This is a genomic window from Galbibacter sp. L-19, from assembly GCF_056857615.1.
The window spans coordinates 1-99557 of sequence record NZ_JBSXNL010000049.1 but is presented as its reverse complement, the minus strand read 5'-3'; the positions used below and the strand labels follow the sequence as shown (position 1 = coordinate 99557).

At 31.2% G+C, this 99557-nt stretch carries 95 protein-coding genes and 1 rRNA gene; 47 read left to right on the top strand and 49 right to left on the bottom strand.

The window, feature by feature from the left end:
* Positions 1–91: ribosomal RNA gene (gene rrf, locus AC13CQ_RS08260) — 5S ribosomal RNA — on the top strand; the annotation flags it as partial.
* Positions 92–961: 870 nt separating this feature from the next.
* The gene (gene trhA, locus AC13CQ_RS08255; protein ID WP_337900132.1) at positions 962–1591 is read left to right on the top strand and encodes a PAQR family membrane homeostasis protein TrhA; all 630 of its coding nucleotides are present in this window, start codon (positions 962–964) and stop codon (positions 1589–1591) included.
* Positions 1592–1606: 15 nt separating this feature from the next.
* On the opposite strand, the gene AC13CQ_RS08250 is transcribed toward trhA, so the two are convergent.
* Positions 1607–2035 carry a DUF4268 domain-containing protein gene (locus AC13CQ_RS08250; protein ID WP_482882823.1) on the bottom strand — a complete coding sequence of 143 codons (429 nt, stop codon included), beginning with the start codon at positions 2033–2035 and terminating at the stop codon, positions 1607–1609.
* A gap of 197 nt (positions 2036–2232) precedes the next feature.
* Here AC13CQ_RS08250 and AC13CQ_RS08245 point away from each other — a divergent pair, with 197 nt between their 5' ends.
* Positions 2233–3429, top strand: a complete 1197-nt coding sequence (locus AC13CQ_RS08245; protein ID WP_474507227.1) for a Gfo/Idh/MocA family protein — start codon at positions 2233–2235, stop codon at positions 3427–3429.
* A gap of 431 nt (positions 3430–3860) precedes the next feature.
* On the opposite strand, the gene AC13CQ_RS08240 is transcribed toward AC13CQ_RS08245, so the two are convergent.
* A complete protein-coding gene (locus AC13CQ_RS08240; RefSeq protein ID WP_008613011.1) occupies positions 3861–4562 on the bottom strand; it encodes a ZIP family metal transporter in 702 nt (233 codons plus the stop codon).
* A 64-nt stretch (positions 4563–4626) separates the two neighbouring features.
* On the opposite strand from AC13CQ_RS08240, the gene AC13CQ_RS08235 reads away from it, so the two are divergent.
* Entirely contained in the window at positions 4627–5787 is a 1161-nt protein-coding gene (locus AC13CQ_RS08235) for a THUMP domain-containing class I SAM-dependent RNA methyltransferase (RefSeq protein ID WP_337900130.1), read from the top strand.
* 134 nt (positions 5788–5921) lie between these two features.
* Positions 5922–6158 (top strand): hypothetical protein, encoded by a 237-nt coding sequence (locus AC13CQ_RS08230; protein WP_008613006.1) that lies wholly within the window; start codon positions 5922–5924, stop codon positions 6156–6158.
* Here the strand turns inward: AC13CQ_RS08230 and AC13CQ_RS08225 are convergent.
* The 4 genes from AC13CQ_RS08225 to AC13CQ_RS08210 all read right to left on the bottom strand — a co-directional run bounded on the left by AC13CQ_RS08225 (position 6155) and on the right by AC13CQ_RS08210 (position 10427).
* On the bottom strand, positions 6155–6955 hold the full coding sequence (locus AC13CQ_RS08225) for a DUF6048 family protein (protein ID WP_008613004.1): 801 nt from the start codon (positions 6953–6955) through the stop codon (positions 6155–6157). The two genes, AC13CQ_RS08230 and AC13CQ_RS08225, sit on opposite strands and share 4 nt — an antisense overlap.
* On the bottom strand, positions 6936–7487 hold the full coding sequence (locus AC13CQ_RS08220; protein WP_337900129.1) for a DUF6452 family protein: 552 nt from the start codon (positions 7485–7487) through the stop codon (positions 6936–6938). The genes AC13CQ_RS08225 and AC13CQ_RS08220 overlap by 20 nt, the downstream gene beginning before the upstream one ends.
* 41 nt (positions 7488–7528) lie before the next feature.
* Positions 7529–8938 carry a 23S rRNA (uracil(1939)-C(5))-methyltransferase RlmD gene (gene rlmD / locus AC13CQ_RS08215; RefSeq protein ID WP_335588016.1) on the bottom strand — a complete coding sequence of 470 codons (1410 nt, stop codon included), beginning with the start codon at positions 8936–8938 and terminating at the stop codon, positions 7529–7531.
* A 226-nt stretch (positions 8939–9164) separates the two neighbouring features.
* Entirely contained in the window at positions 9165–10427 is a 1263-nt protein-coding gene (locus AC13CQ_RS08210) for a D-alanyl-D-alanine carboxypeptidase/D-alanyl-D-alanine-endopeptidase (protein ID WP_482882822.1), read from the bottom strand.
* A 376-nt stretch (positions 10428–10803) separates the two neighbouring features.
* Between AC13CQ_RS08210 and AC13CQ_RS08205 the strand changes: the two genes are divergently transcribed.
* On the top strand, positions 10804–11175 hold the full coding sequence (locus tag AC13CQ_RS08205) for a DUF805 domain-containing protein (RefSeq protein WP_335588017.1): 372 nt from the start codon (positions 10804–10806) through the stop codon (positions 11173–11175).
* A 96-nt stretch (positions 11176–11271) separates the two neighbouring features.
* Complete coding sequence (locus AC13CQ_RS08200; RefSeq protein ID WP_008612991.1) at positions 11272–11469, top strand: hypothetical protein; 198 nt, start codon at positions 11272–11274, stop codon at positions 11467–11469.
* A gap of 46 nt (positions 11470–11515) precedes the next feature.
* Here AC13CQ_RS08200 and AC13CQ_RS08195 read toward each other — a convergent pair whose 3' ends face one another.
* The 8 genes from AC13CQ_RS08195 to AC13CQ_RS08160 all read right to left on the bottom strand — a co-directional run bounded on the left by AC13CQ_RS08195 (position 11516) and on the right by AC13CQ_RS08160 (position 19368).
* On the bottom strand, positions 11516–12457 hold the full coding sequence (locus tag AC13CQ_RS08195; protein ID WP_482882821.1) for a LysR substrate-binding domain-containing protein: 942 nt from the start codon (positions 12455–12457) through the stop codon (positions 11516–11518).
* A gap of 121 nt (positions 12458–12578) precedes the next feature.
* On the bottom strand, positions 12579–13007 hold the full coding sequence (locus AC13CQ_RS08190; RefSeq protein ID WP_008612989.1) for a DUF2141 domain-containing protein: 429 nt from the start codon (positions 13005–13007) through the stop codon (positions 12579–12581).
* A 103-nt stretch (positions 13008–13110) separates the two neighbouring features.
* A complete protein-coding gene (locus AC13CQ_RS08185; protein ID WP_456867495.1) occupies positions 13111–14442 on the bottom strand; it encodes a DUF58 domain-containing protein in 1332 nt (443 codons plus the stop codon).
* A gap of 24 nt (positions 14443–14466) precedes the next feature.
* Positions 14467–15525: an AAA family ATPase gene (locus AC13CQ_RS08180; protein WP_482882820.1), complete on the bottom strand. Its 1059-nt coding sequence runs from the start codon at positions 15523–15525 to the stop codon at positions 14467–14469.
* Positions 15526–15527: 2 nt separating this feature from the next.
* A complete protein-coding gene (locus AC13CQ_RS08175; RefSeq protein WP_482882819.1) occupies positions 15528–16724 on the bottom strand; it encodes a DUF4350 domain-containing protein in 1197 nt (398 codons plus the stop codon).
* Entirely contained in the window at positions 16721–17470 is a 750-nt protein-coding gene (locus AC13CQ_RS08170) for a DUF4129 domain-containing protein (protein WP_482882818.1), read from the bottom strand. The genes AC13CQ_RS08175 and AC13CQ_RS08170 overlap by 4 nt, the downstream gene beginning before the upstream one ends.
* A gap of 1 nt (position 17471) precedes the next feature.
* Entirely contained in the window at positions 17472–18404 is a 933-nt protein-coding gene (locus tag AC13CQ_RS08165) for a hypothetical protein (RefSeq protein WP_482882817.1), read from the bottom strand.
* A complete protein-coding gene (locus AC13CQ_RS08160) occupies positions 18391–19368 on the bottom strand; it encodes a stage II sporulation protein M (RefSeq protein ID WP_482882816.1) in 978 nt (325 codons plus the stop codon). Before AC13CQ_RS08160 ends, AC13CQ_RS08165 begins: the two co-directional genes overlap by 14 nt.
* A gap of 31 nt (positions 19369–19399) precedes the next feature.
* Here AC13CQ_RS08160 and AC13CQ_RS08155 point away from each other — a divergent pair, with 31 nt between their 5' ends.
* Together AC13CQ_RS08155 and AC13CQ_RS08150 are read left to right on the top strand one after the other, a co-directional pair.
* Positions 19400–20143, top strand: coding sequence for an RDD family protein (locus AC13CQ_RS08155; protein WP_482882815.1), 744 nt, complete (start codon positions 19400–19402; stop codon positions 20141–20143).
* Positions 20143–20748, top strand: a complete 606-nt coding sequence (locus AC13CQ_RS08150; RefSeq protein WP_482882814.1) for a trimeric intracellular cation channel family protein — start codon at positions 20143–20145, stop codon at positions 20746–20748. Before AC13CQ_RS08155 ends, AC13CQ_RS08150 begins: the two co-directional genes overlap by 1 nt.
* 137 nt (positions 20749–20885) lie before the next feature.
* On the opposite strand, the gene AC13CQ_RS08145 is transcribed toward AC13CQ_RS08150, so the two are convergent.
* Positions 20886–21614, bottom strand: coding sequence for a peptidylprolyl isomerase (locus AC13CQ_RS08145; protein ID WP_337900125.1), 729 nt, complete (start codon positions 21612–21614; stop codon positions 20886–20888).
* Here AC13CQ_RS08145 and AC13CQ_RS08140 point away from each other — a divergent pair, their 5' ends adjacent.
* The 18 genes from AC13CQ_RS08140 to AC13CQ_RS08055 all read left to right on the top strand — a co-directional run bounded on the left by AC13CQ_RS08140 (position 21615) and on the right by AC13CQ_RS08055 (position 43640).
* A complete protein-coding gene (locus AC13CQ_RS08140; RefSeq protein WP_482882813.1) occupies positions 21615–22256 on the top strand; it encodes an NUDIX hydrolase in 642 nt (213 codons plus the stop codon).
* Positions 22257–22311: 55 nt separating this feature from the next.
* Positions 22312–23115, top strand: coding sequence for a lysophospholipid acyltransferase family protein (locus AC13CQ_RS08135; RefSeq protein ID WP_008612947.1), 804 nt, complete (start codon positions 22312–22314; stop codon positions 23113–23115).
* Positions 23116–23263: 148 nt separating this feature from the next.
* Positions 23264–26053 carry an alpha/beta hydrolase family protein gene (locus AC13CQ_RS08130; protein ID WP_482882812.1) on the top strand — a complete coding sequence of 930 codons (2790 nt, stop codon included), beginning with the start codon at positions 23264–23266 and terminating at the stop codon, positions 26051–26053.
* Positions 26054–26357: 304 nt separating this feature from the next.
* Positions 26358–26912, top strand: coding sequence for a dTDP-4-dehydrorhamnose 3,5-epimerase (rfbC, locus tag AC13CQ_RS08125; protein WP_482882811.1), 555 nt, complete (start codon positions 26358–26360; stop codon positions 26910–26912).
* A gap of 2 nt (positions 26913–26914) precedes the next feature.
* Positions 26915–27766, top strand: a complete 852-nt coding sequence (rfbD, locus tag AC13CQ_RS08120) for a dTDP-4-dehydrorhamnose reductase (RefSeq protein WP_482882810.1) — start codon at positions 26915–26917, stop codon at positions 27764–27766.
* A 124-nt stretch (positions 27767–27890) separates the two neighbouring features.
* On the top strand, positions 27891–28652 hold the full coding sequence (locus AC13CQ_RS08115) for a cytidylyltransferase domain-containing protein (protein WP_482882808.1): 762 nt from the start codon (positions 27891–27893) through the stop codon (positions 28650–28652).
* The gene (locus AC13CQ_RS08110) at positions 28649–29686 is read left to right on the top strand and encodes an N-acetylneuraminate synthase family protein (RefSeq protein WP_482882807.1); all 1038 of its coding nucleotides are present in this window, start codon (positions 28649–28651) and stop codon (positions 29684–29686) included. The genes AC13CQ_RS08115 and AC13CQ_RS08110 overlap by 4 nt, the downstream gene beginning before the upstream one ends.
* Before the next feature lie 8 nt (positions 29687–29694).
* A complete protein-coding gene (locus tag AC13CQ_RS08105) occupies positions 29695–30219 on the top strand; it encodes a KdsC family phosphatase (protein WP_482882806.1) in 525 nt (174 codons plus the stop codon).
* Positions 30220–31790: 1571 nt separating this feature from the next.
* Complete coding sequence (locus tag AC13CQ_RS08100) at positions 31791–32867, top strand: hypothetical protein (protein WP_482882805.1); 1077 nt, start codon at positions 31791–31793, stop codon at positions 32865–32867.
* Positions 32868–32871: 4 nt separating this feature from the next.
* A complete protein-coding gene (locus AC13CQ_RS08095; RefSeq protein WP_482882804.1) occupies positions 32872–34104 on the top strand; it encodes an O-antigen ligase family protein in 1233 nt (410 codons plus the stop codon).
* A gap of 4 nt (positions 34105–34108) precedes the next feature.
* Positions 34109–35440 (top strand): lipopolysaccharide biosynthesis protein, encoded by a 1332-nt coding sequence (locus AC13CQ_RS08090; RefSeq protein WP_482882803.1) that lies wholly within the window; start codon positions 34109–34111, stop codon positions 35438–35440.
* Positions 35441–35559: 119 nt separating this feature from the next.
* Positions 35560–36588, top strand: a complete 1029-nt coding sequence (locus AC13CQ_RS08085) for a polysaccharide biosynthesis protein (RefSeq protein ID WP_482882802.1) — start codon at positions 35560–35562, stop codon at positions 36586–36588.
* Entirely contained in the window at positions 36589–37704 is a 1116-nt protein-coding gene (locus tag AC13CQ_RS08080) for a polysaccharide biosynthesis C-terminal domain-containing protein (protein WP_482882801.1), read from the top strand.
* A gap of 9 nt (positions 37705–37713) precedes the next feature.
* The gene (gene wecB / locus AC13CQ_RS08075; protein WP_482882799.1) at positions 37714–38853 is read left to right on the top strand and encodes a non-hydrolyzing UDP-N-acetylglucosamine 2-epimerase; all 1140 of its coding nucleotides are present in this window, start codon (positions 37714–37716) and stop codon (positions 38851–38853) included.
* Positions 38840–40069, top strand: a complete 1230-nt coding sequence (locus tag AC13CQ_RS08070; protein ID WP_482882798.1) for a glycosyltransferase family 4 protein — start codon at positions 38840–38842, stop codon at positions 40067–40069. The genes wecB and AC13CQ_RS08070 overlap by 14 nt, the downstream gene beginning before the upstream one ends.
* A gap of 22 nt (positions 40070–40091) precedes the next feature.
* Positions 40092–41003, top strand: a complete 912-nt coding sequence (locus AC13CQ_RS08065; protein ID WP_482882796.1) for an NAD-dependent epimerase/dehydratase family protein — start codon at positions 40092–40094, stop codon at positions 41001–41003.
* A 32-nt stretch (positions 41004–41035) separates the two neighbouring features.
* Complete coding sequence (locus tag AC13CQ_RS08060) at positions 41036–41590, top strand: sugar transferase (RefSeq protein ID WP_482882795.1); 555 nt, start codon at positions 41036–41038, stop codon at positions 41588–41590.
* 94 nt (positions 41591–41684) lie between these two features.
* Positions 41685–43640 (top strand): polysaccharide biosynthesis protein, encoded by a 1956-nt coding sequence (locus tag AC13CQ_RS08055; protein ID WP_482882793.1) that lies wholly within the window; start codon positions 41685–41687, stop codon positions 43638–43640.
* Positions 43641–44128: 488 nt separating this feature from the next.
* On the opposite strand, the gene AC13CQ_RS08050 is transcribed toward AC13CQ_RS08055, so the two are convergent.
* The 3 genes from AC13CQ_RS08050 to AC13CQ_RS08040 all read right to left on the bottom strand — a co-directional run bounded on the left by AC13CQ_RS08050 (position 44129) and on the right by AC13CQ_RS08040 (position 47850).
* Positions 44129–46174, bottom strand: coding sequence for a tetratricopeptide repeat-containing sensor histidine kinase (locus tag AC13CQ_RS08050; RefSeq protein ID WP_482882791.1), 2046 nt, complete (start codon positions 46172–46174; stop codon positions 44129–44131).
* 564 nt (positions 46175–46738) lie between these two features.
* Positions 46739–47356: a hypothetical protein gene (locus AC13CQ_RS08045; protein ID WP_482882789.1), complete on the bottom strand. Its 618-nt coding sequence runs from the start codon at positions 47354–47356 to the stop codon at positions 46739–46741.
* On the bottom strand, positions 47356–47850 hold the full coding sequence (locus tag AC13CQ_RS08040; protein ID WP_008612918.1) for an RNA polymerase sigma factor: 495 nt from the start codon (positions 47848–47850) through the stop codon (positions 47356–47358). The genes AC13CQ_RS08045 and AC13CQ_RS08040 overlap by 1 nt, the downstream gene beginning before the upstream one ends.
* Before the next feature lie 240 nt (positions 47851–48090).
* Between AC13CQ_RS08040 and AC13CQ_RS08035 the strand changes: the two genes are divergently transcribed.
* A complete protein-coding gene (locus tag AC13CQ_RS08035; protein WP_482882787.1) occupies positions 48091–49422 on the top strand; it encodes an NAD(P)/FAD-dependent oxidoreductase in 1332 nt (443 codons plus the stop codon).
* A 246-nt stretch (positions 49423–49668) separates the two neighbouring features.
* Here the strand turns inward: AC13CQ_RS08035 and AC13CQ_RS08030 are convergent, their stop codons facing one another.
* Both AC13CQ_RS08030 and xerD read right to left on the bottom strand, forming a co-directional pair.
* Positions 49669–50616: an aldo/keto reductase gene (locus tag AC13CQ_RS08030; RefSeq protein WP_337900099.1), complete on the bottom strand. Its 948-nt coding sequence runs from the start codon at positions 50614–50616 to the stop codon at positions 49669–49671.
* Positions 50617–50787: 171 nt separating this feature from the next.
* Entirely contained in the window at positions 50788–51690 is a 903-nt protein-coding gene (xerD, locus tag AC13CQ_RS08025; protein WP_474506835.1) for a site-specific tyrosine recombinase XerD, read from the bottom strand.
* 417 nt (positions 51691–52107) lie between these two features.
* Between xerD and aroQ the strand changes: the two genes are divergently transcribed.
* The gene (gene aroQ, locus AC13CQ_RS08020; RefSeq protein WP_008612913.1) at positions 52108–52530 is read left to right on the top strand and encodes a type II 3-dehydroquinate dehydratase; all 423 of its coding nucleotides are present in this window, start codon (positions 52108–52110) and stop codon (positions 52528–52530) included.
* Between the two features lie 62 nt (positions 52531–52592).
* Positions 52593–53321, top strand: a complete 729-nt coding sequence (locus AC13CQ_RS08015; protein ID WP_456867470.1) for a Dph6-related ATP pyrophosphatase — start codon at positions 52593–52595, stop codon at positions 53319–53321.
* Between the two features lie 104 nt (positions 53322–53425).
* Here AC13CQ_RS08015 and AC13CQ_RS08010 read toward each other — a convergent pair whose 3' ends face one another.
* Positions 53426–54055: a porin family protein gene (locus AC13CQ_RS08010; protein WP_008612909.1), complete on the bottom strand. Its 630-nt coding sequence runs from the start codon at positions 54053–54055 to the stop codon at positions 53426–53428.
* 354 nt (positions 54056–54409) lie between these two features.
* Positions 54410–55801 (bottom strand): dihydrolipoyl dehydrogenase, encoded by a 1392-nt coding sequence (gene lpdA, locus AC13CQ_RS08005; RefSeq protein ID WP_008612908.1) that lies wholly within the window; start codon positions 55799–55801, stop codon positions 54410–54412.
* A gap of 244 nt (positions 55802–56045) precedes the next feature.
* On the opposite strand from lpdA, the gene AC13CQ_RS08000 reads away from it, so the two are divergent.
* Entirely contained in the window at positions 56046–57557 is a 1512-nt protein-coding gene (locus AC13CQ_RS08000) for a carboxypeptidase-like regulatory domain-containing protein (RefSeq protein ID WP_482882786.1), read from the top strand.
* Positions 57558–57619: 62 nt separating this feature from the next.
* On the opposite strand, the gene AC13CQ_RS07995 is transcribed toward AC13CQ_RS08000, so the two are convergent.
* The 5 genes from AC13CQ_RS07995 to meaB form a co-directional block, all read right to left on the bottom strand.
* On the bottom strand, positions 57620–58285 hold the full coding sequence (locus tag AC13CQ_RS07995; protein ID WP_008612905.1) for a hypothetical protein: 666 nt from the start codon (positions 58283–58285) through the stop codon (positions 57620–57622).
* A 2-nt stretch (positions 58286–58287) separates the two neighbouring features.
* Complete coding sequence (locus AC13CQ_RS07990) at positions 58288–59910, bottom strand: ArnT family glycosyltransferase (RefSeq protein ID WP_482882784.1); 1623 nt, start codon at positions 59908–59910, stop codon at positions 58288–58290.
* Entirely contained in the window at positions 59903–60526 is a 624-nt protein-coding gene (locus AC13CQ_RS07985; RefSeq protein WP_008612903.1) for a lipid-A-disaccharide synthase N-terminal domain-containing protein, read from the bottom strand. Before AC13CQ_RS07985 ends, AC13CQ_RS07990 begins: the two co-directional genes overlap by 8 nt.
* Positions 60527–61240, bottom strand: coding sequence for a glycosyltransferase family 2 protein (locus tag AC13CQ_RS07980; RefSeq protein ID WP_008612902.1), 714 nt, complete (start codon positions 61238–61240; stop codon positions 60527–60529). It abuts the gene before it with no gap.
* 70 nt (positions 61241–61310) lie between these two features.
* Positions 61311–62390 carry a methylmalonyl Co-A mutase-associated GTPase MeaB gene (gene meaB, locus AC13CQ_RS07975; RefSeq protein ID WP_335588112.1) on the bottom strand — a complete coding sequence of 360 codons (1080 nt, stop codon included), beginning with the start codon at positions 62388–62390 and terminating at the stop codon, positions 61311–61313.
* A 93-nt stretch (positions 62391–62483) separates the two neighbouring features.
* Here meaB and AC13CQ_RS07970 point away from each other — a divergent pair, with 93 nt between their 5' ends.
* The gene (locus AC13CQ_RS07970) at positions 62484–62909 is read left to right on the top strand and encodes an organic hydroperoxide resistance protein (protein WP_337900091.1); all 426 of its coding nucleotides are present in this window, start codon (positions 62484–62486) and stop codon (positions 62907–62909) included.
* A 79-nt stretch (positions 62910–62988) separates the two neighbouring features.
* Here AC13CQ_RS07970 and AC13CQ_RS07965 read toward each other — a convergent pair whose 3' ends face one another.
* Entirely contained in the window at positions 62989–63942 is a 954-nt protein-coding gene (locus AC13CQ_RS07965) for an aldose epimerase family protein (RefSeq protein ID WP_335588110.1), read from the bottom strand.
* Positions 63943–64210: 268 nt separating this feature from the next.
* Between AC13CQ_RS07965 and AC13CQ_RS07960 the strand changes: the two genes are divergently transcribed.
* From AC13CQ_RS07960 to AC13CQ_RS07950, 3 genes are read left to right on the top strand one after another with little or no spacing between them, the layout of a single operon-like run.
* On the top strand, positions 64211–64753 hold the full coding sequence (locus tag AC13CQ_RS07960) for an RNA polymerase sigma factor (RefSeq protein ID WP_008612894.1): 543 nt from the start codon (positions 64211–64213) through the stop codon (positions 64751–64753).
* Positions 64737–65327 carry a hypothetical protein gene (locus AC13CQ_RS07955; RefSeq protein ID WP_008612893.1) on the top strand — a complete coding sequence of 197 codons (591 nt, stop codon included), beginning with the start codon at positions 64737–64739 and terminating at the stop codon, positions 65325–65327. The genes AC13CQ_RS07960 and AC13CQ_RS07955 overlap by 17 nt, the downstream gene beginning before the upstream one ends.
* Complete coding sequence (locus AC13CQ_RS07950; protein WP_482882781.1) at positions 65299–66708, top strand: hypothetical protein; 1410 nt, start codon at positions 65299–65301, stop codon at positions 66706–66708. Before AC13CQ_RS07955 ends, AC13CQ_RS07950 begins: the two co-directional genes overlap by 29 nt.
* A gap of 233 nt (positions 66709–66941) precedes the next feature.
* Here the strand turns inward: AC13CQ_RS07950 and msrA are convergent, their stop codons facing one another.
* Positions 66942–67631 carry a peptide-methionine (S)-S-oxide reductase MsrA gene (gene msrA, locus AC13CQ_RS07945; RefSeq protein ID WP_482882780.1) on the bottom strand — a complete coding sequence of 230 codons (690 nt, stop codon included), beginning with the start codon at positions 67629–67631 and terminating at the stop codon, positions 66942–66944.
* A 184-nt stretch (positions 67632–67815) separates the two neighbouring features.
* Positions 67816–68157: a DUF6249 domain-containing protein gene (locus tag AC13CQ_RS07940; protein WP_008612890.1), complete on the bottom strand. Its 342-nt coding sequence runs from the start codon at positions 68155–68157 to the stop codon at positions 67816–67818.
* 124 nt (positions 68158–68281) lie between these two features.
* Here AC13CQ_RS07940 and AC13CQ_RS07935 point away from each other — a divergent pair, with 124 nt between their 5' ends.
* Together AC13CQ_RS07935 and AC13CQ_RS07930 are read left to right on the top strand one after the other, a co-directional pair.
* On the top strand, positions 68282–68851 hold the full coding sequence (locus tag AC13CQ_RS07935; protein ID WP_008612889.1) for an RNA polymerase sigma factor: 570 nt from the start codon (positions 68282–68284) through the stop codon (positions 68849–68851).
* Positions 68852–68853: 2 nt separating this feature from the next.
* Positions 68854–69225, top strand: a complete 372-nt coding sequence (locus AC13CQ_RS07930; RefSeq protein ID WP_482882777.1) for a hypothetical protein — start codon at positions 68854–68856, stop codon at positions 69223–69225.
* A 5-nt stretch (positions 69226–69230) separates the two neighbouring features.
* Here the strand turns inward: AC13CQ_RS07930 and AC13CQ_RS07925 are convergent, their stop codons facing one another.
* The 7 genes from AC13CQ_RS07925 to AC13CQ_RS07895 form a co-directional block, all read right to left on the bottom strand.
* Positions 69231–70391, bottom strand: coding sequence for a sensor histidine kinase (locus tag AC13CQ_RS07925; protein ID WP_482882775.1), 1161 nt, complete (start codon positions 70389–70391; stop codon positions 69231–69233).
* 186 nt (positions 70392–70577) lie between these two features.
* The gene (secA, locus tag AC13CQ_RS07920; protein WP_337900086.1) at positions 70578–73934 is read right to left on the bottom strand and encodes a preprotein translocase subunit SecA; all 3357 of its coding nucleotides are present in this window, start codon (positions 73932–73934) and stop codon (positions 70578–70580) included.
* Between the two features lie 85 nt (positions 73935–74019).
* On the bottom strand, positions 74020–74241 hold the full coding sequence (locus AC13CQ_RS07915) for a DUF2795 domain-containing protein (protein WP_008612884.1): 222 nt from the start codon (positions 74239–74241) through the stop codon (positions 74020–74022).
* 133 nt (positions 74242–74374) lie between these two features.
* Positions 74375–74962: a cob(I)yrinic acid a,c-diamide adenosyltransferase gene (locus AC13CQ_RS07910; protein WP_008612883.1), complete on the bottom strand. Its 588-nt coding sequence runs from the start codon at positions 74960–74962 to the stop codon at positions 74375–74377.
* Between the two features lie 181 nt (positions 74963–75143).
* The gene (locus tag AC13CQ_RS07905) at positions 75144–75620 is read right to left on the bottom strand and encodes a hypothetical protein (protein ID WP_008612881.1); all 477 of its coding nucleotides are present in this window, start codon (positions 75618–75620) and stop codon (positions 75144–75146) included.
* 296 nt (positions 75621–75916) lie between these two features.
* Positions 75917–77779: an ABC-F family ATP-binding cassette domain-containing protein gene (locus AC13CQ_RS07900; protein WP_008612880.1), complete on the bottom strand. Its 1863-nt coding sequence runs from the start codon at positions 77777–77779 to the stop codon at positions 75917–75919.
* Between the two features lie 144 nt (positions 77780–77923).
* Positions 77924–78349, bottom strand: a complete 426-nt coding sequence (locus AC13CQ_RS07895) for a hypothetical protein (RefSeq protein ID WP_335588255.1) — start codon at positions 78347–78349, stop codon at positions 77924–77926.
* 324 nt (positions 78350–78673) lie between these two features.
* Between AC13CQ_RS07895 and AC13CQ_RS07890 the strand changes: the two genes are divergently transcribed.
* Entirely contained in the window at positions 78674–79117 is a 444-nt protein-coding gene (locus tag AC13CQ_RS07890) for an Lrp/AsnC family transcriptional regulator (protein ID WP_335588254.1), read from the top strand.
* Between the two features lie 225 nt (positions 79118–79342).
* Here AC13CQ_RS07890 and AC13CQ_RS07885 read toward each other — a convergent pair whose 3' ends face one another.
* Positions 79343–79912: a DUF1543 domain-containing protein gene (locus AC13CQ_RS07885; RefSeq protein ID WP_008612875.1), complete on the bottom strand. Its 570-nt coding sequence runs from the start codon at positions 79910–79912 to the stop codon at positions 79343–79345.
* A gap of 129 nt (positions 79913–80041) precedes the next feature.
* Between AC13CQ_RS07885 and AC13CQ_RS07880 the strand changes: the two genes are divergently transcribed.
* Together AC13CQ_RS07880 and AC13CQ_RS07875 are read left to right on the top strand one after the other, a co-directional pair.
* The gene (locus tag AC13CQ_RS07880; RefSeq protein ID WP_008612873.1) at positions 80042–81427 is read left to right on the top strand and encodes an alpha/beta hydrolase; all 1386 of its coding nucleotides are present in this window, start codon (positions 80042–80044) and stop codon (positions 81425–81427) included.
* A 51-nt stretch (positions 81428–81478) separates the two neighbouring features.
* Positions 81479–82216 (top strand): class I SAM-dependent methyltransferase, encoded by a 738-nt coding sequence (locus AC13CQ_RS07875; protein ID WP_335588251.1) that lies wholly within the window; start codon positions 81479–81481, stop codon positions 82214–82216.
* A gap of 133 nt (positions 82217–82349) precedes the next feature.
* On the opposite strand, the gene AC13CQ_RS07870 is transcribed toward AC13CQ_RS07875, so the two are convergent.
* Positions 82350–83558, bottom strand: coding sequence for an MDR family MFS transporter (locus AC13CQ_RS07870; protein WP_482882774.1), 1209 nt, complete (start codon positions 83556–83558; stop codon positions 82350–82352).
* Between the two features lie 679 nt (positions 83559–84237).
* On the opposite strand from AC13CQ_RS07870, the gene AC13CQ_RS07865 reads away from it, so the two are divergent.
* Positions 84238–84906 carry a DUF1684 domain-containing protein gene (locus AC13CQ_RS07865; RefSeq protein ID WP_482882771.1) on the top strand — a complete coding sequence of 223 codons (669 nt, stop codon included), beginning with the start codon at positions 84238–84240 and terminating at the stop codon, positions 84904–84906.
* Between the two features lie 61 nt (positions 84907–84967).
* On the opposite strand, the gene lnt is transcribed toward AC13CQ_RS07865, so the two are convergent.
* On the bottom strand, positions 84968–86554 hold the full coding sequence (lnt, locus tag AC13CQ_RS07860) for an apolipoprotein N-acyltransferase (protein WP_008612868.1): 1587 nt from the start codon (positions 86552–86554) through the stop codon (positions 84968–84970).
* Positions 86555–86821: 267 nt separating this feature from the next.
* Here lnt and AC13CQ_RS07855 point away from each other — a divergent pair, with 267 nt between their 5' ends.
* The gene (locus tag AC13CQ_RS07855; RefSeq protein ID WP_337900083.1) at positions 86822–87580 is read left to right on the top strand and encodes a CDP-alcohol phosphatidyltransferase family protein; all 759 of its coding nucleotides are present in this window, start codon (positions 86822–86824) and stop codon (positions 87578–87580) included.
* A gap of 79 nt (positions 87581–87659) precedes the next feature.
* On the opposite strand, the gene AC13CQ_RS07850 is transcribed toward AC13CQ_RS07855, so the two are convergent.
* The 5 genes from AC13CQ_RS07850 to AC13CQ_RS07830 form a co-directional block, all read right to left on the bottom strand.
* Positions 87660–88463 (bottom strand): copper resistance protein NlpE N-terminal domain-containing protein, encoded by an 804-nt coding sequence (locus AC13CQ_RS07850; RefSeq protein ID WP_456867452.1) that lies wholly within the window; start codon positions 88461–88463, stop codon positions 87660–87662.
* A gap of 68 nt (positions 88464–88531) precedes the next feature.
* On the bottom strand, positions 88532–89272 hold the full coding sequence (lptB, locus tag AC13CQ_RS07845; protein ID WP_008612865.1) for an LPS export ABC transporter ATP-binding protein: 741 nt from the start codon (positions 89270–89272) through the stop codon (positions 88532–88534).
* A 100-nt stretch (positions 89273–89372) separates the two neighbouring features.
* A complete protein-coding gene (locus AC13CQ_RS07840) occupies positions 89373–89723 on the bottom strand; it encodes a carboxymuconolactone decarboxylase family protein (protein ID WP_008612864.1) in 351 nt (116 codons plus the stop codon).
* Positions 89716–90561, bottom strand: coding sequence for a twin-arginine translocase subunit TatC (tatC, locus tag AC13CQ_RS07835; protein ID WP_482882770.1), 846 nt, complete (start codon positions 90559–90561; stop codon positions 89716–89718). Before tatC ends, AC13CQ_RS07840 begins: the two co-directional genes overlap by 8 nt.
* Positions 90561–91526 carry a KpsF/GutQ family sugar-phosphate isomerase gene (locus AC13CQ_RS07830; RefSeq protein WP_008612862.1) on the bottom strand — a complete coding sequence of 322 codons (966 nt, stop codon included), beginning with the start codon at positions 91524–91526 and terminating at the stop codon, positions 90561–90563. Before AC13CQ_RS07830 ends, tatC begins: the two co-directional genes overlap by 1 nt.
* An 86-nt stretch (positions 91527–91612) precedes the next feature.
* On the opposite strand from AC13CQ_RS07830, the gene recQ reads away from it, so the two are divergent.
* A complete protein-coding gene (recQ, locus tag AC13CQ_RS07825) occupies positions 91613–93814 on the top strand; it encodes a DNA helicase RecQ (RefSeq protein WP_337900081.1) in 2202 nt (733 codons plus the stop codon).
* A 4-nt stretch (positions 93815–93818) separates the two neighbouring features.
* On the opposite strand, the gene AC13CQ_RS07820 is transcribed toward recQ, so the two are convergent.
* From AC13CQ_RS07820 to AC13CQ_RS07810, 3 genes are read right to left on the bottom strand one after another with little or no spacing between them, the layout of a single operon-like run.
* Entirely contained in the window at positions 93819–94214 is a 396-nt protein-coding gene (locus tag AC13CQ_RS07820; protein ID WP_335588244.1) for a gamma-glutamylcyclotransferase family protein, read from the bottom strand.
* A gap of 3 nt (positions 94215–94217) precedes the next feature.
* On the bottom strand, positions 94218–94718 hold the full coding sequence (locus tag AC13CQ_RS07815) for a GNAT family N-acetyltransferase (RefSeq protein ID WP_335588243.1): 501 nt from the start codon (positions 94716–94718) through the stop codon (positions 94218–94220).
* Positions 94719–94756: 38 nt separating this feature from the next.
* The gene (locus AC13CQ_RS07810) at positions 94757–95815 is read right to left on the bottom strand and encodes a S66 peptidase family protein (protein ID WP_482882769.1); all 1059 of its coding nucleotides are present in this window, start codon (positions 95813–95815) and stop codon (positions 94757–94759) included.
* 473 nt (positions 95816–96288) lie between these two features.
* On the opposite strand from AC13CQ_RS07810, the gene AC13CQ_RS07805 reads away from it, so the two are divergent.
* Genes AC13CQ_RS07805 through AC13CQ_RS07790 form a run of 4 tightly spaced genes read left to right on the top strand, consistent with a single transcriptional unit; the run spans position 96289 to position 99051 of the window.
* Complete coding sequence (locus AC13CQ_RS07805) at positions 96289–97620, top strand: 2TM domain-containing protein (RefSeq protein WP_335588241.1); 1332 nt, start codon at positions 96289–96291, stop codon at positions 97618–97620.
* A gap of 10 nt (positions 97621–97630) precedes the next feature.
* On the top strand, positions 97631–97942 hold the full coding sequence (locus AC13CQ_RS07800; protein WP_008612849.1) for a 2TM domain-containing protein: 312 nt from the start codon (positions 97631–97633) through the stop codon (positions 97940–97942).
* Positions 97943–97953: 11 nt separating this feature from the next.
* Complete coding sequence (locus AC13CQ_RS07795; protein ID WP_008612848.1) at positions 97954–98274, top strand: 2TM domain-containing protein; 321 nt, start codon at positions 97954–97956, stop codon at positions 98272–98274.
* 21 nt (positions 98275–98295) lie between these two features.
* On the top strand, positions 98296–99051 hold the full coding sequence (locus tag AC13CQ_RS07790; RefSeq protein ID WP_008612847.1) for a LytR/AlgR family response regulator transcription factor: 756 nt from the start codon (positions 98296–98298) through the stop codon (positions 99049–99051).
* 335 nt (positions 99052–99386) lie between these two features.
* Here AC13CQ_RS07790 and AC13CQ_RS07785 read toward each other — a convergent pair.
* On the bottom strand, positions 99387–99557 hold a 171-nt coding region (locus AC13CQ_RS07785; RefSeq protein WP_482882825.1), incomplete at its 5' end, for a transposase.

Genomic DNA, 99557 nt, shown 5'->3' with positions numbered 1-99557 from the left:
GGGCTCACCTCTTCCCATTCCGAACAGAGCAGTTAAGCCCGCCAGCGCCGATGGTACTACGTTTTCGTGGGAGAGTAGGTCGCCGCCTTCTTTAGAATCCTCATCATTTATTTGATGGGGATTTTTTTTTTGCCTTTTTTTTAAGGAAATACATTGGAAATTGAAAGATTGAAGGATTGAAAGATTGAAGGATTGAAAGATTGAAGGATTTTATCACTTTGCCACTTTGAAAAAAACCGTCTACCGTCTACCGCCTAATGCTTACTGCATATAGCTTCTTTGAACCTTTGAGCCTTAGCTTCTTTGAGTTAAAAAGTTATGGTGTTATGGAGTTACGATGTTACAAAGAAAAAACTGCCTACCGCCTATCGCCTACCGCATAATGCTTACTGCCCTTTGCTTCTTTGATGGATTGAAGAAGTCGGAAATTGGAAGACAGAATGCAGTGTTCAGTAAGCGTACATTTTCAATCAAGAGTCAGGAATCAAGAGTCAGGAATGCAAAAAAAATGTATTCTTATTCTTTTGAAAATCTTGTAAACTACAAACCATAAACAATAAACCAAAAACCTACTGCTTATTTAAAGATTGAAGAAAAAAACTGCCTACCGCCTATAGCCTAATGCTTACTGCTCTTTGCATCTTTGAACCTTTGCCACTTTGAGTTAAAAAGTTATGGTGTTATGGAGTTATGATGTTACAAAGAAAAACTGCCTAAATCCTACATCCTACTGAATACATCAACTCCCGACTTCAGACTTCGGTTTTCTTTTTTCATTTCCACTTTACAAATTTATAACTTTGTCCCTCTGCATCTTTGAACCTTTGCCTCTTTGATCCAAGAAACTGCTTACTGCATATAGCTTAAAGCATAAAGCCGTTCTGCTCCCCACTAACCCTAAAACATCAGACAATCTATCAAGCTTTTATCAAATCTGAGGATATTATCCTACTTTTGAACTATGAAACAGTCTGCTAAAGAAGAATATTGGAATGTGCTTACGCATGGGGTAGGAGCTTTATTAAGTGTTGTCGGGTTGATGCTATTAATTTTTTATAATAGTAATAAAACAAGCTATGCTACTTTAAGTATTTGGATATATGGACTTTCTGCATTTTTATTGTTTTCAATTTCCACGATATATCATTATGTAAAGTCTGTTGAAACTAAAAATTTACTTCGCAAATTTGACCATATAAGTATTTACTTTTTAATAGCAGGTACTTATACTCCCATCTGCTTAATTCCGCTTGCAAATGGTATTGGTTGGTATTTCTTTTGGATTGTTTGGGGAATTACAGCTATTGGAATTATTTTAAAATTGTTTTTTACCGGTAGGTTTGAAGGCTTGTCGCTATTACTATACTTAGCAATGGGATGGCTTATTGTTTTTGATTTTAAAAACCTAATGGAGGTTTTGTCTAAAAATCAGTTATTGCTATTGATGTTGGGAGGTGTATTTTATACGGTAGGAGTTGTTTTCTATGCAATCAAGAAAATTCCATTTCATCATGTAATTTGGCATTTGTTTGTTTTAGCGGGGGCTATAGCTCACTTTTTTATGATATTGGACGTTATTAGAGCTTATTAAAATTTTGAAAGCAGATTATGCCTTAATAAAATCTTCGAACTCGTAATAGAATTCTTCAAATTTTATCATGGTGTCATTTAGGAAAACCATTGTTTCTTGCCAAGTATTTTTGTTATGAATATTCACGCCGTCTTTTTCTATATAGATTCTAGAAATTTCTTTTCCGTTTTCTAAAAAATAAATGTCTTCATAAATAATATTAGGCAGGTAGTTTTCTTTTAGTACTGCTTTTAAAGATTCTAGTTTTTCATAATATTTAATTCTGTTTTCAAGATTTGAGTCTTCAATATCCAGAGTTACCAATGCCTTTTTGGTAGTAAAATCGAATTTAAAGGAGAAGTCCTTTATTTTGGTATTGTATAAAACCCACTTTCTAGGAAATGATTTACCAAATGAAATCCAAAATTCTTTTCGTAATGCTTTAGATTCTTCTCTACTGAACATATTTTTTTATATATAAAGGCAAAAATATTTCAATTCTTGTAAAAGAGAATGTTAATATGGTTTTTTATTCATGATTTTATGTTTAATTTCACAACCCTTCTTTTTTATTAAAAATAAGGTACGTACACGCTTTAGAATTTTATAAATATTTATTTTCAAAAAGCTTAATTATTAACCCCTAAAAATACCGACTAGATTTGAAACGTAGAGATTTTGTAGTAAAGAGTAGTGCAGCAGTTGCAGCTACAACAGTTTTTGGAACACTTTCTGCCAATACATACAATTTTGATAAACCTATACAAATAGCTGTAATAGGCACAGGAGATAGAGGGAGTGGTTTAATTCCTTTTTTAAATGAAATTGATGGAGTAACTGTTGCAGCTTGCTGTGATGTTCTTCCTTTTAGGTTAGAAAATGGATTAAGACGTGCAGGGAAACAAGCTAAATCATATACAGATTATAAAGAATTATTAGCTAATAAAGATATTGATGCAGTACTTGTATCAACTCCTTTTGCTACGCATGGTAAAATAGCAATGGATGCCTTAAAAGCAGGAAAGCATGTTTACTGTGAGAAGACAATGACACGGGGTTACAAAGAAATAAAAGAGTTTATTGATCTAGCTGAAAGTTCTGGGAAAATTGTTCAAACAGGACATCAATACCATAGTTCTAGGCTTTATGTTGAAGTTGTAAAAATGATTGAAGAAGGAAAAGTAGGGAATATAACTGCTTTTGAAAGTCAATGGAATCGTAATTGGGATTGGAGAAGAGCAGTGCCAGACCCATCGCTTGAGCGTGCTATTAATTGGCGTATGTACGAAGAATATTCTGGTGGCTTGGTGGCTGAGCTATGTTCGCATCAAATAGATTTTGCAAACTGGGTAACTAAATCTACTCCAGAGCGTGTTATGGGAATGGGTGGTATTGATTATTGGAAAGATGGACGAGAAACTTATGATAATGTGCATTTAATGTACGAATATCCTAAAGGAGTAAAAGCTACTTTTACTTGCTTAACATCTAATGCTAAAGACGATTACCAGATTAAAGTTATAGGAGATAAAGGAACCATAATTTTAGATTATACTCAGGCTTGGTTTTATCCTGAGGGACAGTATGATAATGCTAAAAAGGTTGTTGGAGATGTGGATGGAGTTTCTGGTGCCACCATTACAACAGGTTGGGAAGAAGGAAAAGGAATTCCTTTAAATATTCATCATGCAGATCCAAGTAAGCAAGCTTTAATGGATTTTAGAGATAGTATTTTGACTAATAAACAACCAATTTCTAATGTTGTAACTGGAGGGAATACTGCTATTGCTGTACAAATGGGGATAGATGCAATGCATCAGAATAAAATTGTTCATTGGGATGATGTATCCTTATCTTAAATGAGATTGATAATATTTTTTACTCGATAATCGAGATTTGAATATTCTAAAGCCTGCTTCAAGGTAGTTTATTGATCCCTACAAATCATGAATTGAATTATGGTTTGTAGGGATTTATATTTTATTATTAATGTCCGAGTAAAAATACAAGACCGCTTCGCTATAAGAAAAAAGAACAAAGACTAAATTTTAACTATCTTAAAATATGTAGTTTTAAAAAGCAACATTACTAAAAACTCTTTTTTTATTCATTTTTAGGAATAGCAAGGGTCTATCTTGAAAACCTCATTTTGAACCTTGATATAAGTGTAGCTCAATAAATTCTATTAGCTTTTATCGGACAACAATAATATTTTATATAATTAGTAAAATAGTGTTTGGTAGTATAAAGTTGACTTAGTTTTGTTGAATAATGCACTTATTTTCAAAGCTTAAATATAATACGCAATTATAATTCCTACTAGAATTACAATTAGCTTTCTGAGGTTAAATTTATGACCTTCAGAACTTTCAAATAAAATAACAGTAGAAATATGTAAGAAGATACCAATTACTACAGCAGAAATTTCATGATAATATTGTTGTGCTATTTCAAAATTATTAGCTATAAAGCTTCCTAAAGGTGTCATTAGTGAAAAAAGAATTAAAAAAGAAGCAATTTTGGTAGTACTCATTTGAGCATTTATAAAAAAGGTACTCAGAATAATGGCAATAGGAATTTTATGAATTATAATTCCATAAACCAGCGTATCGTGATCGTGTATGGGAAATCCTTCTAAAATGGCATGAATACTTAAGCTGACAAAAAGGAGCCAAGGGAATTTGTGCATATCATCATGAAGGTGTACATGGCCATGCTCTGCTCCTTTAGAAAAGAATTCTAGAAAAATTTGAAGCAATATTCCAAACATTATAAAAACGCCTGTTTTTTTTGGATTTCCATGGTGATATACTTCAGGAAATAAATTAAAAACAGTGATAGACAATAAAAAAGCACCACTAAAAGCTAATAAAAGCTTGAGACTATCTTTTTCTTTAACTTTAAATAGGGTAACAATTATATAGCCTAAAAGTACTGCTAATATGGGAAGTATGTAGTTTAACATATAAAAAGTCCCGTTTTTGACGGGCATATCTAGTATTTATTATTTAAGACAGCTAAATTAATGTATTTTTGTATTTTAAAGTAGGTATACGATGTCTAATAATTTTAAAATGGTTGCCAAAACCATGTTTGGTTTTGAAGAAATCTTAGAAAAAGAACTCCTTAAACTTGGAGCAATTAACATAGAGAAGGGCGTTAGGAATGTTTCTTTTGAAGGCGATAAGGGTTTTATGTACAAGGCAAATTTATGTTTGCGTACCGCTATTAAAATTCTTAAACCGATTCACAGTTTTAAGGTTAGAGATGAACAAGACTTATACGATAAAATCTATAAAATGGATTGGACAGCGTATATGTCTCATTCCAGCACTTTTGCAATTGATGCAACTGTAAATTCAGAAAAGTTTAATCATTCTTTATTTATTGCTTTAAAAACGAAGGATGCTATTGCAGACAAGTTTAGAAATACGGAAGGGAAGCGTCCAGATGTAGATTTAAAATACCCAGATTTAAGAATTAATATTCATATTCAAAAGGATTTTTGTAATGTTTCATTAGATAGTTCTGGACAATCCTTACACCAGCGTGGTTATAAAACAGCTACTAATATTGCGCCAATTAATGAGGTGTTGGCAGCTGGAATGTTGTTGCTAAGTGGTTGGGATGGGCAATCAGATTTTTTAGACCCGATGTGCGGAAGTGGAACCATTCCTGTGGAAGCAGCAATGATTGCTTGTAATATTCCTGCCAATATTAATAGGCGAGAGTTTTCTTTTGAAAAATGGAGAGATTATGATGAGGATCTTTTTGAAAAAATTGTAGAAAGTAGTTTGAAGAAAACACGCGAATTTCATCATAAAATTTATGGTTTCGATAAAGCGCCATCAGCAGTAATGAAAGCTAAAGATAATGTAAAAAATGCTAATTTATCTGAATATATTTCTATTGAGCAACAAGATTTCTTTGCTTCAGAAAAAAATGTGGAAGGGAAATTGCATATGGTTTTTAACCCGCCATATGGAGAGCGACTTCAAATAGATATGGAAGCTTTTTATGCCGAAATAGGGGATACTTTAAAGCAAAGTTACCCAAATACAGATGCATGGTTTATAACTTCAAATATGGAGGCAATTAAAAATGTAGGACTTCGCCCCTCTAGAAGAATCCGACTTTTTAATGGAAAACTAGAAAGTAAATTATTGAAATACGAGATTTACCAAGGAAGTAAAAAAGCAAAATATAATCCCTCATAGAGGGTTTAATTCCTCAGAAACTGTTCTGAATTTACCAAAGGACTCTGTGTCGAAATAAGTTAAATTTGTTTCCTTTGAATACCTCATGGGCTTGCTCCGAGGTAGTTGATTAATCACGATAATAAAGAATTAATATGAAACCTAAAACAAAAGCTCTAGTATATAATTTAGTAGGATTTATAGGACTATTTTTAATAATACGTTTTAGTCTATTGTACCTACTCCCACAAGTATCTCATATTGTTTTGGTATTGGCTGCTGCAGTTGCTGCCAGCATATTAGCACCAAAATTTGCTGTAGTAGAATTAAATGGAAAGGAACAAATTAAAATGAAATGGATATTCCTAAAAGGCTTTAGAGATATAAATTAATTCTGATCTTTCTCTTCTTTTACTTTCTCTTTTTTCTGAGGCTTATTACTCTTAAAAAGTGGAATTAAATAAGTTAATGTATAGTTATATCCTACACCAAATTTACTTCCATCGGTAACTTTGTTGAAGCCTGGAATGTATAGATTAGGAAACTGATTTGCTTCAGTTTGATTGATAAGGTAGTTTAAACGGACACTTCCACTAAGAAAAATATTTCTTATAAGCTCTACTTTTATCCCTAAAACAATTTCGGTCCATTGCGCATTTAATCCACTATATTCTCCAAGCATATCTCCTCCAGTTAAACCAGAATCTGCTTCATTCCAGAATTGATTAGGCGTATATATTTGGTACTCATTTAAAGTTTGATCAAACGTGCTTAATCCAAAACGAATTCCTAAATTGATAATGTTTTCCATTCCATACCAATTTTCATAGGTATTCCAGTCGAATCCTAATTTTAAATAGCTTCCGCTTGTTGTAAAATTGAAGTTGTCTTCTTGTGTAGTTTTTTCTTCATTCCCTAATTCACCAGCTACATAAAAATTATGAGAAACTCTAAAATCTCCTACAATTTCTAATCCGCGGTAATTATCATCTAAAATAGAACGAAGGGGTTTACTTAAATCAATACCAACTCGCAGTCCATAACGTTGTTTATAAACAACACTATCTTTTACAATTTCTTTAGTCGAAATAGTATCGGTGGCAATACTATCTGCAACTATTGTTTCCTCTTGAGAATAACCAATAAGAGCACTAAAAATAAATAAACTACTAATGATATATTTTAACATGGATAGTATCTTGATGTTCTAAATTTTCGTCTTGATCGAAGATGGCATTAATCCATTCTCCTGGATTTTGGATGGTGTCGTTTGTATATGCTGGATTTAAAATAGTAACTAAATCGGTAAAAGAAGTAGCATAACCACAACCTCTAGAAATAAAACGTTCTTGGCGCGTGTAATTAAACTTTAAAGTGTCTATGTTTCCTAATTCTTCTCCTGTTTCTTCGTTGTCTCTAGAGTTGTAAATAATTAAAAACTGACTAGAATTTTCTGATGTTTTTAACGGAATATCAACAGCAGTTTGGTTAGATCTATCAATAAAAGTATTTAAAGTATCTCTAAATCCAGTACTGTCAATCCCTATAATTCTAAGGCTTGGAACAGCTTTATTGGCATCTTGATTTGAGAAATCATAAAAACCTACTTTTAAATAGGGCGTTGTTAAGGTATCATCAGGACAAATATCATCTTTTTCACATGCGGAAAAAATGGCAAGTCCTATGGCAAGCACAAAAAATAAAGCAAATATTTTTTTCATTCTAATTAATTTCAGTCTTAATAATCTTCAAAATCAAGATTTTATCTTTTCTCTAAAAGCACCACATTCTCTACATGATGAGTTTGCGGAAACATATCTACAGGTTGTACTTTTGTAACTTTATACATTGAATCCATCAAAGCTAAATCTCTAGCTTGAGTGGCGCTATTACAGCTTACATAAACTACTTTATTGGGGGCAATATTTAATATTTGTTGCACCACATCTTTATGCATTCCGTCTCTTGGAGGATCTGTAATAATAACATCTGGCGAACCATTATCTTTTATAAACTTAGCATTAAAAACATCCTTCATGTCTCCTGCGTAAAAAGTAACGTTTTCAATTCCGTTTAATTGTGCATTTGCTTTGGCATCTTCAATAGCTTCCGGAACTGCTTCCACACCAACTACCTTTTTAGCTTTTTTAGCAACAAACTGAGCAATAGTTCCAGTACCAGTATATAAATCGTAAACTAACTCATCTCCAGACAAATCTGCAAAGTTTCTTGTAATCTTATATAATTCGTACGCTTGTTCTGAATTTGTTTGATAGAAAGATTTGGCATTGATTTTAAACTTTAACCCTTCCATTTCTTCAAAAATGTGGTCTCTTCCAGAATAGCAAACTACTTCTTGGTCGTAAATGGTATCATTAGGTTTTTGATTCACCACATATTGTAGAGATGTTATCTGTGGGAATTCTTCTTTTAGAAAATCTAATAGCAATTCGCGTTCCTCTTTTTTATCATCATAAAACTGTATCATAACCATAATTTCTCCAGTAGAAGAAGTACGAATCATCATGGTTCTTAAAAGTCCTTTTTGATTTCTAGGATTAAAAAATTCGAAATTATGTGTAATTGCGAAATCTTTAACTGCAGTACGAATAGCATTGGAAGGATCTTCTTGAAGATGACATTTATTAATGTCTAAAATTTTATCCCACATACCTGGAATATGAAATCCTAGGGCATTTTTATCACCTAAATCTTTATCACTTTGGATTTCTTCTAACGTAAGCCAGCGACTATCAGAAAATGAAAATTCCATTTTATTACGGTAGAAATATTTTTTCTCTGAACCTAAAATAGGAGTAAACTCAGGGAGTTGAACCTTTCCAATCCGAACAAGGTTGTTTTCAACTTCTTTTTGTTTATAGAACAGTTGATGCTCATAACCCATGTTTTGCCATTTACAACCTCCACAAACACCAAAATGCTCACATTCTGGAGTTGTTCTTTTTGGAGATTTTACATGGAAATTTGCTATTTTTCCTTCAAAATAAGCCTTACGCTTTTTAAAAGTTTGTACATCTACCACATCACCTGGAACTGCATAAGGAAGAAAGATAACACGTCCATCGGGAGCTTTAGCAACTCCTTTTCCTTTAGCACCAGCATCTATTACTTCTATCTGTTCAAAAATCTGTTTTTTATTCTTTCTTGCCATGGCGCAAAAATAGGATTTTTAGTTTGAATCTTCCTTATAAATTTTGAAGTAGCCGTTAAATCCCAAAACCTACATTTTTAGGTTCTCCTGAATAATGAAAGTTAGTTTAATCCTTCATAGAGGGGCTAATTCCCCAGAGCCTATGCTGAGTTTACAGAAGGGCTCTGCGTCAAAATGAATTAAACTTGTTTTCTTTGAATACCTTGTGGGCTTGCCTTGAGGTAGTTTAATAATGATCTCTAATCCATTCTAAAAGAGGCGTCATGTGTTTTTTAACTTCTGTACTTCCACCTCGGTAATGATTATTCATGAAACTAAAAATCAAAATTTCTCCAGATTTTGTTTCTAAATAACCACTTAAACAATAATTATTGCTCAATGTTCCAGTTTTAGCATGTATGTATGGCTCAGGATTCCCTTTAAAATAATTTTTTATGGTACCTGTTTCTCCGCCAGTTGGAAAAATATCGAATAAGGTTTCTTTCGGAATTTCCTTGTATAACTTGTTCAAAACAAAAACCATAGATTCTGGAGTAAAGAGATTGTATCTAGAAAGTCCTGAGCCATCTACCCATCTTGGATTTTGTTGAATTTCTGCTAATTCATTTTTTAGGATGTATTCTTGCGCTTTGTGTCCACTCAAAGTATCGGTTAGCATTGAGGAAGAAAGTATTAAAAGCTGTTCCGCAATAAAATTATCGCTTACTCGCATCATTCTTTTATAAACTGAATCCGCTTTTATTCCGTAAATTGTTTTCTTTTCACCCTCTGGAAATTCAGTAACAAGAGTTATTTTTTTCTTTAGAATATCTTCTAAAATTCCTTTAACAGCGCTACTATCTGTTATATAAGGAACTTCAACGGTATCTTTTTTAGAAGGATTTAAATAGAATTTGTTTTCATGCATCGATCGTCTGCGATTGACATTGATAAGCGAGACATTTTCTTTGAAATAACTTGGAGAAACAAAAAGAGAATCTCCCTGGTCCATTGTTACAATATTTCCATAAAGAGGTAAAGCACTTCTCTCTGGTGCATAGTAGGTGTCGTAATCATCCCAAGACCAACCAGGACCAAGTTTTGTGTCTTCTAAATTAGTATAAAAAAGATTGATTTTTTGCTGATTTTTCAGAAAATCAATCATAGAATTATCTTTTAAATAGGGATGTAAAGAAGCTGGATTTCCAACGCCTTCAATATAAATTTCGTTATTTTCAACAATGTATTTTAAGGTTGGAAGGTTTTCAGGAAGAAGGGTATGAGCTGTATATAGTGTAAAAATTTTGGTATTACTAGCAGGCGTAAAATATTTATCGCCATTATAACTTATAAGCGTATCTCCAGATGTAGGATTATAGACAAAAAAGCCAGTGAATTGATTTTTATAAAAATCATTATCAAAACTTTGGTTGATTTGTTTGCTAAGCTTTTTATTTGAGGCACAACCTATTAACGCTATAGTTAGTAATGTAAAATAAATTTTTTTCATTTAATATGAATATTTAAAATCATTAATGTCCGAGTACAAATACAAGACCGCTTCGCTATAAGAATAAAGACTAAATCTTAACTGTCATAAAATGAAAAGCTTAAAGAAATAGCCTTTCTAAAACCCTGTTTTTATTCATTTTTATTAATAGCAAGAGTTCCCATTTTGAAAACCTTTATATAATTGGAGTCCAATAAATTCCGTTTAACTTTTATCGGACAACAATAATTTGAAATTCAAAATAAGTATAAAAATCGCTAATTATTAATAAATACTTAACCTTTTGTCGAAAAAGTATGAGATTTTGATCTAATTAATTTTGAATATTTTAAAAATTGTTATATTTGATAAAACCTAAATCTTTAATAATCAACCTATGTTTAAAAACCCTTTTACCTACGAAGGCAGAATTAGACGAACAGAATATGGCTTGAGTCTAATTTTTTCCGCCATTGGCTATTGTATAGCAATTTTTCTTACAACCTTATCAGTTAATTTAATAGAAACCGATGCAACAGGAATGAGTTTGTTGTTTTGGGTTTTTCTTTTACCTGTTTTTTATTTTAATGTTGCACAGAATACTAAAAGATGTCACGACTTAGGACATACAGGATGGTACCAATTGATTCCTTTTTATGGTTTTTGGCTTTTATTTGCTGAAGGACAAGAAGGAGTAAATGAATACGGACAAAATCCAAAAGAAATACATCGTTATGAAGAGCTATCCGAAATTAGAAGTGCTTCTTAACTTTAACATTTAAAATTTGATTTTAACGGTTAACCAACAATTTTATATTGAATCTAACGTTAATTTTAGACAACCAATTATTAAACCTATAAGACAATGGCAAGAGCTATGTTTGAATACACCAAAACGGTGTTACAAAAAGTAAGTTTTGATCCTAAACTATTTTGTAAAGAATTGGAGAAAGCTGCTAAAAGGTTGTTACCCTATGAATTGGATGAGTTAAGAATATGGCTTAATTTTTACATTCAAGGGAAACCCGAATTATCTAAATCATTAATTTATTTTAAACAATAACATAAAAAAATCCGCTACAAGCGGATTTTTTTGTTTTACAAAACTTCTATTTTTTATGGAGAGGGCTCACTATTTTTACATTTTGAAATGCAATTGCTCCTCTTACAACTCCAGAAACAATATCTTTTAAAGCGTCTGTAATATGGATTTTTAATTCACTTTTATGATAAATTAAACTCACTTCTCTTGCAGGATTAGGTTCTGTAAAATAACGTAAATGCTTTTTTTGAGTTTCACTCATATTCAAGGTGTGTAAATATGGAAGTAAAGTCATTCCAAGCCCTTCATCTGCCAATTTCATCATAGTTTCGAAGCTGCCGCTTTCCAATTGAAATTGTTCATCTCTAAACCCTTTTTTCGATTTACATAAATTAATAACCCCATCACGGAAACAATGGCCATCTTCTAATAATAATATATCGTCGAGATCTAAATCATTAACGCTTATTTTATCTAATTTATTTAATCGGTGGTTTTCTGGAACGTATGCCACAAATGGCTCATAATAAAGCGCCCGTTCTTTTATATTCTCATTATCAAGTGGGGTAGCGGCAATGGCAGCATCCAAATAACCATCTTCAAGCTTTTCTATAAGAGTTTCTGTATTTTGCTCTTCTATTTTAAGATTTACTTTAGGGTATTTATTTACAAAATTTTTCAGAAAAAGAGGGAGTAATGTAGGCATTATTGTAGGAATAATCCCCAATCGGTATTCTCCACCTATATAACCTTTTTGTTGGTCTACAATATCTTTTATTCGGTAAGATTCATTAACAATATTCTTAGCTTGTTCAACTATTTTTTCTCCTACTTGTGTTAGTTGAATGGGTTTTTTACTTCTGTCAAAAATTAAAATATCTAGCTCATCTTCCAACTTTTGTATTTGCATGCTTAATGTAGGCTGTGTAACAAAGCTTTTTTCCGCAGCATGTGTAAAATTTTGATATTCGGCTACAGCCAAAACATATTGTAATTGTGTAATGGTCATTTTTTATTATTTAAGCCATAAAAATACAAAACTATTAGAAAATTTTATAGTAGTTAAGGAATTGATTTAAAAATCTGATTATTAAGCTAAGATGATAGTAAACTTAGATTCTAGGAATAGATTAAAATCGAATATTGAACGACAAATTTTCTTTTCCAACTGTAAATGATGCATCACTAAATTGTGGTGGCCCATAGCTCATCTCGTTATTAGACATTCCATAACTCTCCATTGGCATCCCCGAGGTGTCAAAATCCATACGCTTATTATCATTTGCATCATGCAAAGCTAAGATTGCATATTTTCCAGGGGGTACATTGTTAAAAGTGACGTGGATTTTACCATTTTCAATTTCACTTTGCAGATTCATAATACCTTTTCCTTTCATAAAGGTTTCTTCCGTATTAAGAGATAGCAATACTTTTCCGTTGTTGTTGGTTATATTGTCTATAATAACGTCTATACTAATTCCAGTGTTGTCTTTAGTAATTTCTTGTGCATTGATTGTTTGAAGTAGCAAAAATGCGATTAATAAGGATGCTGTTTTCATGATTAAATTCTTTTAAAATTGATTAGTAAACCAAAGAACTTAACAAAAACAGATAAAAACTATTATTAGTTACTGAGTTGTTGTTTATAATGGATGAATTGTATTATATGAGTCCGCGTGCCTTTATTTCTAGATACTTATTAATGGTGTCGATAGTAAGGTTTTCTGGCGAAGTAAGGATTGAATAGATTCCGTATTTCTTTAATTCATTAACAATTAATCGTTTTTCAAAAGCAAACTTTTCTGCAATTACTTTATCATACACTTCCTGAATAGAATTAGCTGGATTTTTGATGAGCGAATCTAATTCTGTATTATCAAAAAATACAACTACAAGTAAATGGTTTTTAGCAATGGCTTTTAAGTAAGGAATTTGTCTGTGAAGCGCATCTAAAGTTTCAAAATTGGTATATAAAAAAAGCAAACTACGTTGGTTAATATGCGTTTTTATATCTGCATAAAGTCGTCCGAAATCACTTTCAAAAAAATCAGTTTCTACATTGTATAGCGTTTCTAAAATAAGATTCATCTGACTGTTTCTACGTTCGGCAATTACAGTATTTTCTACTTTCTTAGAAAAGGTAAACATTCCAGCTTTGTCTTGCTTTTTTAAAACAACATTGCTAATTACCAAAGTAGCATTAATGGCATAATCTAATAAACTTAAATCATTAAAAGGCATTTTCATTACACGTCCTTTGTCTATAACAGCGTATACTGGTTGCGATTTTTCATCTTGAAATTGATTTACCATTAATTGGTTTCTCTTAGCTGTGGCTTTCCAATTAATTGTTCTTAAATCGTCTCCTTGAACATATTCTTTTATCTGCTCGAATTCCATGGTATGTCCAATTCTTCGTATTTTTTTTATTCCATATTGATGTAAACTGTTTGAAATGGCCAGTAAATCGTATTTTTTTAACTGAAGAAAGGCAGGATATGTAGGAACCATTTTATTTTCTGAAAATAAATAACGCTTACTAACAAAACCTATAAAGCTAGAAATGTATATGTTGAGTCTTCCAAAATAATATTCTCCACGCTTTGTTGGTCTGAGTTCATATTGTAATGTTGACTTCTCTGAAGCTTTTAACGCTTTAGAAATTTTGAAATTACGAATTTGAAATTGCTCTGGGATTTCATCAATAATAATGGCATTTACTGGAAAATTATATTGGTTTTCTAGGTGAATAAGGATGATATTTTGATCGCCGTTAGAGAATTTATCTGGTGCTTCTCTTGAAGCTATCAACCCTTTTTTTACAAAGAATAACACTAAAATATCCAAAACAAAAAAAGCTATAAAGCTAAAGAAAGCTATTTGTGCAATAAAAAATAACCACTCTAAAATAAAACTCAACAGAAATAATACAACTATCCCTGAAGCGAAATAATAAAATCGATTTTCGATATAAAGTTGCTTGATGAGTTTCATAAAAAATGTTTTTTCAAAAGTGTTTTATCGTGGAATTTCGATACTTTGAATTAATTGATTTACTATTTGCTTAGCAGTAATACCTTCCATTTCTCGTTCTGGAGTAATAATAATTCGGTGTTGAATTACTGGTAAAGCCACTGTTTTAATATCTTCTGGAGTTACAAAATCACGACCATTAATAGCGGCAAAAGCCTTTGATGCCTTTAATATAGCAATGGATGCTCTAGGAGAAGCCCCCATATATAAAAACTCATTGCTACGTGTTTGACTTACAATTTCAGCAATATATTTAATGAGGTTGGGCTCTATAATAATTTCGTTTACCAATTCTTGGTATTTAATAATTTCTTCTTGTGTTAAAAAAGGAGTTACTTGGTCAATTTTTTTATTTTCTTTTAATTGATGTTCTCTTAAAATAATTTCAACTTCTTCTTCTAAAGTAGGGTAATGGATGTCTATTTTAAACAAAAAACGGTCTAGTTGTGCCTCTGGCAATCGGTAGGTTCCTTCTTGTTCTATTGGATTTTGAGTGGCAAGAACCATAAATGGAGGCGGTAATAAGTAGCGGGTTCCGTCCATGGTTATTTGTTTTTCTTCCATTACTTCAAAAAGTGCAGCTTGAGTTTTTGCAGGAGCTCTATTAATTTCATCTATAAGTAGCATATTGGTAAAAACAGGGCCTTTTTTAAACTCGAATTCAGATTTTTTAAGGTCGAAAATTGAAGTTCCTAAAATATCAGAAGGCATTAAATCTGGCGTAAATTGAATTCTACTAAAATCTACAGTAAGTGTTTTAGCTAATAATTTTGCCGTAATGGTTTTTGCAATTCCTGGAACTCCTTCAATTAAAACATGACCATTGGCTAGCAGGGCTGTTAGGAGCATATCAATCATGTGTTTCTGACCAACAATAACTTTTCCTATTTCTGTTTTTATGCCATTAATTGCAGTTTGGAGTTCTGTAAGATCTATTCTATTTGTAAAAGCTAAATCCTTAGGTTGCGGATTCTGCTCATTGTTTTGGTCGTTATTTAGATCGTTATTTTGTTCTTCAGATTGATTTTCTATCGGTGTGTCCATATTTATTTTTTCTGATAAAATTCTTCAATTAATTTATTTAAATCTACAAGGTCTTTTTCGGTATGTATAGTTTTAGTTCTTAAAGCCAGAATATATTGAATAAGTTTTTGTACTTTATTTTTACTAACTCCAGTTTTGGATGCTAATCTGCTTATAAATTTGTCATCTAAAAGTTCTGTATTTAAATGATAATCTCTCCGGATTTGTTCAAAGAAATAGGTTATTTTTTTATCAATAATATTTGTGTGGTCTTTAGACTCGTAATATAAATTGGCTACTGTTTTTGTAAATTGTACGGTAGTATTGCGTAATGGAGTTATAATTTTTATTGCTCTTTGCCTCCTTTTCGCATTAAAAAGCATAAAAGTAATAATAAAAAATAGTGCTAAAAGCCATGCCCACTTTAAAGAAGGTTGTGAGAAAATAAAGCGTAAAGGAGAGTCGGAGACATACGTCCCTTCCTTATAATCTGAGTCAAAAAGCACAGTTCCATTTGGTACATACGTTAAAACATCTGAAACATAGTTGTAATTAGTGTCTTTTAAAAGATAATAATTGGTAAACGCATAAGGCTGTGTATGTAAGAGAATAGCTCCTTTTTTAAATTTTATTTTAATGAAATTAATATGTTCTTCTTTAAATTTTTGAGAGCCTAAAACAGTAGTATTTTCTTTATTTAATTCGTGGAAATAATAATTACTACTTCCTTTAGATGCAACAATAGAATCTCCTTTAAAAGCGTTATTAGATAATTTAAAAGTAGCGCTTCCACTAAAACTATAGTTATTTTTTAATTTAAATTGAAGCGTATCTTGTAATATTTGTGGAAATTGTTCCGAAGCAATAAAAACAGTATTTCCTTGGCTGGCAAATTCTAATATTTTTTCTACTGAAACCGCATCAATAGTAAAGTTTGGATTAATTTTTAGATAACTCCCTTTTATAGAATAGGTAGAATCTTCCCAATTATAATGGTCGTTTAAAAACTCATATGCAGTTCGATGTAAATTTACAATAGAATCGTTTGGAAAGAGACTCGGTAACTCATCTCGGAAAACTTTAAGCCCATAGGGAATGGTATGTTTTTCACTAAAAGAAGGAGTCCAGTCAACAGGTTTGGGTCTTGAAACTTCAAAAATAATAGCTCCAATAAACAGTAAAACCAAAACGCTTAAGTATATTTTTAAAGTCCTGTTCATTTTCTAACCAAATTTAAAAGGTTTTCAAAACGATCTACTGCCCCTGTATAAGCCAATTTTTCAATAGGAAACTCTCCATACCAGATATAATTATAAAGGTAAGAAGTGTATGAGAATTTTGTTTTTAAGCTAGCATCATTAAGTTCATTTATATAATCGCTATTTGTTTTTTCAACGTCATAATCTATATATTCTCTTTCTGAAAGTTCTTTTAAAAGCCATAAATAATAATAACGAATGGCTAGTCTATAATTTTCTTCTTTAGATGCTTGCTCAATTAGAGTTTTGAAATCGGTTTTATGGATATTGGCTTCTATATCTTGAATGTTAAGACTTTTTTTATCAGAATAGCGACCAAAAATCCATCTTCCTTCTTTATTTAAAATAGCTTTTACAATGATGTAGATTACAACAATAATAATGAGTAAATAGACAATCCGAGAAATAATATCTATTAATTTATTTGCTTCGACATCATTGTTTAGCTGAAATAACTTTATAAAAAGGTCTTTAAACCATTGTTTCAGTCTAGAAAACCAACCATTTGGCGCGGCATCCACTTCATATTGATATTTTTCAGCAGTATAATTGTCTTTAAAATCTTCTGTATAACTACGCTTTTCTATAGCGGAATTTCTATCAATAGTAAGTGTGTCTCCAATACTTTTTTTATTGGCAGCTGTTTGTCCAAAACTAAAAGTAAGCGTGAGAAATAATAAAAAAAAGAGTAATCGTTTTAATCGCATATTAATAACTTCCTATTTCGTCTATCACACTTTTTGTATTAATGTTTTCGGTTTCTTCTTTTAAGCTAAAGTAAATAATGCTTTCATTCATTTGTAAAACAGTAACCATTATTAGGTTTATAAAGAAGGCAACCATATAGGTAATTGTCATTAAAGTAATTGCAGTTAGTGTTTGTTCGTTTGTGTTAGAACCGTTTTCAGCACCTAAAACAAAGGAGCCTATTAAAAAACTATAAGGAATTATTGTTATGATAGTTTGTACTGTTTGAATAATTATATAAAACAATGCTACACAACCATTTGCAGACCAAAACTTTTTGAAGGAAAGATTAAAACTGTACGAGAAACAATCAAAAACTCCTTTGTCTGTTTGTAAATAGGCTATAAAAGCTATAAAGTAAAACTGAGCTAGCCATGCAAAAACAATTAAAAGTAATGGAATTCCTATAATAGTTACGGCTAGAATCCCACAAATAATTAAGATTGCTATAAATGTAGGAATTGCAATTAAAAACCCTGCTAATAAAAAGATAAAAATCTTTCCTAACTGTGTTTTTAATTCATTTATAAGATCATTTTTAGTAAAATTCTTGCCGCCGTGCTTTTCAAATAGAAGAAAATAAATTGGAGTATATGCATAATTAATAACTCCTAGTAAGAGTCCAAGTATAAAAAATAAAGAACCAAATATTAAAACAGTGCCTATATTTTCATCGATATAATTGGTAAAAGGGTCTCCAGAACCAGTTGTAAAATCTGAGAATATTATATTGTTATAAAAGCGGAAAAAGAAAAATATCATTACCATTAATGGAATAATAAAGATCCCATTGATGATAAAGTAGTTTTTATAAAAGTGTTTTCCGTTTTCTTTTAGAAAAGTAAATGTATCAGAAAAAAAGTCTCCAAAAGATCTGGATTTATAGAGCTGCATAATTTTTGGTTATTTTTTTAAAAACAATAGTTGGGTAAATTAAAAAGTAATACGATATTATACCAAGTGTAATTAATATAATTCCTACAGAGAGAAAATGTGGCATAGCATTAGAATAGCGAGTTACAAAACCCTCCAAAAAACCTGCTGCAATGGTAAAAGGGAAGGTGCTTATTAAAATTTTTACACCATCTTTTACTCCAATTTTAAAAGATTCTATTCTGGTAAAAGTTTTTGGAAACAAAATACTAGCACCTAGAAGTAAGCCTGCAGCTCCTTCAATTACAATTGCAAAAATTTCCATAGCTCCGTGGATCCAAATACCACGTACACTCTCCCAGAAAACACCTTCTTGCTGAAACATATATTGAAATGCGCCCAACATAATTCCATTTTGCATAAGTACAAACCCTGTTCCTAAACCCCCAAAAATGCCATAAATAAAAGATTTTATACCAACAAAGAGATTGTTAAATGTAATAGCTAAAAACCCACCCCAATTACTTCCAGTTTTATAAATAGCAACAGGATCTCCTTTTTGAATGTTCTCTAGAGTTCTATTTACATAATCTTCTCCTAAAATAAGTCTAACAAAAGTAGTGTCGTTTGCTGCGGAAATAACTCCGATAGTAACAAAACAGAAAAAAATAATAAAAGCGTAAGCAATATATCTTCGGTATTGAAATACTATAAGAGGAGCTTCTGTTTTCCAAAAAGATAAAATTCTATTAGTATCTTGCCTTTTTGTCCGATATATTTTTTGAAATGCTTTTGCAGCAAGCTGATTTAAATAGTTTATTATTTTACTTTTGGGGTAATAGGTTTGCGCAAAAGACAAATCATTAATTAAATGAATGTACTGAGAAGCAAGGTCGTCTGGATCTTTAAATTGATTATGGAAAATAGCCTTTTCAAAATTGAGCCATTTTTCTTTATTTTGTTTGATAAATGCAACTTCTCTCATGTAGAATAAAAAGTTTAAATTAAGTAAGAAAATGTCAGAGTTACAAATTAACACAACACAAAATGTAAACATAATGTTTACAGCAGCATCGGTGGGAGAACGAATTCTGGCATATGCAACAGACTTTCTTATTAAAATAGCCTATGTTTCTACCATAGCTTATTTTATTTTTCATTTATCAGGGTTGTGGGAAATAATGCAGACTATGGACGATTGGTCGCAAATGGCAATTATATTATTATTTTTACTTCCTGTAGTATTTTATACCTTACTTTTTGAATCGTTATTAGAAGGTCAAACTATAGGAAAGAGAGCCTTAAAAATAAAAGTGGTAAAAATAGATGGATATCAAGCATCTTTTCCAGATTATGTAGTGCGATGGTTTTTTAGAATTATAGACATTAATATGATGAGTGGAATTATAGGATTGATTTCTATAATTGTAAGTGATAAGAGTCAGCGATTGGGAGATATTACTGCGGGAACTTCTGTAATTACCTTAAAAAATAAGGTAACTATTAATCATACTATTTTAGAAAATTTATCAGAAGACTATAAACCAACATATCCAATGGTTATTAAGTTATCCGATAATGATGCTAGGATTATAAAAGAAACTTATGAAGTAGCTAGAAAGGCATCCGACCATCAAACTATGCTAAAGCTAAAAAGTAAGATAGAAGAAGTAACAGGCATACAATCCGTTCACAGTAATACCCATGCCTTTGTGAAAACTGTTTTAAAAGATTATAACTACTTTACCCAACACATGTAATGTTTTATTATTTAATAGATTTATTAGGAACAGTTGCTTTTGCAATATCAGGAGTTATGGTAGCTATGAATAAGCGACTGGATCCCTTTGGGATTTTTATTATAGGTTTTGTAACAGCACTGGGCGGCGGAACTATTCGAGATGTATTATTAGGAATTTCTCCTGTAACTTGGTTAATTAATACCACCTATATGTTTGTAGTTATAGGAACCGTTATATTAGCTATAATTTTTAGAAGTAAATTAAAATATTTTAATCTTTCTCTTTTTTTATTTGATACTATTGGAATTGGTTTGTATACAGTTGTAGGTGTTGAAAAAGGTATAGCGGCTGGTCTTCATCCAATTATGTGCATTGCTTTAGGAACAATAAGTGCATGTTTTGGAGGAGTATTAAGAGACATACTTTGTAATGAAATTCCCGTTATATTTAGAAAAGAAATCTATGCCACCGCATGTATTCTTGGTGGAGTAAGTTATTTTATATTGACACTTTTTGATATTAAAAGTAATATTGTTTTTGCCATTCCAATTATTGTTGTAATTGTGGTGCGTTTGTTAGCAGTTAAATACAAATTAGAATTGCCTACCGTTTATAAAAAATAAATGTATTTTATTTGAATACCAAAAGGATTTATTTACCCTACTTTGCTTGAACGGGTATCGAGGTATAAATGCTACGAGGCTTTCTCAAAACCACAATGCTTTTTTTAAAATACTTTGTGTGCTTATATCGAGGCAGCTTATTCCAAAATTTCAACCGATTTAATAAGTACATTTTTTAGAGGCCATTCGTCTTTTCCAGCAGGAACATTATTAATTTTATCTACAACATCCATTCCAGAGATTACCCTTCCGAAAGCAGTATATTTACCATCTAAATGGTGTGCCCCATTCTTAGCAGTAACTATAAAAAACTCAAATGGAGATGCTAGTTTATGTGGGTTTGCAACATCATCACTACTAGGCATAGACATAACTCCGCGGTTGTGTTTTAGTCCCTTTTTAGTATCTGGAGGAAGCAAATAAAACCCAATGCTATCTCTTTTTTTAGCGGTAGACATCATATCTGTATTTCCTCCTTGAATAATAAAATTCTTAACTACACGGTGGAAATAGGTATTATTAAAATATTTTTTCTTGGTTAGATAAATAAAATTAGCTCTGTGGTAGGGCGTTTGGTTGTATAAATCCACAACAAAACTTCCCATAGAAGTGTTTATTTTAACTATGTGTTCTGTATGCTCTTTTTGATATTCAAAGAAAAATGGAATAGCATTATCTTCTGTCAGTACAAATGGCTTTTCTTCTTCTTTTTTTTGTTGCGTTTCTTTTATTTTTGCTGAATCTATTACAGTGGTATCTTTGACTTTTTCTGCTGAAGAGCTCTTAGTTTTTTTTGCTGAATCTCCACAACTAGATAAAATAAATAATAGTATTATTGTAAATGCTCGAACTGTATAATATTGCATATGAAATTTGCTGATTTTTACGATTTAGTTCCAAAAATAAAAAATCTGCCACTACCAGGGCAAGAATCTCATTATAAAATGGCTCCTTTAACCAGAATGGAGACATTAGATACTATAAATATTGAAGATAAAAACCCGAGAAGAGCAGGAGTTGTAAGTCTTTTTTATCCAGATGATGCGTTAAAAACTAGACTTTTATTAATTCTTCGTAAAACCTATAATGGCGTACATTCAAATCAAGTAGGTTTTCCAGGAGGAAAAGTAGAGCTTTCAGATAAAAATATAGAAGAAACTGCATTAAGAGAGACTTGGGAAGAAGTAGGAGTGTCTCCAAATAAAATAGAGTTGGTTAAGAAAATGTCGGAAATATATATCCCTCCAAGTAATTTTTTAGTACAACCATTTGTGGGGATTTCTACAGAAAAATTAGAATTTACATTACAAGAAGATGAGGTAGAAGAGATTATTGAAGTTTCATTTTCTGACTTTATGAATGATAAGGCTCTTTTTGAAGAAAATTTAACCACTTCTTATGCTAAAAATATAAACGTACCTGCCTTTAAATTAAACAATTATACGGTATGGGGCGCTACTGCAATGATGCTTAATGAGGTTAAAGAAATGTTTAAAAAGCTAATCTAAGGTTAAGATTTTGTATTTTTGAAACTTTGTTAACACTAGCATATAACTATTAGTAATGGGATTGTTTAAGAAAAATCCTTTCGGACATATATTATTTTTAAAAAAATGGCTTATTCGTATTGCAGGTTTATTAACCCACCGTCGTTATCGTGGGTTTAATGAGTTGCAAATTGAAGGGTCGGAAATTATTAAAAACCTTCCTGAAACAGGGGTTTTATTTATTTCAAATCATCAAACATACTTTGCAGATGTTGTAGCAATGTTTCATGTTTTTAATGCAAGCTTGAGCGGTCGTGGAGATTCTATAAAAGATGTTACTTATTTGTGGCAGCCTAAATTGAATATTTATTATGTGGCAGCAAAAGAAACCATGAAATCTGGATTTCTACCAAAAATATTGGCCTATGCAGGATCTATAAGTATTGAACGTACTTGGAGAGCAGATGGGAAAGAGGTAAACAGACAGGTAAAGTTTAGTGATATTTCTAATATAAAAAAAGCCTTAGACGATGGCTGGGTAATAACCTTCCCGCAAGGGACTACAAAACCTTGGAAACCCATTCGGAAGGGAACTGCACATATTATAAAACAATATAAACCTATTGTAATTCCTGTTGTTATAGACGGATTTAGAAGGTCTTTTGATAAAAAAGGACTTCGTGTTAAGAAAAAAGGAATTCTTCAGTCGATGGTTATTAAAGAGCCTTTGGAAATAGATTATGAAAATGAATCTATAAATGAGATTGTCGAAAAAATTGAATATGCAATTGAGCAGCATCCCTCTTTCTTAAAGGTAATTCCAGAACAAGCTATTGCAGAAATGGAAGACCTTAATAAAACAAGGCAATGGGAATATTAATTCCCAATTATCAAATAAGTTGATTTGATAAAAATGTTAATGAGTATTTCATAAAAATACCTACTAGGAATTATTTTTTTACGATTGACCATTATTCCTAATTTAGGTATCTTGTGCGCTATTCAAGTATTTAAAAAAAAATAGTTTCATGATAAAAAACCTACTCTCCTTAGTATCAGTATTCTTATTAACTGTTTCCCTCACTGCACAAAAAAAATCAATTACAATTGCCGATTTTGATACCTGGAAACAAATAGATAATAGAGAAATTTCAGAAAATGGAAATTATTTAGTGTACGAATACAACCCAGGAATGGGAGATGGAACACTGGTAATTACAAATCTAAAAACAGGAAAAACAGATTCTATTCCGAGAGGTTATAATGCCACTATAAATGGGAATAGTAATTTTGTTGCTTTTAAAATAAAAGCACCTATAGATATCCGCCGAAAAGAAGAGACCGAGAAAACAAAAAAGAGCAAGCTGCTTAAAGATTCTTTAGGAGTGTATTTATTGCAATCTCAAAAAACAATAAAATATGCTAATAATAACGGTTTTAAACTTCCTGAAGAAGGAGGAAATTGGTTAGCATACAAAACAATTGTCAAGGCAATAAAAGATACCCTTTCAGTAGAAAACGATAGTCTTGATTCTGATAAAAAAATAAAGAAGAAAGAAAAGACTAAAAATGATACCATTTTGGTAGTTTTTAATCCGTTAGAAAAAGACAGTATTGTTTTAAAAAATGTAGTAGCGTATACTTGGTCAAAATCTGCTAACAAATTATTAATTAGTCAGGAAGAAAAAGATTCAATAGGGACTCATTCTACTTTAGTAAATTTTGATGGTGAGACTAAAAAAGCAGATACTATTTTTTCTTCAGAAGGAATAATTAAACAGACAGTTTTAGATAAAAAAGGAACTCGTTTGGCGTTTTTACTTTCTAAGGACACTACCGATATTAAAAACTATGAGTTGTTTGTAGGAAAGCAAGATAATGTAAAGTCTTTTAATGAAGCTAGTATAAAAGGATTGCCAAAAGGTTGGCTTCCTTCAGAAAATCAAGATATTTATTTTTCTGACGACAGCAAGCGAATGTATTTTGGAACTGCCGAAGCAAAGGTTATCCATAAAAAAGATACGCTTTTGAATGCGGAAAGGGAACGATTGGATGTTTGGTCTTGGACAGATACCGAATTGCAACCTATGCAGAAGTTAAATGTAAAAAAAGACCAGAAAAAAACGTATTTAGCAGTATATGATTTTGAGAAAAGTAAGGCTGTTCAGTTAGCAGATAGCTTGGTTCCAGATTTAAGAATTTATGAAGATGGAAATCCAAAATATGCTATCGGTAGTACCGATGATAAGTACAAAAGAGCCTCTTCTTGGTCGGCTTTATTTTTAAACGATTTTTATTTAGTGGATACAGAAGAAGGAACCAAAACTAAAATGTTGGAAGCGCAAAACCGAATTTGGTTAGGGCCTTCTCAAAAGTATGCTGTGTATTACAACAGAAAAGATAGTGTATATTATTCTATTGATATTGCTACTCAGAAGCATTTGGCGCTTACCAAAAATATTGAAGTTGCTTTTTATGATGAGCTAAACGATTCTCCAAATGATCCAAGACCATACGGAGTAGCAGGTTGGTCGGAAGACGATGAAGCTGTGTTTATTTATGATCGATATGATATTTGGAAAATTGATCCTTCAGGAAAAGACAAGCCAAAAAATGTAACAAAAAACGGAAGGATAAATACTACAGAGTATAGATACCTACAATTGGATAGAGAAGAAGAATTTATAGATACTAAGAAGGCACTTTTGTCCGTATTTAATGAAACAGATAAAAAAGCTGGATATGCGTATACAAATTTGCAAAAAGAGAAAGCTCCAGAAGTTCTTGTTTTAGACAATTTTAGTTTTGGATATCCGCTAAAAGCAAAAAATGCTACAACTTTAATTTATACAAAAGAAGCTTATACATTGTACCCCGATTTATGGAAAACGGATCTTTCATTTAAAAATCCTGTACAAGTAACAAACGGACAACAACAGTTAGAAAACTATAAATGGGGAAAAGTAACTTTAGAGAAGTGGACTAATTATGATGGGGTAGAATTACAAGGTTTATTGTACGTTCCAGAAAATTTAGATCCCAATAAAAAATATCCATTGGTGTCTTATTTCTATGAAAGATTATCAGATACCTACCATCGTTTTTACAGTCCAACTCCTAGTCGTTCTACTATTAATAAAGTGTTTTACCCAAGTAACGATTATGTGGTTTTTGTTCCAGACATTATATATAAAGAAGGACACCCAGGAGAAAGCGCTTATAACTGTATAGTAAGTGGAGTGGAAGCTATGGAGGCTAAATATAGCTTTATAGATAGCAATAATTTAGCATTGCAAGGGCAAAGCTGGGGAGGTTATCAAACAGCTTATATTATTACTAAAACTGATAAATTTGCAGCAGCAATGGCTGGTGCGCCAGTAAGTAATATGACGAGTGCTTACGGAGGAATTCGTTGGGGAAGTGGTATGAGTAGAATGTTTCAATACGAGCATACCCAAAGTAGAATTGGCGGAACCCTTTGGGATAAATTTGATTTATACGTAGAGAATTCCCCACTTTTTAAAGCTCCAAATATTACAACGCCACTTTTAATGATGCATAACGATGATGATGGTGCTGTACCGTGGTATCAAGGAATCGAGTTTTTTGTTGCGTTACGAAGATTAGACAAGCCAGTTTGGATGCTTTCTTACAATAACGAACCTCATAACTTAAAAGGAGATAGTTGGGGAAATAGAAAAGATTTATCTACTAGAATGATGCAGTTTTTTAATCATTATTTAAAAGGAGAAGCAGCTCCAACATGGATGGAAAAAGGAAGACCTGCAAAAGAAAAAGATTATAATAAAGGATATTAATATAGTTAGAGCTACTATAAATGTGACTGTCTAAAAAGTATTAAAACTCTAAATAGTGTCCTCAGCTTATTGAAGGGATGTTGAGGTAATAGTATTTTGTTTAAATCCCTCATTGAGGGTTTTATTCCCCAGAGCCTGTTCTGAGTATCTTGAAGGGCTCTGCGTCGAAATGAGTTGAATTATTTTCTTTTAAATACCTTGTAGGCTTGTCTCGAGGTAGTTGATTAGGAGGTTTCAGTACGCTCAGCCTAATAATAGTTTAACTAAAAATGGAACAAGAACAGCATAACCGATAATAAAATAAATGAAGATTACAGAAACGAAATTAAAAGGTTGTTTTATTATAGAACCTCGTCTTTTTCAAGATGAGAGGGGGTACTTTTTCGAGAGTTTTAATAAAAATCAGTTTAAGGAGGCTATTGGAGAAGAGGTTAACTTTGTGCAAGACAATCAGTCTTTATCAAAAAGAGGAGCGGTAAGAGCGCTGCATTATCAAGTTGGTGTATACGCACAAGCAAAATTAGTACGAGTTTTACAAGGGAAAGTGCTCGATGTAGCGGTAGACATCCGTAAAGATTCAGCTACTTTTGGGGAGCATGTTGTGTTAGAGCTTTCTGCAGAAAATAAAAAGCAATTATTTATTCCAAGAGGATTTGCACATGGTTTTGTAGCGCTAAGTGAAACAGCAGAGTTTTTCTATAAATGTGACAATTTTTATAATAAGGAAGCTGAAGGAGGAGTTATTTATAATGACAAAACCCTTAATATTGATTGGCAAATCCCAGGTTCAGAAGTTGTTTTATCAGAAAAAGACAGACAATTGCCTAGTTTTAAAGAAGCTATTTTAAAGTTTGATTGATGATGAGCGATTTAAAACCTGAAATATGTCACCCTGAGCAAGCTTGTGCTGAGCAAGGTCGAAGCATCGAAGGCCAAAAAAAAGTAACTATATTAGTAACTGGAGCTAATGGTCAGTTAGGACTTACTATTCAGAAATACAAAAACGAATACAAAAATGCAGTGTTTATTTTTTGTACTTCGGAAGAATTAAATATTACAAATGAGGCTTCAATAGCAGAAGTATTTAAAAAACACCAACCAGATTATTGTATTAATTGTGCAGCTTATACCAATGTAGAAAAAGCAGAAGAGGAGCCAGAAAAAGCTTTTTTGGTAAATGCCGAAGGGGTTAAAAAAATAGCGGTAGTATGTAAGGAATATCAAACAACACTAATCCATATTTCTACAGATTATGTTTTTGATGGAGAGAAAGGTACACCATATACAGTAACCGACAAACCAAATCCTATTAATGAATATGGGAAGTCAAAGTTAAAGGGAGAGCAATACATTCAAGAGCTCTTGACAGCGTATTTTATTATTCGTACTTCATGGTTGTATAGTAAGGAGTTTGGAAATAATTTTTATAAAACAATAGTAGAGAAAGCAAAGGAAGGACAAGAGATTCGTGTTGTAGATAACCAAATTGGTTGCCCTACAGATACCGTAAACCTTCATTATTTTATAAAAGAACTTGTAGAGGGGAAAAACACCCTTTATGGAATAAAACACTATTGTGATACAGAAATATTGAGTTGGTTTGATTTTGCAAAAAAAATAGTGAAACAGAATGAAATTGAAGAGGTTGAAGTTGTTTGTGATAACTCATATATAACCAAAGCAAAGAGGCCAAAGTATAGTGTGCTTCTATAGGTTAGTGTATTAATTCTTAAAAGTCTTGGAGATAAAGCCGATTATTGTATTTTTGTGCAAAACTACATGGGATTTAAATTTAGTAATTAGTTTTTTACTCAATGTTTTTAATTTAAATATTAATATGACTAATAATGTAGGTATTATAGTTCAAGTAAGAACTGGTTCTACGCGTTTGCCAAATAAAGTTTTATTACCATTTTATAATGGTAGTTCTATTTTAGATATTATAATGGATAAACTGCTATTCTTTCAGAATAAGTATAAAATTGTTTTGGCTACTAGTAGTAATGATTCAGATAGTATTTTTATTGATTTAGCAAAAAGATACAATGTAGAGTATTTTGCAGGCGATGAAAATGATGTTTTAAATAGATTTATTGGAGCAGCATCTAAGAATCATATTGATAGTATTGTTAGAATATGTTCGGATAATCCTTTTTTAAATATTCCTAGCATAGAAAGAATGATAGATATTTTTAATTTTAAAAATAATAATATAGATTATGTAAGTTATGTTAATAATAAAGGTGTACCTGCAATCAAAACTCATTTAGGACTATATGCAGAATTGGTGTCTTTAAAAGCATTAAAAAAGGTACGTAGTTTAACTAATTCCGCATATTATCAGGAGCATGTTACAAATTTTATATACTCAAATATCAAGATGTTTGATGTGTGCTTAGAAAAGATGCCAGACTTACTAGTTGATAGAGAAGATTTGCGTTTCACTATTGATGATATAGAAGACTTTAATAATTTAAAAGGATTGTACAGTTATTACAGTAAAAATAATTATGATTTAAAATTAATGATTGATTATGTTGATAACAATAAATTCTTATCTCAGAAAATGAAAAATAATATTAAAAAATATAACAAATGACGTATGTAATAGGTGAAATTGGTCAAAATCATAATGGATCTGTAGATATAGCCAAGCTTATAATTGATGCAGTTAGTAGACCTGTGAAGGACAATCTTTTTGATAAAGAATTAAAAATGATGGATGCTGTGAAATTGACAAAGCGTGATTTGAATCAAGAGTTGTCAGCTTCACAGATGAATAAAATTTATGATACACCTAATTCTTTTGGAAGGACTTATGGAGAACACAGAGCCTTTTTAGAACTAAATGATGAAGAGCATTATGAGGTATTTAAATACGCAAAATCTAAAGAGTTAGATTTTGTGGAAACATTATGTGCTGTTGGATGTTTGAGTTTATTAAAATTATTTACACCTGATAGATTAAAGGTGGCTTCTAGAGATTTAACAAATCTACCTTTGTTGGCTGCAATGGCAGAAACTAAAATTCCTATTATTCTATCTACAGGGATGGCAGGAGAAAAGGAGCTTGATGACGCATTAGAAACTATAAATAATTATCATTCCGATATTTCGATTTTGCATTGTGTATCTGAATATCCCACACGTTATGATAATGTTAATTTAAAGACAATAAGTTATCTGAAAAAAAATTATTCTGATTATATTATTGGATATTCTGATCATACTGTTGGGATTGCTACACCAATAGCTGCTGTTGCAATGGGGGCTGAAATCATTGAAAAGCATATTACTTTGGATAGATTAATGAAAGGAACGGATCAAGCTGGTTCTTTAGCTGTTGATGGTATATATAGAATGATGCGTGATATAAGAAATCTTGAAAAGTCTTTTGGAAAGGAAGGGATATATATTGAGGAATCAGTTAAAGTAGCAAGAGAAAAACTAGAAAGATCGATTGCTTCAATTAGACCTTTAGAAAAAGGTCATGTTATAACTGAAAAAGACATTCATTTATTAAGTCCTGGTGACGGTTTTAAATGGGTGCAAAAGGGCAACATAATAGGTATGAAATTGAATAAAGCACTGCCACAAGATGAAATAATATACCCTAATGATTTAGAATCTTGATGAGTATTATGAATTTACCTAAGTTAATTATTACTGATATTGATGGCGTTTGGACAGATGGTGGAATGTATTATGATAATTTTGAAAATGAATTTAAAAAGTTTAATACATATGACAGTGCGGGAATTCTATTTTTGAAAATCTTAAATATACCTACATGTATAATTACTGGTGAGTCGAATAATATTGTTTCGAGAAGAGCTAATAAACTTAATATAGAGTATACTTTTTTAGGGATAAAAGATAAAGTTAAAATAGCTAATGAGTTAATTGATAAGTTAGGGATTGAATTTAAAGATGTAGCCTTTATAGGAGATGATATAAACGATTATGATTTATTAAACCTTGTAGGGTTGAGTGCCTGTCCTAGTAGTGCGCCTGATTATATAAAAAATAGAGTAAGTTGGGTTCTTGATAAAAAGGGAGGTGAAGGTGTATTTAGAGAATTTATTGAGAAAATTTTATATATTAATAATTTTGATATAGTTAAATTATTAAATGAAAATGAAGTTATTAATAATTATATTCAGTAGTTTAGTTTTTATCTCAATTGGCAGGTTTAATAGTTATATTTTATAATAAAAGAATCATTAGTTTAATTTTTATATAAGACAGGGGTTTTGTTAAATGTTCATAAAACAAAGCTTTTAAATATTTTCCGTATGTATACTAAAAATATCTTGAATGGGAGTTGTGTTGTTTTAATGATATTTAAAAATATATTAATTTGTAAATTCTTTGACTAAACTGAAACCAGTATAATTTAAGGTACATATTTTATTATTTAGATGAAATTAATAGGGCTTCGAAAAGCCCTATTCTATTTGAATATACAATATAGAGAGATAGGTTATCTTCTCAAAATTGGTTGTTCATTTTACTGTTGTTAAACTTTTAGATGACTATTTAAGTATTTGGTTATAAAATAAGTAAAGAAATAATAGTGTAAAAAATGCAGTTTTATATCAATTTGAATTTAATATTTTAGATGAGAATTTTAATAAAGAAATCCTACATTATTAATGCAATATTCTTTTTATTCCTTTCAAATGGGATATACTATTTTTTTTACCCTGAGTTAGTCCATGAAATCAATTTATATAAGTATTCAAAATATGTTCTTTTTTTCTGTTTTCTGTTTTTGACTATTAAAGAAAACCTAAGACAAAAAGTGGGATATTTTCTTTTATTAATACCTTTCTTCTTATACTATTTTATTATTAATTCAATAGCAGATATAGTTATTTTTTTTAATTATACATTACCTTTTTTTATTTTTCTATCATTTAAAAGTTTATTCAAGGTAGATTGGAAGAGAATAACATTACTAATTATTATAATATCATATATTTTTGGTTTTTATGAAATTTTATTCCTAGAGAATCATTTTTACATGTATAATAGAGGGTTGAATTCTTATAGGGTTGTGTCTATTTTTATTAATCCTAATAATTTTGGTATTGTATTATCTATATTGACATATGTGGTTTTGATTTTTTTTAAATTGAGGTTATTTTATAAAGGCATAATTTTCATTTTGTCTTTTTTAATGGTAAAATTCTCAGGCTCTAAAACAGCATTAATAGTATATGCTATGTATACTTTCTATTTTTTATTTTTATTTATAAGAAGAAATTATAAGGTAATTTATCATATTTTAAAAAATAAATGGGTTAGTGCAATCATTCTTTTTGGAGTTCTATTTTTAATAAGAAAGATAATCTTAATTCAGGCTTCATATAATACAAGGAAGTTTGATCTGGACAGTCTGTATATTAGATTTTCGGATTATTTTGATTTTTTTAGTAGATTAAATGGTAATATTTTTTTTCCTTGGCTTAATAATGGGAAAAATGTTGATAATATATATTTACATATATTAGGTTCTTTCGGGATGATAGTTTTATTAATATGGTTGTTGTTTAACTTCTTCTTAATTTATAAAATAAGAAAAAATTTGAGCTTTTTGGTTTTGCTATTATCTTTTTTATTAATAGGACTTACAACTAATTTCATGTATTTTTGGCCTGTTTCATATTTTTATTGGGGTCTAGCAGGAATTATTTATTATAGAAATTATATATTAAACAACAATGTAATCTAAATGATAGACAGTAAAATGGTGTCAGACGCTTATATAGAAGAGCTTAATAACAGAGATGTTATTTTAAATAAGTTCCATATAAAAAAAATTAATTTTAAAAAAAATATTTATTATTTCCTTTTAGTAACTGTTAAGACACTTGGGTCTTTTTTTATAATGAAGGGAAGGAAAATAGATGATGAAAAAGTATACCTTTCATGGGGGGAATTGCATTCTACATTATCTCATAATGTACCTAGAGAGTTTAAGCTTATAGAGTTTAATTATAGATCCTTGGGTGTCCAAGAAATGAAATTTTATAAGAAGATTTCTTATATTAAATCGATTAAACTTGCTTATTCATTATTTCAAAAAGGAAAAGGGTATAAATTCAATAGCTTGCTATATGCTATTTCATTTAGTATAGACTTTCAGGTATTTAACAATCTATTAAAAGATGTAAAGCAGCTGTATATTGCAGGTCAACTAGATAGATATACAATAATATCGTCTTTCATTTGTAATAATGCAAGTAAAAAACTATCTATTGTACAGCATGGGGTTAATAATATATATGATGGATTATATAAAATAAAAACAGAGGAAATTTTCTATTTGTATGATTTTTCAATTCCATATTTTAAGACTTATGTTGAAGATTCTAAAGATTTAAAATTTATTAAAATCGAAAGAAGTTTAAATTATGATAAATATGCTATAAATCACAATCTTAAGAAATCAATTGCCTTTGCTTGTCAGGACATAAACCCTCAAAATAATAATATTATTATAGAAGAGTTAATAAGGAAATGTAAGGATTATACAATAGTAATATATCCTCATCCTAATGAGAATCCTAATTATTATAATATGTACAAGTCAAATGAGCGAGTAGTGATATCACAAAATAAATTTAAAAATATAAATTTATTAATAACAAGGTTTTCAACCTTAGGTGTTGAATATAATGAATTAGGAGTGAATGTTGTTTTTGTTAATATAGATGATATTCAGTCAGATTTTCTAATATCAGGTAAATTTAAGGTCTTTTTTAAATTTGAAGATTTTTCAAAATGGATTGAATTTTTTAATGGTTGAAATTATGAATATTATCTTAAATAAGATTAAAGGTTCTTTTTTTATTATTTACCATAATAATTTTTTAATATTACTTATATCGATACTTCTTCCTGAAAGAATAGGGGTTAAGTTTATTTTTTTATTTATTGTATTTACCTTAATTCCTATTGAAAGAAAAAATCAAAAGAGATTATCACTTAATAATGAAACAAAATTTATTTTAGGGATACTTATTTTTATTTTTTTATATAGTACTCTAAGTTTACTATGGTCAAGTGAATTTTTGTTAGGAATAAAAGATTTAGAAAAAATAACTTCATTTATATTATTTCCCATTCTCTTTTTATTTAATAGAAATAAAATTAGGGTTAATTATAGGTGTGCTTTTAAAATATTTTTAATTTCTATAAATATTTTATTACTGTTATGTTTTGCTATTGCATTTTATCATAGCTTAATAAATGTAGGATTTCAAAAGTGGCCATTTAAGTATTATAACTTTACTTATTGGGTGGATTTTCATCCAGGATATTTGTCATTACTTTTATTGTTAGCATTAGTTATTATCAAGTATGGATTGATAAATATGAGGGTGGGAAATAATGATCATATTTTTTATCTTACTTCTTTTATTTTTTTATCATTTTCTTTATTTTTTATTGGTTCTAAGTTTGCCATAATCACATATTTTCTTAATACATTTTTATTTTTTTGTATTTATTTTAAAAGGCAAAGAAATATTGTAGTATCTATTTTCGTTATTTTATTTTTATTGATTATATCTAGCTTAGTTTCTATGAACACAAAGAATAGGATATATGATATATATAATTCTTTTGAACTTAGAAAAGAGATTAATCAAGCTTCAATTAATTTAATCTCAAAGCGACCTATAATTGGATATGGTTTTGGTTCTGTTAATAATGAACTTCTGTCTGAATATGAAAAGCTAAATATTGAGCCTGCATACAACGATAAGTTAAACGCTCATAATCAATTTTTACAAACCTTCCTTTCAACAGGGGTTATTGGATTTGTAGCATTGATTTCTATTTTCTACTTTCTACTTAGAATGCCTTTAAACAGACAGTTTAACACATTGTTAATGCTTCAATTTTTTATTTTTTTCTTAACAGAATCTGCCTTAGAGAGGCAGAGAGGGATAGTTCCATTTATGATATTTATTCTTTTATTAATAATGTTGCAATCTAATAAATTAGATAGTTATTATTTTGAAAATAAGAATCTAAACTAAATAGGTGCCAATACTTATTACGATGGTAGAAATGTATAAAAGAATATTAACATTATTTAGGAATGATTTTGCCAAATCAACGCTCTTGTATGGTTTTTCTACAGCTATAAATAAAGGTTTGATGTTGTTGTCTCTCCCTTTTTTAGGGAAAATATTAACGCTAGAGGAATATGGGGTCTGGGCACTCATACAAATAATAATCTCCTTAGGAGCTCCGGTATTATCATTAAATGCTTTTTCAGCTATCGTGAGGGAAGGAGTAGGGAATTCTCACAAGGGTTTTACAGTTTTTTGTAGTTATTCAAAGCTAACAATTATGCTTATAGTCATATTAGGCTTAGTAATCTATCTATTTTGTGAGGATATTATAATTTTTAGTTTTTTACTTATAGGGTTAGAAGCTTTGCAATTCTGTATATTAGGTTATTACAGATCTCAAGACAAACATTTATTATATTTTAGTGTAAGTTTATTAAAATTAGTGTCATTATTGATATCAACAATATTATTATGGAATGAGCACAACCTAATATTATTAATAAAATATCAATTTAAGATAGGTTTTATTCTTCTTTTATTTTTCTATATAAGTTGTTTTATAATTAATAGAACTAAATTAATAAAATTAATAGGACTCAATAGGATATTAATATTTTCTATTTTATTAATCCCCCATGGTATTTCTCAGTGGGTGCTAAGTGGTTCAGATAGGATAATTATTGAATGGTTTTTATCCGATATCGAACTTGGAAAGTACAGTTTGGCATATTCAATAGCGATGTCTCTTATGGTTTTAAATAGTGGGTTAGGTCTAGTTATGCCTAATTTTATAATCAGAAATTATGATAAATGGATTGATGGGGTTTTAAAAAGTAAAGTTATTATAGGATATAGTTTTTTGACAATGATACTGGCAATAGGAATGTTTTTATCTCTTCCATATTTGGGAGGTATAATTTCGATTTTTAAAAATATAAGTTCTTCAATAGGGATGATGATTCTAACATTGTACATGGGTTTGTATCTGCTTGGAATCTATTACTTATATATTAATGTTCTCTTTTATCATAAAAAATCAAAAATGATTTCTTACGTGACTATAATGTCATCAATATTAAATGTAGTGTTAACTATTTTTATGGTTATTTATATTGGTGTATATGGAGCAGCTTTATCAACATTTATATCTTATTTATTTTATTGTGGAAGCTCAATTTATGTTGCTAGAAAAATAGAGCCTATAATCTCCAAAAATATTAAAAAAGAACTGATAATAATTGTTGTCTCTTTCTTACTAATATTTAGTATATCAAGCTTAATAATATATAATTATTAAACAATCCATATTAAAATAATTATAATTAATTCAATAACTTTAAAATGGACCTTGTTAATTACTTAGATTTATCTGTACATTTGAAAAAAATATATAGAGCTTAATTTAAATAAAGTTAAATGATGTTTAAAGACAAAATACTTTTAATAACTGGTGGCACAGGTTCTTTTGGGAATGCTGTTTTAAATAGATTTCTAAATACCGATATAAAGGAAATTAGAATTTTCTCTAGAGATGAGAAAAAACAACATGATATGCGATTAAAATTAAATAACCCAAAAATAAAGTTTTATATTGGTGATGTCCGCAATTATGATAGTATTGAGATGGCTATGCGGGGAGTTGATTATGTTTTTCAAGCAGCAGCACTAAAGCAGGTTCCTTCATGTGAATTTTTTCCTATTGAAGCCACCAAAACAAATGTTCTAGGTACTGAAAATGTATTAAAAGCTGCAATAGTAAATAAGGTTTCGAAGGTAATTTGTTTAAGTACGGATAAAGCTGCTTATCCTATTAATGCTATGGGAATGAGTAAAGCATTGATGGAAAAAGTAGCAGTGGCTGCATCTAGAAATTTAAATGAAACAGAAACAACAATATGTTTAACAAGATATGGAAATGTTATGGCATCGAGAGGATCGGTAATTCCACTATTTGTAGAACAAATAAAGTCAGGAGAATCAATTACTATTACAGATCCAAATATGACACGTTATTTAATGACTCTTGAGGATGCAGTTGATTTAGTTTTATTTGCTTTTCATAATGGGAAACAAGGTGATTTATTTGTACAAAAAGCACCAGCTTCTACAATTGAGGATTTAGCTAAAGCACTTTTAGAGATGTATGGTTCCAGTAATGAGATAAAAATAATAGGTACACGTCATGGAGAGAAGTTATATGAAACATTGTGTACTAGAGAAGAAATGTTGAAAGCTATAGATTTACCAGGGTTTTATCAAATACCTGCTGATAATAGAGATTTGAATTATGCTCAATATTTTTCAGAAGGTGATGAAGAAATTGCATTAATAGAAGATTACAATTCTCATAATACCAATAGACTAAATGTTAATCAGGTTAAGCAACTTTTATTAAAACTACCTTTGATTAAGGAGGATATGGATAATTTTATAAAAAATAAATAAATGGTAAATGTAGGGATTACTGGTCATAACGGATTTATAGCTAAGCATCTTTTAAATACAATCTCAATAAGAGAAGAATATGAAATAGTGCCATTTGAAAGAGAATTTTTTGATAACGAAGAATTATTAAATAAATTTGTTAAAAGGTGTGATGTGATTATACACCTAGCTGCTTTAAATAGGCATGAAGATCAAGATGTTATTTTTAAAATTAATACTGATTTAGTAAAAAAAATCATTAATGCTTTAAAAGTAACTAATAGTATACCCCATGTAATATTTTCATCTTCTGTACAGGAAGAGAATGATAGTTTGTACGGAAAATCTAAAAAATATGGTAGAGAATTATTTATTAATTGGGCAAATAATTCAAATGGTAAATTTTCGGGTTTAATAATACCAAATGTTTTTGGTCCATTTGGTACTCCTTATTATAATTCTGTAATTGCAACCTTTTGTCATCAATTGGTTAATGGTGAGTTGCCTAAAATTATTAAAGATTCAGAGTTGAAAACAATATATATTTCAGAATTAGTAGATCAAATTTTAATTGAAGTTAATAATAATAAATCAAATTTTGAGTGTATAATAGCCGAAACTAATAAAATAAAAGTTTCTAAAATACTTGATTTATTAAAAACATATAAAGAGAAATATTTTGAGAAAGGTGAGATTCCATATTTTAGCGACATATATGAAATAAATCTTTTTAATACTTTTAGATCATATATTAATATAGAATCATTTTTTCCAAAACAATATCAAAAGCATAAAGATGATCGTGGAACCTTTGTTGAGATAATTAGATTACATAGTGGTGGACAAGTTTCATTTTCAACCACAAAATCAAATGTGGTAAGAGGGAATCATTTTCATACAAGGAAAATTGAAAGATTTTCAGTAATAAAAGGAAAGGCTCTTGTCCAACTTAGAAAGATTGGAGATAAAAAAATATATGAGTTTTATTTAGATGGAGATACACCATCGTATGTAGATATGCCTATATGGTATACTCATAATATTAAGAATATAGGTGAGGATGTGTTGTACACAAATTTTTGGATCAGTGAAATTTATAATCCAGATAATTCCGACACATATTTCGAAACCGTTTAATAATAAGTGATGAATAAACTTAAAGTAGTAACAGTAGTAGGCACACGACCTGAAATCATACGTTTATCTCGGGTTATAAGCGCATTAGATAAGTCAGAAGCGATTGATCATGTTTTTATACATACTGGTCAAAATTATGACTATGAACTCAATCAAATTTTTTTTGAGGATTTAGGAATCCGAAAGCCTGATTATTTTCTTGAAGCAGCAGGAGAAACAGCTACAGCTACGGTAGGGAATATTTTAATAAAAATAGATCCTCTGTTGGAAAAATTAAAACCAGATTCTTTTTTAGTATTAGGAGATACAAATTCTTGCCTCTGCGCTATTCCTGCAAAAAAACGTCGGATACCAATTTTTCATATGGAAGCAGGTAATCGCTGCTTTGATCAACGGGTGCCAGAAGAAACTAATAGAAAAATTGTAGATCACCTAAGTGATGTTAATTTAACTTATAGTAGTATTGCAAGAGAGTACTTGTTGAATGAAGGGTTACCTGCGGATAGAATAATAAAAACAGGCTCGCCTATGTTTGAAGTTTTACATTGTTATCTATCTGATATAAAGCGATCAAGAGTATTAGAGAAATTAAACATAGAAAAGGAAAAATATTTTGTAGTTTCAGCACATCGGGAAGAAAATATTAACTCAGAAAAAAATTTTACAGGATTGATTAATAGTTTAAATGCAATTGCTGAAAAGTATTCCTTTCCTATAATAGTATCTACACATCCGCGAACTAGAAAAATGATTGAAAAGAAAAATGTAAAAGTACACTCTTTGGTACAATTTTTAAAACCACTAGGTTTTCATGATTATAATGCATTACAACTTAACTCTTTTGCAGTTTTGTCTGATAGTGGAACTATTTCAGAAGAATCATCAATTCTTAATTTTAGAGCCTTGAATATACGAGAGGCTCATGAACGCCCAGAGGCGATGGAAGAAGCGAGTGTAATGATGGTAGGTTTATCTCCTGAGCGTATTTTACAGGGATTAACCCAAGTTTTACAGCAAAAAGTAGGAGCAGGAAGGAACTATCGTCAAGTACTTGATTATTCAATGCCAAATGTATCTGAAAAAATGGTACGTATTATAATAAGTTATACAGATTATATTAGAAGAACTGTTTGGAGTGAAGGAATTTAAGAAAGTAAAAATTTTAATTATTACTCAATACTTTTATCCAGAAAACTTTAAAAGTAATGATTTAGCTTTTGAGCTAAGAAGTCGTGATCATGATGTGACAGTGTTAACAGGTTTGCCAAATTATCCAGAAGGAAAAATATTCAAAGACTATGGGTGTTTTAAAAATAGGAAACAAATTATTAATGGCGTTAAAGTAATAAGGTCTTTACTATTACCTAGAGGGAACGGAGGTGGCTTTAGATTATTTGCAAATTATTACAGTTTCGCTTTTTTTGCATCTGTGAAAGCTTTTTTTTTAGGATTAAGTAATCGTTATGATGCTGTTATTGTTCATGAGCCCTCTCCGATTACACAATATTATCCAGCCTTATTAATTAATAAAATATGGAAAACACCTGTATATTTTTGGGTAATGGATCTTTGGCCAGAAAGTCTAGCTATTGCTGGGGGGATTAAAAATAAGTTTATTTTAAGTTATTATGCTAAGGTTGTTAAAAGATTTTATAAAAATTCAGAAAAAATATTAATAACATCTAAAGGTTTTAGACATGCAATTAATGAAAAAGGTGATTTTAACAATAAAATAATTTATTTTCCAAATTGGGCAGAAGATTCTATATCTGAAGGGAATAAAGATTATCATATACCATCTCTGCCAGAAGGATTTAAAGTAATGTTCGCAGGTAATATAGGGGAAGCTCAGGATTTAGATAATGTTATGAATGCAGCTCTTAAATTAAACAAACATAAAAAAATAAAATTCATTATAGTGGGCGATGGTAGAAAAATGTCATCTGTAAAGCAATTTGTTGATCAAAATAATTTACAAGAAACTGTTTATACTATGGGAAGATTTCCAGTAGAAGCCATGTCTAGTTTTTTTGATAAAGCAGATGTAATGCTAGTTACATTAAAAGATGACCCCATATTTAACCTTACAGTTCCAGCAAAAATGCAGGCTTATATGAGTGCATCGAAACCAATAATTGCGATGTTAAATGGGGAGGGGGCAAATAATATTATAGAAGCAGATTGTGGGTTTACAGTTCCAGCAGGAAATTATTCTATTCTTGCAAAAACAATATTGAATGCTTCTGAGATGCCATCTGAGGAGCTTAAAATATTAGGTGATAATAGTAGATCCTATTATGAAAGTAACTTTAAAATGACTACGTGTATAACTAATCTTGAAACTATAATTGCGAAAAATTTATGACCTGTTTTAAATTAAATATATTATGAAAATATTAATTACAGGAGTGACTGGATTTGTTGGAAAGCATCTTGCTTCATATTTGAGAGATAGAAAGTGTAAGATAATGCCTATTTCACTACGAAAATCAGATTGGATAACAGAGGTGTGTAATAATAAAGCAGATGCTATAATTCATTTAGCAGGAAAAGCGCACGATACTTCCAATTTATCAAATCCAGAGGAATATTATAAAATAAATAGAGACCTTACGATAGAAGTGTTCAATTATTATTTAAAGTCTGATATTAAAGACTTTTTCTATTTTAGTTCGGTAAAGGCTGTTGCTGATTCTGTCGACGGTGTTTTGATGGAAAATGAAGATGCGAATCCCATCACTCATTACGGAAAGTCAAAATTGGAAGCTGAGCAATACCTGCTAAGTCAAAATCTTCCAGTTGGAAAGCGTTTGTTTATTATTCGTCCTTGTTTGATTCATGGACCAAGCAATAAGGGAAACCTAAATCTTTTATATAAAATCGTAGAGAAAGGGTTGCCTTGGCCACTTGCAAAGTTTCACAATCAGAGATCTTTTCTAGGAATTGATAATTTAAATTACCTTATTCATCAGATGCTCTTAAGGGATGATTTACAGTCAGGAATTTATAATTTTGCTGATGACGAAGCTATTTCTACCAATGAATTAATTATAATAATAAATAAAGCTTTAGATAAAAAAGAGAAACTTTGGAAAATTCCTGAAAATTTAATTGAAAAATTAGTAAGTATAGGTAATGTATTGAAGTTGCCATTAAACTCTGAAAGACTTAAAAAATTAACAGAGTCCTATGTTGTTTCAAATCAAAAAATAAAATTGGCATTAGGATTAGAAAAACTTCCACTGTCTACTGAAGAAGGATTAATTAAAACGATTAAAAGTTTTAAATCAAAAAAATAATTTTAAAATCTTGACATAATAACACTTAATTTATGATTCGTATATTCGACTTCTTTTTTGCATTTCTAGGCTTATTGTTTCTTTGGCCAATATTGTTAATTCTTTACCTTATAGGGTTATTGGACACTGGTTCTCCTATTTTCGTGCAAAAAAGGGTAGGGAAGTTCAAAAAACCATTTAAGCTAATTAAATTTAGAACGATGCATGTGAATACTAAATCGGTTGCTACCCATTTATCAAATCAGTCATCAGTTACAAAGTTTGGTAGTTTTCTAAGAAAGTCTAAGCTGGATGAGCTTCCCCAATTAATTAATGTTTTGATTGGAGATATGAGTTTAGTAGGACCACGACCGAATTTATTTAATCAAGCTGAATTAATTGAAGAACGAGATAAAAGAGGAGTTTATAATGTGGTTCCAGGTATTACTGGTCTTTCTCAAATAAATAAAATTGATATGTCTACACCAAAAGTATTAGCAGAAAAAGATGCTGAGATGCTTAAAAGTTTAACGATAACAAATTATTTTAAATATATTTTTGCAACAGTAAGTGGAAAAGGGCAAGGAGATAGAATTCGAAAGCAATAAATATTGTATTCCAACTTAACTAATAACGAAAGAGAAAGAATACAGAGAGTTGTAGAAAAAGTTGTATATTCGTAGCACGTAATTGTGGTTTATTATGTCTTATAATATTAAAGATAAGCTAGACTTATCTAAATTAGGTTTTTTACCCAGATGGGGAGTGTTTTTTATTGATGTGTGTATATGCTTGGTAGCACTTGTGTTATCAATGCTCGTTGCACAGATGGATAAACCCTTAATTCAAATTCAATCTAATTTAAATTTAATTGTTTTAATTGTTCTAGCAGTAAATAGTTTTGCATTTATAATATTTAGAACCTATGCAGGGTTAATTAGACATTCAGGATTTATAGATGCCATACGAATTTTATTAGCTGCTATATTTACCTTTACGGTGGTAATGGCAATTAACTACGGTTTTTATTTTAAAACCAATGCTTATTTAATGCCCCGTTCTTTTCTCATTCTTTATTTTTTAATCTCGTTTTCATTATTATTTGTATTTAGAATAGCAACTAAACAATTTTTTGAGTTTTTTATTAAATCAATAAGAGAAAAGGACTCCATTAAGGTGTTAATATATGGTATTAATTCTAATGCAGTATCTGTTGCGAGTGCATTAAAATCTGAAAGTCCATCTAGATTTCATGTAGTGGGTTTTATTACAGATGAGAAGAAAAATACAAATAAAAGAATTTTAGGGGAGCCTATAATCTATTTGAGTAAACGTATCTCTGTGTTAATGAGATTTCACAAAGCACAAGGTGTCATTTTAACAGATAATTCGATTTCTTTAAAAAAGAAAAATAAGATTGTTGAAGATTGTATTCAGAACAATATGAGTGTCTTTATGGCTCCGTTAGTTTCTGATGTTGAGGATGAAAAAGTCTCCAGTAAAATTGAAGCAATTCAAATAGAAGATTTATTGCCAAGAAAAGCAATTAACTTAAATATCTCTTCAATTTTAAAAGATATTGAGGGCAAGCGAGTTTTAATTACTGGTGGAGCAGGGTCTATTGGAAGTGAAATTGCAAGACAGATAGCTCTTTTTAACCCAGAAAAATTGTTTGTATTAGATCAAGCAGAAACACCGTTACATAGTGTTCACCTTGAACTTGCTAATAAGCATCCAAATTTAAAATTAGAGGTTGTATTAGCAGATATTCGTAATAAGGATAGAATTACAAACTTTTTTAGAAGCTGTCGTCCTCATGTAATTTTTCATGCAGCAGCATATAAACATGTGCCACTTATTGAAAATAACCCTACAGAGGCTGCTCTAGTTAATATAGAAGGGACGAAGCATTTAGCAGATCTTGCTTTAAAGTTTCAAGCAGATAAGTTTGTTATGATCTCTACAGATAAGGCGGTTAATCCAACAAATATTATGGGTGCATCTAAGAGGATTGCAGAAATGTATGTGCAATCTTTATATTATAAAGCACAAAGAGAAAATCCTGAGTGCACAAAATTTATAACTACTCGTTTTGGAAATGTTTTAGGATCTAATGGTTCTGTAGTTCCTTTGTTTAAAGAGCAAATATCTAAAGGTGGTCCAGTAACAATTACTCACCCCGAAATTATTAGATATTTTATGACTATCCCAGAAGCTTGTCAGTTGGTAATAGAGGCTGGAAGAATGGGAAGAGGAGGAGAGATTTTTTTATTTGATATGGGAGATCCTGTTAAGATATTGGATTTAGCTAAGAAAATGATACGACTTGCTGGCTATACCCCTGATAAGGAAATTAAAATTAAAATTACGGGGCTACGCCCAGGAGAAAAGTTATTCGAAGAGCTTCTGAGTGATAAAGAAAGAACGATGCAGACTCATCATGAAAAAATAATGATAGGTAAGGTTTATACCGATAATTATGACTTAGTTGATGAAAGTATATCAAGTATTGTCTCTAATGCTCGTAATAATAGAATAGACTCTATGATTATAGCAATGAAAAAGTTAGTACCTGAGTATAAAAGTCAGAATTCTATATATGAAAGCTTTGATGTAAAATTGAAAACAGTTTTTGATAAGAGTAAGCTATCATCATAATATTACTCCTCCTCAAAGAACGTACTATTTTAAGTAGTCGAGTTATTAAGAATTAGCTGTGCAGTATTTAGTCTTATGATTTGATTAAAAGATTAAAGAATTGAAAGATTGAAAAAGTCGGAAGTCCGAAGTCGGGAGACGGAAGTAAAAAGTTCGAAGGAAGCAAAAATAAAGAGTATAGAGTAAAGATTTTTATCCTTATGCTTTTTCGAATTTTCATTTTATCAAAAACTAAAAACGACAAACCATAAACCAACTGTAATCTGCTTACTGAATACTCCCGACTTCGGTCTTCCGACTTCAAACCTTTTTTACTTCCACATTTCCAAATCTCCAAATTGACATCTTTGTCCCTTTGCACCTTTGAACCTTTGCCACTTTGAGTCAAAAAGTTAATGAGTTAAAGAAGAGAAGAATATAGAATATAGAGGAAAGAGTATAGATTTTTGCATTCTTTTGAGAGTTTTTAGTTTGCCCTAAACCGTAAACTAGCTTAATTTAGGAAGTGTAAAAAAGAAGCTGGTTCCTTTGTTTACTGTAGATTCAATCCATAATTTGCCCTTATTCTTCTTAATCATTTCCTTACAAAGATTAAGTCCTAATCCGGTTCCTTTTTCATTATCGGTTCCGTAGGTAGAGTTGAATTGTGTTTTATTGGATAAGATGCTGTCTATTTCTTCTTGAGAGATCCCAACACCACTATCTCTGACTTCTACTTGCCAAAAACTATCATTTTCTGTTGCTAAAACCTCTATAATACCATTTGTAGGTGTAAATTTAATAGCGTTATTAATAAGGTTTCTAAAGACCATATTTACCTGATCTTCGTCCACAAAAACTTTAGCTTCATCAGGTATTTTATTATTAATAGTAATATCTTTTTTATGTGCCAATCCTTTTAATAATGAACTGGAATCTTTTGCAAAAGCCCCCAATTTACTTTCTACAGGATTGGAAATAGCACCTTTCATCTGTGCTTGTCCCCATACCAATAAATTATTTAATGTAAAAGAGACGCTTTTTACCTGCTCGCTTAGTTTAGGAGCAAATTGCATAAAATCTTTCGGCGATATCTGATTGTCTTTTAATAAATCAATAAGCGAGTTTAGAGAGGCTATAGGAGCCCGTAAATCGTGTGCAATTACAGAAAAGAATTTATTCTTAGTTTCATTGAGACTCTGAAGCTCTTGCTCTCTCTTTTTGAGTTCGTGATTCTTATTTGCCAGTAACCCATTTAATTTTCGCTCTACTTTTCTACTTCTCTGGGTAAAGAAAAGTACGGTTAATAAAATAATTACCCCGCCTGTGGAGAGATACATAAAGAGGCGTTGTTTATTATGCTGTTTTTGATTGTCTAATCTCAATTCATTTTCCATAGCAATGAAAGACATTTGAGCTTCATGAGCAGCTATACTCTTTGTGTTTTCATTGTTAAAAATACTGTCATTGTAACTTTTAAATTGCTCGTAATAAAATAATGCATGCTCAAAATCTAGCTTTCTTTTATATACTTTATAAAGAGTTTCGGAACACTCTTTAATATCTTCAAAAGAATTTAATTCTTTAGCAGACTTTAGTCCTTCTTCAGCATAAATTTTTGCAAGATCATATTCTTGCATCCCATTGTAGGTCTTGGCAATTCCATTTAACAAAGATGTTTTCTCTCTCTTGTCTTCAATTTTTTCGTATAAAGAAAGCGATTGCATAAATATATCTAGTGCTTCTTCGTATTTATTTATTTCAACATATAATTGTCCTTTTACTTTTAATGCATATGCCAACCAATCTCCAAATCCCAACTCCTTAAAAGTAAGAATAGATTTTTCTATGTTTTCTAGTCCTTTTGCATATTCTTTGGTTTTTAACTGAAAGCTAGCAATATTACTTAACGTTTGTGCACTTGCTAATTCACTATTTGTATGTTTGTTTATTTCTTGTGCTTTGTATAAAAAATCTAGAGCCTTTTTAAACTCTTGCTGCATTCCATATGTGATGCCTAAATTTTCATATATCAAACCTAAATATAAAAGTTCAGTTTCTGTTTTTTTAGCCTCATTCTCACCCATGCTTATTCCTTTTAAACTGGCTTCAACAGATTTTTTTATATCTCCGGAATATTCATAAAATGTGGCTAAATTACTGTATGCTATTAGTATATTTTTAAGCTGATTTAAAGCCATAGCTTTTTCAAGGGCTCGCTCGGCATACTTAATAGCTTCTTTATAATTTCCGATTTCACTTTCATAAAATCCTAAATTTATTAAAGATTCAATTTCTCCACTTTTATAATCAATAGTCTCAGATAATTTTAAGCTTTCTTCTGCATAATGTTTTATAGTGTCATTGCTAATATAATAGTTGCTAAGTACATATCTGTTAAGAAGATTTATGTAGGAGGTGTCTTTTTTTTGCGCTAAAGGAAGTTTCTTTTGTTGCGCAACTATTTTATATAGACTATCTATATTTTGCTTCTGACAAAAACTGACAGAGCAAATTAATAAACAAAATAATGTTATAAATAGTCGGTAATTCATTCGGGGACTTGTATCAACCTCAAATTTAATATAAAAAATAATTAGTTTGTATTATTCTGATGTTAAATACAACCTGAAAAAGTAACAAGTTATCTAGAAAGATTTATTTTTTTACATATTGAGTATGGTTTATCCTACTTACACTTGTTTTTGTTGTAATTTACTCAGTAGCGGGTATTTAGTATTTTAATCTTCATGAGGAGCTAATTTCCCAAAAGTCTGTCCTTAGTTTACCAAAGGACTCTGTATCGAAATGAGTTAAATTTGTTTGCTTTGAATATTTCCTATGCTCGCCCCGAGATAGAAGATTATTTATGTAGAAGCTTTACAGAATTAAAACATGCTTAAAACCTTACAATTTTGTAGGTTTTTTTGGGTTTTATAACTTTCCTTAGCTAACCAGAGTACTTATGCTAGCTTTTGCTGAAGGATGGTTTTGTGTGTTAGTTGTTTGAAACTTCGATAAGCTTGGTTTGATAACTGAAAAATATTTTTTAGATAGCCACATTTTTACTTCTAAAGTATAATAATTATCAGATTAGATTGTCTTTGCTTATTTCAGAATTAAACTTCCATTTTTTTGAGTTCGTTATAGTTTCTTTTTAACCTTCTCATTAAAATTCCATAAAGTAAAAAGTAGATTCCTAAGAAAAATCCAATAATAATTACGGTGCTAATAATGGAAACTCCAAAAATTATTAAGTAATCTTTTATGTCCGCATTGGCAACAAAAGAATTCCATCCTCCTTGCTGCATTACATAAATATAAATAATACAAGCTATCATTAAAACTCCTGCAAAGCTTAGGTTAAAAATGATATATTGACGAACAGTTCTGCGGGCTTTTATAATACTTTCTAATAAGCCTTTAACCGTAGAAGTTGTAGAAACTCTTTTGTAATTTTTATAAAAACGAAAGATAAAATATAGGGTAACGAGCATAGAGCTATATGTAACATAGTCTATTATTGAAGGCAAAGGAATTCCTTTTTCAAAAGAAGGATGATAAAATATACCAACTAGAATACCGAAGCCTAACTCTATTAAACTGATATAGAAAATCCATTTTATAGATGATGAAGATTTCTTCAACATCATGGCATATATAGTTTCATAGGAAAGCTTAGGAAGCTCTTTTTCCTTTTTCTGCCAGTCTTTTTTTAAAAATTCTAATTCGTCCATTAGGGGTTTAAAATATTTTTAAGTTTTGTTTTAACTCTATTCATCTTCACTCTTGCATTGACTTCAGAAATACCTATGGTGTCCGATATTTCTTTGTAATTTTTATCTTCTAAATACAAAAACACTAATGCTTTTTCAATGTCGTTTAATTGCTTAATAGCGTCGTACATTAATTTAAGCTGTTGTTCTTCTGTATCATCATAAGTTGTGGCTTTTACTTTATATAATACCGAGTCAAAATCTTGTGTTCGGATTTGCCGTTTTGATTTTCGGTAAAGCGTAATAGCTGTGTTAAGTGCAATTCTGTACATCCATGTGCTAAACTTAGCATCGCCTCTAAATTTTGGATATGCCTTCCATAACTGTATGGTTATCTCCTGAAATAAATCGTTGTGAGCATCAGTATTATCAGTATAAATCTTACATATTTTATGTACGATATTCTGATTTTCCTCAAGTTCAATAATAAATTTATGTTCAAGCTCTTTCGTCACAAAGGGATTAGTTAGTGTATTATTAGTAGCTAAAGATACTAGTTTGTTACAAGTTTATCTTAGAAAGATTAATATTCGCTTTTAAAAAGCGCTAACAGATTCATTTTTCTCAAAGAATAACTTTAAATTTGAGAATCAACTCATTCATACTTTTTGATTTTCAACTGAAATGTAAGATAATTTCATGCATTTTGTAGGAAATAAGAAGAAAGTTTGATTGTGTTCTATAAACAATTGTATATGAATATACCACAAACTAGCTACCCAAGAGTAGTTATTATTGGCGGAGGTTTTGGAGGTGTTGCTTTAGCAAAAAAACTAGCAAAGCAGGAAATGCAGGTAGTACTTCTAGACAAACACAATTACCATACGTTTCAACCTTTATTATATCAAGTCTCTACTGGCGGATTAGAGCCAGATTCTATAGCGTATCCAATTCGGAAGATTCTTTCTAAATACCCTAATTTTTATTTCCGATTGGCAAATGTTGAAACTGTAGACGCAGCAGAAAATACAATTCATACCGATATTGGTCCGCTTAAATATAATTATTTGGTATTGGCAACGGGTTCTTCTACAAATTTCTTCGGAAATAAAGAGATTGAAGCCAATAGTATGATTATGAAAACAGTTCCTGAAGCATTAAATCTAAGAAGTTTAATTCTTGAAAATTTTGAAGAGGCTTTACTTACAGATAGCATAGACCGACAAGATGCTTTGATGAATTTTGTTATAGTGGGCGCTGGTCCTACGGGAGTTGAACTAGCAGGAGCTTTAGCCGAAATAAAAAGAGGAATTCTGCCAAAAGATTATCCAGATCTCGACACGAGAAGGGCGCAGATTAATATTGTTCAATCTGGCGATATGATTCTAAAAGGAATGAGTAGTCAAGCTTCTAAAAAAGCTGAAGATTATTTAGAAGAATTAGGAGTTAATATTTGGAAAAATACACGCGTTACTGGATATGATGGAGACTTTGTAACAACAAATACCGATTTAAATTTTAATACCGCAACCCTTATATGGGCAGCTGGTGTTAAAGGGGAAACTGTTAAAGGAATAGATGCTAAAGATTGTATAACATTTAGCAATCGGTTTAAAGTAAATAATTTCAATAAAGTGGAAGGGTACGATACTATTTTTGCTATTGGAGATGTGGCATGTATGACTTCTGAAGCCTATCCGCATGGACATCCTATGGTAGCACAAGTAGCAATTCAGCAAGGAAAACATCTAGGAGAGAATCTAGTAAATTTTATAGAAGCAAATAAATCTATGAAGCCTTTTACCTACAAAGATAAAGGAACCATGGCAACTGTTGGTAGGAATAAAGCAGTGGTAGACATGCCAAAATATAAGTTCCAAGGAATGTTTGCTTGGTTTGTTTGGATGTTTGTTCATTTATTTTTTCTGATAGGTTTTAGAAATAGAGTAGTAGTTTTTACAAATTGGGTGTATAATTACATCCGTTTTGATAGAGAAGCTCGTTTAATTATTAGACCTTACAAAAAACAACGTGCAGCATTGTTGCGTGAGCTAGACAATAAACCTAAGGATATAGAAATGTCATAAATTATAAGTGGCTGTCTAAAAAAAATAATTTGTAGCTGTCAAAACTAAGCTTATAAAATTAGTCTTGACAAAGGAGTCTGTCAAATTAAGCCTGTAAAACCGAGCTTGCCAAATAGAGCCTGTCAAATTAAGCTTGTAAAACTTGTCAAACTGAGCTTGTCGAAGAAGTCTGTCAAAGAAGCCTGCCAAAGGAGCTTGTCAAACTGAACTTGTCAAAGAAGCCTGTCAAACTGAGCTTGTCGAAGTTTATTCATCATAGATATTTTTATAAGGACCGCCAGGAACTTCAAAAAACTTAGCATCTACATAACGGTAACCTTTATCTAAAGATTTAATTTTTAAAAGGTCTTCATCGGTTAAAGAAACATCATAGCTTTCTAAATTTTCTTTTATTCTTTTTGGGTTAGTCGATTTAGGAATCACAGCTGTTCCACAACTAAGATGCCATGCTAACAATACTTGCGCAGGAGAGCAATTATGTTTTTTAGCTATTTCTGTAATAACTTTATTTTCCAACAAACTAGGTTCGTCTTCTTTTTTCATGTCTTGAGATCGGTCTCCAGAGCCTAACGGAGAATAACCAGTTAAGATAATGGAATTAGTATCACAAAACTCTAAAAGCTCTTTTTGTTGTAATAAAGGGTGTAATTCTACTTGGTTTACTTCTGGGGGATGAGTAGCATCTACTAAAAGATCTTTTAATTTTTTTAAGCTGAAATTTGAAACTCCAATACTTTTTACAAACCCTTTGTTGTAGGCTTCTTCCATCTTTTTCCAAGTATTTATTATAGGAGCTTCTTCAGGACTTAAAAACTCATCTGCTTTGCTAGCAAAACCAACATCAGCTTTAAAAGCAACTGGCCAATGTATAAGGTATAAGTCGAGATACTTTAACTGTAAATCGGCCAAGGTTTTTTGTAATGCAGGAAGGACTTTATCACTTTCATGTGCATTATTCCATAGTTTAGAGGTAATCCATAGATCTTCTCTTTCAACCAAGCCTTGGGCAAATGCAGTTTTAAGTGCCTCCCCAACTTCTGCTTCATTTCCATAAACTGCAGCACAATCTATATGGCGGTAACCAGCTTTAATAGCTTCTATAACAGCATTGCCTACTTTTCCAGGTTCCGACTTCCATGTTCCAAGTCCGATAGCAGGAAGATTAAGGTCATTTTTTAATGTGTAAAATTTCATGGCTTATTTTTTAGTTTTTTATATACTAACTACTTCTAATCCCTTATTAAAGCTTAAGTTTTCTATGCGTACCTAAGTTTATCAAAGAGCCTTGCGTTGAGATAAACTCCATTTGTTTCAAACAACACATAAAGTTCTCAATAATATTACAGAATTTACAATAACAAAAAGTTAAAAATCGTTTCTCGGATGGTGTTTTTTAATAGTCTTAGCAAGGTCATTCCTGTCCAAATGCATATATACTTCTGTAGTTGTTATACTTTCATGACCTAGCATTTGTTGAATAGCACGTAAATCGGCACCACCTTGTAAGAGATGGGTGGCAAAAGAATGCCGGAAGGTATGCGGACTAATATTTTTTTTAATTCCTGCTTTTTCAGTAGCCTTTTTAATGACAGTAAATACCATAGCTCGTGTAAGATTTTTGCCTCTTCTATTGAGGAAAACAAAATCTTCATAATTTTTTTGAACATTTACATGAGGCCTAATTTCAGAAATGTAAATAGTAATGTATTTAATGGTTGAAGGAGCTACAGGTACAAAACGTTGCTTATCTCCTTTTCCGCTTACTTTTATAAAACCTTCTTCAAAAAACAAATCAGAAATTTTGAGATTTACAAGTTCAGAAACTCGAAGTCCGCAACTATAAAGTGTTTCAAGCATGGTCCGATTTCGTTCGCCTTCTGGAGTGCTTAAATCCAAGGTAGCAATAATTTGATCTATTTCTTCAATTGCTAACGTGTCTGGAAGTTTACGACCAGTTTTTGGAGATTCTATCAGTTCCATTGGGTTGTCTGGTCTGTAATCTTCAAAAATTAAATAATTAAAAAAGCTTTTTAATCCAGATATGAGTCGTGCTTGAGAACGTGGATTTATTGTCTTAGCCGTTTGATAAATAAAATCTTGTAGTGTTTGTGAAGAAATTTTAATAGGAGAAACTTCAATTTGGTGAAGCTCTAAATAGCGAATTAATTTTTTAATATCTAAACAATAGTTCTCTACAGAATTTTTGGAGAGCCCTCTTTCTATCCTTAAATAATTTTGATAATCTACAAGTGAATGACTCCATTTCATACTGTGAAATTAATAATAAATAATTCATATTGAATAATTCAAAATAAAAAAATTAGGACTGAATTCTGGGATTGGGTATACGTTTGATAATAGAATATACGTAAGCTTACAAGTATTGTTCCAGATAGTAAGCTTAGAAATGTTACCATGATGTTTTCTGTAGGGTATTTTTTCTGATGAATGTATAAAGAATGTGTGTTAAAAATATGAGAGTATTTTGCTCCCGTTTTTTTATGATTATTTCTTTACTTTTACTGAAAAGACTAATAAATGAAACCCTCATTGAGGGATTTATTATGGACAAAATAATTACCCTCTCAAAAGGAAATGAATAAAGGAAGGTTTATGAGCGGTAGTGATTCTTTACTTAATTTTATAAAAAACTGATAACAAACTATTTAACGTCAATATATTTGTATGAAACTTATCATCATCAACGGGCCTAATTTAAATCTTCTTGGTAAGCGTGAACCTGAAATTTATGGATCGCAAACTTTTGAAGACTATTTAAATTTACTTCAGCAAAAATTTAAAAATATTACTATTGAGTATTATCAATCAAACGTAGAAGGCGAATTAATTAATAAATTGCATGAAGTAGGCTTTGATTATGATGGAGTAATTCTTAATGCTGGGGCATATACGCATACTTCCATCGGGATAGGAGATGCTATTAAAGGAATTACCACGCCTGTTGTAGAAGTTCATATCTCTAATACTTTTGGAAGAGAGGAGTTTCGCCATCAATCGTACATATCTCCAAATGCTAAAGGGGTTATACTTGGGTTTGGAATGCAAAGTTATGACTTAGCAATACAAAGTTTTTTGAATGTAAAATAGGACTAGTTTTCTTAATTGTTTATCTTTTTTAAATCGTAACTTTCTATACGAATCATAATTCAATGTCATATAAAACATATTTTAATTGGAGTACTGGAAAAGACAGTGCTTTAGCGTTATATAAAACCCTTCAAAACCCATTATTTGATATTGCAGCTTTGGTTACTACTGTAAATTCTGATATGGAGCGAGTTTCCATGCACGGACTTAGGAATGGGCTTCTGCTTAAGCAAGCAAAAAGTATTGAAATTCCGTTAAAAATAATTTCACTTTCTGGTAATGTATCCATGACTACTTATGATGAAACTATGAAAACTGCCATGAATGAATTAAAGTCTGAGGGATTTACGCACACAGTTTTTGGAGATATTTTTTTAGAAGATTTAAAACAATACCGTGAGCAAAAATTAAACGAAGTTGGAATTCAAGCTGAATTTCCTCTATGGAAAGAAAATACTAAGAACCTTCTTGAAGAATTTATTAGTTTAGGTTTTAAAGCCATTACAGTTTGTGTAAATGCAAAACTACTTGATGAATCTTTTGTGGGGAGGATTATAGATAAACAGTTTCTGGAAGATTTGCCAAGGGGAGTAGATCCTTGTGGTGAAAATGGCGAATTCCATACGTTTGTTTTTGATGGTCCTATTTTTAAAACTCCAGTAGATTTTAAAATTGGAGAAAAGGTTTTAAGGAGCTACCAATCTACAGAAGATGAAGAAGATCAATGTTTCCAAACCGATGACAAATTGAAATGGGATACTTCTTTTTGGTATTGCGATTTATATGTATGAGAGCGTATAAACAAAATGCCCCGTAAAGATGAATCCTTACGAGGCATAAATAAAATCTATAAATAAAATGTGTTAATTAAGCTGAAAAAAGTTTTATAGATTTATTAAAATTTGTAACCAACTCCCACTTGAAAAGTATGATTTTTTAATTCTGTTCCTTTAGAAAGATTATCCTCTTGCGCAATATTTATAGCACCTAAATTGTAACGTCCATCAAAGAAAAGTCCGTTGTTAAACTCATAACCAAGTCCAAAGTTCACTCCAAAGTTTACATCAGTAATGTATTCGTTGATGTTTTCTGTTTCGTCATAAAGCGTATATCCATAACTTCCAACTTCAGTTTTTTGATCTGCATTTAATAAAAAACCAACTTGTGGACCTACTTGAACATTTAAACCATTGTAAATTTTATATTTAAACATAACAGGAACGTTTAAGTACTCTAGTCTTAATGTATATTCTTCTGAAGAGACTCCAGAAGCATCAAATGTTTTAAAAGTTTCATGTGCTCCTTGAGAAGAATATAAAACTTCTGGTTGGATAGAGATTCTATCGGTAAGTCCAACTTCAACAAAAAGACCTCCATATAAACCTACTCTATAATTGTCTACTTCTGTATCTCCACTAATATTTGAAAAGTTTGTACCAGCTTTAATACCATAATTAATTTTTTGTGCATAAGTAGTTGTTATAAAACCTAACATAGCTACAGTCAAAAAAAATAATTTCTTCATATTCATTATATTTTAATAATTGGTTGCAAATATATGTAGATTAAATTCTTAATTAAAAAGATTTTAATCTCATTTTTATAAAGAAAAATCCTAGTAATTGCTAGTCAACGTATTACATAAATAATTTAACATTTATTCTATAATTGCGATTTTAAGCTACAACGTTTTCGTTGATATGTTTTGATTTTAGGGAAAGGGTAGTTCAATTCTTCAATGTATAAATTGGAATAAATTGAGTTGCTTCTTTTAATGTCTAGAAGCGTAGTGGAAGGGGATTAATTTTCTCTTTAGAGGAAATAAAAAATCGCCACTTGAAAACTTTCAAATGGCGATTTAATAAAAAATATATTCTTATTATAAATGAATCACTTCATCATAAGCATCGGCAACTGCTTCCATTACTGCCTCACTCATAGTTGGATGAGGGTGAACAGCTTTTAATACTTCATGCCCAGTAGTTTCTAGTTTTCTAGCAACAACCGCTTCAGCAATCATATCTGTAACTCCAGCTCCAATCATATGGCAGCCCAGCCATTCTCCATATTTTGCATCAAAAATAACTTTTACAAAACCATCTGGTGTTCCAGAAGCTTTTGCTTTTCCACTAGCTGAGAAAGGGAATTTACCAATCTTAAGTTCGTAGCCTTTTTCCTTAGCTTGTTTTTCAGTTAATCCTACAGAAGCAATTTCTGGGGTAGCATAGGTACAACCAGGAATATTTCCATAGTCTAAAGCTTCTACATGCATTCCAGCAATTTTTTCTACACAAAGAATTCCTTCAGCAGAAGCAACGTGTGCCAATGCTTGTCCAGGAGTAACATCACCAATAGCATAATATCCTGGGATATTTGTTTGGTAATAATCGTTAACCAAGATTTTATCACGGTCGGTAGCAATACCTACATCCTCTAATCCAATGTTTTCGATATTTGTTTTAATACCTACAGCAGATAATACTATGTCGGCTTCTATTACTTCTTCTCCTTTGCTAGTTTTAATTGTAGCTTTTACGCCACTTCCAGAAGTATCTACTTTAGTAACTTCAGCAGAAGTTTTAATTTTTACTCCAGCTTTTTTAAAGCTACGTTCTAATTGTTTAGAAACGTCTTCATCTTCAACAGGAACAATGTTTGGTAAGTATTCTACTACAGTAACTTCGGTTCCCATAGAGTTGTAAAAGTAAGCAAACTCAATTCCGATAGCTCCACTACCAACCACAATCATTTTCTTTGGTTGTTTAGGTAAGGTCATAGCTTCACGGTAGCCAATTACTTTTTTCCCGTCTTGTGGAAGACTTGGTAATTCTCTAGAACGTGCGCCAGTAGCAATAATAATATGGTCTGCACTATATTCGGTAGTTTTACCATCTTTATCTTTTACATCGATTTTCTTTCCAGATTTTAATTTTCCGAAACCTTCAAGAACATCAATTTTATTTTTCTTCATCAAGAATTGAACTCCTTTGCTCATTCCATCAGCAACATTCCGACTCCTTTTTACTACGGCGTCAAAATCTTTATCAACATCTTTTACCTTGATACCGTAATCGTCAGCATGTTTTAAATATTCAAAAACTTGAGCCGATTTTAAAAGGGCTTTTGTAGGGATACATCCCCAGTTTAAACATACACCTCCAAGGTTTTCTTTTTCAACAACAGCAGTTTTAAAACCGAGTTGCGATGCGCGAATGGCAGTAACATAGCCACCAGGACCACTACCCAAAACGATTACATCGTATTTACTCATATCGTAGATTTTTTGTTTATCTGAAAAATTTTGCGGTTACGAAGTTACGGAATAACTTTCTAAAGGGTAAATTTTTTTATGAAATTGGGAGGTTCTTCACAAACCAATGGAAAGAGGCAAATCTTATAACTATATTTAGCCGTCAAATTTATATGTTAAATAATTATAAATATGGCATAATAAAAGCTTAAAGGAACTATTTGGTTTTAGTTTTTAGTCTATTTTCGATTAAAATCCATAATATATGAAGCAAGTTTACATTACCATTTTTGTATGTTTTTTATCACTAAACACTGTTTTTTCTCAAAAAATAATTTCGGCTAAGGTAATAGATAGTACCACCAAAGAACCCATCCCTTTTGCAACCATTTCTTATAATAAAAAAGCAGGGGTAATAAGTTCCGAAGCTGGAGATTTTACCATCAATATTGATACAATAACTTCAGAGAAAGATTCACTGTTTATAAGTTGCTTAGGCTATAATCAAAAGAGCTACGCAATTAATAATTTCTCTGAAACTGCTATTGAGTTAAGCGCAGAAGATATTGAACTTGATGAAGTAGTTTTATTAAATAAACAGTATACCATAGATGAAATTCTGGAAAAAGTTAAAGATAGTTTGGAGATAAATTATGATACTGATTTTGTACAACAGCGTATATTTTTGAGAACTTCAGATTATACAAATGTTTTAGATAAAAAAGTGAAACTTAAAGAAAGTACTATTCCAGAAATAAATCAGCAATTTACAGATAGTATTGTCAATGCAATTCCAAAGAAATCTTCTTACCATACAGAGGTTTTAGGCGATTATTATTTAAAAATGGAGGAAGATAATCAATTAGCAAAACTCGATATTATTAAAGCATCAGAGCTTTATGATAAAAATAATCAGCTCTCTTTTGAGGGGGTTGAAGATAAGTTGCAAAAAATTATGCGAAAGCATGTAAAACGAGATTCCTATTTTAAAATAAAGTCGGGCATTATTGGCGCTAAATCAGAAATAGATTCTTCATTTTTTGAAGATGAAGCAATGGATACCATAGTAGAAAATAAACTTAAAAAAGAGAAAAAGAAAAAGGAGAATTTTTTAAAGTATAGAAGCTCCTATCTATCAAGTCTATTAAAAAAGAATTTTATTTATGAGGATAGCGATTTAAATTTTATACATAAATCTAGAAAGTATGACTTTACTTTAGAAGGACTTGTGTATTTACAAACGGATTTGGTTTATAAGATAAGGTTTGAACCAGATGGAGGTGCCGATTTTAAAGGGGTAATGTATGTTAATGCAGATGATTTTGCCGTTGTAAGACTGGATTATGAAAATGTAAAGCCTTTAAAAAAAATTAACCTCTTTGGGGTGTCCTATTTAAATTACTTACAAAGAGGAACTTTTTTATATGAAAAAAATTCAAGAGGAAAATACAGTTTAAAATATTTAGAAGAAGCAAATGCAGAAAAAGTAGGTTTTGATAGACCTTTATCTATTATTGAAAAAAATAAAAATGTTAAAGGCAGAAGAAAACAAAATGAAGTAGCAACTCATGTTAATTTCACTCTTCAAAATAGCATAAAAAATGAGCTTGTAATTTTTGAAAGTACTCCAATTGATAAAGAAATATTTGAGAAAATTGAAATAGAACCTACTATGATTCCGACTTATTTGCCAAATTATGATCCATCTTTTTGGGAAGGATATAATATTATAGCGCCAAATGAGGCTATTAAAAAGTTTAAGAGTGTAGAGGAATAAAGTTAGGGGAGAAATAAAATAACAAGGGCTAGCAATATTGCTAGCCCTTGTTATTTTATTATTTATTTTTTCTTAAAGATATAATCGTTTAAAGGATACAAAAATATTAAAAAGAAGATAACTCCAAAGGCGAGTTCATAAACTTCCCATTTTCTACTTGGAGGGATAATAGCTACTATAATTGTAGAAGCAATAAAAGCTATTGTTTGATGCCACTTTACAACTGGAACTGCAAACTTATCAACTAGGTTTTTAGCCCAATCTTTCTTTCTATAAAGTATAGGTAATACTAATAAATAAACAACCATAGCTACCATAAGAAGTTGACTAAAAATTATTTTATTAATTTTTTTACCACCTACTACCAAGTTGTGCAAATTGGTTTCTTTTTGAGCATTATTTTGCAAAAAGTAGTCTCCAGATTCGATTCCAAAAATGCGTTGTCCCCATGAAATTTCTTCTCCAGCTCCAAAAAAGAATAATAGGGCAAAAAGGAATACTCCAATTTTCCAAGTTAAAGATTTGCCTTTACTAATGGTAAACAATCTAAAGAAACAAAGTAAACTTACACATAAAAGCATAATTGCCGTTCCAGATTCTACAGTTTTATCTTCAGCCGCAAAAGTGTTGTCAAAATATTCTGGATTTGTAAACCCTAAGTATAAACTGAAAATAAAAATAATTGCTAAAAAAGCATATCCTAGTTTTTCGGTTTTGTTAAATATCATAATCAATCTTTTTTAATAAGGTAATAATTGCTTGTTAATCGGTTTTTATATGCGCGTTCCTCTGGATTGGCAGTATAATTTATATCGTACTCTTCTATTAATTTTATAGAATATTCAGTTTCAAAGATACGTTTTAATTCATCTTCTCTATCCTTATTAACTAAAATACCAAACTCACTTTCTTCAGGAAAAGTTATAGTTTCTCCATGTTTAATTTCAGGAGCGGAATATCCTAAGTGCCAGATCATTTCTGGAGCAGGTTCTCCTAATGAGTACAGTTTTAAGTTGGTTTTTAAGGTGTTGATATTGTTAAAATTCTGATTGGTATTAAAGGTTTTAGCTAAAGGAAAGCCAAAAACTAATATTGTAAGAATAAATGAAATTACGAGGAAAAATACGTTTTCTATATTTTTTTTTCGCAGAAAATAAAAAATGCAGACTCCAATAGTAAAAAGGAATACAGATGTTAAAATAAAACTGATATAGAAACCGTCGAGTTTATCTTTTAAAAAGATAAAACCACCAATTGGAAAAGCAACCCCAATAAGCCCTATTAATATAAAATTAAAATAAACAGGGATTTTTTCACCTCTTTTAAGTTCTTTAAAATGAAGAATTAAATATTCCATATAAAATGAAGTATTTAGCGCCATTGGGATTAGAACAGGCAATAAATATCTCGATTTCTTTTCAGGAATTATAGATAATAAAACTACAGAAGCAAGAGTCCAAGCTAATGCAAAAGTGTATCCTTTTTTATTACTTACTTTATTTTTTAAATATGGATAAAGGAGTGCTACAAAAGCGGGGATTGTCCATATTCCGCTTTGTGTAAAGAAACTCCAATAGTAATAAAATGGACGTACATTATAGCTTGTCCAATTTCCAGCCTCTTCTTTTGCGATATCTAAAAATGCTTGTGGGTCGGCATATCTAACGTAGGCAAACCAAGAAACTCCAATAATAAGCCCTAAAATTAACATCGCACAAAATGGAAGAATTTTACGCTTGCTAATATTACTTCTGTATGCTATACCGTAAGCTATTAAAAAAGGAAGCCATAAGGCATACATAGAAACGGGACCTTTACTTAGAAAGGAAGCTCCAAAAAATAGCCCAGCAATTAAAGAATTCTGCCAGCATTTTTCTTGGTATTGTAGCATTTTAATTAAATGATAAATGCTAATTACCATAAAACTATGCGTAAAAATATCCCATTGCCCATTTCTACCTGAAAAAATAATATAAAAGGATGTGGCAAGAATTAAAGAAGCATAGAAGCTTAATTTTTTATTATTGAAAAGTAAAACTGCAATTTTATATAAGAAGAAAACTAATATAATAGCAGATAAAGCTGCGGGTAAACGTAAGGCAAATAAATTATGAACCCCAATTAAACTTGCGCTTATGGCGGTGAGCCATGTTGGTAATGGGGGTTTTTCATATCTAGGAAAATCGTTCATGGTGGTAAGTAGCCAATTCCCTTTATAAAGCATTTCTCTTGCTGTTACAAAGTTTCTAGCTTCCATTATATTTACATAAATTACGTCTAGGTTGCTTATGAAAATAGCTACACAAACTACCAGTAATATCTTAATCGAATGCTTTTCTATAAACTCAGTCATCTTGTTTTTTTAAAATAAATAGATTTCTAGCGTAGATAATTGTTCCTAAAGAATGTCCAACCAATAAAACAGGGTCTTTTCTGAAAATAGCATAACTAAGAATCAGCAAAGCTCCAACTAAGCTTAAAAGCCAAAAACCTGCGGGTAAGGAAGATTTTTTTCTTTTTTCAGAATATAACCATTGGTAAATAAATCGGAAGGTAAATAGAATTTGCGCTACTATTCCAAGAATTAATAACCAAATAGGAATGTCTTCATTCTTAAAAAGGTCATCTATATCGTATACGTTATTATTATACCCATAAATGATGATAAGAATTGGAAAAAAAAGTAAGAATATCCTAAGTAATTTAGGTGCTTTTTGCCACTCTCCTTGTAACTGTAAATTTCTAATATAGATAAAATAAGTAAGCATTTGTCCTAGCATAATGGCAAAATCATCTCTAAGCCATCCGTAAACAAATAATAGAAAAGAAGCAAATAAACTCAATTTCCAAAACAAAGAAGGAGTTAATACTTTTTTACTTTTTTCTGATGCTAACCATTGATAAATGAGTCTTCCTGAAAATAGAATTTGCGCTAGAAAGCCAATGGAGTATATAATCCAATTTGCCATTTATCCTTTTTTAGCAACCGTATAATTAATATACTTTTTCTTCATCCACAAGTAAGCAAAACAATCTTGAAGTGGCCCTATTAATCGGTTCCAAAAGCCAAATTTAGCCGTTCCAGCAATACGTGGGAAATGCTGTACCGGAATTTGAATAATCTTACCTTCTTGTAGTAAAATCATGGCAGGCAAAAACCGATGTAAACCATTAAACATAGGAATTCGTTTTGCAAAATCGGTTTTTATAACTTTTAATGGGCATCCAGTGTCGTCCATTCCATCGTGAGTAAAGGTTCTTCTAATTCCATTTGCAATGGTAGAAGACATGTTTTTAACAAAAGAATCCTTTCTATTAGCCCGAACCCCAGTTACTAAATCGTAGTGGTTTATATGGTTTAAAAGAAGATTAAAATCTTCCGGAGCTGTTTGTAAATCGGAGTCGATATATCCTAAAATCGGCGTATCTACATAATCAAATCCTGCTTTTATAGCAGCACTTAAACCTCTATTTTCTAAAAAAGAAATGTATTCAAAATTAGGAGAACGCTTACAAATAGTTTCTATAAGTTCCTGACTTTTATCTTTTGATCCATCATTTACAAAAAGAACTTTGGTAGACTTTGTGGCAATCTTAAAGTAATCGTTAAAGGCTGTTTCAACTCTTTCCAAGTTGTCTTCTTCGTTGTAAACAGGAACTATTATAGTAAACTCGTAATTCATATATTTAAAAGCTATTTTTTGAACATTTGAAGTTCAAAATATTTGCAAATGTAGGTATTTAAGACAATAATTATAATAAAGTAAGTAAATATTGAGCTGCAGCAAAAGGAGTAGTTTCGTTCAATTCAATAGCTTTTAACTGTAATTGTAACTCTTCTTTTACTTTTTTATGATGATAAAAATTAGATTTTAAGGAATCTTCAATAGTTTGATAAAGCCAAAATTTATTTTGTTCTATTCTTTTAATATTGAAATAATCATCACTTTTAGAAATTTTTAGATACGTTTCAATAAGACTCCATGCTTCATCAACTCCTTTATTTTCAATTGCTGAGGTTAATAACACTTTAGGAATCCATCCGTTATTTTTTGGAGGGTAGAGATGGAGCGCTCTTTTAAATTCTGTTTTTGCAATTTTTGCTTTTTGAAGATTGTCTCCATCTGCTTTATTAATTACAATGGCATCGGCAAGCTCAATAATTCCCCGTTTTATACCTTGAAGTTCGTCGCCAGCACCAGCTAATTTCAGTAATAAAAAGAAATCTACCATGCTATGAACAGCAGTTTCACTTTGTCCAACTCCTACAGTTTCTATTAAAATAGTTTTAAATCCGCAGGCTTCACATAAAATAATACTTTCTCTAGTTTTACGAGCAACACCTCCCAAAGAATTGCCAGCAGCAGAAGGACGGATATACACATTTCTGTTTTTTACTAAGTTTTCCATTCGAGTTTTATCGCCTAGAATACTTCCTTTGGTAACAGAACTACTTGGGTCTACCGCCAACACTGCAAGTTTATTTTTACTGGTTGCAATGGTGTTTCCTAAAACTTCAATAAAAGTACTTTTTCCCACTCCAGGAACGCCAGTAATTCCAATTCGAATTGAATTATTGGCATGAGGAAGGCATAAATTAAGAACCTCATTTGCTTTTGCTGTATGGTCGGGATTGGCACTTTCTATAAGAGTTATCGCTCTACTTAATGCAGTAATATCTCCTTTTATAATTGCGTGCGCTAATTTTTTAGCAGAAATGTCTTTGTTTCTTTTAGCTTTAAATTTAGCAATAGCAGCTGGGTTTGTAATTTCATCTATAGAAACCCCTTCTTGGTTTTTTAAAGCTGATTTATGTGGCTTTTTGGTTGACAATTTTGCTAAATTTTAAAACAAATTTAATAACTAAAATTATGATAATGTGTGTTATTAAAAGTATATTAGAGATGAATTATTAAAAATAGACAAATGAAAGCATTATACAAAGCTAGTGCTACAACCACTGGCGGAAGAGCAGGACACGTAAAGAGTGACGATGGTGTAATAGATATGAAATTGGAATTGCCTAAAGATTTGGGCGGTAACGGAGGTGCGTTTACCAATCCAGAACAGTTGTTTGCAGCTGGATACTCTGCTTGTTTTGGGAGTGCACTACAGCATGTAGCGAAAGAAAAAAAAGTTGATATTGGAACCGATTTTGATGTAAGAGCAACGGTAGGAATAGGAAAACATCCAGAACTTGGTGGATTTTTATTAGAAGTGGTTTTAGACGTTACTTTACCAGGAATTGATGAAGAAGTAGGAGAGGAACTTATTAATGAAGCTCATGAAGTTTGCCCGTATTCCAGAGCAACAGAAGATAATATAGACGTTACTTTAAATTTAATGGTATAATTAAATCTAAAATAGATAAAGTGTAGTCTAAAAAGTATGCAAACTATAAATTACTTTTTAGACTACACTTTTTATTTGATTATTTTATATTGAATGTCAAATAAGTTTCATTTTTATAGATATCTCCTTTTTTTAATAATGTAGAAGGAAAATCTTTTTGATTTGGTCCGTCAGAAAACTTTTCAGTTTCAAAACAAATACTTGGATACTTACCAAGAGGTTTGTTTGATATTTTGTTTTCGTCCATAGTTTCTGGAGTGTAAATTACAACTCCAGGCTGATTAGAGGTAACCACCATTTCAATACCTGTTTTTTTACTATATATAGTTGCTAACGGATTGTTTTCTTTTAAAACATAGGTGTCGTCTATGCCTTTAAATTCATAAGTACTTCCAATCTCTCTTTTTTCCCTAAAATCAAAATAGGTGTTGGCAACAGAAGTATACTTTCCTGTAGGAATAGCATCAGAATCTTTTGTAAGAATACTTTCAGCATTAATAAGTAATTCATGGTCTAAAATACTTCCTTTTCCGCTGAGGTTGTAGTAATTATGATTGGTTAAGTTTACAATGGTGTCTTGGTCTGTTGTAGCATCAAAAACAATGGAAAGCTGATTTTTAACAATTGTATAGGTAACAGAAACTTGAAGATTTCCTGGGTATCCTTCTTCCATATCGTTACTTGAATAAGAAAATTTTATACTAGGATTCTCTCCTTCGGAAATGCTTTCCATTTTCCAAGTTTTAAATGAGAATCCTTCTTTTCCTCCATGTAAATGAACATCATTTTTTGTGTAAACGCTGTAATGTTTTCCGTTTATTGTATAACCATCTTTATTAATTCTTCCTGCAAAACGTCCAACAGAAGCACCAAGGTAGGTTGGGTTGTGCTTATAGCTTTCTAAATCTTCAAAGCTAATAACCACATTTACGTCGTTTCCATTTTTATCTTTTGTAATAAGCTGATGAATTGCAGCTCCATAATCTATAGTTACTAATTTTATATAATTGTTTTCAATAGTATATTTTTTCATCACAATTAGAATTCTTTTTTATCCTTAGAGGGTTTAATGCCTTAGAGCCTGTTCTAAGTTTATTGAAGGGCTCTAAGTCGAAAATGAGTTAAATTTGTTTCAATACACTACTTTAGCTAAAGCTATATGGTAGTTGATGGAAAGGCTAAATTACAAAAAGTATAAGTGCATAATTGTAACTTTATAAAAATAAAATGCAACGTTTAATTTTTAGTGTCGTCTTTAAGATGATTAGTAACTAGTACCAAACCAAAAGTAACAAGCCGGCATGCTTGAAATAGATTTAATAGAAAAGTGCAAAAACAACGACCGTAAGTCGCAGATGAGACTTTACGATATGTATTGTGATGCTATGTTTTGTATAGCCATGCGCTATGTAAAAAGTACAGACGATGCGCAGGATGTTATGCAAGAAGCATTTATCAAAGCATTTCAAAAATTAAATCAGTTTAAAGCAGAAGTTACCTTTGGAGCTTGGTTAAAGCGGATTGTAATTAATAAATGTTTGGATTTTTTGAAGTCGAAACATCAATTGCAAGTTTCTATTGAAGAAACTAATATTCAGCTAGCAGATGATTCTGATTGGAGTGTGGATGAAGAAATTGATGTTTCTGAAGTGAAAAAAGCAATAGAAACGCTTCCAGAAAAGTATAAGTATGTTGTAATGTTGTATTTAATTGAAGGGTATGACCATGAGGAAATCTCGCAAATTTTAGAGATAAGCAATTCTACATCTAGAACTCATTTGTTAAGAGGAAAACAAAAGTTGAAATCGCTTTTAAAAGAAAAGGAATATGGCAAAAGATATTAAAGAATTGATGGAGAACGATTCGGAAAAACAGTTTTCTGAATTACCAAAAGGACATCGCAAACGTTTTGAAGAACTTTTAGACAAAGAACTTCCGCAGGAAAAAGAGGAAAAACCTTTTAGACTTTGGAAGATAGCAGCTACAATTGCGATAATTTTTGGGATAGGAATTACTGTTTATATGAATGAGGGAGATACTGTAGAAGAAACAGTGGTTGATACGCAACAGAAGAAAGAAAATTCTGAAGCTTCAAAAATTACATTAGGGGATATTTCTCCAGATTTAAAAAAGGTGGAGCAATATTATGTGGCTAATATCAACTTAGAACTTGCCGATATTGAATTAACAGAGGCCAATAAAAAGCTTTTGGATGGTTATATGAATAGGCTGTCTGAGTTGAATGATGCATACCAAGAGCTAACTTTAGAACTCAATGAAGTAGGGCCTAATAATCAAACCATCGAAGCGCTTATTAATAATTTGCAATTACGTTTACAGTTACTATATCGATTAAAAGAAAAGATTAAAGAACTTAAAGAAACTGAAAATGAAAAATTTAAAGACCAAAATGTATAGGTGTTCCGCATTTATAATGCTGTTCTCATTTTGTATGCAAGCCCAAAAGCAGGCTAAAAATTATAAAGAATCTTTTGAGGTAAATAAAGATGCTGTTGTAGAAGTTAATACTAGCTACGCAGATGTAACTTTTGAAACGTGGAATAAAAATAGAGTAGAAGTAGAGGCAACTATAGAAATAGAAGACGTTTCTAAAGAGGAAGCTGCAGCATATTTTAAGGAATGGGGTTTTGAGGCTGAAGGGAATGCTAACAAAGTAAAAATTTCTACTGCCAATGGAGTCCGTTGGTCGCAAGGAAATAAAGTAATTATGCTATCTGGAATAGGAGAGATGGATTTTGTTTTTCCAGATTCAATTCCAATGCCACCGATGCCGCCAATGCCTCCAATGGATTCTATGATGGTAATGGCTCCAATGCCACCGATGCCTCCACTACCTTTTAATTTTGATAGTTTTTCTTTTGATTATGAAGCCTATAAAAAGGATGGCGATAAATATTTAAAAGAATGGAAAGAGCAGTTTAATGAGAGTTTTGATGATGAAGTAAAGGCGAATTTAGAAGAGTGGAAGAAAGATGTTAAAGAGCAGCAAGAGGAATGGAAATCTTACAGAAAAGAAATTATAGATGTTGAGAAAGAAGCTAGAAAGGCTTCCGTAGAGGCAAGAAAAGCGATGCAAGAGGCTCAACAAGAAATTCATGAAATAAGAAGAAGTGCAAATTCAGGAAAAGGGAATCGAGTTTTTTATTACAATTCTAGCGAAGGAAACAATAATTTAAAAGTTAAGAAAACCATTAAGATTAAAATTCCAAAAGGAGTGAAATTAAAAATGGATGTGCGTCATGGAGAAGTAACCTTGGCAGATAATACAACTAATATAAAAGCAACCTTGTCTTATACAAGGTTGCATGCCCCAAGGGTGGAAGGTGAAAACTCGGTAATAACTGCCTCTTATTCTCCAATTTCTGTGGATTATTGGGAGGAAGGAGAATTATCTGTAAATTATGTGGAGTTGGTGTCGCTTAAACATGTTAACAGTATAAAATTAACCTCTAAATCTTCAAATGTACAGATTCAAGATTTTTTTGGAGATGCTATTATTAATGGGAGTTTTGGAGATTTGTCTGTTGATCAAATATCAAATAATTTTAATACCCTTAATATTATTTTAGATAATTCTGAGGCAGTTCTTACATTGCCTAAAGCTGCTTTTAACTTTTATAGCAATGCTTCAAATTCAATGATGAAATATCCAAAAGGGCTTACATTAGATGTTTCTAAACGCTATGATAATGAAGTTGCCAACGGCTATTATGCACAAAAAAATAGCAACAAAACTATTAATCTTGTTGCTACTTTTAGTGATGTTGTTTTAAAATAATTAATGTCCGATTAAAAATACAAGACCGCTTCGCTGTAAGAGAAAAGAACAAAGACTAAATCTTAACTATTACAAAATGAGAAACTTAAAGAAATAATATTACTAAACTCCTCTTTTTATTCATTTTTCTTAATAGCAAAGGGGGCTATTTTAAAAACCTCTATTAACCCTTGATATATGTGGAATGCAATAAACGCTGTCTGCTTTTATCGGACAACAATATATTAAAATAATTAATGAACATTATCTTTTAATAATTCAGGATATTTTTTCTGAAACCTTTTTAACCTAGGAATCGATACATTTTTAACGTATGGATTGTTAGGATTTCTTTTTTCATAATCTTGATGGTAGTCTTCTGCTTTCCAAAACTTATCAAAAGGTGCTACTTGTGTAACAATTGGTTTTGAGTAAATCTCTTTGTCTTCAAGCTGTTTTATATAGCGTTCTATAATTTCTTTTTCTTCATCATTTTTATAAAAAGCAATAGAGCGGTATTGTGCTCCTATATCCGGCCCTTGTCCGTTATATTGAGTTGGATCTTGAGAACCAAAAAACACACGAACTAATGTTTCAAAAGACACAATTTTTGGGTCGTAGTAAACCATTACAGCTTCTGCGTGACTAGTATTTCCAGCGCCTACTTGTTGGTAAGTGGGATTTTTTTCTGTTCCTCCAGAATATCCAGAAACAGCTTCTTTAACTCCTTTTACACTCTCAAATACAGCCTCTACACACCAAAAACATCCGCTAGCAAAATAAGCAGTTTCATATTTAGATAAATCTTGTGGTGTTTTTTTGAGCTCAACTTTTGAGCTTGTACCATCTGTAGCTACTGTTGAGGTTTGTTTTTTTGTGGAAGATTGGCAGCTTATGGAGAATAAGCATAAAAAAAGTAAAGAATTCAGTTTTATAAGTTTCATAAATATATTTTTATATTTAGTCTTAAATGTACTGAATTCCTTACTCTAGTCTTTTTTAATCCCTCATAGAGAGTTTTATTCTCTAATGCCTGTCCTGAGTTTATCGAAGGGCTTTGTGTCGAAATGGATTAAATTATTTTCCTTTGAATCCATCATGAGCTTGCCTAAAGGTAGTCGATTATGACTAATCTAAGTTTTTAGACAGGTTAAATCCAACAAATAAACCAATCCCTGCTAATGTGAAGATAGTTCCTGGGAAGGCTACTTCAGCATCTACATTAAAATTACGATGTAAAATACCAGCTAAAAATATCCCTACACCAACACCTATTAATAGTAATGAGATATTAAGTATTAGAATTTTCCAAATAGGAGCTGTCTTTCTCTTATTTGTGCTGTAGAAAATAGAAGCGTCTGCTCCTTTTTCTATTAAAGATAAACGCTCTTTGTGCCTGGCTGTAATAAATAAATAGATAATGCCGAATATTGCTCCAAAAATGATTGCTACTACGATAACTCCTTCCATAATTTTTATTTTTTAATATATTGTTTGCTATTATGACGTAACTTTAAACAAGCTGGTTACAAAAAAAATAATAAAGTTGATTTATCTTGTAACCAATAACGAAAATGTTGCGTCTTATGAATGAATGACTAGCCAAACAGATAAAGAATATATAAAACGTGTTTTAGATGGAAACACAAATGCTTTCTCTTATTTTGTAGATACGTATCAAAACTTAGCTTTTACAGTTGCTATACGGGTCTTAAAAGATAGAGAACAAGCAGAGGATGTTGTTCAAGATGCTTTTATAAAGTGCTATCATTCTCTTGCTTCTTTTAAAGGAGACTCAAAGTTTTCTACATGGTTGTACAGAATTGTATATCATAGTGCTTTAGATAAATGTAGGAAAAATGATAGGAACATACTGTCGGAAACCATAGAGGAATATTCTTATGACCAAGTAGATGATGTAGCTAATGCATTGGATATATTAGAGTCTGAAGAGCGTGTAAAGCTTGTAAAAGGTGCCTTAGAACGATTGGAAGCTGAAGAGCAAACCATTGTTACACTGTATTATTTTGATGATTTATCTATCAAAGAAATAGCAGAAGTTGTTGAAATATCTGCCCAAAATGTAAAAATAAAACTTTTTAGAGCTAGAAAAAAGCTTTTTACTATATTGAAAAATAAGCAAGGATTATATAAAAATATATGAAGATGAGTAAAGAACATAAATTAGACGAACTTACTCGTAGAATTGTTAATGAAGTAGGGAAAGAACAGCCTTCTGCAGCTTTAAAGCTAAATATTATGCAGGCTTTGAACACACAATCTAAAGCTATTCGTTATAGAGCTTTAATATCTAACAGGGCAAAAGTGATTGTTTTTATATTGCTTATTGGAATTATAGGATTGTCTACTTTTTTATCTAATGACGATTTATTAACGCCAGTTTTAGGCAATTTTTCTCAGTTTGTAGCATCATTATCGGTGAATTTACCTAATAATTTTATTTATGGAATTGTAGTTGTAGGGAGCTTAATAATAGTGCAAATACCAATTTTAAAAAAACGCTTAGATAGCAACTAGTAATTTTATATTTCTTTGAATTTTAAAACATAAATAACACCATTTCCTTCGGATGTAGTCTTATTTATTGTACCTCTTAATTGTCTGGATAAATTAGCAATTAATTTAAAACCCATAGAGTTTGGATTTTCACAAAGGAGCTCTTTATTGTATCCAATTCCATTATCCGTTAAGGTAAGTTGGAAAAATTCTGGATCTACCTTTTCGATGTTTATTCCAATTTTACCACTGTTTTTGTTTAAAAATGCATGTTTTATAGAGTTTGTTATAAATTCACTTATAAGAAGTCCTAAGGGAATAGAGGTTTCAATATTAAACTTGATATTAGAAATAGCTATATTCAACTCTATTTTCTTATCCTCTTTATTTAAAGATTCTATGAGGAATTTTCCTAATTGAGTTACATATTCTTTATATTCTATTCTAGATAAGTCTTCTCTAGCATATAGCATTTCATGGACTATAGCCATAGATAGTACTCTGTTATGACTATTTGTTAAGATTCTTTTTGTTTCATCATTATTAGTATTTCTAGCTTGTATATTTAGTAAACTAGAAATTGTTTGCAAATTGTTTTTTACTCTATGATGAATTTCTTTTAATAAGATTTCATTTTCCTTACTTTTCTTCTCTATCTCTCTCTTTGAAATGTATAAATTGTTATAATTGGTAAGTAAAATTTTACCAAAAATCCCCCCAAGAATATAAACGCTAAATAGAATTCCAATTAAGCTCAGGGAATCTCTAGAATATTCTGGAACTTTGTTTTGAAAGTTAAAATCTAAACTATCATGAAAGTAAATAAAAAGGATAAAGAGTAAAATTAGGTAGAGATGGAATCTTCCATAATTTTTAGTAGAAATGTACCCTGCAAACACAATTAATGCAAGAACAAATGTAAACGGACTATTAATACCTCCGCTGTATAATGTTACAATTGCTGCACATATAATTCCAATACAAGAAGTAATTAAATATGTGTAAATAAGCTTTCTATGTCTGTAGAAAAAAAATGTATTTATAATATTTAATACTCCATATGTAATAAATGTTTGGGGTATTATTTCTTTTATGTCTAAAAGGAAATAGCATAGAGGAGCTAAGCATATCATTAATATTGATGAAAAATAATTAGTGCTTAGAATTAATTGCACTTTTTCTTTCATTTTTTCGGATGTATGAGTAGGTTGATTCATTTAATTTAATACGTCCTACAAACTATAAATAGTTTTTTGGGTTGGATGGTGGTTATAACTTGGGTTGTTTATTTAATAACTAAGGTATCTTATTTTTTTGCAAAAAAAAGCGATAGAAGTATGAGTTCTATCGCTTTTATAAAAATTGGTGTTGTTTTATTCTTCTACAAGTACCCACTCGCCTTTAGATAACAGGGGCTCAGCTTGCTTAAATTTAACAACTTTATTTTCTCCAGACATTACATTTTTTATTGTCACCTTATCGTTTCTTCCAATTTTAGGTCTGTCTCTAACGATGGTTTCGGTAACTTGTGGTCTTTGTTGTGTTTGCCCGGCAGCTCTATTTTGAGCGGCTAACTCATCACTATTTGGAATTTCTTCTTTTGAAGTTTGAAAGTTTTCTTTCTTTTTAACTTCTCTAGCTTCTTGGATGTTGTTTGTGTCTTCTGTAGGAAGTTCTCCTTTAAATAAGAAAGAAATAACTTCTCTATTCACTTGGTCAATCATTACTTTAAATAATTCAAAAGCTTCAAACTTATAAATTAGTAATGGATCTTTTTGTTCGTGAACGGCTAACTGTACAGATTGTTTTAACTCATCCATTTTTCTTAAATGCGTTTTCCAAGCATCATCAATAATAGCAAGCGTTATATTCTTTTCAAAATCTGTAATTAATTTTTTCCCTTCAGAATCGTAAGCTTCTTTAAGGTTAGTAACTACTTTTAGAGTTTTTATTCCATCTGTAAAAGGTACTACAATACGCTCAAACTTATTGTTCTCATTTTCATAAACGTTTTTAATAACAGGAAAAGCAGTTTTTGCATTACGCTCAATTTTATCTTGATAGTAATTTAAAGCAGCTTTATAAACAATCTCCGTTATTTCTCTTGCCGATTTCTTCTTGAACTCCTCTTCGCTAATTGGAGATGTAATAGAGAAGAATTTTATCAATTCAAACTCATAGTTTTTATAATCGCTGGCAAGTTTATTACTTTCAACTATAGCTTCGCAAGTATCAAAAACCATATTCGCAATGTCAAGTTTTAAACGCTCACCTTCCAAAGCATGTCTTCTTCTTTTGTAAACTACTTCACGTTGTGCGTTCATAACGTCATCATACTCTAACAAACGCTTACGAACCCCAAAGTTATTTTCTTCTACCTTTTTCTGTGCGCGTTCAATAGATTTTGTCATCATGGAATGTTGAATAACTTCTCCGTCCTCAAGTCCCATTCTGTCCATCATTTTAGCAACTCTTTCTGAACCGAAAAGGCGCATCAAATTATCTTCCAAAGAAACATAAAACTGAGAACTTCCCGGATCTCCTTGACGACCAGCACGACCTCTTAACTGACGGTCAACACGTCTTGAGTCATGACGCTCAGTACCAATAATTGCAAGTCCCCCTGCATCTTTAACTTCTTTTTTAAGTTTGATATCGGTACCACGTCCTGCCATATTGGTTGCAATTGTAACAATACCACTTTGACCAGCTTCTGCAACAATATCTGCTTCCTTTTTATGCATTTTAGCATTCAATACATTATGAGGTATTTTTCTAATAGAAAGCATTTTAGAAAGTAATTCCGAAATCTCAACAGAAGTTGTACCTACAAGTACTGGTCTACCTTCTCCTACAAGTTTTACAATGTCTTCAATTACAGCATTGTATTTTTCTCGTTTTGTTTTATAAATAAGATCTTGTTTATCTGCTCTTGCAATTGGACGATTGGTTGGAATTTCCATAACATCCAATTCATATATTTCCCAGAATTCTCCAGCTTCTGTAATAGCAGTACCTGTCATCCCAGATAGTTTTCTATACATTCTAAAGTAATTCTGAAGTGTTACCGTAGCAAAAGTTTGCGTAGCAGCTTCAATTTTCACACTTTCTTTTGCTTCAATAGCTTGGTGTAATCCGTCTGAGTATCTACGACCGTCCATAATACGTCCAGTCTGCTCATCAACAATCATTACTTTGTTTTCCATTACCACATACTCTACATCTTTTTCAAAAAGAGTATATGCTTTTAAAAGCTGATTCATAGTGTGAATACGCTCACTTTTTATGGAAAAATCTTTAAATAGCTCTTCTTTAAGTTCAGCTTCTTCTTCTGTAGGAAGGTCTTTCTTCTCAATCTGAGCAATTTCAGTTCCGATATCTGGCATAACAAAGAAATCTGGATCTGTATCTCCAGACAGGTATTCTATTCCTTTATCGGTTAATTCAATTTGATTATTTTTTTCATCGATAACAAACCATAAAGCCTCATCTACTTTTGGCATTTCTCGATTGTTATCTTGCATGTAATGGTTTTCAGTTTTTTGAAGTAATTGTTTAATTCCTTCTTCACTTAAAAACTTAATTAATGCTTTATTTTTAGGTAAACCACGGTGTACTCTTAATAATTGAAAAGCACCTTCTTTAGTATCTCCAGCAGCTATTAATTTTTTGGCTTCTGCTAAAACTCCTGTTAAATACTGACGTTGTTTAGAAACAATATCGTTTACTTTTGGTTTTAACTCATTAAACTCATGTCTGTCTCCTTGTGGAACAGGTCCAGAAATAATAAGTGGGGTTCTTGCATCATCCACTAAAACAGAATCGACCTCATCAACAATAGCGTAGTTGTGAGGACGTTGCACTAAATCTTCTGGCGTATGAGACATATTATCACGCAAGTAGTCAAAACCAAACTCATTATTAGTTCCGTACGTAATATCTGCTAAATATGCATTTCTACGTCCTGTAGAACCAGGTTGGTGATTATCAATACAGTCTATTGAAAGTCCGTGAAACTCAAATAAAGGTCCCATCCAAGCACTATCTCGACGTGCTAAGTAGTTGTTTACAGTAACCAAATGTACTCCATTTCCTGTAAGTGCATTTAAGTAAACAGGTAAGGTTGCTACCAATGTTTTACCTTCTCCCGTTTGCATCTCTGCAATTTTACCTTGGTGCATTGCAATCCCTCCAATAAGCTGCACATCGTAATGTACCATGTCCCAGGTAACTTCTTTTCCAGCGGCATCCCATGAGTTTTTCCAAATGGCTTTGTCGTCTTGTAAGCTAACGTAATCGTTATTTCCAGAAATTTCTCTATCAAAAGTGGAAGCGGTAACGGTAATAGTTTCGTTATTCGCAAAGCGTTTTGCAGTTTCTTTAACTACAGCATATGCTTCAGGAAGAATTTCATTAAGTGTTTTTTCGGTATTTTCATATACCTTTTCTTTAAGCGCATCTATTTCTGTATAAATATCTTCATTTCTGTCGATATCGTTTGAAGCTTCTGCTTCTGTCCTTAGCGTTTGTATTTTCTCGTCTAGAGAGGCGTAAGAAGCCTTTATTTTATCTTTAAATTCTTGTGTTTTAGCTCTAAGCTCGTCATTGGAGAGTTGAGAAAGTGTTTCTTCGAAAGATTTTATTTGGTTTACAATAGGTTGTAATGCCTTAACATCTTTCTTGGCCTTATCTCCTACGAAAACTTTTAAAACTGAATTGAGTAAACTCATGTCTGTATGTGTATTTATATTTCAAAATTAAGCAAAAAAAAAGCCTCGACAGAGACTTTTTTGCTTTATAATGTTAATGTGTTTGTTAATATTCATCCTCGTTCCAGAGGTAATCTTCCTCTGTTGGATAATCCGGCCAAATCTCTTCAATAGATTCATACATATCGCCTTCGTCTTCCATTGCTTGTAAGTTTTCTACAACTTCTAATGGAGCGCCGGTTCTAATAGCATAGTCAATTAATTCATCTTTTGTTGCTGGCCAAGGCGCATCGTCTAAATATGATGCTAATTCTAAAGTCCAATACATCTGCTATTGATTTTTAATTTTGTGCAAAAATAAATTTTTATAGTAAAAAGTCAAGTAAAATTTATATTATTTACATATTATTTCTAAGAACGTAGTTTTTAAGGCTTTATATTGAATAAAAATCAATAAAATGTCATTTTTGTTCCGATGTTTCTTTGTTTGGAATCCATTTTACTTCATCTGCCTTTAAATCGAAAGTCAACTTCCGTGCCAATACAAATAAATAATCCGATAAACGATTTAAATAATTAAGAACTAATTCGTCAAAAGGTTCATTTTCATGTAAATAAGTGGCTTTTCGTTCTGCTCTCCGACAGATAGTTCTAGCTATATGACAATATGACACCGTTGTGTGCCCTCCTGGAAGGACAAAGTGTGTCATGGGTGGAAGCGAAGCATCCATTGCGTCAATCTCGGTTTCTAATAAAGAAATATCTTCTTTGGAAACCCTTGGGATATCAAGGCGCTTTTTCCCATTTTTCAAAAACTCTTTCTCTGGCGGAGTTGCTAAAATAGCACCTATGGTAAACAATCTGTCTTGAATTGCTATCAAAACTGTTTTATAGGCATCTTCAATTTCTTGGTCGCGTATAAGTCCAATCCACGAATTTAATTCGTCCACAGTTCCATATCCTTCAATTCGGATGTGATGTTTTGGAACTCTCGTGCCGCCATATAGAGCAGTGGTTCCTTTATCGCCAGTTTTGGTGTAAATTTTCAAGATTCTAAGTTTTTATTTTTTTTAGACGCATATCTGTCCTCAAACCTATTGTTTCTTCGTTCTCTCTTGTTTTTCATATTCCGCTTATTGTTAAGCCAAACAAAAATAAAGAGAACTGCCATAACAACAATCCAAATAATATTAGTTTCCATTTTACTTTTCTTTATAAGAATATAATAAATTAAATTCGGATACAAAAACCTTCTTTTACCTGTCCCTTTTTAATAAATAGAAATCCGATGTTGTAAAAGTCGATACTGACGGTAAAAGAATCACTGTTTTTTAATTTTTCCCACCCATTTTGTGCGTTTTTATTGCATTTTAAATCGTCCACTATAAAAAAAGTAAAGTTATTTTTTTCTTTCTGAATGCTCTCTAAAGTAGCTTTCTTTAATGAAAAATAGGTGGTTTTTTTACTGCTGAAGGCATTCTCGTGCTCATTTACAAAATCCGCATTATTCAAATAGTTAATTGCTCGATTGATAATTTTTTGTTTTCTAGCACTCAACATAACACTCTTTTTTAAATTTTTTAAAAATGAATGCTCCTCTAAAACTTGCTTTTTATAAAGTCCTTTTGTAACCAAACAATACACAAAAGGGGAGTGGATACCATGCTGATTGGTAGATTTAAAAAGGTATGTTATGTAGGAAAGCAAGTTTATAAAGTTAAAAGTTGAAAAGTTGAAAGTAAAAAAAGTTATGTTGTTACGCTGTTATGTTGTTATGAAATTTAATAAAAACTGCTTACTGTTTACTGAACACTTCTAACTCCCGACTCTTCTCTCTCTGTCTTCCGTCTTCTGACTCCCGACTTCTGACTTTTGTTAAGTTAAAAAGTTATCGAGTTAGGTTGTTGAAATGTTTCAGAAAAGCTTTTTTTGCCTAGAGCCTAGAGCCTAGAGCCTAGAGCCTAGAGCCTAGAGCCTAGAGCCTAGAGCCTAGAGCCTAGAGCCTACTCCATTTTCATAGAAAGTTCAAACCAAGCTTCTGTTTTTTTCTCAAGTTCATTTATAATATCTTGAAGTTTTATAGACTGTTTATCAATTTCTTCACCTTCTAATTCTCCAGTAGCAAAAACTGCTTCCGCTTCTTTTTTCTTTTCTTCTAACTTTTTAATATCTCGCTCTAACTTTTTAAACTCTTTCTGTTCTTCATAACTTAAAGCTGTATTAGCATCTTTTTTCCAAGTTTTTTTAGGAGTGTCTTCAGATGTAATTTTCTCTTCTTTTTGTGGCTCACTACTTTCATAGGCTCTGTAGTCGGTGTAGTTTCCTGGAAAGTCTTCTACTTCTCCTTTTCCTTTAAAAATAAAAAGGTGATCTACAATTTTATCCATAAAATAACGGTCGTGAGAAACAACCAATAAGCAGCCTGGAAAATCCAAGAGAAACGATTCTAATACATTTAGTGTTACAATATCCAAATCGTTGGTAGGCTCATCGAGAATTAAAAAGTTTGGATTCTGAATTAAAACAGTACATAGATACAGACGCTTTAATTCTCCTCCACTTAGTTTTTCCACATAGTCGTATTGCTTTTTACGGTCGAATAAAAAGCGTTCTAAAAGTTGAGCAGCAGATATTGTTCTTCCTTTTGTAAGCGGAATAAACTCTCCATACTCTTTGATAATATCTATAACTTTTTGTTCAGGTTTCGGATTGATTCCACTTTGTGTGTAATACCCAAATTTAATGGTGTCTCCAATAATTACTTTTCCAGCATCGGGTTCTAAATTACCAGTTAAAATGTTAAGGAAAGTAGATTTTCCAGTCCCATTTTTTCCAATAATTCCAATACGTTCTCCTCTTTGGAAGTTGTATTCAAACTGGTCGAGAATTGTTTTTTCCTGAAAACTTTTGGAAACTTTATGGAACTCTACAATTTTGCTCCCCAACCGTTCCATATTAATTTCTAATTGGATCTGATGGTCTTGTCTTCGTTGATGCGCTTTTTCTTTAATTTTATAGAAATCATCAATTCTAGATTTCGATTTGGTAGTACGAGCTTTTGGTTGTCTACGCATCCAATCTAGTTCTTTAGTAAATAAATTTTTAGCTTTATCTACTGAGGCTTGCTCTGCTTGAATTCTCGCTTCTTTCTTTTCTAAATAATAGGAGTAATTTCCTTTGTATTGATATATTTTTCCGTGGTCTAATTCTATAATTTCATTACATACACGTTCCAAAAAATAACGGTCGTGTGTAACCATAAATAGCGTAATATTTTCTTTAGCAAAATACTGCTCCAGCCACTCAATCATTTCTAAATCTAAATGGTTTGTAGGCTCATCTAGAATTAAAAGATCGGGCGTATTTAACAAAATAGTAGCTAATGCTAGTCGCTTTTTCTGACCTCCAGAAAGTTTATTTACTTTTTTGTTAAGATCGTCAAGTTTTAGCTGAAATAAAATCTGCTTGTATTGCGTTTCAAAATCCCAAGCATTTTTAATATCCATTTGTTCAAAGGCTTTTTGGTAGGCCTCCGTATCGTCTAGATTTTCTAGTGCTTTTTCGTAATTTTGAATTGTTTTTAAAACATTATTATCAGAAGCAAAAATGGTTTCTTCAATAGTTAGATTTGGATCTAAATCTGGTTCTTGAGATAAAAAAGAAATCCTAATTCCATTTCGAGAAACAACTTGTCCGCTATCTGGTGTATCTTTTCCAGTAATAATATTTAACATGGAAGTTTTTCCAGTACCATTTTTAGCAATAAATGCTATTTTTTGGTCTTTATTTATTCCGAAAGAAATATCGGTAAATAGAACTCTCTCTCCGAAAGATTTGGCAATATTTTCTATTGATAGGTAATTCACAAAAACAATTTTTGCAAATTAAAGCAATTTAGAATTGAGAAGCGATAAAAAACACTAACTGAATTATAAATGTTGAATTTTGAATTAAAAAGAAAGTGTACTATATATACCTACTATATTTTAAGTTAAACCCTCTATGAGAGATTAATTTTTGTTGGAAATTCCTAAAGCCCATTTATTTTGAAGATGACCAAATTTTTTAACCTCTTTGCGTAAAAGGTGCAAAAATTCTTTTCCTTGACCATGAGTTAACTCTAAACTTTCACAATAGTGAAGCAAAGCAGCTGTGTTTTTTTGAATGGAAGAAATAGAAGCTAATTTAATTGTAGGATCTGGCGTTGTTTCTGCCATGGCTATTTTTGGAGCCAAACCTAAAGATGTCATTACCAGTTTATCCGAAAATTGGTCTGATGCAATTTTAGAATTATGAAGCTCTATAACCGATTTATCTCCTCTTAAGTATTCAACAATTTGCCTACTTAATTTAAAGATATAAAGCGCTTTTCTGTACACCGGTAATTTGGTTACATTACGCCTTCGGTAATTATAAAGAGAATAGTTCTTTTTCATCATTGCTGCTTTTTACAAAATTACATCAGAAAATAAAAAGATTTATTTACTTTTTAAAGTGAAATGATTATTTTGCATTCATAATAAAGGTATTTTATGTTTTTTTATTTAAAAATAACAGCATGCATTCGTCTTACTCTACTAAGTAGCTAGACTATGTGAGTATTAATTTCTCTTAAAAGTTAATTAGATGAAACCTTTATAGAGAGATTTATTAGAATTAAAATAGTTGCATTCATAATAAAGTGAAGATTTCTAAGAGCTAGAAACCTTTTGTGTGATTGTATAAAATACCAAAATTAATTGTTTAATTTGAATTTTTATATGAAGATAGATAATCTAAACTGGTCAATTTTAAAGCTTTTACAGGAAAATGCACGTTATACAAATACAGAAATTGGACGTACAATAGGACTCTCATCTCCAGCAGTTGCAGAGCGGATAAAAAAATTAGAAGATATAGGGGTTATTGATGGTTATAAGGCCGAAATAAACCATATTCAAACAGGATATCAATTAAAAGCCTTCGTAACTTTACGAGCCTTTATGGGGAAACTAAAACCTTTTTTGGAGCAAGTAAAAACTTATAAAGAAGTACTTAATTGTTACCGAATTACTGGAAATGAGAATTTGGTAATGGAGGTGGTGTTATACGATCAATTTCATCTGGAAGAATTTATCGATAAACTTATTACCTATGGAGAAGTTCGTACTTCAATAGTGCTTTCTAATGTTATTGAGAATAATCCAATCGGTAAAAATAGATGATTGTTTGATTTGACGATTGTATAATTTGAAAATTTGAAAATGTACTATTGTATTAATCTCAGATATACTTTAAAATACTCAATTTTATTGCAGCTTCTTTTGGGTTTCAAAAATTTCAGCCACAAATTCACGGATTTATAGTATTTCCCTTTTTATAGGTTTACTGGAATAAAAGATACATTAGTGAATTCGTGGCAAACAAATTTTTCTTTATTTAAAACCAATTTACTCCTTTAATAGCTTATCTATTTTTACATAACCAATATGTAATTCATCTTCATCTTTATGTTCTGTTTTGGTATATTTTAATTGCTGTTTTTCTTTGAAAATAGCAGGAAGCATTTCTTCAATATTATAAATGTCATCTACATCAATTCCGTATTTATCATCAATATGAGACTCGGCTCCTTTAAACCCACAGTGTTTGTAAAAAGTAGTCTGTTTAGATTTTTTTATTGCCTCTGCTTTAGTTGGTGCAACTGTTAAAATTTTATAATGATATTCTTCAAATTCATTTTCTTTATAACCGCCAAGGTTGATAAAAAATAATTGAGAGTCATTTTTAACGGGAGATGTTCTAGCTTCAACATCAATTTGGAAACCATCTACTTTAGTAACTTCGCGCCAAGCATCGATATGAATTTGTCCTTTTGCTTCTGGCCAAAAAGCTTTCATCTCAGGGATTAATTCTTTTAAAGAAGTCCCAATTCCGAAGAAAATATCGTGTTGTTCTGTAAATCTTCCTTCAGGTTTACAGCCTAACATCACCATAAAAAGTTTTAATTTAGTCGCCATTCTTGATCTCTTTATTTAAGGGAACAAAGATATTTTTTTAAAAAGAATTTAAGAACATTCTTGAGAAATCTATTTTTATCAATAAATTTAGAAACAGCTTTTGGCTATATTTTTGACACCTAATTTTTTATGCGAAAAATAATTTTACTTCTTTTTATATCTACTATTGGGCTTGCTCAGGATAAAGAATTACCCCTTGGAAAAATAACCGACTCTCTGTTAATTAGCGGAGATAGAGGTACCTACGCTGTGTATTTACCAACTACCTATTCTGAAGAAAAAAAATGGCCTGTAATAATGGTTTTCGACCCATCCGGAAGAGGGGAGTTGGCTGTGAGTCATTTTATAGAAGCCTCCGAGAAGTATGGTTATATAATTGCAGGCTCCAATAATGTCAAAAATGCAACATATCAGGAAAATTTTAATATCGCAAGGGCATTTTATGCTGAGGTTTTGTCTCGTTATAGCACCGATGATAACGGAATTTATTTGGGAGGTTTTTCGGGAGGTGCTCGTTTGGCATCTGCAATAGCAGTAATCTCTAAAAATATTAAAGGGGTGCTGGCTTGCGGAGCTTCTTTTGCGAATAATAATACCTATATGCCTAAAAGAAATAGCTTTTTATATGTAGGAATAGTAGGAGATGAGGATTTTAATTATCGTGAAATGAAATCGGCCGACGATTATTTGAATAAATTGAAATTCGATTCAGATTTATTAATTTTTTCTGAAGGACACGTATGGCCACCAAAACACTTTATTACAAAAGGAGTACGACTGCTAACCTTAAAGTCGATGACTAGAAATATACTTCCGAAGAATGAAGAAAAAATTAAACAGTTTTATACTGAAGATCTAGAATTTAATAGGGATTTAGTGAATAAAAATGAAATGCTTTATGCCTATAGAGACCTTGAAGCAATGAAAGAAAATTACCGTTTTTATTTTGAAAAAGATAGCATAAAAGACTTACAAAAGGAGGTTAAGAGGACAAAAAATTATCGAACTCAGCGTAATAGTCAATATTATGTAGATGAGATAGAGCCTAGTTATTATATGGATTATCTTAATTACCTTCCTAGAGATATTGCTGCCGCAGAGCTTGAATCTTTGGGATATTGGGAGGGAGAAATAATTTCACTTAATAAAGATTTTATAAATTCTCCAGATCCAGCAAAACAGAAAATGGGCAAGCGATTGATAAGTTTTTTAACAGTTGTTCCTTCGGAATTAGAAGCTTCGTATAATGAAGAAGAAAACTTACAGAATTTGCTGTATATCAATATTTTTAAAACAATAATAACTCCAAAAGAATATGACGCATATTTGAAAGTGTTGAAATATACAGTGAAAAAAGGAGATTATGGAATGGCACTATTTTACTTGGAGAAAATGCTGAAGAATGATTTTAAAGATGTTGACCAATTAAATAATCAAGAGGGAATTACGTTGCTAAGAATACAACCAGAATATAACGATTTGCTAGAAGCATATGGTTTGGAAACAATGTATTAATTCTTCATAAGTTTGTCTATATAGCTATTGAAAAACAATAAAAATATGCATATGAAAACAATAATAGATAATTTTTCTACTGATTCTGGTAATTATGCTAAATACCGTCCTACATATCCTAAAGAGTTTATAGAGGAAATTTCTCACCATGTAAATTACAAGAAGTCAGCTTTAGATATTGGCACAGGAAATGGGCAAGTAGCTGTTGTTTTAAGTGAAATTTTTGCACAAGTAAATGCGATTGATATTAGTGAGAATCAGCTTAAAAATGCGATACAGTTACCTAATATTGAATATCAGGTATCTAGAGCGGAAGAAACGCCATTTTACAATCAGTATTTTGATTTAATTACGGTTGGGCAAGCATTTCATTGGTTTGATTTTGATGCTTTTTATGAAGAAGCGAAGCGGATTTTAAAACCAGGGGGGGTACTAGCTTTATTTGGTTATGGTGTTTTGAGAGGAAGTGCTGATTTTAATGCAAAAATGAACGTTTTTTACGAAGAAGTTATAGGGAGTTATTGGGATAAGGAACGTATTTATATTGATGAAAAATATCAGAACATTAATTTTCCTTTCAATGAAATAAACCTCTCTAAAGATTATTTCATAAAAGTTAATTGGACATTAGCGCAATTAAAGGGGTATTTAGAAAGTTGGTCGGCAGTAAAAAAATATGAAAAGCAAAATAACGAGAATCCAGTTGAAGATTTTATACAACTGCTTTCTGGAATTGAGAAAATCAGTTTAGAATTCCCTATTTTTTATAGAATTGGAAGTTTAAAATAGGGAGGTGAAATTTTAGCCACAAATTTACAAATATATTGTATTTGACTTCGTTTTAGAGTTTGCCCATGGGATGACAGGGAATAAAAATACATTTGTGAATTCGTGGCAAATTGTTTATAAGACAGCCTCTTATTTAATCATTTCCTTGAATTATAACTCTTCTGTTTAAATAATAAAGCAATAGGCAAGCTATAATTCCAAGCATAATCATAAAGTACCAAGTAAATTCAAACCCAAATAAATCTATTAAATGGAAGCCAGAATTATGTCCTAAAATATGCGATACAGAAAATGAAATACTGTAAAGAGCCAAATACTCTCCTTGATTACCTCTTTTTGCTCGATTCAAGGCAAATGCATTAGAAAATGGAAACACAAGCATTTCTCCAAAACTCATTAATATCATCCCGATAACTAGCATTCCTATCCATCCAGAAATATTTAAAACTACAAAACTCAAAAAGGTTAAAAAGCAGCCTATCATTACAATAGAAAGGTTGCTCCATGCTTTCTTTTCGAAAAATTGAACCAAAGGCATCTCAAATAAAAATATTAAAAAACCATTAAACCCTAGAAGAAGTCCTATTTCATCTTCAGTTAGGGTGAAAATTTCTTTGTAATAAAGCGGAACTGTTGAAAAATATTGTAGGAAAATAAATCCAAACAAAATCATGGACACAAAAAATAACCAATACGGAAAATCGTTATAAGCCGATTTTGGAGCATTGTTTTTTACTTCATCTAAAACTTTAGCTCTTTTTGGATTTAGTACATTTAACAATAATATTCCAGCAAAAAAGCATGTAATCCCATCAACCCAAAAAAGTCCGCCATAACTCATGTTTGTTATTATGAGTCCGCCAATAGCTGGTCCTGCAGAAAATCCTAGATTTATAGCAAGACGGATTAGCGTTACAGAGCGTGTTTTATTTTCTGGCTTACTGTAAGCACTTAATGCTACAAAAACAGCAGGACGGAACATATCTGCAATCAACATTACTGTAAAAATACCGAAGCAAATACTCCAGAAAGTGTCTAAAAATTGAAGCGCTACAAAACTTAGAGCCGATCCTAATAAGCTAAATACCATTATTTTATAATATCCTATTTTATCGGTTAACTTGCCTCCAATCCAAGAGCCAACAACCGAGCCGAGTCCGAAGAAAGTCATAATCCAGCCAACATCTGCAAGGGTAAAACTTAATTTTTGTGTAAGATAAAGCGATAGGAATGGGATTACCATAGTTCCAGCTCGGTTTATTAAAGTTATTAAAGCAAGCCACCAAACTTCTTTTGATAGCCCTTGAAAAGATGAAATGTATCCTAAGTATAATTTTTTCACATGAAAATTTTTAAGTTATATACTTTGTTTTAAGATTGTTAATCTGCTTTGTAAATCCATCATTGAGGGTTTTATTCCCCAAAGCCTGTCCAGAGTTTACCAAAGGGCTCTATATCGAAATGGATTAAATTATTTTCCTCTGACTACCTCATAGTTTGCCCCGAGGTAGTTGATTAATAACTAGTTTTTTAAAACCCTTAGCTTTGTTCAATTACTTTTATTAAGGCAAATACTTAAACTAAAACAAATCCCTCTGTATGGGGTTTATCAGTTTAAAAAAATTATTAATTGGTTTTAAAAAGAAAAGCCCGACGTTTTTAGCGTCGGGCTTTTATATAGTTATGTTTGTAACATTATTACATCATACAAAAGCACCAACAGCGTACCAGAGAGTACACACAAGATTTATTATATGTTGTAATATGTTTCATCATTTTTTTATTGTTAATGAACTCGCCTAAACGAATTCAAAACAAAGCTACTTAAAAAAGTAATAAGTTGTATTTTTGTTTTTCAGAAAAAACTATTTAAAATGTCCTTATAGTAGGATTTTATAAAGACCAAGAACAGTTACTTCCACAAAAGGGAATAATAAAACGAAGGTCTTTTTAAAGGTAGTGGCGCTTTGTGTTGTGGTGTAAAATATTGAAAATTAATTGTTAAACTTAAATTTATTAGTGTGAAATTAAACTTTTTTATTACTCTTTCTATTGTGTTTTTAATGACTGCTTGTAAGGATGGGAAAAAATATCATGATGATAAAAAGGAAATAAAAGCAACTTCAGAAAATATAAAAACTGAATTAAGTAAGGAAGCTCAGGCACTAGCTTTTCAGAAGGAAATAAATGAAGAATATGCAGATCCTAAAGAATCTCCATTAACGAAAGAAGATTTTATAGGATTTGAGAGTTTAGAATTTTTTCCAATAGATACAAGTTTTAATGTGGTTGCCAAATTAGAATTAACTCCAAACGAACAGCCATTTTTAATGCCAACAACCACAGATAGAAAATCGGAGGAAGTTTTGTTTGGAATCCTTTATTTTGAATTGCATGGTAAAAAGTTTTCTTTAAACGTATATCAAAATCTACAGTTAAAAGAAACAGAAGAATATAGAGATTATCTCTTTTTGCCATTTGCTGATACAACTAATGGGGAAGAAACCTATGGAGGGGGGCGTTATATAGACCTTAGAATCCCGGAAACCGATTCCATTACAATTGACTTTAATAAAGCGTATAATCCGTATTGTGCGTATAATAAAAAATACTCTTGTCCTATTGTGCCAAAAGAGAATACGTTAGATTATGCAATTACTGCTGGGGTTAAAAAATTTAAGTCTCATTAAATATCTAAAGGAAGTTACACACCATGAGTTTGATTTAGCATTTCTAATTAACAGTAAAAAGTTATTGTTTTTTACGAGCAATAGCATAAAGTAAAATCATTCCTGCAAAAAGCACACTCAATCGGGCAATATAATCCCCATATTTTACATAAAAGGTTTCTTTATTATTGATAGTAACTTCTCCAGATAAACTTCCTTTGGCATTATAAGCAAGGGTTTTGGTAACCTCTCCCTTCTCATTTATAAAGGCAGAAATTCCCGTATTTGCACTTCTGGCAACACTTTTACGAGTTTCTATAGCACGAAGTCTTGCGTAACTTAAATGTTGCTTATGTCCTTGGGTGTTGTCCCACCAAGCATCATTAGTAATAATTGCTAAAAAGTTAGCTCCGTTTTTTACATATCCTGTTACAAATTCCCCATAAATAGATTCGTAGCATATAATAGGAGCAGCTGCAAATACTTTATCATTTGAAAAGAAAACGCTGCGGTCTTTTTGTGTTGCTCGCATTGCCACAGTTCCTCCTAAGTCTAGCATGACATCTCCTAATAAAGGTTCTAGAACATTTTTAAATGGAAAGTTTTCAACCCCAACAACTAATTTTGATTTTATATATTTTTCTGAAATGTTATTTTTTCCTACTTGTACGGCAGCATTGTAAAAATCAAACCAACCATTTTGACCGTAAAAGTTTGCAGTAATTGTAGGTTTTTCTTTCTGAGGATAATGACGATAGAAATCTACTCCTGTAATAAATTGCATATTTGGATACTGACTCACAAAGTTTTGTAAAACCATTTTTTCTGTAGCGTTATCAAATGCATCTATAGACGAGCCTTTTGCCAATGCCGTTTCTGGCGCAATAACATAATTTGTATTCGATGTAACAACTGGTTCAGCTAGTTTTACAAGGCTTTTTGCCATTTGAAGGTTTGAAATATCATATTTTTGAGAGTATGGGTCTATATTGGGTTGTAGTAAAGTAATTGCTGCTTTTTGAGAGGACTCCTCGTAATTTTTCAGTAAAAAGAGAGAAAAAATAATAGGTATCGCAATTAATAAAACATTGCGAGCAATTCCTTTTGATAAAATACGTCTATTCTTACTTTCTTGATATTTAACAATTGTTGTAAAAACTCCAATATTAATAATCCAAATCCAAAGTGCACCTCCAAAAGTTCCTGTATACTCATACCATTGAATCCAAGTAGTATATTGGGAGAAGGCATTTCCTAAGTTGAGCCATGGCCAAGAAAAATCCCAGTTGAGGTGAAACTTTTCAAAAGCCATCCAAATAGCAGGGAGAAATATAAGATGGATTTTTGCGGGTAAACGCTTTGCTACAAAATGATAAAGAGAAAAAACAATCGTCATTAAAAGTGAATTCACAGCCAATGCAAAAAACATCCCAAAAGGGGTAGAATACCATATCCACCAAGTGGTTATAGAATTCCAAATAATAAAAGCTAGGTATGCTGTAAAAAATACTTTAGTTCCTTTTCTCTTATAATTAGATTCTCGGATGTGTTTTTCGGCTAACAGTAAGGGAACAAAACCAATAAAAGCAAGCAGAGGGACACCATATGTTGGCCAAGCTAGTGCTAATAATAATCCTGATAATATGGCAAGTAAATACGAGTTTTTCACACTAATAAACTTAAGTTAAAATTTAAATTTCAAGAACTTACATAATTAAGCAAAGAATCATTTTCTTTTAAGAAACGTTTACCTTGGCTATACTTAATCCCTCCATGAGGGTTTCATGAAATTATTTTGATACTGCTAATATCTTAATAAAATTTGATAGCACCATGTGGAGTGAAAAGAGATACTATATAATTATTATATTTAAATAATAACTCATCCACTTAAATTTTAAAAATAGTAATTTTACATAATTGAAATTTTACACTAATGAAGAAATTTATTCCCAACGGATTAACACTTTTAAACCTACTTTGCGGTACTATTGCAGTTATTTTAGCAGTTCAAGGTAGTCTCATTTTTGCTGCATATTTTGTTTTTGCAGGAATCTTTTTTGATTTTTTTGATGGGCTTGCTGCAAGACTCTTAAATGCGCAAAGTGAATTAGGCTTACAACTCGACTCGTTGGCAGATATGGTGACTTCTGGGGTTGTACCCGGAATTGTGATGTTTCAGTTGTTTAAAATGAGCGAAGGAAATTATACTTGGGACAATCATGAAGCAACTCAAACGATGGTAAATGTTGACGGGTTTAATTTTTCTTTTTTAGCAATTTTCGGGCTTTTAATTACTTTAGGCTCTGCATACAGATTGGCAAAGTTTAATATAGATGAGGAGCAAGCAACTTCTTTTATAGGTTTGCCAACTCCAGCAAATGCACTTTTTATATTATCGTTACCATTAATATTGCATTTTCAAGAGTCTAGTTTTTTAGACAGTTTAATTCTTAATAAATGGTTTTTAATAGTAGTAACCATTTTAAGTACCTATATGTTGAATGCCAGAATTGCTCTTTTTGCATTGAAGTTTAAAAGCTGGGGATTCAAAGAAAATAGCATCCGATATGTGTTTTTAGTAATAGCAGCCCTTTTATTAATACTGCTCCAGTTTGCTGCAATTCCATTGATTATAGTATTGTATGTATTGTTTTCGGTTGTGATGAGTTTTCAACAGAAGAGTCGCGCTTAAAAATAAATCTAAACTATTAAAAAAGCCTTTGAGTAAGTAAACTCAAAGGCTTTTTTAATTCTAAATATAGGATTGTACTTTATTCAGCAAGTTCAAAAACTGCTAAAGGAGCCATACGTGCTTTAGTAATAGAAAGTACCCCGTCTTTAATGGTATAAGTGTCGGCTTTTTCAAGAATTCCCATAAACTGACTCTCAACTTTCATATCCAAACAAGCTTTCATGGTGCTTGCTAATTTTGAAGTTTCAAATCTATTACCTTCTTTTAGTGTATAAGATCCTGTAAAACTATTACATCCAGCGTTTCCGCTAACTCTATTTTCTTCAGCAAAAAACTGTATAAAAGGTTCAGAAGTAGCTTTTCCAATTTCAGAAACTGGTTGCCCCATAAGTTTTACAAGCCTCCATTTTTTCCCAGTAAGTGCTTCGTCAGATATTATTTGTTCTTTGCTTAAAACATATTTATTTGCCAATGCACCTTCAATTTTAGCACCTTGGTTGTCAAGCTTTGTTAAAGTGTTTTCTCCAACAGCATATTGTTGATTTTTATCTCCATCTAAAGTAATTTGATTTCCTTTAGCATTCCAAGTAAAAGAACCAGATTTCTCAGATGGCTCTTCTTCTCTACCAAGATATGTAGTAGTTACAATATATGTTTTATCTAGATTTAAGAGAAGAGAAGTTTCTATTCCTTCGCAATCTGCGCACGGGAGTATCCCTTTATAAGTTCCATTCCAATCCAAGGAGTTTTCGCTAGTATGGGTGTCCACAATTTTCTCTTCAGTTGAAGTTGTTGTTTCCTCTTTTTTTGGTTTTTCATTGCATCCAACAGCTAATAGGGCAGCAGATAGCAAACCAATTGAAGTTAATTTTAAATTCATCATTGCTTTTTAATTAATTTTTGAGATAAAACGATTTTCAATATATAGTAGTAGGGATTATCAGTCTTAGTCTAAAAATCTAATTTTTTCTTTCTTAGCTCGAAGTTCTGACCTAAGTATACTTTTCTCACCATTTCATCGGCAGCCAATTCTTCTGGGATTCCTGCTTTTAAGATATTACCTTCAAACATTAGGTAAGAGCGCTCCGTAATAGCTAGTGTTTCTTGAACATTATGGTCGGTAATTAAAATCCCGATGTTTTTATTTTTAAGCTGCGCTACAATACGCTGAATGTCTTCCACAGCAACTGGGTCGACTCCTGCAAAAGGTTCGTCAAGCAAAATAAAACTTGGATCGGTAGCTAGTGCTCGTGCAATTTCTGTACGTCTACGCTCTCCTCCAGAAAGTAAATCTCCTCTGTTTTTTCTGATATGACCAAGGCTAAACTCATCAATTAACGCTTCCATTTTCATTTGGCGCTCTTTTTTAGAAAGTTTTGTTAGCTGAAGCACACTCATAATATTGTCTTCAATACTTAATTTTCTAAAAACAGAAGCCTCTTGCGCTAAATACCCAATTCCGTTTTGAGCACGTTTATACATTGGGTAATTGGTAATTTCTTGATTATCTAAAAATATCTTTCCACCATTAGGTTTAATAAGACCAACTATCATATAAAAAGAAGTGGTTTTACCTGCTCCATTAGGGCCTAATAATCCAACAATTTCTCCACGATTTACTTCAAGAGAAATTCCTTTCACTACTTTTCGTCCCTTGTAGGATTTCATGATGTTTTCAGCTCTTAGCTTCATATGATGTTGCTTATTTTTAGTAATTCAGATGAAATAAATACTCCATTCGCCATCAAAAGTATGGATTTTGGGGTTAAATAGGACACAGTTTAATATAGGTTTAGGAATCTTTATTTTCTAGCGCATCCCAAAACTCATATGCTTTTCTTAAATGTGGAACAACAATTGTTCCGCCAACAAGGGTTGCAATTCCTAATGCTTCTACTACTTCCTCTTTGGTTAGTCCTTCTTTATAACTTGTTTCTAGATGGTATTTTATACAATCATCACAACGCAATACTGCAGAAGCTACTAAACCTAATAATTCTTTAGTTTTTACATCTAAGGCACCTGCCATGTATGCATTGGTGTCTAAATTAAAGATTCGTTTTATTAATTTATTATTGTCTTCTAGAATGCGGTCATTCATTTTAGAACGATACGCATTAAAATCATCTACAATATCACCCATTTTTAGTTTTTTCTTTCTTTAATTTACGTTCTTCTCTTTTAAGTACTATTTTAGAGATATAAATACTTACTTCATATAAAATTACAATCGGAATTGATACTACAATCTGACTAGCAACGTCTGGAGGGGTTATTACTGCGGAAAGTATTAATACAATTACAATGGCTATTTTTCTATATTTTCTAAGGAAATCTGGCGTTACTAATCCTATTTTTGTAAGGAAATACATTAAAATAGGAAGCTCAAAAATAAGTCCGCAGGCAATTACTGAAGATCGAATTGTTGAGATATAAGAAGATAAATCGATATCGTTAAATACTTCTTCACTAACATGGTAATTTGCTAAGAAATTTATAGAAAGTGGAGAAATAACATAGTATCCAAAAAGAACTCCTGTAAAAAACAGAAAAGATGCAATTATTATAAATCCACGTGAGTTGTTTCGTTCTTTTTCATAAAGTCCAGGACTTATAAAGCACCATAATTCCCATAAAATATATGGGAATCCAATTATAAACCCTGCCCAAATAGAGGTCCAAATATGTGCAGAAAACTGTCCAGCCATCTCTCTACTCTGAATTCTAAACTGTGGCCCTTCACAAAAAGATTCGTCCATTCCAAAATATCTTGAAATATTACAGAAGAACTTATAGGTAGGAAAATCTGCTTTTTTGGGGCCAAAAAGGATGGTGTCAAATATAAAATCTTTAGCTATAAAGGCTACAATCCCAATAATCATAACTGCTAGAACAGCTCTAATTAGGTGCCATCTTAATTCTTCAAGGTGGTCAAGAAAAGACATTTCTTCTGTTTCACCAGTTCCAATTTGTTTTGTCATTATAAAATTCCTTCTTTAATTAAGTCATGAATATGGATTACTCCAAAATAGTCTCCGTTTTTTTCTACTAGTAACTGAGAGATTCCAAATTGATCCATAATATCTAGGGCGTCTACTGCTAACATATCGCAGTTGACAGTTTTTGGATTAACTGACATAATGTCTTTAGCATTTAATCCATTTATGCTATCATACTTTCTTAGCATTCTACGAATATCACCATCTGTAACGATTCCTACAATTTTATTTTGATTTATTACTGCAGTAACCCCCATTAATTTTTCTGAAATCTCCACAATAACGTCTCTAACATCTGCATTTTCAGTAACTTCAGGTTTAAGATTAACAGTAGCAATATCTTTAACCCTAAGGTAAAGTTTCTTTCCAAGAGCCCCCCCAGGATGGTATTTAGCAAAGTCCTTACTACTAAAGCCTCTAAGCTCTAAAAGGCAGATAGCAAGCGCATCTCCCATAACCATTTGAGCAGTAGTACTGGTAGTTGGCGCTAAATTATGAGGGCAGGCTTCCTTTTCTACATGTGCATTTATTATAAAATCTGCTTGCTGCGCTAGAAATGATTTTTTGTTGGAGGTAATTGCAATAAGTTTATTGGGACCTTCTTTAATAAATGGTACTAATACTTTTATTTCTGCGGTATTTCCACTTTTAGAGATGCACATAACAACATCGTCTTTTAAAATGGTTCCTAAATCTCCATGAATTGCGTCTCCTGCGTGCATAAAAACTGCAGGAGTGCCAGTAGAATTTAATGAAGCTACAATTTTTGTGGCAATTATGGCACTTTTTCCCACTCCGGTGACGATTACTCTACCTTTTGAATTGTATATATACTCTACTGCGTCAGCGAATTCATCATCTACAAAAGAGGCAAGGTTTTTGATGGCACTACTCTCGTTATCAATTACCTTTATTGCATTGGCTTTGATGACACTTTTAGTATTCAAATTTAAATTTTTTTAGAATTTGTAATAACTAAAGATTAATAGTATCTTTAGTAGTGCAAATGTATATAAAATAGTAAAACGAAAGGATGAGTTCAGCTGAAATTGACTTACAGGCAGCGCTTAAACAGTATTTTGGATTTAGTCAGTTTAAAGGTTTACAAGAAAAGGTCATAAAAAATATTATTAATGATCAGAATACGTTTGTTATTATGCCGACTGGTGGAGGAAAGTCTCTCTGCTACCAATTACCAGCGCTAGTTAAAGATGGGACAGCCATCGTAATTTCCCCCCTAATTGCACTGATGAAAAATCAGGTTGATGCTATTCGAGGAATTTCCTCGAATAAAGGCATTGCCCATGTTTTAAATTCTTCACTCAATAAAACGGAAGTTCGACAAGTAAAAGAAGATATTACAAATGGCGTTACAAAATTATTGTATGTAGCACCAGAATCTCTTACAAAAGAGGAGTATGTAGAATTTTTTAGAACGGTAAAAATATCGTTTGTAGCCGTAGATGAAGCCCATTGTATATCAGAATGGGGACATGATTTTAGACCTGAATACAGAAATATTAGAACAATAATACAGCGTTTAGGAGATGATATTCCAATTATAGCCCTAACAGCAACTGCTACACCAAAAGTTCAAGAAGATATTCTTAAAAATTTGGGAGTTAATAGTGCTGAGGTTTTTAAGGCATCATTTAACAGACCAAACTTGTATTATGAGGTACGCCCAAAAACTAAAAATGTAGATGCCGATATAATTCGTTTTGTAAAACAAAATGAAGGAAAGTCTGGTATTATATACTGTCTTAGTAGAAAGCGTGTGGAAGAATTGGCTCAAACATTACAGGTAAATGGCTTGAAAGCCGTTCCTTATCATGCAGGTTTAGATGCCAAAACCAGAGCAAGACATCAAGATATGTTTTTAATGGAAGATACAGACATTGTTGTAGCTACCATTGCTTTTGGAATGGGAATTGATAAACCAGACGTACGTTTTGTAATCCACCATGACATTCCTAAAAGTATAGAAAGCTATTACCAAGAAACTGGTCGTGCTGGTCGTGATGGAGGAGAAGGACATTGTTTAGCATTCTATTCATATAAAGATATAGAAAAGCTAGAAAAATTTATGAGCGGAAAACCTGTAGCCGAGCAAGAAGTTGGTCATGCGTTGCTACAAGATATGGTTGCCTATGCAGAAACATCAATGTCTAGACGTAAGTATATTCTTCATTATTTTGGGGAAGAATTTGACGAGGTAAATGGAGAAGGCGCAGATATGGACGATAATATCCGTCATCCTAAAAAGAAACATGAAGCTAAAGATGATGTTGTTAAGCTTTTAAAAATAATTAAAAGCACCAAAGAGAAATATAAAGCTAAAGAGATTGTTAATACGCTAGTAGGAAAAGTAAATGCACTTATAAAGTCTCATAAAACAGACGAGCGTCCGTTTTTTGGAAATGGAAAAGAGCATGAAGCTTCTTATTGGATGGCATTAATCCGTCAAGTATTGGTAACAGGGATGTTGCGTAAAGAAATAGAGCAATATGGCGTATTGCATTTAAATGAAAAAGGAAATGAGTTTATAGAAAACCCAACTTCTTTTTTAATGACCGAAGATCATTCTTACACAGAAGCCAATGACGATACAATTGTTACAGCCGCTAAAGGAGGTGGGGCTGTAGCCGACGAGCAATTGTTGAAAATGCTAAAAGACCTTAGAAAACAACAAGCCAAAAAGCTTGAAGTTCCACCATTTGTTATTTTCCAAGATCCTTCTTTGGAGGATATGGCTCTAAAATACCCTATCAATTTAGACGAAATGAGTAATATTCATGGTGTTGGAGATGGGAAAGCTAAGAAGTTTGGAAAGCCTTTTATTGAATTTATTAATAAATATGTAGAAGAAAACGATATTATCCGACCAGATGATATGGTGGTAAAATCTACAGGCGCCAATTCTGCTTTAAAATTATATGTAATACAAAATGTTGATAGAAAACTTCCTTTGGATGATATTGCAGCTTCAAAAGGGTTGAAAATGGACGACCTTATTAAAGAGATGGAGCAGATTGTTTATATGGGAACTAAATTGAATTTGGATTATTGGATTAATGAAATTTTAGATGAAGACCAACAAGAAGAGTTACACGATTACTTTTTGGAGGCTGAAGACGATAAAATTTCAAATGCAATGGAAGAGTTTGATGGCGAATATGAAGACGATGAAATACGCTTATACCGTATAAAATTTATTAGTGATGTAGCCAATTAATTTTTTAGATACTGTCTAAATATTTTGAATAATCTCCACTTTCAATGCGTTTAAAACCATTAGGACATTTTTTAAAATGATAAACTGAGGCTTTTATTTGAGTAGTATGAACTTGAATAAAAGCCTCCTTTTTTTCGTAATAATTAAAAGTTGGGTCGTTAATACCTTCATAGGTGTCCAATGCAGAAATAACAGCTTCTATATTGGAGGTGATTTTATAAACTTCTCCATATATAGTATTGAAGGAATTTTCATCAAAAACAGCCCCCGGAAAACTTCCAAGGTCATAAATCTCTCCTTTAGTAATTCCTTTTCCTATAAATGTGCTATTGTTTCTTAAAAATTCAGCAATAGAATTTTTAAAGTCATTCATTAAAGTTCCGTATACAAAGACGTGCATATTTTAATTAGAGAGTTTGTAATAGCGGTCAATACAATTATCTTCTTCATTATAAAACTCTTTAATAAAGTTAAAAGTAGAATCGAGAATTCTAACAGAGGTAATATTGTTTTTATCAACGTAAGCTACAATTTCTTTTATCTTTTTAACCTCAAAAGCATATTTAATGAGTCCGTTAGTTACTTCTTTTCCATAACCTTGTTTCCAATATTCTTTTAGTAATCGGTAGCCAATTTCGTACTCATCTTTTTCATTTCTTACTAAAGCAATAGTTCCGATAAAATTGGAGGAAGATTTTAAGGTAATTGCCCAAACCCAAAAGTCGTTTTTCGGATTTTCATAGAATTTTAAAATATTCAATAAGTCTTTTTTATTCTCTTCTAAAGAATAAGTTTTACCCCCAACATATTTCATAACAGCTTGGTCGTTCTGCATTTTATGAAACAAGTCGAGATCCTCAAAATTAAGCGCGCGAACAGATAATCTTTGTGTGTTGAATATCATACACTAAAGGTATGATAAAATACTAACACTTAAAACGGTTAGGATACACTATTCTCTAATAATTCTAAACTGTAGTTTTGTGTGTTTAAACGAGCTTCAATTCCTACCGGAAGAGTAATGTTATGATCAACGTGTCCAATTGGGAAACCGTATACACAAGGAATATTCATAGGTTTTAACCGATCTAAAATAACTTCTTTCAGACTAAAAGAATTAGCTCTTTTTGGGTCGTCACAACCTTTAAAAACTCCTAAAACAATCCCTTTGGCGTGCTTAAAAGTTTTAGAATCTAGAAGTTGGGTGAGCATTCGGTCTACACGGTAAGGGTCTTCATCAATTTCTTCAATAAAAACAATTTTATCCGTATAATCAACATCAAAATCGGTTCCCGTCATAGCAGAAAGTAAGGAGAGATTACCACCAACAAGCTTTCCTGTAGCCGTTCCAGAGGTAATTACATAATTCTCAAAAGTAGAATCTGCTAAGGTTTTGCTTGCTGGAAATGTTTCTGTAGCAAGCTGAATGCTATTATCTGTATGTTCAATTATTCGTTCTAATTGTGTTCTATTAAATTGATTATCCAGTGTAGTTCCAACAGGCCCATGAAAAGTTACAATTCCAGTTTTTTGATAAATACTGTTTACAAGCGCAGTAATATCACTAAACCCAAGTAATATTTTAGGATTTTGCTGAATGTAGTCAAAATTAATATCTTTTAAGATTCGAGTACACCCATAGCCTCCACGTGCACAAAAAATAGCATCAATAGCTGGATTTAAAAACATTTCATGGATATCTTCAACCCTAGCAATATCTGTATTACTAAAATATCCATAGTTTCCAGAAATCCTAGAAGTATAAAAAGGTTCATACCCCATGGCTTTTACATTGGTAATTGCATTTTGTAAAGCTTTATCAGAGAGTGCATATCCTGGTGCGATTAAACCTACTTTAGCCCCTTTTTTTAATTTCTTCGGAAGAATAACATTACTTTGAATAGGTTTAATAGTATTTTCTTGAGCAAAAATAGTTCCCACAGGAACAGCAGTAAGTGCGGATGCTTGCACACTACGAGTGATAAATTTTCTACGATTCATGCTTTAAAAAGTGTATTTAGATATTTCAAAACTACTTATTTTTTTTTGCTTCGTCCTTTATTTTTACAATTCATCTATAAAAATCAACAACTCGGAATGTTCTTTTTTATAAGAACGTTAAAATGTATCAATTTTGAACCTATATAACTAACACTAGAAAATTATGATACAATTGCTTTATTATTTTTTGTTACTTCTTTTTAGTTTGATTGATGTAGATGGGGCGTCAATCGAAGAAGTAGCAAACCATCAATCAAAAATCGAATCAGTAAGAATGAATCATCAAGAGAACGTATTTGTCTCATCAGAATACAGAATTAATCTCTCATAGAGGGTTTAATTTCTCAAAGCTTCTCCTGAGTTTGCCAAAGGATTCTGTATCGAAAAGAGTTGAATTTTTATAAGGAGTAATTAACTCTTTTTAGTTTTCATTAACTTTAAGCAAAACAAACAATACATTATTTAAACAGAAAATGATTACAATAATAAAAGAACTTGGCAGGGCATTTTTTTTGGGGGTGCTTATTTTTTTAATCCTCAATATCATTACGTTCGCAAACGAAGGGGTTATTGTTTTTAATCAAAGTTTGATAACTAAGTTTCTATACAATCAGCTTTATACCATTGTAATTTATCTTGGGAATGCATTTTTTATTAGGTTTCTTTTTAATAGATATGGAAAAAAAATATATTCCTTCCAGATTATTTTTCGTTTTGTATTAGGTTCGATGCTCATCACTTTTTTCTGCGTATTTGTATTAAATACCTTTATTTGGGTATTGATACATGGAGCATCGTTTAATCAAGCAATTGCAAACCAACACGTGGGAGATTTCTTAGGGCCAATGTTGATAGCACTTGTTGTTTCGTTAATTTTTACAGCATTCTTCTTTTATAAAAATAAACAAGAGTCAAAAGTAAAAGAGCAAAAAGTAATTGCCGGAAGAGCAACAGCTCAGTTTGATGCTTTAAAAAATCAACTTGATCCACATTTTCTTTTTAATAGTTTAAATGTTCTTACAAGTTTGATAGAAGAAAACCCTAGGGGAGCCCAAAAATTTACAACATCGCTTTCAAAAGTATATCGATATGTGTTGGAGCAAAAAAGTAAGGAGTTAGTTACCGTAGAAGAAGAAATTAATTTTGCTAATACCTATATAAGTTTACTAAGAACACGTTTTGAAGATAGTATTGTTTTTAATATTTCTGAAACTTTAATAAACAAAGAAGCAAAAGTAGTTCCGCTATCGTTACAATTGCTTTTGGAGAATGCGGTAAAACACAATCAAGTAAATCCTAAAAACCCATTAGAAATAACCATAACAGAAGAGCATAATTATTTGATCATTTCTAATAACCTTCAGCCAAAATCGGTATTAAAAAGCAGTGTTGGAGTAGGGTTGTCAAACATTAAGCAACGGTATCATTTACTAACAACTAGAGATGTGGTTATTGAGAAAAATGCCACTCATTTTAAAGTAAAGATTCCAATGTTAACTAAACAAATAGCAACTTCAATGACAAAACAAGAAATATACATACAAGATAAACGCTACAAACGCGCAAAAGAGCGTGTAAATGCCATAAAAGGATTTTATGGAAACCTAACTGCTTATTTAATTATAATACCAGGTTTAGCATGGTTAAATTACCAAACAACCGATTTCCCATGGATTATTTTTCCTACACTGGGTTGGGGATTTGGATTATTAGCACATGGAATGGAAGCTTTTGGTTATAACCCATTATGGGGGAAACGTTGGGAAGAGCGTAAGATTAGAGAACTAATGGAGAAAGATATTTAATATTATAATTATGGAAAATTCAGAAAAGGATAATAAATATTTTCGTGCAAAAGAGCGCGTAGAAGAAATTAAGAAATTCTACAATGGTTTAACGTCCTATATTATAGTCAATATTTTTTTAGCAATATTGAATTACTGGTTAGATGGTTGGAATTATCCATGGTTTTTATGGTCGGCTGGACCATGGGCAGTAGGGCTTCTTTTCCAAGCTGCCAAAGTATATGGATGGAACCCTGCATTTTCAAAAGACTGGGAAGAGCGAAAGATTAAAGAATTTATGGAAGAAGATAACGAAACTAATACCTCCACTCGTTGGGAATAAAATATAAAAAAATGACAGTAACAGATCAAAACGAAAGATATAAATATGCAAAGGAACGAGTTAAACGCTTAAAAGGCTTTTACTGGCATTTAGCAATTTTTATAATAATCAACTCCTATATTTTAGTAAACATTTATATCTCTAGCTCTTATAATAATGAGGAATTTTGGAATTGGGCTACTTTTACAACATTGTTTTTTTGGGGTATTGGAATGGCTATGCATGCTTGGAAGGTTTTTGGAACCCAGTTTTTCTTTTCAAAAAAATGGGAAGAAGAGCAAATTGAAAAGTATATAAAAGAAGAAGAGTTTGAACGGCAAAAATGGGAATAAAAGCAGTATTATATAAATAATATGAACGTACTAATTATAGAAGACGAAGCGCCTTCAGCAAGGCGTTTACATAGAATGCTAAAAGACTTGGGGGTTGAAGTAGATAAGATTTTACACTCGGTTGAAGAATCTGTAAGTTGGTTTTCTGGCAAACCACATCCAGACTTGATATTTTTAGATATTCAATTGTCGGACGGACTCTCTTTTGAAATATTTGATAGTATCGATATAAAAAGTGCTATTATATTTACCACCGCTTATGACGAGTATGCCTTGCAAGCATTTAAACTTAACAGTATTGATTATCTTTTAAAACCAATAGATGAGGATGAATTAGCGTATGCAGTAGAAAAGTATAAAAACTTTAAACCTTTAAAAAGCGCTGTTCAGCTTAATTTTAATGATATTAAAAAGTTACTGGTAAACCCAATAGAACGCACTTACAGAAAACGGTTTACCGTAAAAGTAGGACAACATTTAAAATTAATTTCTTTAGAAGATATTGTTTGTTTTTACAGTGAAAATAAAGGGACTTATCTACATACCAATGAAAATAGAAGTTATCTAATGGATATTACATTAGAGGCTTTGCAGGAAGAACTTCCTCCAGATGAATTTTTTAGGGTAAGTCGTAAATTTTGTATCAATATAAATGCAGTAAAAGACATTATTAATTATACCAATGCCCGTTTACAAGTAAAAATAAATCATTTTAACGAGCAAGAAATAATTGTAAGTAGAGAGCGCGTTAAAGATTTTAAAGACTGGCTGAGCTAATCTCTCCTAGATGGTTTTATTTCTCCGAAGTCTATTTTGATTAATCGAAAGGTTTTGAGGCAAAATAGTAAAGTTGTTTTATTTTAATCCTTTATATCCTTGATTCTTAATATGGATAGTTATAAATTACCAGTTATTCGTTATTTATAGTTTTTTATGAAATGCTATTAGCAGTTTATCAAACCTATATGTATGACATTTGAAGGTATTACTTCTGACTTTAAAAAGCGATAAATATTAATAGATGAAAAAATATAAAATCCTGAAGATAGTTGGAATAATAGTGCTATCGCTAATTTTTGTTGTCGCTATCGGATCATTCCCAAAAGTTGTGTTTATGCAAAAATTGTAGTTAATCTGAATAAGAAGAATTCTACATTTTTGACACCTCTAAACTGGGCTCTAAAAGCTTTTATTTTAGCATTAAAAGATTCTGCTGAAGCATTAGTACTTCTGTTTATAAAATAATTCAAAATCGATTTATAGTTAATAGTTATCGTATTTGC

Coding starts and splice junctions, on each gene's coding strand:
- AC13CQ_RS07805 (WP_335588241.1), top strand. CDS start 96,289: ATGATTACAATAATAAAAGAACTTGGCAGGGCATTTTTTTTGGGGGTG.
- AC13CQ_RS08220 (WP_337900129.1), bottom strand. CDS start 7,487: ATGAAAAAAATATTTGCTTTATTTTTTGTGCTTGCCATAGGACTTGCC.
- AC13CQ_RS07995 (WP_008612905.1), bottom strand. CDS start 58,285: ATGATATTTAACAAAACCGAAAAACTAGGATATGCTTTTTTAGCAATT.
- AC13CQ_RS08250 (WP_482882823.1), bottom strand. CDS start 2,035: ATGTTCAGTAGAGAAGAATCTAAAGCATTACGAAAAGAATTTTGGATT.
- AC13CQ_RS07985 (WP_008612903.1), bottom strand. CDS start 60,526: ATGGCAAATTGGATTATATACTCCATTGGCTTTCTAGCGCAAATTCTA.
- aroQ (WP_008612913.1), top strand. CDS start 52,108: ATGAAACTTATCATCATCAACGGGCCTAATTTAAATCTTCTTGGTAAG.
- AC13CQ_RS08035 (WP_482882787.1), top strand. CDS start 48,091: ATGAATATACCACAAACTAGCTACCCAAGAGTAGTTATTATTGGCGGA.
- AC13CQ_RS08060 (WP_482882795.1), top strand. CDS start 41,036: ATGATTCGTATATTCGACTTCTTTTTTGCATTTCTAGGCTTATTGTTT.
- AC13CQ_RS07930 (WP_482882777.1), top strand. CDS start 68,854: ATGAGTAAAGAACATAAATTAGACGAACTTACTCGTAGAATTGTTAAT.
- AC13CQ_RS07990 (WP_482882784.1), bottom strand. CDS start 59,910: ATGACTGAGTTTATAGAAAAGCATTCGATTAAGATATTACTGGTAGTT.
- AC13CQ_RS08150 (WP_482882814.1), top strand. CDS start 20,143: ATGTTTTATTATTTAATAGATTTATTAGGAACAGTTGCTTTTGCAATA.
- tatC (WP_482882770.1), bottom strand. CDS start 90,561: ATGACAAAACAAATTGGAACTGGTGAAACAGAAGAAATGTCTTTTCTT.
- AC13CQ_RS07915 (WP_008612884.1), bottom strand. CDS start 74,241: ATGTATTGGACTTTAGAATTAGCATCATATTTAGACGATGCGCCTTGG.
- AC13CQ_RS07925 (WP_482882775.1), bottom strand. CDS start 70,391: ATGAAAGAAAAAGTGCAATTAATTCTAAGCACTAATTATTTTTCATCA.
- AC13CQ_RS08195 (WP_482882821.1), bottom strand. CDS start 12,457: ATGACCATTACACAATTACAATATGTTTTGGCTGTAGCCGAATATCAA.
- AC13CQ_RS07940 (WP_008612890.1), bottom strand. CDS start 68,157: ATGGAAGGAGTTATCGTAGTAGCAATCATTTTTGGAGCAATATTCGGC.
- AC13CQ_RS08015 (WP_456867470.1), top strand. CDS start 52,593: ATGTCATATAAAACATATTTTAATTGGAGTACTGGAAAAGACAGTGCT.
- AC13CQ_RS08135 (WP_008612947.1), top strand. CDS start 22,312: ATGGGATTGTTTAAGAAAAATCCTTTCGGACATATATTATTTTTAAAA.
- AC13CQ_RS08165 (WP_482882817.1), bottom strand. CDS start 18,404: ATGCAGCTCTATAAATCCAGATCTTTTGGAGACTTTTTTTCTGATACA.
- msrA (WP_482882780.1), bottom strand. CDS start 67,631: ATGAAACTTATAAAACTGAATTCTTTACTTTTTTTATGCTTATTCTCC.
- AC13CQ_RS08080 (WP_482882801.1), top strand. CDS start 36,589: ATGGTAAATGTAGGGATTACTGGTCATAACGGATTTATAGCTAAGCAT.
- AC13CQ_RS08055 (WP_482882793.1), top strand. CDS start 41,685: ATGTCTTATAATATTAAAGATAAGCTAGACTTATCTAAATTAGGTTTT.
- AC13CQ_RS07880 (WP_008612873.1), top strand. CDS start 80,042: ATGCGAAAAATAATTTTACTTCTTTTTATATCTACTATTGGGCTTGCT.
- AC13CQ_RS08155 (WP_482882815.1), top strand. CDS start 19,400: ATGTCAGAGTTACAAATTAACACAACACAAAATGTAAACATAATGTTT.
- AC13CQ_RS07855 (WP_337900083.1), top strand. CDS start 86,822: ATGAAGAAATTTATTCCCAACGGATTAACACTTTTAAACCTACTTTGC.
- AC13CQ_RS08190 (WP_008612989.1), bottom strand. CDS start 13,007: ATGAAAACAGCATCCTTATTAATCGCATTTTTGCTACTTCAAACAATC.
- lpdA (WP_008612908.1), bottom strand. CDS start 55,801: ATGAGTAAATACGATGTAATCGTTTTGGGTAGTGGTCCTGGTGGCTAT.
- AC13CQ_RS07800 (WP_008612849.1), top strand. CDS start 97,631: ATGGAAAATTCAGAAAAGGATAATAAATATTTTCGTGCAAAAGAGCGC.
- trhA (WP_337900132.1), top strand. CDS start 962: ATGAAACAGTCTGCTAAAGAAGAATATTGGAATGTGCTTACGCATGGG.
- AC13CQ_RS08175 (WP_482882819.1), bottom strand. CDS start 16,724: ATGAACAGGACTTTAAAAATATACTTAAGCGTTTTGGTTTTACTGTTT.
- AC13CQ_RS08050 (WP_482882791.1), bottom strand. CDS start 46,174: ATGAATTACCGACTATTTATAACATTATTTTGTTTATTAATTTGCTCT.
- AC13CQ_RS07840 (WP_008612864.1), bottom strand. CDS start 89,723: ATGGGTGATATTGTAGATGATTTTAATGCGTATCGTTCTAAAATGAAT.
- AC13CQ_RS08170 (WP_482882818.1), bottom strand. CDS start 17,470: ATGCGATTAAAACGATTACTCTTTTTTTTATTATTTCTCACGCTTACT.
- AC13CQ_RS07875 (WP_335588251.1), top strand. CDS start 81,479: ATGAAAACAATAATAGATAATTTTTCTACTGATTCTGGTAATTATGCT.
- AC13CQ_RS07810 (WP_482882769.1), bottom strand. CDS start 95,815: ATGAATCGTAGAAAATTTATCACTCGTAGTGTGCAAGCATCCGCACTT.
- AC13CQ_RS08030 (WP_337900099.1), bottom strand. CDS start 50,616: ATGAAATTTTACACATTAAAAAATGACCTTAATCTTCCTGCTATCGGA.
- AC13CQ_RS07850 (WP_456867452.1), bottom strand. CDS start 88,463: ATGATGAATTTAAAATTAACTTCAATTGGTTTGCTATCTGCTGCCCTA.
- AC13CQ_RS07795 (WP_008612848.1), top strand. CDS start 97,954: ATGACAGTAACAGATCAAAACGAAAGATATAAATATGCAAAGGAACGA.
- secA (WP_337900086.1), bottom strand. CDS start 73,934: ATGAGTTTACTCAATTCAGTTTTAAAAGTTTTCGTAGGAGATAAGGCC.
- AC13CQ_RS07935 (WP_008612889.1), top strand. CDS start 68,282: ATGACTAGCCAAACAGATAAAGAATATATAAAACGTGTTTTAGATGGA.
- AC13CQ_RS08210 (WP_482882822.1), bottom strand. CDS start 10,427: ATGAAAAAAATTTATTTTACATTACTAACTATAGCGTTAATAGGTTGT.
- AC13CQ_RS08200 (WP_008612991.1), top strand. CDS start 11,272: ATGGCAAGAGCTATGTTTGAATACACCAAAACGGTGTTACAAAAAGTA.
- AC13CQ_RS08240 (WP_008613011.1), bottom strand. CDS start 4,562: ATGCCCGTCAAAAACGGGACTTTTTATATGTTAAACTACATACTTCCC.
- AC13CQ_RS08185 (WP_456867495.1), bottom strand. CDS start 14,442: ATGAAACTCATCAAGCAACTTTATATCGAAAATCGATTTTATTATTTC.
- AC13CQ_RS08235 (WP_337900130.1), top strand. CDS start 4,627: ATGTCTAATAATTTTAAAATGGTTGCCAAAACCATGTTTGGTTTTGAA.
- AC13CQ_RS08095 (WP_482882804.1), top strand. CDS start 32,872: ATGAATATTATCTTAAATAAGATTAAAGGTTCTTTTTTTATTATTTAC.
- AC13CQ_RS07950 (WP_482882781.1), top strand. CDS start 65,299: ATGAAAAATTTAAAGACCAAAATGTATAGGTGTTCCGCATTTATAATG.
- wecB (WP_482882799.1), top strand. CDS start 37,714: ATGAATAAACTTAAAGTAGTAACAGTAGTAGGCACACGACCTGAAATC.
- AC13CQ_RS08100 (WP_482882805.1), top strand. CDS start 31,791: ATGATAGACAGTAAAATGGTGTCAGACGCTTATATAGAAGAGCTTAAT.
- AC13CQ_RS08045 (WP_482882789.1), bottom strand. CDS start 47,356: ATGGACGAATTAGAATTTTTAAAAAAAGACTGGCAGAAAAAGGAAAAA.
- AC13CQ_RS08230 (WP_008613006.1), top strand. CDS start 5,922: ATGAAACCTAAAACAAAAGCTCTAGTATATAATTTAGTAGGATTTATA.
- AC13CQ_RS07960 (WP_008612894.1), top strand. CDS start 64,211: ATGCTTGAAATAGATTTAATAGAAAAGTGCAAAAACAACGACCGTAAG.
- rlmD (WP_335588016.1), bottom strand. CDS start 8,938: ATGGCAAGAAAGAATAAAAAACAGATTTTTGAACAGATAGAAGTAATA.
- AC13CQ_RS08140 (WP_482882813.1), top strand. CDS start 21,615: ATGAAATTTGCTGATTTTTACGATTTAGTTCCAAAAATAAAAAATCTG.
- AC13CQ_RS07790 (WP_008612847.1), top strand. CDS start 98,296: ATGAACGTACTAATTATAGAAGACGAAGCGCCTTCAGCAAGGCGTTTA.
- AC13CQ_RS08225 (WP_008613004.1), bottom strand. CDS start 6,955: ATGTTAAAATATATCATTAGTAGTTTATTTATTTTTAGTGCTCTTATT.
- AC13CQ_RS07895 (WP_335588255.1), bottom strand. CDS start 78,349: ATGAAAAAGAACTATTCTCTTTATAATTACCGAAGGCGTAATGTAACC.
- AC13CQ_RS08065 (WP_482882796.1), top strand. CDS start 40,092: ATGAAAATATTAATTACAGGAGTGACTGGATTTGTTGGAAAGCATCTT.
- AC13CQ_RS08105 (WP_482882806.1), top strand. CDS start 29,695: ATGAATTTACCTAAGTTAATTATTACTGATATTGATGGCGTTTGGACA.
- AC13CQ_RS07970 (WP_337900091.1), top strand. CDS start 62,484: ATGAAAGCATTATACAAAGCTAGTGCTACAACCACTGGCGGAAGAGCA.
- AC13CQ_RS07815 (WP_335588243.1), bottom strand. CDS start 94,718: ATGATATTCAACACACAAAGATTATCTGTTCGCGCGCTTAATTTTGAG.
- AC13CQ_RS08145 (WP_337900125.1), bottom strand. CDS start 21,614: ATGCAATATTATACAGTTCGAGCATTTACAATAATACTATTATTTATT.
- AC13CQ_RS08115 (WP_482882808.1), top strand. CDS start 27,891: ATGACTAATAATGTAGGTATTATAGTTCAAGTAAGAACTGGTTCTACG.
- AC13CQ_RS08085 (WP_482882802.1), top strand. CDS start 35,560: ATGATGTTTAAAGACAAAATACTTTTAATAACTGGTGGCACAGGTTCT.
- AC13CQ_RS08130 (WP_482882812.1), top strand. CDS start 23,264: ATGATAAAAAACCTACTCTCCTTAGTATCAGTATTCTTATTAACTGTT.
- AC13CQ_RS08205 (WP_335588017.1), top strand. CDS start 10,804: ATGTTTAAAAACCCTTTTACCTACGAAGGCAGAATTAGACGAACAGAA.
- AC13CQ_RS07965 (WP_335588110.1), bottom strand. CDS start 63,942: ATGAAAAAATATACTATTGAAAACAATTATATAAAATTAGTAACTATA.
- AC13CQ_RS07980 (WP_008612902.1), bottom strand. CDS start 61,240: ATGAATTACGAGTTTACTATAATAGTTCCTGTTTACAACGAAGAAGAC.
- rfbD (WP_482882810.1), top strand. CDS start 26,915: ATGAGCGATTTAAAACCTGAAATATGTCACCCTGAGCAAGCTTGTGCT.
- recQ (WP_337900081.1), top strand. CDS start 91,613: ATGAGTTCAGCTGAAATTGACTTACAGGCAGCGCTTAAACAGTATTTT.
- xerD (WP_474506835.1), bottom strand. CDS start 51,690: ATGAAATGGAGTCATTCACTTGTAGATTATCAAAATTATTTAAGGATA.
- AC13CQ_RS08160 (WP_482882816.1), bottom strand. CDS start 19,368: ATGAGAGAAGTTGCATTTATCAAACAAAATAAAGAAAAATGGCTCAAT.
- AC13CQ_RS07885 (WP_008612875.1), bottom strand. CDS start 79,912: ATGGCGACTAAATTAAAACTTTTTATGGTGATGTTAGGCTGTAAACCT.
- AC13CQ_RS07820 (WP_335588244.1), bottom strand. CDS start 94,214: ATGCACGTCTTTGTATACGGAACTTTAATGAATGACTTTAAAAATTCT.
- AC13CQ_RS08010 (WP_008612909.1), bottom strand. CDS start 54,055: ATGAAGAAATTATTTTTTTTGACTGTAGCTATGTTAGGTTTTATAACA.
- AC13CQ_RS07890 (WP_335588254.1), top strand. CDS start 78,674: ATGAAGATAGATAATCTAAACTGGTCAATTTTAAAGCTTTTACAGGAA.
- lptB (WP_008612865.1), bottom strand. CDS start 89,272: ATGAAGCTAAGAGCTGAAAACATCATGAAATCCTACAAGGGACGAAAA.
- AC13CQ_RS07955 (WP_008612893.1), top strand. CDS start 64,737: ATGGCAAAAGATATTAAAGAATTGATGGAGAACGATTCGGAAAAACAG.
- AC13CQ_RS08110 (WP_482882807.1), top strand. CDS start 28,649: ATGACGTATGTAATAGGTGAAATTGGTCAAAATCATAATGGATCTGTA.
- AC13CQ_RS08180 (WP_482882820.1), bottom strand. CDS start 15,525: ATGGACACACCGATAGAAAATCAATCTGAAGAACAAAATAACGATCTA.
- AC13CQ_RS08000 (WP_482882786.1), top strand. CDS start 56,046: ATGAAGCAAGTTTACATTACCATTTTTGTATGTTTTTTATCACTAAAC.
- rfbC (WP_482882811.1), top strand. CDS start 26,358: ATGAAGATTACAGAAACGAAATTAAAAGGTTGTTTTATTATAGAACCT.